This window comes from Lysinibacillus sp. OL1 (assembly GCF_004332175.1).
Taxonomy (GTDB): domain Bacteria; phylum Bacillota; class Bacilli; order Bacillales_A; family Planococcaceae; genus Lysinibacillus; species Lysinibacillus capsici.
Genome location: NZ_SJDS01000006.1, coordinates 1 through 115,343 on the forward strand (window position 1 = coordinate 1; position 115,343 = coordinate 115,343).

Genomic DNA, 115,343 nt, shown 5'->3' on the forward strand with positions numbered 1-115,343 from the left:
CCCGTGGTGTAGCGGTTAACATGCCTGCCTGTCACGCAGGAGATCGCCGGTTCGATCCCGGTCGGGACCGCCATTTATTTTAAAATATGGGTCAGTAGCTCAGTTGGTAGAGCATTAGATTGAAGCTCTAAGTGTCGGCGGTTCGATTCCGTCCTGACCCATCTTATTTTTTTGCCGGTTTAGCTCAGCAGGTAGAGCAACTGACTTGTAATCAGTAGGTCGTGGGTTCGATTCCTATAGCCGGCACCAGATATTCCCGGAGGGGTAGCGAAGTGGCTAAACGCGGCGGACTGTAAATCCGCTCCTTAGGGTTCGGCGGTTCGAATCCGTCCCCCTCCACCAGTTTTATTATTTTAGGGGCATAGTTCAACGGTAGAATAGAGGTCTCCAAAACCTTTGGTGTGGGTTCGATTCCTACTGCCCCTGCCAATTAATTATATGGCGATTGTGGCGAAGTGGTTAACGCACCGGATTGTGGTTCCGGCATTCGTGGGTTCGATTCCCATCAGTCGCCCCATTGTTGGGGTATAGCCAAGCGGTAAGGCAACGGATTTTGATTCCGTCATGCCTAGGTTCGAATCCTAGTACCCCAGCCATTTTTGCGGAAGTAGTTCAGTGGTAGAACACCACCTTGCCAAGGTGGGGGTCGCGAGTTCGAACCTCGTCTTCCGCTCCATGTATGACGGCGGCATAGCCAAGTGGTAAGGCACGGGTCTGCAACACCCTTATCACCGGTTCAAATCCGGTTGCCGCCTCCATATTTTAACTGTTAATCGGTTTATCCGATTTTTTTTATCTCCATTATGCCGGTGTGGCGGAATTGGCAGACGCGCACGACTCAAAATCGTGTTCCTTTGGAGTGTCGGTTCGACCCCGACCACCGGTATCATCAAATTAATAAAAATTAAGAAAGCTCATAAATCTTGATATAACAGGGTTTATGAGCTTTTTATATTAGGGGAATTGCAACAGGTTTAGAAAGAGAAGGATTCTTTTTGAAGAAAAGGTCAACGAGAATAAAAAAAGTATAGAAAATTCATTGGAAGAGAATAGTATGAGTTTTAACATAGAAGTTACTCATGGGTTTGAATCTCCAAAGGAATCATTAGAAACATAATTAAAACAAGAATGTTTATATTAGCATTCTTGTTTTTTTATGTGATAAAACATTGTGTGTCAGAACGTTCGCTATGATAGACTAAGCAGTTATGTTTATGTAAAACAGGTAAATTTGTTTTACAAATTTTACAGGGCTTTAGAGGGTAATAAATATCTTTACAATATTTTTCTATAAAGGTTGTGCCATTTTAGACGCCTGAAAAGAATAGGTTTATCCTATAGATTTTAGGTAAAAGACAAAGACATCTGTTTCAACATCAATAATTTTTTGAACTTTGGTGGAGAGAGAATATTTTCTTTTATACATTGATTTTTAGATTTCTATTTTTAAGATCTTTCATGGACCAATAAAACCCTACGAGTTGCATCTTCTAGTTGATTGAAAGTTAACAATCAACTAGAAGGTGCAGTTTTTATATATGTGTTGAGTGATGGACTTGATGTGGATGTAATCGATAGCACAAGAGTTGTCATTTTACTCCACTACATTTATATAATCATAAACGTAATGGAGTAAGTAGAAAAAATACGGTTATGTGGAAGAAAGAAGATGATAAGAGTAAAGAGACTGTTAGAGCTTATGACTGTGTATAGTAGTAATACAGGAACAGTATTAAAGGATTGTTCACAATGTAAAAGAGGAGGAAGTGGTAAAAGGGATGCGTGTAAAAAAATCAAAGTATCTTCTTTCCTATAAAGAAGAGGATGAATATCTAATTATTAATATTTATACGAATCAAATTTACGCACTAGATAAATTTAGTTCATTTATTTGGGAAGAGTTTGATAAAACACCAATAGTCTCTGATATTTCCAAATTAATAGCTAAAAGGACAAATGAAGATATTTTAATTATTCAAAAGGATTTAGATGGATTTTTAAATTCGTTGTCAAAAGGAGGTTTAATTAAATTTGTATAATATTTTATATTTATACAAAGAATTAATATTTTTAGATTTCCAAATACGGAGAAAAGGTTTTGATGAAGTCTTTAGACGCTATATAAAAAAATATACTATAGAGGGTTCTAAAGAGATTTTTACTGAGGAGAATTCTGAAGAGATTTTGGAGTGGTTTATTCTTTTAGACCAAGTTTGCTGTTGGTATCCTAGGAAAGCAGATTGTATACACAAAACGTTAATTGGTTATAAGATACTTCAATCTAAGTATGGTATACCAGTAAACATGGTAATAGGGATAAAAAAATTTCCCTTAGAGGCACATGCCTGGATTCAATATCAGGGCCACAATCTATTTGAAGAAATGGAAAATCTTGATTCGTTGAAAGTGATTATAGATTCAAACTCGTATATGAAGGGAGTTGAACTTAGGTGAATTGGTATGTGTTTGAATTTATGGATAATTCGGAGGGAGAAGTGGATAAAAATGGACATCTTAAGATCAACAGTAAATCAAAAGTAAATTATTTCAACACATCCTCACAGAACTTTGTTTTGAAAGCAGCATATGCTCAAAATACGACCCCATATGTGTTTTTTGAAAATAATGATGTGTTAATAGTGGGAGACATTGTGATATACAATATTTTGAATCATGGTGTATATGAAAATGTTGATTGGACTGAGCAAGAATTACTCACTAATTTAATTTCCCTTTATAACACATTTGGTTTGGATTTTGTGAAGCGTTTAGATGGCGAGTTTTCATTTGTTCTATTTGATAAAAAGAATTTAACATTAATGGCCTGTAGAGATACCTTGGGGGTAAAAAGGCTCTTTTATTTAAAAACCGATACAAAATTAGTAGTTGCGAGCGATATCTTTCTATTGAAAAGTTATCTAAATACACCTGAGTTGAACGGTGTTTACTTTCAAGAATATCTAAATGCAAAAGGAATTGTTGATTCCTATTTAACGCCATATAAAGAGATCTTGCGTTTACCGAGTGGGAATATGTTTGTTTATGAAAATAAGGAAATTAACCTAATAAACTATGTGAATTATGATGAATTATTTTCTGATAAATGGATGATGAAGGAGACAACTATAAATCGGGAAGCGTTAATTGAAGAATTCGAAAGTATTTTGAACAAAGCAGTTTTGAGGAGAGTACGGAAAAGCGAGCGAAATACGGTGTTATTAAGCGGTGGCTTAGACTCAACTACTATTTTTAATGTGTCAAAACGATTGGGGCATAGATACGGAGAAATTAATTCGGTAAGCGTTGTTTTTGATGAATTAAAGGAATGCGATGAAAGTGCATATATAACGGAATTATTAGAACAATATAATTCTAAAGGTACTTTTCTAAATTATGATTCAGTATTGATGTATGAAGATCTTCGGAATAATATATTACGTTTTGACGAACCGTATGCTACTGCTCCTACATGTGAATTTATTTCTCCCTTAATAGAGTCAAGTGTGAACAATAATACATATAGTATCCTAACAGGTTATGGTGGTGACCAACTTTTAACGAATCCGCCGTATTTATTAAGAGATTACGTTAGAGAAGGAAAAATAAAGGATATGTTCGGCGATTTAACTAAATATTGTATGTATACAAATATGTCTGCTTTTAAAGGATTACGTGAGTACATCATTCAACCACATCCTTTTAGTAGAACAACTAAAAATAAACGGAATCATGCTAGAAATTTATTGCATCAAATGTTAAATGCAAAAGCCAATCATTATATGGATAGGGCGATAGGTGGCTTTTATGGTGCGGATATAAAACATCCTTTTTTAGATAGGGAGTTAATTTCTTTTATGATTAAAATCCCTAGTCATATTCTCTTTGATCCTTTCTACACGAAAAAAATTTTAAGAGACTCTCAGAAAAATAAGTTACCTGACAGTATTCGACTGCGTATAAATAAAACATCACACATTGCTCATACATTAAAGAGTATAAGGAAAAATTGGAATTCAATTTATTCTAATGTAAAGTCACCTTTAGTTGTCTCAAAGTTAGGTCTTTGTTCCGAAGAGTTTTGGGAAGAAAATTTATATAAGTGGAGAAATGGTTTGTTGATAGATGAGGCTTTTTTATTACTGTTCTCCATTGAAGTATGGATTATGCAAGAAGTGTAATGAATCAATATTAATAAGGAGGCTGTTAGTGTAGGTGTATTGTGCTATTTCTAAGGGTTGCAGGAGGAAATAATTATGTTAATGACATATAGCAAACCAATGCTTTTAGATAGTGGAAATAGTTCGGAAATCATTAAAGGTCAATGTGGCTGGGGTAAAGAATTGCCATTTTTTGATGAAACAGGTGCTGTAAAAGGTAGTTATAGAAGACGTAAATATAGAACCGAACCATGTTATGGTCCTGGAGTTGTAAATATATGTTACGTTTGTAAGACTGAAACGGTTAGTTGTTCTGCAGAAAAAGATGACTGCTAACTTATAAATAGGTTAATACCAAAACTATTTTATTTATTTCGATGTTAACTGTAATTAATGTTCTACTTTTTTATTACATAAAAGTTGTAACAGGAATGTATAGTCAAGAACAGGTTTTGGTGAAGAGTCTACGATGAATCGTTATGGTTCTATAGCAGAAAATAAATACAAAAACTAAATTTGCCCTATAGTAATAGCACAATACTCCTACAAAATGTGAAATGAACGTTTTCATATTTTTCTAACTGATAAATAAAGTATGACACTAATTTTCGGGATTGTATTTTTGATTTTCTTTTTTTACAATTTGACAAAATTAAGAAACTGCATTGATTTTCAGCGGAGATTTATACAGATTGAGCAAATAGATTTCCTGGAAAAGGGAAGAACATATTTGATTTCGGATGAAAATAACATTTTTGATAACTTATATGTTTTGAATGCTTTTTATCGTAGAATTTCAAAAAAGAGAGAAGTTATTTTGATAAAAGTGTTATTTGAAAACGATAACGAGATAAAAGTCGAACATTTGATGAAATTAAATCAATTGCAAATTGAAGAAATTCCAGTATTACTATATATGGGTGAAAAATATTATTGGGAAGATATAATGAATTTTTCTTCATAAGGTAAATCTCTTTGAAACAATATAAAATTTTGTGTGTATTTTACTATTAAAATCCTTGTATATTAAAGGATTTTAATAGTGGCTTGAAAGAAAAGGAGTTGACTGAATATCATTATTGTTTATCTGGTTGTAGCAATTATTTTTCTAAAAAACGGATTCAATAAAGTTTTTAAAATTTATCATTATTACGTGGCGATAAATGAAAAAATAACAATATCTCCGATATTCGTAAGCATTTTAGTGAGTTTAGATGTGCTTGTAGGTATCTCCTTATTAATTCAATTTGTGAATGTTTACATATGTATGACCGCTGTAATGTTGCAATTGTTCAATCTTTTTTTACTGTTTAAACCTTCTAAAGGAGGAAAGACACGTAACTGTGGTTGTTTTGAAAACATACCTATCAATATAAATATAAAAAATTTAGGATACAATTATGTGAAATTCACATTAACTTTCTTAATTTTTTTAGGAGAGATACTATGATTTATATTTTTTGTTATGGTTCTGCTTTAGTATTGATACTTTCTGGGATTTCTAAATTAATCTCACATTCAAATACAAAGCAGTTTTTTTTAAAGTATATTCCTATCAATGATATTTTAATTACATTTTTGGCATTGTTATTCCCATTATTTGAAATTGTAATAGGTGTCAGTTTGTTTATTTATGCTCACCCTATACTTTATATTAGTGCCTTATCTTTAATTTTACTCTTTATAATTATTAATTCGTATGCACTTATTAATAAGATAGAAGAGGACTGTAAATGTTTCGGCAATTTAATTCCAACTAAGACAGGACTGGGTGGCTTAATACAAAGTCTATGCATGTTTTTCAGTATAGTGCCACTACTCTATTTTGATAAAGGTAATATGAATATACTTGACTTTGGCAATATATTTTATCTCGTACCTGTTCTTTTATGGTTCATCACTTTAATAATTATTAGAAGAAACGTAGAGGTGGTGTAAAGATGGACATGGAAATTTATTATGCTTTCGTCATCATTTCTTGTGTATTAATGCTTAGCATTTTGATTTCATTAAGAACTAGAAGAGTGCTAAATGTAGAAAAATGGGGACCGATGGAAAAAAACGTTTTTCCGTTGATTCCATTGAAGAATAAACAATTTGAATCTGTTAAAGTTCAAGATATTATGAATGAGATTAATGTGCAGACTTTAGTATTTATTGATAGTCAGTGTTCTGCTTGTAAAGCAACATTAAAAAAACTCAATTTTTTAATTCCTGTTAAAAAAGAAAAGTATATTTTTATAGCAACGGATACGATAGAAAATCGGGATAACCTGAGCTATTTAGAGGATGAATATATTTATTTTATAGAAGAAGAAATTCTTTCTAATCAGTTAAAAATAGATGTCTTTCCAATGTATCTAGTTTTGAATACTAATAATTTTGTAGTAGAGAAGAAAGGAATCGCAAGTTTAGAAAATCTTTTGGATGTGAATGACTATGAAGTTGAATGAATTAAAATTCCATGAGAAAGATCGACCTGTTAGAGACTTTTTCTATTCACAGTATTTTTATTTGAAAAATATTTGGAGAGAACAAAAGAGCATATTTCTTTTTTTAACTATTTTAAGCATAATAACTTCTATTATGTTACCTTTAGAAATTTTGCTACAGAAAAGGTTGATAGATCAACTAACGGTGGTGCAGAAAATTCCTAATGAATTGGGGTTTGTGTTAGTTCTCCTTGTAGCAATAACGTTTCTTAGTCTATTTGGACAACTATCTGGAAAAATTCAAGATTATCTATTTCGAAAAATTTCTTTAAGAGTGAATTATTTATTTAAAGCGATGTTAAACAAAAAAGTAACTAGCGTTTCTTTAGAAAACTTTGAGTCTAGCTTTTTTTACAATCAAGTGAATCTGGCAGCCAAAGCATTGGAAGGAAATGGGTTAGGTACAACATATTCTTTTTTGCAGATCATTACAAGTGTATTTTCGTTATTTTCAGTTTTTGCGATTTTAATGGCTATTCATTGGACATTACCTTTAACTGTGCTTTTATCAACAATTCCCGGGGTTGTCATTGTTTTTTTTAGCAAACTTAAAAATTATAAAGTTGAAAAAAACGTTGTATTTAAAGAAAGAGAGCTTTCTTATACAGAATCCCTTTTTTTTGACAAAAGCTATTTAAAGGAAATTAAAGTGTATACATTGAGTGATTATTTACTGGAAAAATGGAAAAAACTTTATTTTTATACGATGAACAAGAGACTTGAAGTGACAAAGTGGGAACTGAAAAATAGTGCAGTGATGATACTATTTGTAGGAGTTATCAATACAGGTGTATCTGTATTCTTTGTTTATCAACTAGTAGAGAACGCTTTAACAATAGGGAGTTATGTGGCGTTAACTGCAGCTATAATTACTTTACAGGGCATTTTTGCTCAAATTGGTGCACATATAGCTTCTATTTTTGAAGCAGCTATTTATAATAATGCATTAATCAAGTTGTTGAAAATAGAACATTTTGATGACGAAAAGAGAGAAGAAATTAATTCTATTGAAACGATTGATATTAAAAATGGCACTTTCAACTATCCTTATTCTGATATTTCAGCTTTTTCAAAATTGAACTTTTCAATACGAAGAGGAGAAAAAATTTCGATTGTAGGTGGAAACGGTTCAGGGAAAACAACACTCGCCCATTGTTTAGTAGGATTATTCAATTTGACAGAAGGAACGATTTTAGTAAATGGAGAAAATATGACCGACATTGATAAATCTAGTTTACATAAACAAGTTGCTGTTGTTTTTCAAACATTCCCTAAATATATGTATTCCTTAAGAGAAAATATTGGTTTTGGCAATGTAGATGACATGGAGAATGACCAGAAAATATGGGATGTCATAAGAAAAGTAGGATTGGGACATAAATTATCAATTCATAATGTTGACTTAGATACTTATTTATCTAAAGAAATGGATGGCGGAATTGATCTATCTGGGGGAGAATGGCAAAAAATAGCTTTAGGACGAGCGCTAATGAAGGATGTTAGTTTGATTTTGTTGGATGAACCTACAGCGTCATTAGATCCTCATTCAGAATTAAAAACACTTGAATTATTTGATAGCATGACAGATGATAAAACAACGATTACGATTACACATAGAATCGGACCCACGAAATTATCAGATAAGATTATCGTAATGGATAAGGGGAAAATTGAAGAAATTGGTACTTTTGATGAATTAATAAATAATAAAGGATTATTTTATCGTATGCATCAAGCCCAATCCAAATGGTATGAGCGAAAGGAGCATTTTCATGAAACCGTTGAAACTACATGAGACACAAAATATGAAAGAAACCCCATTAGTAGTGATGAAAAATGTGTCAAAGGAATTTCAGTCAAAGGATTTTATTGTACAAGCACTAGATACAATCAATTGTGAAATTTACCAAAACGAAATCGTAGCAATAATGGGTACGAGTGGTTCAGGGAAAAGTACATTACTTAATATTTTAGCTGCTTTAGACAAACCTACACATGGGGAATTAATGTTTCAAGGTGTACCAATGATTGAGCAATTTCAAGAACCGATAGCATCGGAATTTAGAAAACGAAATATAGGTTTTATATTTCAAAATTTTAACTTATTAGATGAATTGACGGTATCAGATAATGTGGCTCTGCCTTTAATTTTGCTAGATGAGGACTCTAAAAAAATTGCGCAAAAGGTGAAAGATGTTTTAACAAAAATGTCAATTAGTGATTTAGCTGTGAAGAAACCACATGAATTATCTGGTGGGCAAAAACAACGAGTGGCTATATCACGAGCGATTATTGCCAATCCGCTATTATTACTGGCAGATGAGCCAACAGGGGCCTTAGATGTGAATACAACTAATGATATTTTAACAACACTTGTTCAATTGAAAAATCTAACAAATCAAACAATTATATTGGTAACACATGATCCACATGTATCGACTTATGCTGATCGTGTACTATTCTTTCATAAAGGGAAATTAGTAGATAGTTATATCAATCAAGTAAATAGCGATAATTTATCGATGATTTTTGACAAATTTAAAAACATACAGAGGAGTTATCTCAATGTATGATTTAAAGAATATTGCTTGGAAACTTTGTAGAGCTGCTAAAATACAAGTAATCATTGCCATACAAGTTGTAGCACTCGCTGTTTGTTTAATTGCAACAATGTTGATCTATGTTGAAAATGCACGAACAGAAATGGAAGACAATATTCGTAACTTGTATGGGGATGTGGATATTTCTGCTGGTTATAACCTTTCATCTAGTCAAGAGTCTAGTCAATGGATTACGAAAGAAAGTTTTAATCAGATTAAAACTTTAGAAGAAGTCGAGCTTGTGGAACCGATTTTACTACAATTTACATCTATTGATAAGATTGAAGGAGCCTATACATTAGGTGTTACAAATGGGCATTTAACAAAAGGATTTTATCATTTGAACGACATACCGAAAGATAATGAAGTTATTATTTCACATTCGTTATCAAAAACATTAAATAAGTCTGTTTCAGATTCAATTATGGTAAATGGTAAGCCGTTTCTTATAAAAGGAGTGCTATCTCCTAATGAATATGGAGAAGATGCGCCTATTCTCTATATGGACATTGATTCTTTGAAAATTGTAAGTAGTATTCCATCGGATGTAAAAGGCTTGTTTGTCATGATTAAAACAACGGATGTGTGGCAGACAGCTACTGTATTACATCAATTTTTCCCAAATATACGTGTAGATATAACGAAAGAAACGGACTGGGTACAAGCAAATTTAAATTCCTTACTCGTTTTCATCATGATGTTAGTGTTTAGTATTATCATTATTAGTGGTCTATTATTGAAGTCCACTTTTTCATTATTATTTAGTCGTTTACAAGCCCAATTTTTCGTTTTAAGAACAATGGGAGCAACGACAGGGCAACTAAAAAAGATTGTCAACTATCAATCGACTATCATATTACTAATAGGTGTGGGGACAGGCACAATCAGTAGCCTTTTGTTGCTAAAATTCGTTGTCCCATCTTTGGTTGAGATGGTTGGCTTACCACAAGCCCATTTTAACATTCCTGTTGTCTATTTTTCAGCAATTTTACTTGCTATTTATTTCTTACTCTACATGTTTGTGTTTGTTCAAGTAGCGAGGGTAACTAAAATATTACCTTTAGCAATGAAAAGAAATTATGAGTTTAAATCATATCATTGGACGAAATGGAAGACCGTACTTACTTTTATAGTAGGTGTGATGTCCTTACTTATTCTTGCACAAGGTATTTTGCAAAATGATGCAATTCAATCAATTATTCTCATTTTTACTGGAAGTGTATGTATCATAGGTTGTCTATTCTTTTTATTCCCATATATGATAGTATACACATTGAAAAAATATTCTTCCTGGATTCATCGCTATTTAGGAAACAAAGCGCACTATGTAAAAATTCAATTCATCCCTAATTTAAGTAACTATGTTCCTGTTGTTTGTATATTAGCGATTTTGATTATGATTATTACGTTTAATGGTACATTTTTGAAATCTATTGTACAATCCGAGGAAACAACGATTGAAAAAACCTATCCGTATGAAGTAGCGATTGATAATCCTTATTTTGAAAATATTTCTTATAATGATATAGAGTTATTGCGAAAAAAAATTTCAATAAAAGAAATACAATTAGATAGTAAGGGTAGTTCTTTTCTCACTAATAATGGTGTTAATCTGAATTATTTTGCCAAAGATTTTGGTGGAGCAGATAGAGTTGAAATTACAGATGATGTAGCTGATAAGTATGATTTAAAAATAGGCGATGTTTTAGAAGGCGATTACTTAGATAGACGGTCAAATGAAAAAGTCATTCGTTTAAGAATTACTGGAATTGTTCCAACTGAAAACAAATATAAACAACTTTTTGTTGATTGGAATTCCCCTTTGATTAAAGATGTTGTAACAATTGATAAAATCCATTTAACTTTAGGTAATGGCACAACATTAGACGATCTCCAACAGACGATTCATGATTGGCCAACGTTAAAAATTGTGGAGCGAGCTGTTCTTTTAGAGCAAGCCTCGGAATGGTTTTATCAACGATGGGCAATGTTCATGCTCATTTTGACTGCTTTAGTAGTAGCGAGTTGTACTGGTCTAGTGCAAACGATTTTTCATATAATCTTTAAAAGAAGAGACCAATACAATACACAACGTTTAATCGGGCTTGCCCCAAAAGAATTAAAACAGGTTATTTGGTCTGAAGTTCTCTTTATTGTCACTATCGGTTTACTACTTGGATTAACAAGTGGCATGTTTTTAACAAAGTTAATCATGCAAATTGACGCAGATGGGCCAATAGAATGGGATTTCTTATTTATATTTAGTTCAAGTATAGGTACAGCGATGATTATTTTAGTATGTTGTCGACTATATATTGCTCGATTTGTAAAACGGAGTGTTATATAGAAATGTTCGTGTCAGATAACAGAATAATGTATATCTTAGTACATTCAGATTACACGCTTATGCAAGAGCTTTTAAAAAATATGTTCACTATGTATAGACCGTCTTGGGTAGTTGATACCATTAACTTGTTGAGTGAGGTTGTCATAAGGATAAATGCCAATAAAAAATATGATGTTGTGTTAATTGACACATCTTATAAGCATTTTGTTCACTATATACCATATTTAAAAAACCTCGAAACAATGAAATGCCAAATTGTTTTTATGACAGATGAAAATATTGGAGAGATTCATTACTACACAAATAATATCTTGAATTGTAAGGTAATAAATAAAAATATGACGATAGAACAACTAGTTCATATCATTGAAGGAGACTCAATAGAAATAGTTGATACAAGACGATTGGGCGGATTGAATATGTTAGAAATGAGTGTGCTCATGGAATTGGCAAAGGGTCACTCCATTGACTTTCTTTGTAACTCTCAAAAATTTACAAATACAGAGATAGAGCAATCGATTAGACATATTAATGCATATTTTGGAACATCTCATTATTTAGAAGCAGTTTATAAAGCATATACAGAAAAACTTATTTAAGGGAACGTTAAGTGGCACTTTACGCTTACGTTCTTTTTTTGAACGTTTATGTAAAAGAGAAGATTGAAAATAGGCGATTATCTTTAAAAATATACTTTTTAGGATATTTTTAACTATTTTGATGTTACATGTTTTATACTAGTGATCAAGGAGGTGATGAGATGGAATTTACTGCAAAAGAGGAAATGCTAGTAGATTTTTTTGAACATAGAAGACCGTTAACACAGTTAGATAAAATTAAATTAGTGTATGGATTTCGTGTTGTTACAAGCGAGTTAAAAAAATTTTTGATTATTTACGGTATAGCTATAGCGTTCGGTTTATTTTGGAGAATGTTACTGGTTCAAATTGGATTTCTATTGGTGCGTCAAGTAGCATATGGTGCGCATTGTTCATCATTTAAAACGTGTCTTATTGTTAGTTGTATTTCATTTCCGTTCATCACATGGCTAGCTGTAGCATTGCCTATCACTTCACTCGTTGTTTGGGGGGCGTTTTTGCTAGGAGCTGTCATCTTATTGTTTATTGGTCCAGTGAGTTCTAAAAAAACAAAAGTACAGGGTGAAGCTCATCGAACATTTTTGTTTAAAAAACTGTATAGCAGACTTATTGTGTTGGGGGGACTACTCGTTATTTTTCCAACATCCATAAGTGTATTTTTCTTAGCAGGATTTTTGAAGGGGATTGTTTTAGTGGTTATTGCAAAAATAGGAGGATCTCATTAATGAAATTTATTATCGACAATATTATTGATTATTTATATAATTTATTCGTTAAATTGGCTGACTTTAGCTCTGTTTATATGTGTTGGGGAGCTTTAGGAGAAGAGGAGTTGCCACAAGAATTAAATTTCAATAAATTTGAAAAAAATACATAAATATTCTAAGATAGATATTGATTATATGTTATTTTGGAAGGATCATGTTATTCGTATGTGGAGTATATCCTATTTAACTTTGATTATTTATCAATTTTTGATATTAAGTATTTTACCGTTATATTTTAGCAAAATTGCAATAACAAAAAAAATGATATTGAAGATTTCTTTATTAATAGTTTCGCCATCAGTAGTGTTGTTTGCTTTTATAGGTGTCTATGCTATGGCGTACATCCTATTAGTGGAAAGTTTCTTCGTCTACCGGCAAACAAAGCGTTGGCGGAATGTGGCCCATGTGCTGTTTACGATTGTTTTAGTTGTTTTGGCAGATCATATTTCTTCGCTTGTCGTGTATCATTTATCGAATGGCATGGATGCTATCATCACTTCTCCATTGGTACAACTCATTTTTTCGATGAGTATCCTATTTATATTGGTGCTTGTCTACATAAAGTTATTCGATTATTTTGTTAGATGGTATGTGTTTAAGCAATACATTATACCTGCAATGATTCCCTTGATGCTTATGACGATTGTCTTTATGTATACTGATATTGTGTTGATGGATGGTACATCGTTTATCAAAAGTGTCCAACATAATTTGTTCTTTTTTGTGATTTATTTGATGATCTTTATCATTATTATTGGTTTCTTTGTTTACTTAGCTATTAAGAACATACATATTAAACAAAAGGAAATGGAATTAGAAGAATTTAATTCATATGTGTCTTCGCTTGAAGAAATTAATAGAGATATGCGTCAATTTAAACATGATTATATGAATATTTTAACATCAATGCGTCATTTTATAGATTCTAAAAGTTACTCAGAACTAGAAACCTATTTTTATCGACATATTTTACAAACTGAAAAGAAAGAGCAAGCGCATGAAATATCCTTTTCGATGCTTAACTGTTTAAATATAGCTAGTTTAAAAGGACTTTTAACAACAAAACTTATTCAAGCGCAAACGTTTCACGTTCCAATGTACATTGAGATTGTCGAAAAAATCGATAGAATAGCATTGGATGAGATTCAATTAAATCGTATGTGCGGCATACTATTGGACAATGCGCTTGAAGCCAGTAAACATGCTACAGAGCCTTGGATTCGATTAGCATTTATTCGAATGGAAAAAGCTGTGTTAATTGCATGTATGAATACATTTTCATCCAATAAAAGTTATGAGTTAAAAGTGCATGAAATTTTCAAAGAAGGCTTCTCGACAAAAGGAGAGGAGCGAGGCTTGGGCTTATCTATATTACGTCAAATGGTAGATGCATCTCCAAAACTTCGTTTAAATACAAAAATAAATGGCAATTTATTTATACAAGAGTTGTTTATTGAGGAGGAGGGGGTGTAAATATGAAAGTGATTATTTGTGAAGATAATGTTGTACAATTAGAGCATATCAAAAAAACCATTAAAAACTATGCTATGATGGAAGGGAACGGGATTGAAATTGTACTTACAACTACAAACCCTAATGAAGTCATTACATATGAAAAAGCAGATTGTTATTTTTTGGATATTGATTTGAACCATGAGGTGACAGGGCTTATGTTAGGGGATATGATTCGCCAACGTGACCCATTGTGCAGTATTATATTTGTCACAACCCATGCAGAAATGACCTATTTAACGTTTATGTATAAAATTGCTGCGTTAGATTTTATTATTAAGGATCACACAGGTATGTTACAGCAAAAAATATTAACAACACTAAAAGTTGCATATGAAAAGTATATACAAATTGGCCAACAACAATCACCTTCACAGATTCAAATAAGAGCAAATGGTTATACAAGGAATATTGCTATTCAGGATATATACTTTTTTGCGGCATCCCCAAAATTACATAAAATTATATTACATTTAGAAAATGAGCATATTGAGTTTTATGGTCGCTTAAAGGATTTTAAGGAAGCACATACATCGATGTATCAATGTCATAAGGCTTTTATTGTGAATAAACAAAACATTGAATTTGTAGATCATAAGGAACGAGTTGTATATTTCAAAAATGGTGAAACTTGCTTTGCCTCTGCACGACTTATAAAGGGGTTAAAATAGTTAGACATCCACCTAGTAAAAAAACTTATGCTTACTTTTTCATCGATATAACAAGGATTGTGAGTTTATTTTGTATGACTGAACTCGCAATCCTTTTGCTTTAGACGTTCCTTATAAATGTGTGAAACAACCTTTGTTAAATGTGCTATATACTCTGTTGCTTCAATCTATACTACTACGGATAAGAAATGTTTAAAGATACTATTCTAATCACCATTAAACACTGTATTATAATAATGAAATAGTTCTATTATTCTTCCCATATCCAAATTGGCTGCTGAAGAACGATGGAAGTAAAATGAGGGTTGATTCTTTTAGAATTCACTGTCATCTCGTTGCTAAGAACAATCACTGTTAACTTCTCGTCATTGAGCCGTGCTATGACGGAAACGACTTAGATAGGAGATGACTTATTTGAATAGACCCTCCATTCGGAAAGTCTGGAAAGTATTGTGAAATTGGATTATCTAGGTTTAAAAGTCCTTTTTCTTCTAGTTGCATGATCGCTACAGCAGTGAATGTTTCTGAGTGTGGTTGGGCTATTAGGTAAATCAGTGTCTGCCAAACCGTAACCTTTTGTAAATAAAATTTTACCTTTCTTTGCAATAAGAACGATACCTTGAAATTTTTTATTTTTTAAGTATTGATCGATTTTTTCAGCCATACTTCCAATAGATTACTATGATTATTACGTCCAAAATTACTATAGACACTATGACAATAACAAGGGTAGAAATAAAGAAATTCTTGGAAATTTTTCGTGTATATAACTTTTGATTTATGTAATCTGTTAAACAAACCTTATTATAAGTTTTACAAAATATATAATTGTTATTAAAAATATCAACTCATTTATAGTAGGAGAAATTTTGTTAGCAAAAAAGATTTTAGCAAGTAAAGATAAATAAGATTCAAAAAAGAAGCCACTCTATGGGATATTATAGAGCGGCTTTTTATATAATCTCTAATTTTTTACGATTAGTTCATGCTCTGTTCATTTAACAATTTTAAGCTAGGAGTAATCAAAGAAATGGAGGGGTTAGTGATGAATCTTGCCTGGAAAGAAATGAAGAAGAATAAAGTACGGTTTTTAATCTTGGGCTCCATTATCTTCCTAGTTAGTTTTTTAACGTTTATTATCTCGGGTTTAGCAAATGGTCTGTCACAGGATAATGCAGCTTTAATTAAGGATTTACCGAAGGGTCAATTTTATATGGCTGAGGATGCGGATGGCACGTTTAATCTTTCAAGAATCGATAGCGACCTGCAACAGAAAGTCATGAGTAAAGAAAAAGAGGCAGTAGCTTTTTCGATCCAGATGGGCTTTTTAAATGATCAGGATGATAAACAACAAAGTGTAGCCTTTGTGACATCAACGGAATCTACACTTTTTAGCAATGTGCATCAAGACGAGGTGCTTTTGGATAGCTCACTACAAGATAAAGGAATACAAGTTGGAGATATATTAACGAATAATCAATACAGTGGAAAGTTCATTGTAAAAGGTTTTGTAGAGCAAAAAAAATATAGCCATGCTCCCGTTGCTTATATTAGTGAAGAGGCTTATCAGGAGATGTATCGGGTAGCTGATAAACAATTAATTTTTGTACCAAATAGTGAGCCAAATGATATTAAGGGATTGCAAGCATATAGCAATAAAGAGTTTCTCAATACTATCCCTAGTTATAATGCGGAACAATTATCTTTAAATATGATTATATGGTTCTTAGTTGTCATTAGTGGGATGTTGTTTGCTATTTTCTTCTATATGATGAATGTGCAAAAAATTGGCTTGTATGGCATTTTAAAAGCGATTGGATTAAAAACAAGTAAGCTATTTAAAATGATCTGGACACAGATGGCTATTATTACAATCTTTTCACTTGTGGTATCTGTCAGTCTTAGCCAGCTATTTAATATAGTTGCTCCTAAGGGGATGCCATTCACTTTAACAATAGGCACTACAACACAGTTATCCGTTGTATTCCTCCTCATAGGCTTTATTGGTGCGACCTTGTCAGGAATGCAAATTAAAAAAATTGAACCGTTACAAGCAATACAGCAAGGGGAGGCTTAATCATGACGTTATTTACAATTGATGAAGTACGAAAAACGTTTAAGAATGGTGAAGTCGAGGAAGAGATCTTAAAGGGCATCAATCTTTCTTTAAATGAAGGAGAGATTACAGCATTGGTAGGTGCTTCTGGCTCTGGGAAAAGTACATTATTAACGATCGCTGCAGGACTACAACCCGCAACAGATGGGCAAGTGTTATTTGAAGAGCAGAATCTTACTACGATGAAAACCGACCAGGTACGAAAATTACGTGCAAGTAAATTCGGTTTTGTTTTTCAATTTGCACATCTCGTTCCATTTTTGACAGTGGAGGAACAATTGCTATTAATGCTAGATGTAGCTGAATCTCCATTAAAAAAGAATGAACAGAAATATGAAGTCAATCGGCTATTGGAGTTAGTTGGAATGGAACATCGTAAAACTGCCTATCCTTCCTCCTTGTCAGGGGGAGAGAAGCAACGTGTAGCAATTGCACGTGCTATTATTCATCAACCGAAAGTATTGTTTGCTGATGAACCAACGGCTAGTTTAGATTCACAGCGCTCTAAAGAGATTATGGTGTTATTAAGAACATTAACAAAAACTTTAAATATAACAACATTATTAGTGACGCATGACGAAGAAATGTTGGCATATACAGATCGTATTATTAAAATGAGCGATGGTGTCGTATTATAAAATAAGCAAGGCTCCCATTAGAAGGGAGCCTTGTGAAACATTAGGTTAAACGTGCATTACGACTCACTTTACAAACGATTCTCATTAACGCTTTGTGTAAAAAAGGAAAAATAGTAAAAACAACATCCAGTGTTTTGCGCATTGGCATTGGACAAATGATAGGCTTATTTTGATGAACACCCTCTATAGCCATCTTTGCAATTCGCTGAGGTGAGATCATTTTTTGCTGCTTTAATTGTTTGGTGATAATGGATTTATCCATATGAATCGCCTTTGCATTATCGAAAATTGGTGTATCCACAAACGTTGGACATAGAGTGCTCACCTTAATCCCGAATTCCTCAGCCTCATAGTGTAGAGAGGTTGTTAGTCCTATAACAGCATGTTTGGTAGTAGCGTATGCAGCAGAAAAAGGAGAAGGTCCTAACCCTGCAGCAGAGGAGGTATTGACGATATGACCAAAACCTTGTTTTTTCATAAGTGGGTAGCCTATTTGAGTCCCATAAATGACACCCCATAAATTAATGGCCATAATTTCCTTCCAATCCTCAATAGTCATTTCACCCATCTCCCCATACATAGCGATACCAGCATTATTAAACAGATAATCTATACGGTGAAATTCTTCAAATACATCATGAATGACAGAAGCTACATTTTTGTAATCGGTTACATTTAAATGTACAAATTTTACATTGGCGATATCCTTATTTAACTCTGCTTCTAACACACGACCCTCATGATCTTGAATATCAGCAATAATGACAAATATATGTCGAGCAATTAATTCTTGGCAAATAGCCTTTCCTATCCCTGAAACACCGCCAGTAACAACAGCAATCTTTCTCATCTTTAGGACCTCCCGATTTTGTCTCCTTCGACTTTATAAAGTTCAATGATAGAGCTATATTGCTGTGCCACTAAATCAGCACCTTTACTATTCAAATGAACACCATCTAAAGTTACATGTAGCCCTCTTTTTTGAGATAATTTATCGATACGTAAAGGACTTTTGTAAAATAAAACATCCAGTAGGACTCTTATTACATTCGTATTAATAAAGCCTGAGCATTCCAAATGTTCTAAATGCTCTTTAAAGAGATTTTGCATATTTACAAAATAAACATTGCCAGATTTCATTGAAATAGACTCCATAACAGACGTTAATTGTGTTATTTCTTTGTTAGAGGGATTTTGAAGATCTTCTCCTACTAATGCTGGAGATACTAATACAACATTTTTGGAAGCGTCTTGTGCTTTCTCTAATACCTTGAGGCAGTACTCTTCGAATTCAATGTGATCCTTCGCCACAGGCTGTGCTTGCACCTTTAATAATTTTGAATAGACGTCATTGACGCCTATCCAAAGAATAAGAAGATCATAGGAAGATTGGAGCGGCATTTTTTCCAAGCGAGTAAATAAACTTTTAATCGTCTCGCCTGGATTTCCAAGATTATCGAATGAAATATGGGGATATTGATGTTTCAAGAGATCATAAAATGAAACGCCTGGACGACCTTCTGTTAAGCTATCACCTATTAAACCTACTTTCATTTAAACCCCACCTTTTTTAATTTCTTTTAAGAAAATCGTTATTGCCTGTTGAAAGAGTGGTTCTAATGATTTCAAGTTATGAGTATTGGTCAGCTGACATAATCCACCTAGCCATGTGCCAAGTAAGACGGTCCATGTATCTACATTTCCATGAACAAATTCGTTTTGGTCGATGCCCTCTTGAAGAATTGCTCGATAAGCATTCATTGGCGTAATAGCTAAATTGTATAACTGTTGTATTGAATCAGGACTTGATTTGGGATTAGATGCCAGTTCCTGACCTGACTTTAGTAAGGGTGTTTGATACTCATAGAGGACATGCATGGCCATACCATACAATTTATCTGTGGATGTGGTGTATGAAGATTCTTGTTGCAACCATTTGTTATGCCAATTTTTCATCGATTGCTGCGCCAAAAGCACAAATAACTTTTCTTTATTTTCGAAATGATAATAAATATGTCCTTTACTATAACCAGAGGCTTTCGAAATATCACCAACAGATGTCTGATTATAGCCATGTTGAGAAAATAATTGGATGGCATGTTTGATAATCTCAATCTTTGCCTTGTCACTGTCATAGCGTCTTTTACTCAATGTTGTACTCCTTTAATGATTTGAACAATCGTTCTAATTTAATTATACATAATTTTCTAACTAATTAAATACATAATTTTTTATTTAGAATATTGTCAAATTTCTAAAGTCTTCAGGAAGGGAATTCCAATTTATTGTTGAATTATTTGTTATGCTAAAAATGAGGGGGTATATGTATGGGAAAAGTGATTGGCTTTGAATTAAATAGTCAGGAACCGGAGAAAGCGGCAGCTTTTTATAGTAAAGTGTTTGGCTGGGAGGTAGCAACTCCAAAGTGGGATTATTGGGCAGTTATGACTGGGAATAAAGACAAAGCTGGAATTAATGGTGGCATTGGTAAAGGACCAAGTGATTTTCCGCATGGTACAAGAATTCAAATTGAAGTGGATGCAATTGACGAAGTCATTGCACAGGCAAAACACAACGGTGCTACTATTTTGCGTGACAAAATGACGTTCGAAGATTTCTATCTAGCTTATTTGGTCGATCCGACTGGAATAGGGATTGGATTAATTCAATATAACGAATAAAGTCTCTTTTAATAGAGGCTTTTCTCATTTTAAGCATATGGATACGTCTTTATGGGTATAGAATCGAAGGAGGAGGGATAATGTGAAGAACATATTGAAGCTAGTATGTTTGATCCTGATAACGATTGGTATATTACCGAAGGAAGTGCAGGCAGCCAGCTTTATCGATCTAACGGATGATACATTAACGACGGAAATTCATTATTTAGTAGAACAGGATATTGCGAAAGGGTATTCGAATAACTTGTTCAAGCCGAATGATTATATTACGAAAGCACAGGTAGCTGTAATGCTAACACGTGCTTTAGGATTAAACACGATCCATGTACAAAATCCAAACTATCAAGATGTAACAACCACTCATAAATTTTATAAAGAAATTGCGGCTGTGCAAAATAAAGGTATATTTGATACTGCCCATAAATTTCATCCAGATGCACCGCTAGCTAGGAGGGAAATGGCGATTGTGCTAAATAGGGCCTTTCAATTAAAAGGTTCAGATCCTTATTATTTTACAGATGTGAGTAAGCAGACGCCAGGTTATAAAGAAATTTTAACACTGGCCCATAATCATTTGGTAAGGGGCTATGAGAATGGTTCGTTTAAACCTAATGATCCTGTTACGCGCGCCCATTTCTCAGCGTTTTTAGCGAGAGCAATGACTCTTTCTAAACCTAACTTGCTAAGGGACCCCGCATTTGAATATACGTATGCCTATTATTCTTTAAGTGACAATAAGCGTTATACTTTAAACTATCAATATCAGCAACACGACGGTAAAAATGATGTATGGACAGTCAAAAATGTAAGTACAGGACAAACTATCTCTGATGAGCTTTTATATGGTCATGATCGTGCATACGGACAAGCCATTGCTAGTGAAGCTAACACACATTATGATTTATATATAGAACTCCCACTTAGAATAGGTGTTGTTTTACATGAAGATGATCCAGGGGTTTCTGCAGGGGAACGAGTAACTGTAAAATCTACAGATGGTACGGTACAAGCAGGTGATGTGCAATATACGGGCGTGGTTATAGTCGAGAAAAGGTCAGAATTTAGTGATGTAGTGAAAACTTATTACTTTGTAGATGATATAGGTTTAGTTAAAGAGCTACACAATGACATAGTTGTGTTTGAATTGCTCAATAGGACAATGAAATAATGTGAAAGGAAAGCAAGCCACCGATGGACTTGCTTTCCTTTATAGTTGTACAGAGATATGAAAAAAACGCTGTAGAGCTTGCAGCCATTCCTTCTCAGTGTTTGTTGTATAGGTAGTTAAGGATTGCCCTTCATAAATTCTAAATTCGTTGTTCATCATGGTATGACGGCCACCAATGGTTCGAATCATAGCAATTTTATTTTTTTGCTTGGAAAGTCGTGGTGCAAATTTTGCATCATTGGCATCGTCGTGAAAACTATAAAGCAAACGCCAACTATGTTTAGCTTGTTCCAACAGCATCCAACCATTCGCTTCATCATAATCTATTTTATATAACTCTTTACCTTCACGGTGTTGATAGCCAGCAATTAGTGGCACTGGTTTACAGGGGGCTAATGCACCGACACCTACATCCGAGATATAGTATTGTCCCCTCACATTCACTAGCAATAATTGATGCATGGGAATTTCCTCAGGAGGGGTATTTTCTGCTATGTTGCGCCAAAACTGGGCATAACGATTGGTAACAGAAAAGCCAAGCTCTCGTAAGAGCCAACTGAATAAGATATTTAATTCAAAACAATTGCCACCACGTTTATCAATAATTATTTTTTGAAATAAATCAGGAATAGCGAAGGAGATACCCCGGTTCAAGGCAACATCTAAATTTTCATAGGGAATGGTTAATAGATGTTTAGTTTGAAGTTGTCCAAGTAGCTGAATAGATGGCTCTAACGTTCCTTGAAATTGAATATACTGTAAATAGTGCTGAATCTGCTCATTCATAAAATCGCCTCACTTCCTTATTAATAACATAACCGAAATAGTCTTAGATTACACGCATAAACTGAAGTAGGAAATGATAGAAAAATAGCTAAATAACTAGTAAGATTAATATATTAGCTACTATAAAGTGAAATGTTTTACATATTAGTTAATAATATAAATGGTAAGGTAGGTATCGTATATAGCATGAAATGGATAGAAGTGAATACATATGAGGAAATGAGCGAAGTGGCAGCTACTATTTTCTCAAAACGAATACAAGAGAAACCTGATAGTGTTTTAGGTTTAGCAACTGGTGGATCACCTGTAGGCATGTATAAAGAATTAGTGGCACGACACCAAGCTGGCCATTTATCTTTTAAGGAAGTACAAACTTTTAATTTGGATGAGTATGTAGGCATTGAGCAATCAAGTCCAGCAAGCTACTTTACATTTATGCATGAGAATTTATTTAATTTTGTGGATATACAGCCGAAAAATGTCCATTTGCCAAATGGACAGGCAGCCAATTTAGCTGAAGAATGTGCTGCATATGATAAGCGCATTGAAGAAGCAGGAGGCATTGATTTACAGCTTCTAGGTATTGGTGTAAATGGACACATTGCTTTTAATGAACCAGGCGCATCGTTTGATGCCAAGACGAATATTGTGGAGCTAACAGAGTCAACAAGAACAGAAAATGCTATTTATTTTAATGATCCGTCTGAAGTACCAACACATGCCATTACAATGGGCATTCACTCCATCATGAAGGCAAAGGAAATCGTTCTCATTGCCTTTGGTGAAAAAAAGCTCGCGGCGATTGAAAAATTGAAAAGTGGTCATATTACAGAAGAATTCCCAGCAAGCCAATTATTAAACCATCCTAATGTTACAATAATTTATGGTGGTACGAATTAGCAAAAATAAGCAAAGGCTTCTTAGGATTGAAGTCTTTGCTTATTTATTTTTCCTGATAAAATAACCCCTGCTACAACGGCTAGTCCACCTATAAGCTGAAAAGAATGCAATCTTTCATGTAGAAAAAGAACAGCAAAAATGGAGGCAAAAACAGGAATGAAATTTAAATAAATACTTGCCTTGTTCGCTCCAAGCTGTATAACACCACTGTTCCAGCAGAGAAAAGCAATGATAGAGGCAAAAATACCAACATATAAAATAGCACCAATGGTTGACCATTCCCAATGAATTGCTGTTGTACTAGACAATGTTTCATAGAGAGAAAACGGAAATAACACAATAGCCCCAAGTCCAATCGTCACTAGAAAGGTAGACTGCCCTGGTAAGCGAGTTGCATATTGTTTAATGAGCAATGAATATATGCTCCAACAAAATACTGCTGCGATTACAATTAAATCCCCTTTATTGAAAGTAAAATCGACAATCCTTGTAAAAGAGCCTCCCATTATAATAAAGGCAACTCCACTCAGTGATAAAACGGTCCCTATTAACTGAAATTTTGATAGTTTTTCCTTCAAAAAAATAAAGGAAAGTATGTAAATCATTATGGGCGTAGAAGAGTTCATTAAAGATGCATTAATAGACGTTGTGTAATGTAATCCAATGTAAACAAGTGTGTTAAATGCTGTAACCCCTGTTAATGAAAGAATGATGACAATCAACCAATGTCTTTTCAGTATCCGCCATTCACGTTTTAGTTGGTGAAATGCAATGGGAAAAAAGATGATAAATGCGACGCACCAGCGTAAAAAGGCAAGTGTTAGGGGAGGGATATCTTCACTAACGGCACGTCCAATAACAAAATTACCACCCCATAAAAGAGTTGCGAGTACTAATAATAGATATGGTGGAATTTTCAAGATGCTTAAACCCCTTTATTAATTGAATAGTAAAGTTAATTATAGGCAGTCAGTATAGCAATAATCAATGCCCCTGAAGTTTTGCTATGCTAAAATAAGGAAAACAAGAGGAGGAATAACTGTGAAAAGTACCGTACCATGTTTACAAAAGGGAGATTTAGTCGGTGTTGTTGCACTTTCAAGTCTTGTAGAGCCTGAAAAACTAGGAGAAGCAGTAGCTTTTTTGGACGAGTTGGGTCTTCGCTATATTGTGGGTGATACGATTCATGCAAAACATGAATATTTGGCAGGAAGTGATGAAATCAGACTAGCTGATTTTCATGAGATGGTAAAAAACCCAGAAGTGAAAGCAATCTTTTGTATAAAGGGTGGCTATGGCTCTGCCAGAATTGCTGATAAAATTGATTATGCTTTAATAGAAGAAAATCCTAAAATTTTCTGGGGCTTTTCTGATGTTACATATTTACATTGTGCGATTAATGAATATGCCAATATGGTGACATTTCATGGGCCAATGCTGATGTCAGCTAATAAGATGGATGATTTATCAAAGAAAATGTTTTTACAGCTATTCTCCCCGATGGAAATTCAATATACAGAGGCAATTTCTCCGTTAACAACGATTGCTGGGGGCATCACACGTGGTGAAATGATTGGAGGAAATCTCTATCGTCTTGTCAGCACACTAGGTACCAAATTTGAAGTGAGGACTGAAGGCAGGATTTTATTAATAGAGGATGTAAATGAAACAATTCCAGTTATTGATTCAATGCTTCAGCATTTAAAACAAGCAAGGAAGTTTGAGCAATTAGCAGGAGTCGTCATTGGTTCGTTTACACAGACAGGATCTGAGGAAGCGGCTCTTCATTCGTTAATGAAGGAGTATTTTGCAGATTTAGGAATACCAGTTGTGGCAGGTTTTAAGTTCGGACATGAAACAACGAATATAGCGATTCCATTAGGAACAGAAGCAATTTTAGACGCACAGGAAAAGGTATTGAAAATATTACCAGGTGTGCATGTATGATAGAAAGAGGAAATATGGCTATTGAAAAAATACTGTATGAAGCTGCCGTTGCACTAGCAGAAAAAAGATATCCCTCTGGATGGGGAGGAGCTGCAGCCTTATATACCGCGGATGGACAAATTTTAACAAGTGTCGCACCCGAGGTCATGAATGCTGCTACTGAATTATGTATGGAAACAGGTGCTATTTTAGAGGCACATAAATTGAATACAAAAGTTACACATTCGATTTGTGTTGCTAGGGAAGATGAAACATCTAAATTTGTAGTGCTGACACCCTGTGGAGTCTGTCAGGAAAGACTTTTCTATTGGGGAGAAAATGTAAAGGCAGCGATTACGAATGCAGATGGAGAATTGGTATTTAAATCATTAAAGGAAATTCAACCTTATCATTGGTATAAAGCATATGAACAATAAAGTAAAAGACATTACAAAAAATGTAATGTCTTTTTTAGCTTCGTTAATAAGGCTCAGCATCGTGTCCTTTATTCATGGCATCTTGAGGTGCTTGGTCACCCTTGATATTGCCAAGTGGTTTTGATGCAGAGGAATCTTTTTTAGCGTTGTGCAAACCTTCCTTGAGTAAGCGACCATATTCTTCGTCGGCTTCTTGTGCCAAAGCAATCATGGCATTTTGAATATCCTCATGACAGACCGATAGATCACGGATTAAATTTTCAAGAAGTTCATCGCGTTCCCACTGTTCAAAGTTACGATAAGTTTCACCAGCCTGTTTCGTATTACTTTGACGATCAATCGATTCACGAACAAGGTTTCCTTCAATGTATGGTGTATATTCTTTACCAGCTTGTGTTGCTTCCTTTAACCCATTCAGCATGGATGGCTCATAGTTAATATGTGGATTTTGTCCAGGTGCCAAATCACGCTTATACATCATTTGCCCACCATGTTGATTGGTCGCTACACGTTTTTTTGGTGCATTAATTGGAAGCTGTAAGTAGTTGGCTCCTACACGATGGCGTTGTGTATCAGAATAAGAGAAGGTACGACCTTGCAACATTTTATCATCAGAGAAGTCTAAGCCATCAACAAGCACCCCTGTCCCGAAAGTAGCCTGTTCCACCTCAGCAAAATAGTCTTCAGGGTTTTTGTTTAGCACCATTTTGCCAACTGGATACCACGGAAATTGATCGTTTGGCCAAAGCTTTGTATCATCCAATGGATCAAAATCAAGCTCAGGGTGTGAACCATCCTCCATAATTTGAACATGTAGCTCCCATTCGGGGAAGTCTCCACGTTCGATAGCATCATATAAATCTTGTGTAGCATGATTGAAATTTTTCTGTTGGATTTCTTCTGCTTCTTTTTGTGTTAAATTTTTAATACCTTGTAGCGGTTCCCAATGATATTTGACAAGGACTGCCTTGCCTTCACTATTCACCCACTTGTACGTATTAACCCCAGAGCCCTGCATCATACGATAATTTGCTGGAATCCCCCAAGGAGAGTAAACGAATGTTACCATATGGAAGGTTTCTGGTGAGCTAGCACAAAAATCAAAAAAACGTTCAACGTTTTGAATATTAGTAATGGGATCAGGCTTAAAAGCATGAATCATGTCTGGAAATTTGAGCGCATCACGAATAAAGAAGATCTTTAAATTATTGCCCACTAAATCCCAATTGCCATCCTCTGTATAAAACTTTACTGCAAAACCGCGGGGATCACGTAATGTTTCTGGGGAGTGACCACCATGTATAACAGTTGAAAAACGCACAAATACAGGTGTTTTTTTCCCTTTATCCTGAAAGACTTTTGCACGTGTATACTTAGAAATAGGTTCATTGCCAACAACACCATAGGTCTCAAAATACCCATGTGCTCCAGCTCCACGAGCATGCACAACTCGTTCTGGAACTCTCTCTCTGTCAAAATGACTCATCTTCTCTAGGAAATCATAATTTTCCAATGTTGCAGGACCTCGATTACCGACTGTTCGCAAATTTTGATTGTTGGTAATTGGATGTCCCTGTCTGTTGGTCATTGTCATATCTTGCTCATGTGTTGCATCATTTTGCTGTGTCATAGTATGACCCCTTTCCTATAGATACTTCCATTTTGTCCTTGAAAGGGGCAAACTAGTCATCCAAATTATCCCTTTGAACTACTAAAAAAGCTCTCCATACATAAATGTAGGAGAGCCTTGGATGGCGTTTTCAAATGGAATCAAGTTGTTTTGAGTATGGCCATTGCTTATAGTTGGTCATTAGTCATCGGTCATACAGTAACAGGTAACTTGTTATTGGTTTTTAACTAATTAGCTGAAAAGCTAGATTTGAAAACAGCACATCCAACTCGGGTTGGAGTCTCACCGTCCCGAGTTTAGAAATAACGGGAATCGTCAAAGTTAATTTGAATACTGTAATTTTTTGAATTAATAAGATTAGATAGTTTATGTGCATCTTTTTCTAGCTTTGTAGCCCGTTCTCGATATTCATCTGGCTCATACAAAGCGATTTCATATAACATTGTATTTTCGCCATAGCCAAATCTTACACTCTCTTTTTCTCGCATACTGAAATCTTTACACAAATCAGCCTCGGCACGGAGTTGTGTTGCTAGTTCGATGGCTTCTACTAGTGCTAGCTTTTGCCCTTTAAAGTCTACGGTGTTTTGGATGTTTGCTTCGTAAACGAGGCGGTCTAATGTACGAGTATCTAGACGAACTTGGGCTAAGTCACCTTCAATAAGGGGGAGTGCTCGATTACTTGTTTTAGGGGCTTGTCCCTTTTCAACTGTTACAAAGGCACTGCGATGCAGTTCGTTTACTAGCTCTTGAGTTTTCTTTCCTAAAATACTTTTTAGTTTAACAGCTTCTGCAAGATTAATCACGAAAACACGTCCTTTTTATAGTGTTATAGATGGTACATCATTTGATATAATTGCGATTTTATAATGTCCGCCATGAATTTGATTAAACATTTTCCCAGCTGACGCTAGCAGTTCATTCGCTGCGTCATTTGTTAAGGAAGGGCGGAAATAAAAAATATGTAACGCATCAGTTGTTTCCTCTGTGACAGCTGTGCGTTTAGAATCAACAAAAGGTGAGCCAAATGCTCCTACCTCATCACGACTATACAGAATATTTTCTAATGTGTTAAAGCGCCCATTCAAACCTTCATAACCAATCTCGTCATGACCAAGCTCAATTGCTACAAACCCTTTGATTTGAGCAACATCATATAGCCCAATTGGCATTTCATATTGAAGTGAAAAGAAATTATTTAAATCAACACCTGAATGAATTGGCGTTAAATAGTTTTGCTTACTAATTCGACGCATAAGGCTTTCTGCTGAGTGACGATAGCGGTTTGGATCAGCACCAAGCTTTTTCCAGATTTGTCGCCATTCTGCGATCCCCTCACGCTGTGTTACAGGAAGTTCCTGCATTTCAAGAAAAAGATTTTCCTGATACAATTGCATACGCCCTTTAATCATTTGAGGGGATTCTGCTACAACAATTTTGGTATAATGAATAATGCCGATTTTTAGCTCGGGATGTTGTGTTAATAGAGTTGGGTTAATGGAAATTTCCAATGAACATCACCTACTTTATCTATTTCTAATATTGTACCATGTAAGGAGTTGGAAATAAAATGAACATACACGACCTACAACGTGATTTTGTGGCATATGCGATGTCCATTGGTGTTGATAAAATAGGTTTTACAACAGCAGCTCCCTTTACAGAATTAAAAAACAGATTGCGTCGCCAGCAGGAGCTTGGCTATCAGTCTGGATTTGAAGAAAGTGATATTCAAAAACGTACAGAACCCCTTCAATTACTAGATGAAGCAGAGAGTATTATAGCAATAGCTGTGGCTTACCCTTCACGTATGCAAAATGCTCCAGTTGGTAAAAAGGGTGCGCGACGTGGAATTTTCTGCCGTGCTTCATGGGGTGTCGATTATCATACAGCATTACGTGAGCGTTTAAAGCTATTATCCACTTGGCTTGAGGAACATGTCAAAGGTGTACGTATTGAATCAATGGTTGATACAGGAGCCCTCGTAGATCGGGCGGTAGCTGAACGTGCAGGCATTGGGTGGAGCGGAAAAAATTGCTCGATTATCACGCCTGAATTTGGTTCCTATGTGTATTTAGGAGAGCTCATTACAAATATTCCATTTGCGCCAGATAAGCCAATGGAGGATGAATGCGGAGATTGTCGCCTGTGCTTGGATGTTTGTCCAACGGGAGCCTTAATACAAGGTGGACAATTGGATGCACAGCGCTGTATTGCTTTTTTGACTCAAACGAAGGGAACATTACCAGATGAGTTTCGTAGTCATATCGGTAATCGACTCTATGGCTGTGATACATGCCAGACAGTATGTCCTAAAAATAAAGGGAAAATTAATTGGATACATGAAGAATTTATGCCAGATCCAGAGCTAGCCAAACCATTATTGACACCGCTTTTAACGATTTCCAATCGAGAATTTAAGGGGAAATTTGGTCATGTTTCAGGCTCATGGCGTGGAAAAAAGCCTATTCAGCGAAATGCCATCTTGGCACTTGCTCATTTTAAAGAGGAAGCCGCCATACCAGATTTGATTGCTCTACTTCATAAAGATGACCGTCCTGTCATTCGAGGCACAGCCGCATGGGCATTGGGTAAGATTGGCGGGGATACAGCACAAACTGCCTTACATGAAGCAGAAGCTACGGAGCAGGACGAAGAAGTGCGAAGTGAAATTTATAAAGGGTTGCAGTTTTTTAAGTAGTATTGGATGTAGAAGCATTGACTAACTACAGTTTAATGTAGGGATGAAATCAATTGCTTGGAGTTCCTATGATTGAGAGCGGATCCGCTCTAATTGTGAGAAGAGTCGCTCCAAAAGAGTAAGACTTCGTTTAACTTTTTAAAGAGCTATCTTAAAGAATTTTTTAATAAGGAAGTGTGTCGTTATGCCATTGCATATCGTTTTATATCAACCAGAAATACCAGCCAATACGGGGAATATTGCACGTACCTGTGCGGGTACTAATACATCACTCCATTTAATTCGTCCGCTAGGTTTTTCAACGGATGATAAAATGCTGAAACGGGCGGGCTTAGATTATTGGCATAGTGTAAATATTGTCTATCATGATTCACTTGAGGATTTTATAGAGTACTCTAAAAATGGAGATGTTTATTTAATCGAAACATACAGTGATGAGCCGTTTACGAAAAATGATTTTAGTGATCAAGACCGAGATATTTATTTTATGTTCGGAAAAGAAACTACAGGTTTGCCGAAGGACTTTGCTTATGAACGCCGAGATATGTGTTTACGTATTCCACAAAGTGATCATGTGCGATCACTTAATTTGTCCAATACGGCTGCAATTGTTATTTATGAGGCATTACGTCAACAAGGATATCCAGGGTTACATTAAAAAGCAGTTCTCCGCTTGTGAGAACTGCTTTTTAATATTAAAACTTTAATAACACAACATTCCCCGCAGGATCCTCTGTTTGGAACCCTCCGACGATTTCCGTAACGGGTGCACCTATACCATGAAGATTATCTTTCATAGTTGCCGCTTGTTCTTCGTTATCTAAACGCAATGAGAACGTTTTTAAGCCAACTTGATTTTTTCCAAGCTTTGGTGCATTCTCTGAGTGCCACGTATTTAAGCCGATATGATGATGGTAACGGCCTGTAGAAATAAATAATGCTTGGGACCCGTAGCGTGTGACAATATCATAACCTAATCCCTTTGTATAAAATTGCTCGGCTTCAGCCAAGTTAGAGACCGATAAATGAATATGGCCCATTACTGTGCCAGCAGGCAGACCAAGCCAGTTGCCATCGCCCTCTTCTAAAATAGAACGAATATTGAGTGGTTCTGTCACCATATGCACCTGATTGTTATGCCATGTCCATTCACTTTCAGGACGATCTGCATAAATCTCGATTCCATTATGATCAGGATCATTTAAATAGAGTGCTTCACTTACAGCATGATCAGAAGCCCCAAGGTACACACCTTTTTCGTGAAAATGAGAAATAACATTAGCTAAGTCACGTCGACTAGGTAATAATAGGGCGAAGTGATAAAGTCCTGTCGTCATGCTAAGCTTATCTTCTACAGTTTTAGGCTGAACAAGAGTTAATAGAGCTGTTTCTCCATCGGCAGTTAACATAGCTTTATGTGAATCTTGTTGTAACACTTTAAAGCCAATAATTTCTTGATAAAAGGTTAAAGAGCGATGTAAATCACTCACTTTTATTTCAACATTTGTTACATATGTGTTAGGTTTTTCATGAAAATGCATTTAGAATACCTCCGAATAGTTATCTTTTTTCATTAAGTTACTTTATGTAAGTTAGTTTATTTTAAAAATAAAGGAAAGTCAAGTATTTCTATTGTTCCACAAAAAAAGAAAATCACTAAGCTTTTCTAAAAGCTTAGTGATTTTCTTGAGATATTATTTGTCAGCTTTGTAGTCGCCTTCATATCCAGCAGTGAAAATAGCTGTTAAGAAAGCAACTGTTACACCAATGATTAATAATAATTTCATGGAAGTAACCCTCCTCATGTTATAAAGAAATCTCTTTTTAGTATAGCCTATCTACTTTAAAAATGAAACGACATAGCAGAATAAAATATGTCAGAAATGGTTCAAACAGCTTGATATCGGGAAAACTAAAAGTGAGGTGATCAATATGGAAAAAAAGGTGCCAAATATTGAAAATGGGACAATGGTGAGAGATATGAAAGAATTAAAAGATTTAGGCAAGCAGATGGAGCATTTACGTGATGGTCTAGAGCTTGCGGAGGATGAGCGAATCGCTGATCCAATTCAATTGGAAGATGTTGAACAAAAGAAAAAGTAGTGTATTATAAAAAAGCCGCTTTATTTTTCTTAAATCCAATTTTTTGTATAATGGTACTAGGATAAGAAAGGGGTTGTGCTTTTTGAATTTACAATCAACGAAAACATTAACAAATGGTGTAGAAATGCCTCGTTTTGGCTTAGGTGTTTACAAAATGACAGAACGCGAGGAAACATTACAGGCTATTGATAAAGCACTTCAATACGGTTATCGAGCTATTGATACAGCATCCCTATATGGGAATGAGGTAGAAGTAGGAGAAGCAATTCGTCATTCAGGCATTCGTCGTGAAGATATTTTTGTTACAACAAAAGTATGGAATAATGACCAAGGATACGATGCAACATTACGTGCTTTTGAGGTTTCGCTAAAGAATTTAAATATGGATTACCTAGATTTATATTTAACACATTGGGCTGTCCCTGAAACATTTGAAGAAACATATCGAGCTATTGAGCGTCTTTACGATGAAAAATTAATTCGCGCAACAGGTGTATCAAATCATCATGAGCATCATTTAGAAAAAATATTGGCTAAGGCAAATACTGCACCAATGGTGAATCAAGTGGAGGTACATCCATATTTACAACAGCAGCCATTAAGCGCATTTTGTAATAAACACCAAATTGCTGTTACTGCATGGTCTCCACTAGGACGTGGTGGTGTACTTGCTGATCCTACCATTATTGAGATTGGGAAAGAGATCGACAAAACCCCTGCTCAGGTAGTACTACGTTGGCATTTACAAAATGATACACTCGTTATACCCAAATCCGTAACACCGAGCCGAATTGAGGAAAACGCACAGATTTTTGATTTTGAATTAACCCAAGATCAAATGGAGAAAATGGCAACATTAAATCGTAACCAACGATTTGGACAAGATCCTGATCATTTTAAATTTGATTTTTAAAAAAGAATAAATCCCGCACTCCTATAGAGGCGGGATTTTTCTTATTGCTCGTCCTTGACAATAATACGTTGATTTAAAAAAGGATGGTCAAATTCTAATTGAATGGCATGTAGTTCGTAATCATCACTTACTGTTTCTCGTGCACCATACATTGTATCCCCAATAATTGGATGGCCAATATAGGCTAAATGCACACGGATCTGATGTGTGCGTCCAGTCTCAAGTATGAGATGAACGACACAGGAATTTTTGTAACGCGCCACCACTTCATAATGAGTTACCGCATGCTGTCCAGTTTTAGACACAACACGTCTTGTGGCATGGTGTCGGTCTTTGCCAATTGGTTCTGCAATCGTTCCAGAAGATGTTCGTAAATTACCTTGCACCTCTGCTGCATACGTACGAATAATGGTTTTTTCCTCAATCATTCGATCGAAAATGGACTTTGCTAAAGGGTGCTTTGCTACTAGTAATAAGCCCTGTGTCCCTTTATCAAGACGATGAACATGTTCAGCATAAATGCCACCCTGTTCTTTGATATGTGCCATGACATGGTTCATACATGTATGTGTATCACGAGCATCATTAGGATGTGTTGCCATCCCTTTTGGCTTTGATACGATTAAACAATGGTCATCCTCATAGACTACATCAATAGCACATACAGGTGTTGGTTTGTAGCTAGAAGTTGGAACAGGAAACGTAAATTTGATTATTGTTCCAGTTTGTAAAGGTGTATTCCATTGAATCAGCTCATCATTTGCCAATGTGATGGCTTTGGCCATACGCAATTCATGAACGAGTTTTTTACCGAGTCGCCAATGATTACGTAGCAATTCTTCCACACTTAAGTTATCTTCAGCAATTTCATAATGAAACATAGATCTTCCTCCGTAGAAAAAACCGTATTCCAAAGGTAGAACACGGTCTTCCGATTATTTTGCAGCTTTAGAAGCTTTTATTAAATAAAAGCTTGCCCCTGCGATTAAAATAAATGCAGTTAATGCTAAAAACGGAATAGTAATAAAGCCTAACCAATTAATATATTGTCCTGTACAAGAAACTGCGCCACAGGAAGGAGCATTTTCAGCTAAATAGCTAAGCTTTTGAATTCCATAATGGTAAAGTGAAATACAGCCGCCAATCAAAGAAAATACAGCTGTTGTGACAGCAATACGCGCATTTTTTTGTATAAAGGCTACTGTCGTCATAATAACAATTGGGTACATAAAAATACGTTGAATCCAACATAATTTACAAGGTTCATAATGACGAATCTCAGAAAAATATAACGAACCTAGCGTTGCTATAGCAGAAACAATCCAAATAAATAATAAGCCATTTTCTTCTTTTTTAGACATATTCAATCTTCCCTTCATAAAACCATGTCCTTGTTCGATTATAGTGGTTCTAGTTTTATATGTAAATCAACTTACACAAAATAAGGTATGTGATGAATTTCAGTCTAAAGTATGAACGGTGGAAGCAGACGCTTTCAATAGCTTAATGGTATCATTAACAATAGTAATGCTAAAGAAGGGGTGTTTTCGTGAGAGAGAATGAGCATTCCAATATCAGTATTTTAAAAGAAATTGCTGAACTATTAAATGAAGAAACTGAAATTGTCACAATGCTAAAAGGTGCGCTCATCAAATTTTTAAATGGCACCAATTTTGAAACAGGCTGGATTTTTTTTATTGATGCAAAGGGGCGTTCAGAACTTGTTGTCCATGAAAATCTACCAGAGGCATTGGAATATAACAATTGCCATTATTTAAAAAAGGGCGGTTGTTGGTGTGTATCCCGTTATCGTAATGAAGAGCTAAAAAAAGCCTCCAATATTATTGAGTGTCAGCGTATTGAAAGTGCCATTGCCGCAAATGTTGGGGATCATGAAGGAATCACGCATCATGCGACAGTACCCCTTCAATCTGGACAAGAACGTTTTGGCGTATTAAATGTCGCATCTAAGGATACAGTGCGCTTTTCAGAGGAGGAGCTTGCTTTATTAGAATCAGTTGCCTTTCAGATGGGTTCAGCTATTAAGCGAATTTTACTGACAAAACAGGAGCAGGAAATGGCACTTGTGAAGGAACGTAATCGTCTAGCCCGCGATTTACACGATTCAGTCAATCAACTACTATTCTCGGTCACGTTAACAGCTAGGGCTGGTATTGAAATGACGGATGATTGCGAAGTGAAAGAAACATTTAAAGAGATTCAGCATTTAACACAAGACGCACTTACAGAGATGCGTGCGTTAATTTGGCAATTGCGACCTAAAGGATTGGAAAATGGTTTACTTGAGGCCATGAAAGTATACGCTGAAATGCTTGGCTTAAAACTACATGTTACAGTTTCAGGCGTATTGCAATTTCCCTCACGTATTGAAGAAACATTATTTCGCGTAGCCCAAGAGGCGTTAAATAATGTACGTCGCCATGCAGGTGTATTAGAGGCAGCATTGTATATTACTGTTACATCAACAGATATTTTGTTGGTTATTCGTGATGAGGGACGAGGCTTTGTCATTGACAACAATACAAAGTTGCTTTCGATGGGCTTACAATCTATCAAGGATCGTGCAAAATCAGTAGGTGGAACTGCCGACTGGGTAAGTGAAATTGGCAAAGGTACGGAGCTGCTAATCCGCTTGCCATATTAAGGGGGAGAGGACATGATACGTGTATTAATTGCAGACGATCATCACGTGGTGCGTAGAGGACTACTGTTTTTCTTAAAGACACAAAAGGATATTGAGGTTGTTGGAGAGGCAAAAAATGGGCACGAAGCGGTTGCATTAGCAGAAAGCATTCAACCAGATATTATCTTAATGGATTTAGTCATGCCTGAAATGGATGGCATTCAGGCGACTAAACGCATCAAAGCGAAATTTCCACAAATAGAAATTTTAATGCTTACTAGCTTTTCTGATCGAGACCATGTGGTGCCAGCAATGGAGGCTGGAGCGGCAGGCTATCAGTTAAAAGATATTGAGCCAGATGAATTGGTCTTATCCATTCGTCGTATTATGCGTGGTGAAAACACTTTACATCCTGAAGCAACGACAACGCTTGAAATGGATCGCCAGGAATCACAGAATGCACCCCATTTATTAAATCCGCTGACACCTCGTGAGCAGGATGTGCTAGCAGAGCTTACAAAAGGAAAGAGTAATCGGGAAATTGCATCTTCACTCTTTGTCACAGAAAAAACAGTGAAAACCCATATTTCAAATATTTTTACAAAGCTACAAGTACAAGACCGTACACAGGCAGCGCTGTATGCTGTTAAGCACGGGCTAACTGAAGGTAGTGGGATGTAAATAAACGGCGAGCTTCTACTCACATAGAAGCACTCGCCGTTTTTTACATTATTTATGTTGAACAAATAATTTTTTGGATATCTCTAATAATGTAGAGCTTGGTGTTAGTGCTAAATCTTCCACTAGTTTTTGCGTATATGTTTGGAAAATTTTGAGTGCCTGATCATGAAGCCCTGCCTGTATTAACGTATATAAATAGTGCTCAATTTTTTGTTCATTATAGGGATCATACTCTATTAATGCATGTAAAAATTCCATAGCTCTTTCAGTGTCTGAAAAGACTGTTGTTTGAAACCCTTTTTCTAATAGCTCTATGTATGATTTCATTAATTTATCTTTATAGGCAGTTGACCATTCATAATCATCAAAAACAAATAAGCCATTCTTATAAATAGAAAGACATTGATCAATCAAAGAAATAGAAGGAAATTCAAGTTTTGCAAAATCTTCATGAAGTTTTTGAAAATCGTATAAATCACATACGATATTTGGCTTTTCGAAGATATAGTATTTATTTGAAAAGACAATACAGTTTTCATAGCCAATTGTATTTAGAGTTTTCCTTAAATAAGATAGAGCTGTATGAAGATTTGATTTGGCTCTTACATAATCTAAATCTGGCCATAGAATTTCAATTAGATAATCTCGATGAATCGGTATATTTGGATGCAAAATAAAATAAGCAAACATTTCTTTTGTCTTTTCTGTTTTAAATGCCACTAAACTATTGTTACTATAGACGGCAAATTGATCGAAGCATTGTACATTTAATACAGTTTGTGTAGCTTGTTGAAGCATTTGCTGAATTGAGAATTCATGTTCAATACGGGCTACAGTTTTTTCTAAACGGGCATGACTGATAGGCTTTAATACATAGTCGAGACTGCCAATTTCATAGGCTTGTAATGCAAATTCATGATAGGAGGTAATGAAAATTACACTGACTTGTGGACGTTCCGTTTTGATAATATCAGCAACTTCAAGTCCTGATAATTCTTGAAGTTTTACTTCTAAAAAGATAGCTTCAAATTCCATAGTGGGTAGTTCATTCAGAAATACTTCTACGCTAGTAAAGGTTTGAATCACCTGTATTTGTTGAAAGGCATGTAGTTTATTTTGAAAATAGTGTAAAGCTAAAGGTTCATTGTCTATTAAAACGGCTCGAATCACATCAAACTCTCCTTTATACAATTAAATTAAAAACATTAAACTCTAGTTCATTTTGGGTGAAAAGGCTTCCTACTATATAGTGAAGGGCAAGAAAAGTGAAACTCACTCAACTTTTCTATTAAAAATTTGATGCTAGAAAAAGCAATTTATGTTGTAGTTCTTTCACGGGTGAGAGTCAATGAATCCCGATGTGTTTGTCACATCGCGTCAAATCCATTCAAAGAAAATATCGCCGTTCATTATATAGAAGATAGAAGTTTTTTATGTTGTGTTAAGAGAATTGAAATAATTGTTTAGGCGTTAAAATCAAACTATTCTTATACAAAAATGAAACAACATAGTATTGTTAATGAAAGTTGCATACGGGCATTAGCCTTGTTTTTTCTTTTATTGTTAAAATAGTATAATTGTTATAACAATAATTAGGCGTTATTATAGTACATTTGTCTTAAAAAATACTCAAAAAGTACTTAAAAAATACTTAAAAAGATAGTTTGTTAATTAAAATAGAAGTATATATAGGAATAATGGGATGGCAAGAAAGGAGATTTTACCATGAAATTAGAAAGACTTCTAACCATGACGATGATATTAATCAACCGTAAAAAGGTTAAGGCACAGGAATTAGCAGAGTTATTTAATGTTTCGATTCGTACCATCTATCGAGATATTGAAACACTGAGCTGTGCTGGTGTACCTGTTATTAGTCAGCAAGGTGTAAATGGTGGTATTAGTTTAATCGATGGGTATCGTGTTGATAAGCAAGTGTTGACGAAGGATGAGCTCACGTCACTTTCTATTGCGATTAAAAGTGCGTTGACTACCTATGAAGATTCCCACGCTGAAGCCGTGCTCGAGAAAATAACGAGTATTGCTGATGATCATGTAAAACAATCGATGGACCATCTGTTTGTTGATCTTAGTCCATGGGGACCAAACGCTCTCTTTAAAGAGCATATTACGACGCTCAAGACAGCTATAGAGAATAATCGTTGCATAAGCTTTCATTATTCTACTACTTATGGTGAACAAACAAGCCGAATAGTCGAACCACATACAATTGTTCAAAAAGGGAAGATATGGTATTTGTATGGCTATTGTACATTAAGAAAGGACTTTCGTTTATTTAAGCTTGCGAGAATGAAACATTTGCTTCAAGCTAATTCTACCTTTGATCGTAAGGAAGTGAATTTAAGTGAACTCCCTTGGGGTAAAGAATGGCATCGACCGCAAAACGTAGTCGATTTGGTCATTTCTTTTGATAAAGACATTACAACATTGGTGGAAGAATCCTTTGGTGCAGAACATATAGACCATGAACAATCTATGATTCATATATCTATACCTGAAGATGAATGGCTTTATGGTTTCTTGCTAAGCTTTGGCCATCGCATTAAAATTATGGAACCACCTTATATAAGAGATATCATTCAAAAACGAGCTTTAGAAATTGTTCAATTATATAAAAATCTAGATAATTGATGACAGACAGTTGTCAGGTTTCCTTTGCTATAGTAAGTACAAATAAAGCGAAAGGTGGAATGACGATGCAAAGCTATTGTCAAAGCTGCGGTATGCCTTTAGTAGAAGAGGCATTATTGGGTACTGAAAAAGAAGGGGGAAAAAGTCAGGATTATTGTACATATTGTTACGAGGGGGGCGAGTTTAAACAACCCCAGTTAACAGTAGACGAAATGATTGAAATTTGTGTACCGCATCTTATGGAAGGTGGTATGCCAGAAAATGAAGCACGTAATATGCTGACTTCCTTTTTGCCAAATTTAAAGCGATGGAGAAAAAGTGAGTGGCGAGAACCAAAAGTAGTTGAATTAAATGCATTTAACATCGTGGGTATTTCAACTCAAACAAGTAATGCCAATGAAATAACAGAGCAAGCTAAAATTCCGCAATTATGGGATCACTTTTATCAGCAAAATATTACGGATCAAATAGCCGAGCGAAAAAATGGTCATGTCTATGGTTTGTATTCAGACTATGAGACGGATGTGAATGGTAATTATACTCTTACACTAGGAGTAGAGGTAGATAATGATGACATTCAAACTGATTTAGTAGTAAAAACGATTCCAGCAGCTAAGTATCTAGTTTTTACATCAGATAAAGGCGTGATGCCTGAAGTTGTCATTCAAACTTGGCAAGAGATTTGGACATGGTTTGCAAATTCTAAAGTTGAACGAACATATACAGGCGACTTTGAACTGTATGATGAACGATGTGCTAATCCACATGATTCACAAGTGGCTATTTATATAGCTATTAAATAAAAAAAGTCTCCTACCAATCAATTGGTAGGAGACTTTTCTTCGTTTTGTGGAGGAATGATATGTGGCTCAATATGCACAAGAACCTGACAAAAGCGATTTTCACGCATAATGGTATGTTCGATTTCTTCGGTTATACGATGACTTTCAAAGACATTTAAATAAGGGTCTACTGTGACAGTTACGTCGATAAAGTACATATTCCCATGGGCACGTCCTTTAAAGTCTAAAAGCTCCATTACCCCATCCACGTTACGGATTAAGACCGATAACGTTTCAACTTCATCAATATCAAAGGCATCTGTAAGACTTTGAACAGCTTCCCAAAAAATTTCTACTGCTGTTTTAATAATTAAAAGGGCAACAATGAGAGCTGTAAGTGAATCAATGATCGGAAAGCCGAAAATGGCTCCGAAAATACCAATGGCTGTACCGATGCTGACAAGTGCATCGGAGCGATTGTCAAAGGCAGCTGCTTTAACAGCGGCGCTTTTAATTTTTTTAGATAGTGCCAAATTATAGCGGTAAACCACATACATGACAACTGCACTACCTATTGCGACATAGGCAGTTAACAGTGAAGGTGTTGTTCCAGTGGGCTCCCACAAGCTTTTTAGGGAACTAACTAATACTTGGAGACCGACAACAAGCATAATGAACGATGCGACTAAAGAGGCAACCGTCTCAGCTCGTAAATGTCCGTATTGATGGTTGGAATCAGGTGGTCTTTGGGCAATGCGTAAACCAACCAGTACCGCGATGGAAGCAATGATATCAGTGGTGTTGTTTAAACCATCAGCTTTTAGAGCCTCAGATGTACCAATGTAGCCTATTGTAAGCTTAGCAGAGCTTAGGATAAGATATGTACCAATGGATAGCCATGCACCTTTTTCCCCTTGACGTAAATTTGTATAGAGCTCCATTTTGTTTCCTCCTCGCAAAACTTTCGAACATTAGAAAACGACCCCCTTTTAAAAAGGGAGTCGTTTCATCTATTTATTACAGTCGTTGCTCCCACCTATATAAGGTGTGAAGAAAAGACCATATTTATAGCCTAGATTATACAAGCGTGCTTCTAATAGTACCACGACAAGTATGGCAAATCAATTCAATTTTAGTCAATGACTGCGTCATATTCATTTGATAAATCACTGTTAGGTAATTTCAGAACTTCTAAGTATAAAATATGGTGACCATCTAATTCTTTTGCGATAAATTCAAAACCTTGCTCTTCAATACTGTCACCTTCGACCGCATCAAAACGCTTCGTCATGAACCAACCACCGATAGTATCAATATCATCATCTTCTATGTCAGTACCAAGCATATCATTTACATTTTCAAGAAGCATCTTAGCATCTAAAATAAAATGATTTTCTGCAATTTCTTGTACTTCCGGGATTTCGTCTTCATCAAATTCATCTTGAATATCGCCGACAATTTCCTCAATAATATCTTCAATCGTCACTAAACCAGATGTTCCGCCATATTCATCCATTAAAATGGCCATATGAATACGTTCACGTTGAATTTTTAGTAATAGATCGTTAATTTGCGTTGTTTCCATCACTCGAATAATAGGTTGCATATAATCAATGACTGGCTTATCACCATTTTTAGGATCTTTAATGTAAGCGGTTAATAAATGCTTCATGTTAACTAATCCAATAATATGATCTTTATCTCCATCCAGAATTGGATAACGAGTATATTGCTCAACACCCATTAAATCAAACACTTCTTTAATTGTTAGCTCTTTTTCTATGCCGACAATTTCAGTTCGAGGAACCATAATTTCTTTTGCAAGACGATCAGAGAACTCGAAAATACTGTTAACATATTCATATTCTGAGTTATTAATTTCTCCACCTTTTAAACTATCCGACAAAATCATACGCAGCTCTTCCTCTGTATGAGCCACTTCTGATTCTGACATCATTTTTAAGCCGAAAAGACCTGTTAAACCACGAGCAGAGCCATTTAATAGCTTAATGATGGGATACGTAATATTGTGGAAGATGATTAATGGACCAGAAAAATTTAATGTGACAAATTCTGCTTTTTGGATGGCTAATGTTTTTGGCGCCAATTCCCCAATAACAACATGCATAAACGTAACGATTGAGAATGCAAGTATGAATGAAAGGATAGATGTAATACTACCATTCAAATTTAGAAATTCAAACACTGGGTGTAAAATGATTTCAAATGTAGGTTCACCTAACCAACCTAAACCAAGTGCAGTGATGGTAATACCTAGCTGGCATGCAGATAAGTACTCATCTAAATCTGAAACAACACGTTTTGCATTTTTCGCTTTTTTATGCCCTTCCGCGAGCAATTGATCAATGCGGGTAGATCTCACTTTTACGATTGCAAATTCAGTTGCAACGAAAAATCCAGTCATTATAATTAGTAGGGCGAATGCCGCCAACCTAATGGTTATCTCCAATATGTCTCCGTCCAAATAATTCCTTTGTTCCCGCCCGAATGAGGGAAGTAAACAAAGTGTACACCTCCTATGATTTAAAAAATTGTTGGATGTTTCAATCATAAATTATTTAAAAGAAAAACACAAATATTGACAACAACTTTTTCACTTGTTTTTCATGGATCTTTTGTAAAAATGCAACTAGATTCAAATACCAAAAGATTGTAATTACCATGGCTATATGCTAACTTTAGAAAGATCAAAGATAGTTTGTTTAGGGAAAGAAGCATTTTGCATCTCATATAATACGACACGTCAAAAATCTCAAGAGTGCTTTAGCTTGCGGATTTTTTTAAATGAATTATTTTTTATAGAAAGGGGGGAGTCTCAATCATCATTTGAGACTCCCCCTTTCTAAATGTTTGACCTATTTATTCTTGCTGGAAGCGTAATTTTAAACACGCTTTTTCAACGTCATGAACCGTTTCTTTTAAAGGTATTTCACCTGTAAGCGGAGCGATAGATACAGGTGCTTTTTCCGTTATGCCTTGCTGTGTTAAAACATAGTTCTTATTATTATACGTTAAATAGAACGTTTTAATCGATTTCTTGCCGAAAGAGCTAGTAGAAGAATCAAAGAAGCCCTTTAGTTGACTGCAATACTCATTGTAAAAGTCGCTTTTATAGCCAGAAAGTTCCTCGAATTTCTTACTATTAACAGCACCCGCTTCATCCACTAATTCGAATATTTTAGCGGAAAATTCTGAAAAAAATTCTTTTACTTTTACACGAATTAACGCTTTTGAATTATAGCTATTTAAGTCATCCGAAAGTGTGACTTTACTCATTGAAATGGCCCCCTGCATAAAAAACATTTACTATTAAGCTGATATCATAAATGTATAAGAAAAATATACAAATTTCAACAGGATTCAACATAATTAGCTTAAATGGCGTGCTATTAATAGTAAATATAGGTATTTTTATACGGGATCACAACGAAAAATTGACTATCAAATTCAATCGTATACATGAAACAGCATAAGTTCATGTATCATTTTTTTAACAACCTCCTCGTCTGATGGAATGGCTCCTATCCACTCAATCGTACCGTCCTTTAAATATTCCCCTTGGTATCGTTCTCGTTGATAAAAAAACGAAATAGACCACCCAGGTAGTTGCGTGTTTTCAAATAGTGGTTTAAAACTGAAATGTTGAATCATCATCAAACCTCGCTTCTTATAGTATGTAGTCATATTATTCAAGTATAAAGGTATTTTTGCAACTATTCACTTTTCATAGAAGTAAATAGGATGAGATTGAAATTCTAAAGGGGTATTTCTTTCGTTGAAAATCATTGCTCTGCTATAATGAGTGCAGAAGGCGACAAAATACGCCAATCTTGAATACAATTGAAATGAGAGGATACTAATGGATAATTTTATAGTGACATTACTTTTTATGGCTATCATTGGGGCTGCAATTGGGGGCGTTACAAATCACTTAGCCATTAAAATGCTTTTTCGTCCATATAAAGCGATATATATTAAAAATTGGCGTGTACCGTTTACACCAGGCCTTATACCCAAACGACGTGATGAATTAGCTAAACAGCTGGGTCTTACAGTAGTTAATTATTTACTAACACCTGAAACATTTAGAAAAAAGTTTTTCTCTAAGGATATTCAAGACAAAGTAGAACACTTTGTGCAAACAAAAGTTGAAGAAACAATCTTTACAAACGACAAAACAATTCAGGATTGGCTAAACTTAGCTGGGTTTGCTCATCTACCTACTACCATTGAACAGAAGGTTGAAGCAATTGTTGAGGGACAATTTTCGTCAGTAAAGAATACACTATCAACAAAATCAATTCGTACGCTGCTATCAGATGATATCCAAAATACAATTGATGCTAAAATTCCAGTAGCAGTTCAGCACATTTTAGAAAAAGGCGAGGATTATTTTTTATCACCAGAAGGTGAAATGACGATTAAGGCAATGATTGATGACTTTTTATCATCAAAAGGGTCTCTAGGCGGCATGATCAATATGTTCTTAGGTGATTCCTCTTCATTAGTTGGGAAAGTTCAACGTGAGCTTGTGAAGTTTTTACAAGCACCAGGAACAACAACCTTACTAACAAAAATATTTTCGCAGGAATGGGAAAAACTTAAAGATCGACCAGCTATGGACTTTTTGCAAGATGTTCAATTTGACCCCATTTTATCGAAATTACAAGTGTACGTGAAAGAACAATTAGCAATCTCTGAACGTTTAAATCAACCGATTTCTTATTATTGGCCACAAGGAAATGACTGGGCGAAGTATACCGTGATTCCACAAGCTATAGAAAAAGCTTTTGTGAAGGCAGAGGAAAAACTTGAGGATGTACTAAAACGTTTAAACTTACAAGAGGTCGTGCGAGAGCAGGTTGACTCATTCCCAGTAGAGAAATTAGAGGAGCTTGTATTAGGTATTTCAAAACGTGAGTTTAAAATGATTACTGTATTAGGTGCAGTGCTTGGTGGATTGATTGGGATTGTGCAAGGCTTGATTGTTTACTTTATTTAAAAGGAGATTGTATGAATGATTAATATTTATAATGACATTAATGCGCTAGAAGCAACTTTCCGTAAGATTCCAGAATTTGAAGCGTTAAAAGCTGCTGTTGAAGTTGTTAAAAATGATGAAGAGGCATTAAATGTCTTTAAAAACTTCCGTAAAATCCAAATCGAATTACAGAAAAAGCAATTAGCTGGTGAGGATATTTTGGAAGATGAGCTTGTCTATGCACAAAAAGCGGCACAGCTTGCACAGCAAAATGAAAAAATTTCAACGATGCTTGAGGCAGAAATGAAGGTAAGTAAAGTAATCGAAGAAGTAAATCGCATTTTAATAAAACCTATCCAAGGTTTATATGAAGGAATTCAATAATAGGTGATAAGCGCAATTTAAAAAGGAATAATTTTTCTAGGAATTGCACATATAACAAGTGAGAGGAAAACGTGTATCCGCTATTGGTCGGTACACGTTTTTGCTTTATGTACCAGTTAAAGAGTATGGGAGGTTATGAATATGCATGTCATCATTGAATGGACCTATAAAACACCAAAAGGAGCAACAACAGTTTTACGTTCAGCTGAAATGCCTGCAGCTCAAGCATTTTTACTTGCAGAGGATATGGAAAGAACGGGAAGGGTAAAATCGCTACATTGTGTTGATCGGCAAGATACAAATTGGTCACTTAAAGAGCTAAAAGCATATTTAAAGGAAATTGATACAGAGCCTCATAATATTACGCTCTATTTTGATGGAGGTTTTGATCGTGGGACAAGGCAAGCAGGACTAGGCTGCGCCATTTATTACGAACAAAATGGTAAACCTTTACGATTGAGAAGGAATGCCTTTTCGTCTGAATTGAAATCAAATAACGAGGCAGAGTATGCAGCGCTTTATTTAGCCTTAGTAGAGCTAGAACTTTTAAATGTCCACCATTTGCCTGTGCGTATTATAGGAGATTCACAAGTGGTCATCAATCAGCTGAATGGGGAATGGCCAGCATTGGAAAAAGAACTAGCAAGCTGGGCAGATAAAATTGATGCTAAGCTGGAGCAACTTCACATTCAAGCCGAATATCAGCTTGTTTCACGTAAGGATAATTCGGAAGCGGATCGCCTTGCTACTCAAGCTTTAAATGGCATCGATATTACTGGTTTGAGCGAGATTGTTAAAGAATAGGAATAAGAGGTGGCAGTAGATACTGCCACCTCTTTCTCATAAAATCCTCGGTTTGCACTGAAACTTTTTCCATTTTAAAACTACTACTACTATGAATCCAAACAATAAGGAGAGATTTTATGAACATGAAAAAAATAGCACCTGCAGCTATGTCTGCATTATTATTTGGAAGTGCCCTTGTACCAGTAGCTTCAGCAAATGAGCAGCAATCTACAGAAGCGGAGGTACCACAAATACAAATTGATCCCGTACACATTTTTAATGATACTCGTGGTACTGTGGAAGATGTTCGTGTTGGGGAAAATATTACATATTACACAGTAAAAGAAGGCGAGCAAACAAATGTATTAGAAATTACTAAAGATACTCTCGTGTTCGACAATACTGGGAAGAAAGTGGAGCTACAAAAGGGTGATAAAGTATTAGCTTATACCTTTGCTAACAAACCGCAAAAATATATTTATCCACCACAATTCAATCCAGAGGTTGTCATCGTTGAAACAGAAGAAGTTGGTTTTGTAGAAGTGGATTATTTCTTTGAAGATTTAACTAATACGTATGATATTTTAAAATTAAATATTGGGAAAGAAACAGAGCTATTCAATGAAAAAGGTGAAAAGGTGGACGCTAAAGATTTAGCAGAGAAGCATCTGATTGTTTTCTATACGGCCTCTACTAAAAGTATCCCAGCTCAAACAACACCATCTAAAGTAATTGTACTGAACGATGATTCCTCAACTACTAAGAATCCAATAAATGAAGAAATTGATAATATTATCGCATCAGATTCTTATGAAGTAGCTGGTACAAAAATGGTGCCATTACGTGTGATCGCTGAAAAGCTTGGCTTCAAAGTGGATTCTACAGGCAAGGGGGCAATCCTTTCAAAAGGGAATATATCTTACACAATTACTCGCGGTGAAAAAACATTTGGCTATAATAAGGCATTACGTACACTAACAGTCGCACCGACCTTAAAAGATACAAAGACATATGTACCTGTTGAATTTGTGGATGAATATTTAAAATAATTAAGAAAATAGTATGCCAACAATGCTTGGCATACTATTTTTATTTGTGGTTACTCAGCCATTGCTAGATCGTAATGGTTCTTTGAGGAAATAAAGGCTGGATACTTTTTCGCAAATTGTTGGAGACATTGTTTAAAGGATATTGTACTCATGAAGTTTTTAGCTAATACCATTTCATCTGAATACAATAAAAATTGCTGAAAATGCTGTTGAATAAATACCCTTGTCTTTTCATAATGCTTGTTAATTGAAATAGCGCCATAGATTTCTTGTTGATCAATAATATAAATAAAATCACAAAGTACTTTATGTGTGCCGTAATTAAGTTTTACCGTGACATATAATGTTTTTTCGTCACAGCGCTCTAAATCAAAATGGTGGAATGCTACTTCTACTTGATGAATAAAGCTCGAAACAGATGTATAATTGTCATTTTTTAAAATAAACATTCTCGACACCACCTTTTCTGAAAATTATAATGACAAAAAAATAGTTTGTCTATATTTAAACTGAATATTCTGTTATTTTATAGATTCTAATTGTTATTTTGCTTATAGTCATAGAAATTTGTTAAACTTAAATCTGCAATATATAAAAGAAGAGAGCGAAACGAAATGAAAATTATTCATATAGATCAAAAATATCCTGAAGATTGGATTCGCGTATTAAATCATATTGCGAATTTATTTTTTGAGGATTCCAAGCTGAAGGTTGAACCAATGGGAGCAGATATGTCTGCTTCATTTGACTATCAGACTGGAGACGATTTTTCCATTTCTACAAAAGCAAACTTGATTGTAGATGGTAAGCAATACACGAATGAGTACAGTATTCAATATGATTCCCCAGCAACAGATCGTGAGCTAAATATTCGCATAAAACGTGCATTGTCACATGTATTTTTAGATGTTCTTGAACAGCATACTGGAGTGCATCAGCAATGGGGGATTTTAACGGGTGTACGCCCAACAAAGCTGTATCATAAATTTAGAAAAGAAGGTAAAAGTGAGCAAGAAATTGCTGATCTATTAATTCGAGATTTCCGCTTATCAAAGGAAAAAGTTGGACTATTAAAGGAAATTGTGGACCGACAACTAGTGACCATTCCTGATCTTGATGCCATTGGAGAAGAAATCAGTGTTTATATTGGTATTCCATTCTGCCCTACCAAATGTGCATATTGCACTTTCCCAGCCTATGCGATTGGTAGCAATCGTAAGCAGGGGCGTGTTACGACTTTTTTAGATGGCTTGCATATTGAATTGCGCGAAATGGGCAAATGGCTGAAGGACAATGATATGAAAATCACCTCCATTTATTGGGGTGGTGGTACACCGACTTCAATTGAGGCCGATGAAATGGATGCCTTATATCAAACGATGTTTGAATCATTCCCTAACCCTGAAACAATTCGAGAGGTGACAGTTGAAGCAGGAAGACCTGATACCATCACACCAGAAAAATTAGAAGTACTAAAAAAATGGGGTATTGATCGTATTAGTGTAAATCCACAATCTTATACTGATGAAACATTAAAAGCAATTGGTCGTCATCACACGGTTCAGGAAACCATTGATAAGTTTTGGCTTGCAAGAGCATCAGGTATGAATAATATTAATATGGATCTTATAATTGGGCTACCGAATGAAGGGATTGAAGAATTCCAACATTCATTAGAGGAATCGGCAAAGATGCAGCCAGAGTCTTTAACTGTTCATACGCTATCATTTAAACGTGCATCAGAGATGACGCGTAATAAGGATAAATACAAAGTAGCCGACCGTGATACGGTAGCTGAAATGATGGAAATGGCCCAAATTTGGACAAAAGAAAATGATTATGTTCCATACTATTTATATCGTCAGAAAAATATTTTAGGTAATTTAGAAAATGTCGGCTATAGTAAAGCGGGAGAAGAAAGTATTTATAATATCGTTATTATGGAAGAAGTGCAGACAATCTTAGGAATTGGCTGTGGGGCATCCTCAAAATTTGTTCATCCCGAAACAGGGAGAATTACACAATTCCATAATCCGAAAGATCCTGCTGCCTATATCATGACCTTTGAAGAGGCTATTGGGAAGAAAATTGAATTTTTAAATGAATTATATAAGGCTTAATGATAAAGGCAATCTGATCTGTTCAGATTGCCTTCATTGTTTGCAGTGTTCGCAAGGTACAGGCCATTTTTAGCAGAACAGCATCCTCAAAGTATTGCGGATCATAGCCTGTTAATTCCCTTATTTTATTTAAACGATAAGTAAGTGTATGTCGATGAATATTCAATTGCTGAGCACAATGCTTTAGCTGTAAATTACAGTCAAAAAACGATTGTAATGTTTCCAATTGTTTAGCGTCTAAATTTTTGAGTATACGATGGTAAAATGCTTGAACCTCCTCCGATTCACGAGGTTTAAAAAGGGAAAATAACTCGACATCTTCAAAAAAAGTCAATTCATTATGGATTGTAGCAAATTTTAGAGCTGTTCTGGCACCTTGGTAGCTATAGGGAAGCTGAGATAAATGCTGAACCACAGGCCCTACACCAATTTGAAGGGAGGGAAGTTTCTGCTTCTGCTTACGCAGTGCTTTTATAATAGGACGGCAATTTTGCTCCCCGCAATTTGTTAGTAGGATATAGTATTCCTGTAATTGGCTATGACCAGCAAGAACAGGCTGTTTGTAAAATAGATCCTCAAAAAAGAAGGGTATTGTATTTTCTGCGTAGGATGCTTCATTTAAGCTCACTAAAATCACCTGAAAAGGGCCCGAAAGAGCAAATGGTAATTTCTGAATCCGTTCATTTAAGGCTCCGTCTAGCTTACTTCCATGAACGAGTGCTTCAAATATGTAATCGTTATTCTTTCGTTGCCATTCGCTTTTAGATTCAACAATCGCTTGATGGGCCATAATCTCTGTTGTGAGTTGAACGAGATTAGCAATTTCAAGCATATCGTCTGAATCTCCTGTAATACCTATAACACCTACAACCTCATCTTGATACATAATTGGCATATTGATGCCTGGTTTTGTGTTTGGATAAAGTGCTATATTTTCCTCATTTATAATTAGAGTCTCTTTTGTCTGTGCTACATATAGTGCACCTTCATGAATATTTTCCACCCTCATTTTATCTCCAGAAGCTAAAATGACCCCACTTGGGCTGATAACATTAATATTGTGACGCAAGCGCAGCATCGTTTGATGGACGATGTCTTCTGCTAACTTTTTTGTCAACATGTTTATACACCTCGCATAAAAAACAGCCTGTTATATGACAGATAAATTGTACACTTATTATAATGTTTTCTGAATTTATTGTCATTATAATAAATTGTAAGCGCTTAACTTAGGGATATGAAAATTTACGTAAATGTCAATGGACGACATAAGTGGAGGTATAACATGAAAGTTATCATTAGTCCAGATTCCTACAAGGGTACTCTGTCAGCAGTTGAAGTAGCAAAGGCAATGCAAAAAGGAATCCTAGATGTGGATCATTCAATTGAAACAATTATACTACCAGTGGCAGATGGTGGTGAAGGTACACTGCACTCACTTATTGCCTCTACAGATGGTCGATATTGCTCAGCAACTGTGCTTGATCCATTGGGAAGAGCTATCCAGGCTCAATATGGTGTACTGGGCGATCAAGTAACCTGTGTAATAGAGATGGCTCAAGCATCTGGTATTATGCTGTTACAAGAAAATGAGAAAAATCCTGAACTTGCTACATCTTATGGCACAGGACAATTAATTAAAGCCGCACTTGATCAAGGTTTTAGAAAATTTATTATTGGCATTGGTGGGAGTGCTACAAATGATGCGGGTACTGGTATGTTACAAGCATTAGGTGTGCGGTTATTATCAGCAGAAGGGGTGGAACTTAAGGCTGGTGTTTCTAACCTTATGCAATTAGATGTCATAGATATGAGTCTACTAGATACTAGATTAGCAGAAGCAACATTTACGATTGCCTGTGATGTGGATAATCCGCTTATTGGTGAACGAGGAGCCACTGCCATCTTTGGTCCACAAAAGGGTGTTCAAAAACACCAGGTCGCTGAATTTGATCGTTGTTTAAAGCATTTTGCAGATATTGTTGAAGCTAAATTTGCTATACGATTACATGACTATAAAGGTGCTGGAGCCGCTGGGGGAATGGGGGGCGCATTAATCGCCTTTTTAAAAGGAACCTTCCATGCAGGAATTGACCTTGTGCTGGACGCTGTACAGCTTCAGGCTCATTTAGCAGAAGCACAGTTAGTGATAACGGGTGAAGGAAAATCAGATCTTCAAACATTACATGGTAAGGCACCATTAGGTGTAGCAAAGGCTGCAAAGCAAGCGAATGTAGAGGCGATGCTGCTGTCAGGAGGAATTGATACCAAGGCAAATGCAGCATTACAAGCGTATTTTACAGTTGTTGAGTCATTGGTAGATGAGGAGATTGGTGTGCAGCAGGCAATGCAAGAACCTGCTCACTTTATCCGATTAAAAACAAAAAGAATGCTAGAGCGTTACTTACAAAAGGGGGATGACTAGATGTTGTTCATTATTATATTTATAGGGGTATTATTTGTTGTCTTAGGAACGGCTAAGTTAAAGCTTCATCCGTTTTTAGCTTTATTAATCAGCGCTTTCTTCGTTGGAATTGCTTCAGGTATGCCATTATTGACAGTAGTGGAAAGCATTAATACTGGATTTGGAGGCTTAATGACAAGTATTGGTTTAGTCATTATTGCTGGTACTATTATAGGCTTAATATTAGAAAAATCAGGTGCTGCTTATCGAATGGCAGAAGTAGTGTTAAGAATTGTAGGACCTAAACGTCCACAATTAGCGATGTCTTTAATTGGCTATATCGTATCCATACCAGTATTTTGTGATTCTGGCTTTATTATTTTATCCAGCTTGCAAAAATCATTAGCAAAGCGAGCCAATGTTACGATTGCATCTATGGCAGTAGCTTTAGCAACTGGCTTATTTGCGACGCATGTATTAGTACCACCAACTCCAGGTCCTATTGCAGCAGCAGGAAATATTGGCGCAGCAGATTATTTAGGAACAGTCATTGTCATTGGTTTATTAGTCGCGATACCAGCGACATTCGTAGGTTATCTATGGTCAGTAAAAGTTGCGACAAAAATTCGCGTTCCTGAAGATGAGGTAGAGGCATTAGATTATGAGGAAGTCATTAAATCCTTTGGTAAAATGCCCTCAACATTTAAAGCATTTTTACCAATCGTTCTGCCGATTGTGTTAATTGGTTTGGGTTCTATAGCAGCATTAGTTGGTGATACGGAAGCGACTTTCAATACCATCTTTAAATTCTTAGGTTCTCCAACAGTGGCCTTATTTTTAGGTGTAGCAGCAGCCTTTTTATTATTACCTGAAATCAATGAAACGACATTAACAGGTTGGATTGGCGAAAGTCTAAAAGAAGCAGCACCAATTTTACTTATAACAGGGGCTGGTGGTTCGTTTGGAACTGTTATAAAAAATGCTGGTGTTGGAGAAATGCTTCAAGAAATGGATTTAGGTATGTTTGCCTCAGGTACATTATTCCTTCTTGTGCCGTTTATAGTAGCAGCAGCGTTGAAAACGGCTCAAGGTTCTTCTACAACAGCTCTTGTGATTACATCTACTTTAGTAGCCCCAATGCTTGTGACATTGGGAATTGATGGAGCGGTACCATTAGCATTAGTGGTGATGGCAATAGGTGCAGGAGCAATGACAGTTAGCCATGTGAATGATAGCTTCTTTTGGGTGATTACGCAGTATAGTGGTATGGAAGTAACACAAGCCTATAAAGCCCAAACGGTGGCCACGTTGTTACAGGGTCTTGTGACGATTATTATTACGATGATTTTATGGTGGATATTTGTTTAAAGTAAAAGGAGAGCAGCCCATGGCTAGCTCTCTTTTTGTATAATAGGAAAATAGAAAGGAAGTTAGTAGATGAAAAAAATAATAAAGGTATTACTCCTTTGTCTTTTTTTATTAGCCGGCTGTACCGAGGCAGTCAAGACAGAGAAAATTCCTGTAACAGCTGGTCATGAAATGCAGGTTCATTTTATTGATGTAGGACAAGGGGATTCTATACTGATCGAATCACCAAGTGGTAAAACGATGCTTATAGATGGGGGAGTGAAGGGCGCAGGGCAACAGATTGTCTCTTATTTAAAAGAACTTGGGATAAATAAGCTTGATATTGTAGTAGCAACACACCCAGATGCTGATCATATTGGAGGGCTTATTCCTGTATTAGATAACATGACGATTGAGCAATTTTATGATTCGGGAAAAGTACATACATCGCAAACCTTTGAAGAGATGCTGACACGTATCGATGAAAAAAATATTCCTTATCATGTGCCAAAAATCGGCGATGATATCGAATTTGATAAGGATGTAAATGTGAAAGTTTTAAATGCCAATGATCAGGCTACAGACAATAACGATGCCTCCATTGTCTTAAAAATGACTTATGGGAATGTCTCTTTTTTATTGACAGGAGATGCGGGAGTGGCATTAGAAAAGGAAATGTTGCAGTATGATGTGAAAGCAACAGTTTTAAAAGCAGGACATCATGGCTCTAACACAAGTAGCTCAGAGGAATTCATTCAGGCTGTAAAGCCAAAGGTCGCGATATTAAGTTATGGGGAGGATAATAAGTATGGTCATCCACATGCAGAAGTTGTGGATCGTTTGCAGGCTATTGGTAGTAAAATCTATGCTACCGCGGATTTAGGAACGATTACGGTGTCTACAGATGGGGTAAACTATACGGTGAACGGTAAGGAAACTTCTAGTGAAGAAACTGGTAATATACCATCTAAAGGAGAAGAACCGACAACAGCTATTGAAATCGTTAGCAAGGATTTAGTTACTGAAACTGTAGGAATTAAAAATAGTGGACAACACGCAGTATCTTTAAAAGATTGGCAGCTTATTTCAATTGAAGGGCATCAAGTTTTTAATTTCCCTAACCTTTCTTTACAGCCAGGGAAAACAATATTTATTACTAGTGGAACCAATGCGCAAGAAGGGCAAAATTATTTGAAATGGACAACTAAACAAATTTGGTTAAATGATGGAGATGCAGCGCAATTACGCAATGAGAAAGGGGAACTTGTAAGTGAGCTTGAGTAAATACACATTGGACCGTATTGAAAATGGCTATGCGGTTTTCTTAAAGTTTCCAGCAGAAGAGGAACAACTCATTATTTCTCAGTCAGCTATGAACAAGCCTGTGCAAGTAGGTGATCGTGTTCAGATAGAAGAAAAAGATGGCATTTACTATATTGAAATTTTACAAGAAGAAACACAGCAAAAAAGAGCTGACATTCAAAGTTTAATGAACCGTTTGCGTAATAAACATAATTAATGTATGACAAGCTGTGAAGATTTGACGCACAGCTTGTTTTTAGATAAAGGAATTGTACATAATTTGTTATCCTAACTATTTTGAAAATATGCTAAAATAGTAGTATTAATCGGGAGCTAGGAGCGGACAAAAATGTCGATAAATACAATTATTTTTGATTTAGATGATACACTGCTATGGGATAAGAAATCAGTCAAAACTGCATTTGAAAAAACATGTGACTATGCAGCAACAGTACATAATGTGAATCCTACTGAGCTAGAGGAAGCTGTTCGCCGAGAGGCACGTGCTTTATATGAGAGTTATGAAATATATGATTATACGGTATTAATTGGTATCAATCCCTTTGAAGGACTTTGGGGAACGTTTGACGACTCGACGGATTCCTTCCAGAAAATGAAGGAAATTGTGCCTAGCTATCGTGCAGCGGCTTGGACAAAAGGGTTAGCTGCTCTTGGTATTGAAGATACAGCATTTGGAGCGGAGCTAGGAGAGCGCTTTGTAGCCGAGCGTAAAGTAGCGCCATTTTTATACGAAGATACTTTTGCAGTGTTAGATGAATTAAAAGGAAAATATCAGCTTGTATTGCTTACAAATGGCGCACCAAGTTTGCAAAATTTAAAGCTAGAAATCACACCAGAAATTGCCCCATATTTTGATCATATTATTATTTCAGGTGACTTTGGTAAAGGGAAGCCCGACGCATCTATTTTTGAGTATGTGATGGAAAAAGCAGGTATTATAGCCGACGAGGCAATTATGGTTGGCGACAATCTTAATACTGATATTTTAGGATCATCTCGTGTGGGAATGCGTAATGTATGGATTAATCGTGAAAGCAATATCGCCAACGGGGCTGTGACACCTACCTATGAGGTGGACTCTTTGACAGCGTTGTTGGAGCTTGTAAATAAGCTATAGTATAAAAAATGTACTGATCCTTCGTGGAGACAGTACATTTTTTTATTAAAAATAGACATTCAGTCCAAGGTATAAACATGTAAAAGCTATCCCTATACAAAGCTGAACAAGAGCGCTAGCAATTAAGTAACCCTGTGGTTCGCCAGCCTTTTTACGATAATAGATTTGCATAAAGGAGTAGAGTGAGAAAAGGCCATAAATAATTGTTGCATGAATAGTATGGTGGACAAGATAGATACCAAATGAAATACCTCCAAACAACACGAGCATAATGGCATTGGCAATAGCATGCTCTACTGTCGCAGCGAAAAAGCGACGTTCTGTATAAGGCATTCTTTTTTTAGCAATCCATAGGATGAAATGCATAAGTAGGATGAAAAAGTTCCCTAAAATCAGTTTCGTCGACCGCTTCTCATCATAAAAATAGCGTAAAGAGTCAATTGATTCTTCAATCAGAAAGGCTTGCTGGGTTTCAACATTGAAGAAAATCTTGTTATTGAGTACCTTCCATTTCTCTTGTGTACGGTCATTATAGAGAATCAAAATATCATAGCTAGTACCACTTTTCCATTGACTAGCGGATATTGTTATAGGAGAAGCGTTGTCCCAATTCTGTTGTAGCTGTGTGATAGCCTTTGTATGAGCATAGCATTGCTGAGGAACATAAAGGCAAGAGTCCTTTGCTATAAAGGTTTCCTTGTTCAGATTCTCCTTTAAGTAGACTCGTTGGATTGCTTTGGAGGAATCCATTGTCGTAGGAGAATCAATCGGACGTTGAACAAAAGATAAAATTAATAAAGAAAGAACTACTATAAATAGTAATGTTACAGATGGGATTTTCCATTTATTTTTTGATTGTTGTTTATTAATTACTGAAGGCTCTGTCATATTGCGTAATATTTTTTTCTCCTGCTGATTAGATAATGTTAAATCATCTAAGTGTTGCCATGTCTTCTTATCATTCTTCATCCATTTCACCTCCTAGCTGTTTTTTTAATGCGACGAGTGCTCGTTTTAATGTGTTTTTTACTTTCCCCTCATTCCAACCAAGGATATTGGAGGTTTCTTCGATGGACAGTCCCTCTATTTTGCGCAGAATAATCACATCGCGATAGGTAATTTTTAGTTTCCGAATGGCAAGATATAGTATCTTGGCATCTTCTTGTTGCATCAGCCATTGATGAGGAGAAGGTGATACTTGTTCTTCATGCTGTTGTAAAAAAGGAACAAACTGAATGATCCTTTTTCGACGATAATGATCATAGGCAAGGTTACGCGCAGTACAGCGTAACCAAGCAAGATCAGCTCCTTTTTTTATTGTTTGATGATGGTTCAAATAACGGACAAAGGTTTCCTGTGTATAATCCTCTGCTAATTTTTCGTCATTTAGTAAGTAATATAAGTATTTAAAAATGGTGTGATTATGTAAGTAAAATATTTCTTCAATGTTCAAGCTGTGCACCTCCTTTTCTATAAGGACGAAGAACTCATAGAAAAGTATCATTTTCCCAAAATAAAAAGCAGAGAGTAGAGACTCCCTGCTTCTTGCTATTATTAATTATAGGTTAATGGCTTTTACCTCATCAATGTTTTCAAGCTGTGCCACAAAAACTAAATCTTCTTCTGTTACAACATTATCAACCGTTAACATCATAACCGCTGTACCACCAACCTGTGCACGACCAACCTGCATTGTTGCAATATTGATTTCTTTTTCTGCAAGCTTTGTTGCTACACGGCCAATTGCACCTGGTTTGTCAGTGTTTTTAATGTAAAGAAGGTGGCCTTGTGGAATGACATCTACAACATAGTCCTCTACTTTTACAATACGTGCACCTAAACCGTTTAATAGTGTACCCGCTACAGTATGTGTTTCGTTAGCAGTAATAATTTCAATCGTAATTAAGCTAGTAAAGCCTTTTGCTGTTGTTGTTTTGTGCTCATTAATTTTCATACCAATACGTTCAGATAAGTAACGAGCATTCACATCATTGACATGATTACCATGATTTTTAGACAGTAAACCTTTTAACGCATTTGAAGTTAATGGACGAACATCATAGTTTGCTACTTCTCCAGCATAAGATAGGTTGATTTCTTTGACTGGCTCTGTTGTCACTTGTGATAGGAATGAACCAAGTTTTTCAGCTAATTCAAAGAAAGGCTCAACTTGTGCAAGAAGCTCTTTAGGTATAGATGGCATATTTACTGGATTTGTTACAGTCCCTGTTTTGTAAAATTTAATGATGTCATTTGACACGTCAACCGCTACAGATTCTTGTGCCTCGATTGTAGATGCTCCTAAGTGAGGCGTTGCGATAACTTGTGGTAAAGTCAGCAGCTTATGATCTGTTGCTGGTTCAGAAACAAATACGTCAAGAGCAGCTCCAGCCACTTTTCCTGCTACGATTGCATCATATAAATCGTCTTCATTGATGATACCGCCACGTGCACAGTTTATAATACGTACGCCATCTTTCATCATCGCAAATTTATCTTTATTAATTAGGTTGCGAGTTTCAGGTAGAAGTGGTGTATGAACTGTAATGAAATCAGCAGCTACACAAATTTCTTCAACCGTTGCTTTTGTTACACCTAATTCTTTGGCACGTTCATCTGTTAGGAAAGGATCATATGCCATAACACTCATACGTTGACCCTTAGCACGATAAGCTACTTCAACACCAATTCGACCAAAACCTACAACACCTAAAGTTTTATTTTTTAGCTCCACGCCAACATAAGATTTGCGATCCCATTTGCCATTTTTTAATGTATTAAAAGCTTGTGGAATATGACGGGCAAGTGAAGTCATCATCGCAATTGTATGTTCGGCAGCTGAGTTAGTATTACCATCTGGTGCGTTTACCACGATAATGCCGTGTTCTGTAGCAGCAGCAAGGTCAATATTATCGACACCAACACCAGCACGACCAATTAATTTTAGGCTTTTAGCTGCTTCAATTACTTCACGTGTTACCGTTGTTTGAGAACGAACAAGTAATACATCTACATCAGCAATTTTAGCGATTAATTCTTCTGGTGCTAAACCTGTGTCTACAATAATGTTTAAATCTAAATCTTGTTCCTGGCGTAATGGGAAAATACCATCCTCACTTAGTGGATCAGCGATAAATACGTTAATAGTTCTTGTTTTTGTTGCAGTAGTCATTATAATTAGCTCCTTTTTTATCATTATTGGCTATGGCTTTATTTACGATAGTCTGAAATTTGTAAAATTCGAACATCTTACAGCATACAAACAATCTCCTTTCTAAATCGAAGACAATATAAAAAGCCTTCCACGCCTTACAAACACAGTTAGTGTGTTGTAAGGGGCGAAAGGCTGTATAAACTTTGGTTCGCGGTACCACCCTTAATCACTGCTGGAAAATTTATTCTGGCAGTCTTAGCTATATGCGTAACGTGCATGAGACGGATAAGCTTACTTTTAAGTTGTTCAGCCTATCTATTCAGGAGTGGAACTATTATCGTAGAAATCACTGATTTGCACCAACCATCAGCTCTCTTTGGATTTTCTTGCGACTAGTGTGTCTCCGTCGTTATATTTTTTGTGATTAAATTTGTTAACATCATAATCCCTATTGTTCACCTTTGTCAACGATATTTCTTAAAAACTTTAAAAATGTTGACTTCAAAACTCTGAAAAATAACTAAAAACGAATATTTTGTATATATTTTTGTTATATAGTTCGTCTTTTTGGGGAGTACAATGAAAGCGCTAACGATATTTGAAAAGTCCGATAGTATCAGGTTTCTGTGTAGTTTTAGCATGAAAAATTATATGGGAATTAAATGGAATAAAATAGAGGGTTTATGCTAATTATCCACGGATTTGTTCTAAGAAAGCGAACGTTTTTGTTTGTCACATTTTAGACAAAAATATAAAAAGTAGAAGGTAAACAGACTGTGAGAGAAGAATGTTAGTTAAGGATGATTGATTTGGGGGTGTAAGAATGAAGTACGATGTTGCAATAGTCGGTGCTGGTCTTGCAGGATTAGTCGCAGCTTGTGAATTAATAGATGCAAAGAAAAAAGTGCTTTTAGTAGATCAAGAGCCTGAAAATTCAATCGGAGGACAGGCTTATTGGTCTTTTGGAGGAATATTTTTAGTAAATTCTCCAGAGCAACGAAGGCTTGGAATTAAAGATAGTAAGGAGCTTGCTTGGCAGGATTGGCAAGGAACTGCAGGCTTTGATCGTTTAGAAGATGAGGATTCTTGGGCATATAAATGGGCAAGAGCATATGTCGATTTTGCTGCAGGTGAAAAATACGACTGGTTAAAGTCAAAAGGTATAAAGTTTTTCCCTGTTGTTGGATGGGCAGAGCGGGGAGGTTCGTTGGCAGGAGGGCATGGCAATTCAGTACCTAGATTTCATATTGTCTGGGGAACAGGCCCTGGCATTGTAAAACCATTTGTAGATAAAGTAAAACAGGCTATGAGAGAAGGATTCATTGACTTCAAGCCAAGGCATCGTGTGGATGAATTTGTGCAGCAAGAAGGGAAGATTATAGGAGTTAGCGGAACGGTGCTAGCTGAAACCTTTATTAATCGAGGTGAAAAAAGTTCGAGATTAGGAATCGGTGAATTTTCCTACGAAGCGAAAGCTGTGATTGTGGCAAGTGGTGGTATTGGGGCAAATTTTGATTTAGTGAGAAAAAATTGGCCTGCTCGATTAGGAATCCCTCCAAAAAATATGGTATGTGGTGTACCAGCTTACGTTGACGGAAGAATGCTAGAGATCACGGAACATGCTGGGGGTCGCATTGTAAACCGTGATCGCATGTGGCATTACACAGAGGGTTTAAGAAATTGGGATCCAATATGGCCCAACCATGGAATTCGGATATTGCCTGGTCCCTCCTCCCTGTGGTTTGACGCAGAGGGGAATCGTTTTCATGCACCCAACTTTCCAGGGTTTGATACACTCAGTACGTTAGAGGCGATTCAAAAAACAGGTTATGACTATTCCTGGTTTATTTTAACGGAGAAAATTATTGAGAAAGAATTTGCTTTATCTGGCTCGGAGCAAAACCCAGATTTAACAAACAAAAGCATTGGCGATGTTCTAAAACGCATTTTACCAGGCCCACCTGCTCCTATCCAAGCTTTTAAAAATCACGGAGAGGATTTTGTGATTGCACATGATCTAAAGGAACTTGTAGATGGAATGAATAAACTTGCTGGGAATGAGCTACTTGATTTCATGAAGATTAAAGAGCAAATCTTGGCAAGAGATCGGGAAATGGACAATAAGTTTACCAAGGATTTGCAAGTAAACGCTATTCATGGAGCAAGAAATTATATTGGGGATAAATGGGTGCGTGTTGCCAAGCCACATAAAATTTTAGATACCAAAAATTGGCCTTTAATTGCTGTTCGCTTAAACATTCTAACAAGGAAAACTTTAGGTGGCTTACAAACAAATTTAAATGGCGCTGTTTTGGGCATGGACGGTCAGCCAATTCCTGGGTTATATGCAGCGGGTGAAGTAAGTGGTTTCGGTGGCGGTGGCGTCCATGGTTACCGCGCTTTAGAAGGGACATTTGTTGGTGGTTGTTTATTTAGTGGACGTCAGGTAGGACGCTATTTAGGACAAGGATAAGGTGCATAATGAAGAGCATCGTCTTGATGAACGATGCTCTTTTTAAATGGATTGATAATGCTGAAGTGGATCACTATGCTGAAGTTTTGAGCAGAAATCCAACAGCGATGCTCACCTTGATTAAATTATGGAATAGATTAGCAATTTGATTGTTGGACCTCTGCAATCTTAGCAATTTGTTCTTCAACCTGTTCCTTTGTCCAATTGTTTTCCCCCACGAAAAAGTTGCGTTCGGCACGGCGACAATCATCTGAACAGCTTCGCATGTAAAAAGCCTCATGTTTTTCTTCACAAAGCATTAATTTATGACACGCTGGATTTGCACAATTTGTATATCGTTCAGAAGGCTTACCAGTGAAATAATCCTTCCCAACAATGACATGTTCCACCTGATTAATCGGTACACTTCGACGACGGTCAAAAACAAACATTTGACCATCCCATAATTGACCTTTCACTTCAGGATCTTTCGCATATGTAGCAATACCGCCGTGTAATTGACCTACGCTCTTACCAAAGCCCTCGCGTTTTAGCCAACCAGAGAATTTTTCACAGCGAATACCACCTGTACAATAAGTTAAGATTTTTTTATCTGCAAAATCTCCTTTATGTGCCTCCATCCAAGCAGGTAGGTCGCGGAAGTTTTCGATATCTGGTCGAACAGCACCTCGGAAATGACCGAGATCATATTCATAGTCATTACGGGCATCGATGATTACTGTGTTGTCATCTTGCATCTGTTCCATAAATTCTTTAGGTGTTAAATAATCACCTGTGATTTCTAACGGATTGATATCTTGTTCTAAACCGAGGTGAACAATTTCTCGACGAGGACGTACATGCATTTTTCTAAAGGTATGCCCTTCAGCCTCATCAATTTTCCACATCATATCGCTAAAACGAGCATCTGCCTTCATATGGTTCATATAAGCATCTGTTTGCTCAATAGTACCTGATACAGTTCCGTTAATACCTTCGTAACCTACTAAAATACGACCAAGAAGCCCTATCTCTTTACACAATGCTAAATGTTCTTCTGCGAACGCTTCAGGATCTTCAATCGTAATATATTTATAATAAAGTAATACACGATAGTCTTTTTTTGTCAAAATACATTACCACCTTATCTCGATATTCGTCCTTTAATATAGCATAACAGGAGCAATTTTGCTCAGAGAGAAGGAGTTTTCTAAAAAAACACGAATTATACATAGTGAATGACTATTCATATTTGGGGGTTATAGAAATGGAATTTTCAACGATTACTTTAGAAAAATTAGAGCGTCGTGCAACGTTAACGTTGAATCGTCCACAGGCGATGAATGCAATGGATGATGTCATGATGCGTGAACTTGCAGAATGCTTCGAGGCACTACAACAGGAAAAAGATATTCAGGTGCTTGTTATTCGTGGGGAAGGAAAGGTCTTTTCTGCGGGTGGTGATATAAAAGCAATGCTAGATGAAAGCAAACCACTGAATATTGATGAGGCAATGGTTTATCTGACACGTATCGTGAAGGCATATTATCAGCTACCAATGATTGTGATTGCAGCGGTTCATGGTGCATCAGCAGGTTTAGGATTTAGTCTAACACTAGGGGCAGATATTATTGTAGCCTGTGAAAATAGTAAACTTGCTATGAATTTCATTGGAATTGGACTGATTCCAGATGGGGGCGGTCATTTCTTCATGAAGGAGCGTGTAGGTACTGTTAAAGCGAAACAAATGATATGGGAGGGAAAGGTATTAACAGCAAAAGAAGCATTAGATGCAGGGTTAATTGATTATATTGCACCAGAGGGCACTGTATTTGCAATGGCAGATCAGGTGGTGGGGAAAATGCTTGCATCCCCGATTTCTTCCATGATTACAACGAAAAAAATTTTACATGCACAAAATATACCACAGCTAGAAAATATCTTAGCATTAGAGGCTGAGGGCCAGTCTGCAATGCGTAAAACAACAGATCATGTCGAGGGCATTCATGCATTTGTAGAGAAAAGAACGCCTGTCTTTGTAGGTAAATAAAAATAATAAAAGGCGCGTAGCAAACCATTGACTACGTGCCTTTTATTAGCCACTAAACATGGAATAAAATTAATTTACCAGAAGCGTTTACAAGACGATGAGTTTTATCGGCAACACCTTTTTCCTCAATTTGTTGTTGTCCATTTAGTTTAGCAGCCTCATCATTTTCAAAAGTCCAAGTTTCATCAAACAATGTTTCCCCTGTTTTTTCAAAAGCTGTAAAACGATAATTCTCCATACAGACCCCACCCTTTTACTTGAATATATTTCTATTATACATAGAAGATTTATAAACTTCACGGTAAAACTAGTGAATTTATTGATAAATTACGAAAATTGTGGAAAAAGTAAGGCAATGTTGTTTTTTTGCGTAATAGCATTTTTCATCATACATGAATTATGATAAAATAGAACAAATATTCGGTTTTGATTAATCAGCATATTATTACTTTGGTTTTGCACTAAAGAGAGAATTATCTACTATTTGAGGTGATTGGATGTCAGCAATTCGTTTTTTCCATATGGCAGATTTACATTTAGATAGTCCATTTAAGGGCTTATTTGGTCTCCCCGAACCCATTTTAAAGAAAATACGGTCAAGCACTTTTGAAGCGTTTGATAAAATTATCCTTAAAGCGATTCAGGAAAAACCTGATTTTTTACTAATTGTTGGGGATATTTATGATGGTGAAAATCGTAGCTTGCAAGCACAACGAAGATTTCAAGATGCAATGGAGAAGCTTTTTCAACACAATATTCCTGTCATTGTAAGCTACGGAAATCATGATCATTTAAATGGCACATGGACACGCTTTTCTTTACCAAGTAATGTCTATGAATTACCCGCTGAAACGAGTGTAGTTCAATTAAAAATACGGGGTCAACAAGTGAATATTTATGGTTTTAGCTATCCTGAACGTCATTTAAAGGAATCCGTTATTGAAAGCTATCCAATTGCACATGATCAGCATGCCATTCATATTGGTATGCTTCATGGCAGTGAGGCAGGCAATACAACACATGATGTGTATGCCCCTTTTACAAAACAACAGCTACTTGAAAAGAACTATCATTATTGGGCGCTTGGCCATATTCATAAACGACAGCTTTTACATCAAAACCCTCCAATTGTTTATCCAGGCAATATTCAAAGTCGACATCGTAAAGAACAAGGAATGAAAGGCTTTTATGATGTGACGCTATCCAAAACATCGACTGAGCTTGATTTTATCTCTACCTCTGCTGTTGTTTATAGCACCATTGAGGTGGATTGTACGAATGTGGTACACGCCAATGAATTATTGAAGAGATGTGCAGAAGCTATTACAGCCAATAGGAAGAAATATGGCGCATCGGTAGTAGAGCTTCATTTGCAACATATTGACGAACAAACGGAAGCTTTATTTGAGCATGCAACAGTAGATGCTTGGTTAGAGACTATTCGAGAGGCAGAGGAAGGTATTGAGCCAATGTGTTGGGTACAAAAAATGGTGTTGCAAAAGACATCGAGATTTTTTGAGCATACAGCAACAACTCAATCCGTTGTGAGCTTGATGGAGCAATGGGACAGCAATGAATGGAAGGATATTCTAAAGGATTTGTACCAGTATGCTGGTGGTGCGAGGTTAATAGAGCCACTTAGTGAAAAGGAAATTGAGAACTTAACCAATCGTGCACAGACATTATTAGCTGAAGAAATTCAAAGGGCGTGATTACATGCTGACAATACAGAAAATCCAAATATATGGCTTTGGTAAGCATGAAAATATCTCCATTTCGTTAAATGATGGTGTCACTATTTTTTATGGATTAAATGAAGCAGGAAAAACGACGATTCAGCAGTTTATACTACAAATGCTTTTTGGTTTCCCAACAAGGCAGCAGATACAGCGCAAATATGAGCCGAAAATTTCAACGAAATATGGAGGTCAGCTGACACTTTTGCACCCAGTTTATGGGCAATGTACAGTTGAACGTGTGAAAGGAAAGGCTGCTGGTGATGTTACTGTCTACCTAGAGGATGGAACAACGGGGCATGAGGCGTTGTTAGTAAAGCTTTTATATGGTTATTCTAGGGCATCCTTTGAAGCCATTTTTTCTTTTTCATTGCATGAACTACAAGGTATTGAAAAAATGTCTGAAGAGGAGCTAACCCATTTGCTACTTGCCTCTGGTACAACAGGTATTCAGTATCTATCCAACCTTGAAAAGAAAATGGATAAAGAGGCTAGTGAGCTGTTTAAAAAGACAGGTAAAGTGCCATTGATTAATCAAAAAATTGAACAATTAAAGCAACTTGAGCGGACGATTAAACAGGAACAGGGGAAGATTCAAACCTTTGAGGATAAATTACAGCAATTACAATTACTTGAGCAAAAGTTGGAACAGCTATTTGGTACGCAAAAACGGCAACAGCAACGATGGCAGCAATTAACTGTTCAAAAGCAAGCACTCCCTCTTCTCAAGCAGCAACAGACGTTGCAACAGACAATGACCAATTTTCAACATGTTCAGTTTCCTTCAGAGGGTATCAGACGATATGAGCAAGTAAAGGATCGTCTGTTACATGAAAGCCAACAACTGATGCAATTAAAGGAGCAGCATCAAACATTGCAGGAGAAAATACTTGCTACAGTGGATGAGCAAAAGGTTAATGAAATGGCTTACCTTATGCAAAAGGAAGCAACATGGCATCAGCTAATAGTGAAAGAGCAAAATCTTCAGGATGATCTATTTTTGCTCGAACAAGAAATTGAAGCACAGTTTCGTTTACTAGGTGTAACAGAGAAAGAAGCACAAGAAAATCTTTTGAACGAAACAGTTTCACTCCAACAGGAGCAACAATTTCAGCTTCAATTAAGTAAATTAGAGGAGGCGGAGGAAGAGCTAAAATTTCATCTACGTTCACTAGAGCAAGTACACCTAGAATTAGATGCAATAGCCAAACAGAAACAACAGCTAATGGATGAGTCATTAACAAGTGAGGAAGAACATATTTTAGCACAATGGCCTCAACAAAAGCGAAGGCTTGAGCAATTACGTGCTGCCAAATCGCAACGAAGTAAGCAGAAGAAGCCTCATGACTTTATCTGGCTTGTACTACTGATTGGCTTCATGTCATTTGCTTATGGTGTATTTGAAAAAAACATAATTGTAATCCTAATTGGAGCAGTTTTATCATTGCTAACCTTTTTGTTTATTCGATATGTTAAGCAAGCAGATGAACCTACTAATAAAGAGCACAGCATCCTCCTACGGGAGTTAGAGCAAGAGGAATTGACAGTACAAGCAGTTCTTATAAAGAAGCAAAGATATGAAGATCGCTTGTTACACATCAAGGAACAGCAGAAAGAGAAGGAGCAGCAATATACTTCTCTTGAATATAAAATTCAACTAACGGAGGTGGAGAGTGAAGAAGCCACTCAAACACTCCAGCATTTTTTAAAGCGTTATCGCTTACAAGGAACGATAGCCAGATCGCTAATGCCCGAATTATTTATGCGTATTCGTGGTGTACAAGAATTAGCAGCTAAAAGAAACAGTACCTCAAGTCTGTTGCAAGAAACGCAGGTAGAAAAGAACAGCATTTATGAGCAGCTTCAGCGGGTTTTAGATGGAGCCTATGATGAACATGAAATTTATATGCATTTACGAACAGCCTACCTTGAAGCACAACAGCAACAGCAGCAAGCACAGCATGCAAAAGATCAGCTAGCCAGCGTCCAAATAAAAATAGAAGGTGGACAATCAAGAATGGATCGTTATACTGCTGAAATGTACGAGCTATTCAAAGAAGCAAAGATCCAAAATGAACAGGCTTATTATGAAATGCATGAGCAATTTGAACAGAGAAGAAAAATTGAGACAGAATTGCAAACCGTCCAGGCTCAATTATCTTCACTCGATCTTCAACAGAAGGAAAATCTGATTGAGGACTCTGTTAGCGAACGCATATTTGCTTTGGAACAAGAGCAGCAATCATTGCAACTAGAAATTGATCAATGTCTGGAACAACGTGCTGCTTTGCTTATGGAAAAAGAACAGCTATTAAATGATGAAAAGTATGGTCAATTACTTCAACAGTTTGAGCAGGAGAAAACAGAATTGCAGCAGTTAATTGAGCAGTGGGCAACTAGAAAAGCGGTGGCGACAGCTATTCATGAAACCCTATTCCGTCTTCGTGAAGAAAAATTACCTCATGTCCTTGAAGAGGTAAATGCTGTATTCCGTTTACTAACAGGAGGAAACTATGACAAACTTTCGATTCATGAGGATGGTTACTTTGTAGCACAGGATGCTGCAGGAATACGTTATCAAATGGTGGAGTTGTCACAGGCTACCAAAGAGCAAGCTTATATTGCATTGCGAATGGCTCTAGCAAAAACCCTAGTGAGTGCTGCTCCATTTCCAATGATTATGGACGATCCTTTTGTCCATTTTGATCGAAACCGCACAGACAAAATGGTACAATTAATGAAAGAAGTAGGGTATGAACGTCAAATTTTGTATTTTACTTGTCATGACACAATGCTCAACTATTGGAAGAAAGAGCAGATTGTCGATATAGGAGCATTAGCAAATGAAAGGGGAGTGGCGTCAACATGAAAGGGATTACGACGCTCCAAGTTGGAGAAGTAGTTGATCAATTTTTATTAATAAAACAAGCGACAAAAGGGGTTACAACCGTTGGAAAGCCATTTATGTCGCTAATATTACAAGATAAGAGTGGGGATATAGAGGCAAAGCTATGGGACACGAATGAGGATCATGAAAAGATGTACCATGCGGAAGCCATTGTACGTGTTGGCGGAGAGATTCATGACTATAGAGGAAAGAATCAATTGCGTATTAAATCTATCCGTGTTGCAAAGCCAGAGGAAGGAATTGCTATTCATGATTTAGTGCCTTCCTCTGCAACACCAAAAGAACAACTATATGAAGAATTAACGCAATTTTTCTTTGACATTAAAAACCCTAATATCTCACGAATTACAAGAGCAGCAATTAAAAAACATCAAGAGGCTATTTTAGTTTTTCCAGCAGCGACTAAAAATCATCATGACTATGCGTCAGGTTTATTAGATCATATGGTCTCCATGCTCAAACTAGGTAAAGCCATTGCTGATCTATATCCAACATTAAATCGTGACTTATTATATGCTGGGATTATTTTACATGATGTAGGCAAGGTTGTAGAGTTATCAGGCCCAGTTGCCACAATGTATACAGTGGAGGGCAATTTATTAGGTCATATTACGATTATGGTAAATGAAATTGCTAAGATTGCTAGTGAGCTTGAAATTGAAGGTGAGGAAGTCATGCTGTTACAACATATGGTATTGTCTCACCATGGGAAAGAAGAGTGGGGTAGCCCAAAAAAACCTATGATTCAGGAAGCGGAAATTTTGCATTATATCGATAACATTGATGCAAAGATGAATATGTTAACAAGGGCGTTAGGTAAAACAACACCAGGGGAATTTACAGAGAGACTCTTCCCTCTTGATAATCGTTCATTCTATAAGCCTACTATTTAAACAGCAGTATCAATCAGCCCTTAAACTGACGTTACTGTCTAGCTATTCGTTATTAATTTCTCTGAGTCTAAATATTCATAAATTCAATTGTAGTGCCTAACTATTGTACCAATGGGAATATTTAATTTAGAATAGAGAGAGAAATTATAGGAATGGGGAAAAGTAATGGATACAAAGGGACTTTTTTCACGAAAAATTAAGTTTTGGAAAAGTTTAATTTTCAAAATGATACTAGCTATCGGCATAAGTTTATTTATTAGCTCCCATATTTCAGAATTTGTTAGTCGTCAATTCGAGAAGGTAGTGCATTTGAATGGAAGTGCTGGAGTTGCCATTAATACATTTATTTCGTTATTTATTGGCACGGTAATTATTTCGTTATGTACAAGGTATATTGTCTTAAGGCGTGTAAAGCGTGTGTTAAATGCTATGACCCAAGCTGCTGATGGCGATTTAACTGTTCGCATTGACGATCGATTAAAAGATGAAATTGGTCAATTATCAACTGAATTTAATCATATGCTAGAACAAATTGGGACGGTCATTGAAAAGGCGAATAAAGCATCGACAGATGTATCTACCTTTACAAAGGAATTTACAACGATTACCGAGCAAAGTAGTCAAACAGTTGAAACTATTTCTAGTGCCATTGGGGAAATTGCCTCCAGTGCAGAAGGACAACTAAGGCAAATGGATTTATTATCTGAATCACAACATTTAATTACTAAAGATATGGATCATGCATCCTCTGCTGTACAGGAAATGGCCTCAATAGCAAATGAAACAAACCAAAAGGCTGATTTAGGATTACAGTTAATTGAACAAACGATTGAAAAAATGAATACCATAAATGAATCTGTTCATCAGTCAACCGCAGTTGTGAATGCTTTAGGTGAAAAATCAAAGGAAATCAGTACGATTGTAGCGTTGATTACAAGTATTACAGATCAAACAAACTTGCTTGCATTAAATGCATCTATTGAAGCAGCTCGTGCAGGAGAGGCTGGAAAAGGCTTTGCAGTAGTAGCAGATGAAGTAAGAAAGCTAGCAGAGGAATCTGGGAAGGCTGCACATAATATTCGATCATTGGTGGATGATATCTTAAACCAAACCTCCAGTGCTGTTTATGCTATTAATAGTGGGACGCAATTTGTGGAGGAAGGTCGTGAATCAGTTGAACAGACAGGCGATACCTTTAAAAATATAGTCGTATATTTGCAACAGATAAGTCATCGTACAATGGAAGTAAAGGATATTGTCTTGCGTGTCAATGAGAAAGCAAGTCAAACAGATGAGGCTGTAAAAGAAGTCGTTGGCATAGCGAATGGCACATCTTCGGGCATACAGCATATTGCTTTATCTATCGAGCAACAAAGTGCTTCTAATGAGGAAATAGCAAGTGCTGCAAATGTTCTTCAAACAATGTCAAATGACCTGCAAACTGAAATTAGCCAATTTAAAGTAAAATAGAGTAAAAAAGAGAAGCATCTGATGTATCAGGTGCTTCTCTTTTTGTTACACTAGACTCTAATTATTTAGATTCCTTGTCAGTATCTTCTGCTTTATCTTCGGAATCCTCTTTTGGCGCATTTTCTTCAGCTTTTTTAGCTGCTTCTTCAGCTGCTTTTGCTTGTTCTTCACTTGTTGTTGTAAAGAATTTAAGCGGTTCTTTTAAATCTTTATCAGATGTTTTCACATCGGCATCTTTAGCCATTTTAGCAACGATATCTTTGAGAATCGTTTGAGCTTCACCAGTTTGGTTCAGTTTACTTAACATAGTTGAACGAATGTTTTCTTCTTCGTCTTTAAATGAACCAACACCTTTTACATCACGCTTGTCCGTAATTTCAATTACATGGTAACCAAAGCTAGATTTTACTGGCTCACTTAATGTATTTACTTCAAGAGCATAAGCAGCATCGTTAAATTCGTCTACCATTGAACCTACAGAGAACCATCCAAGCTCTCCACCTTTTTGAGCAGAGCCAGTATCTGTTGAGTACTCTTTTGCAACGTCCTCAAACTTAGCGCCACCCTTAATTTTTTCAATTACTTCTTTTGCTGTTTTTTCATCTGCTACTAAAATATGACGACCATTTAATTCTGTTTTCATTTGCTCGTAGTATTTTTTCACATCTTCTTCTTTAATGGCTTGATCTTTCAAAGCTTTCTCTTGAAGAAGTTGAACACGTAAAGAATCTTTAAAGCCCTGTTCTGTTAAGCCACTTTCAGCAAGCGCTTGTGTAAAGCCATCACCAAATTGTGATGCAGTTGTGTCATACGCTTCTTTGATTTCTTTATCTGTTACTTCATATTTGTCAGCTAAAACTTTTTCAGTCACCATTTGCTGCATTACATATGAGCCTGTTAAAGCTTTTGCCTTTTCATTAAAATCAGCTACTGAAATATCGCCCACTTTAGAAGTAACGATTGCTTTGCTATCTCCGCCGCTACAAGCACCAAGCGCTAATACAGACGCAGCTAAAGTTAAAGATAAAACTGTCTTTTTCATAGTGGATATTCTCTCCTAACATGGTTTCGTCCATTTTTTACTATAACATAAACGTTTTAAAAACAAAATGGTTCCCCCTTGAGTATTGCCTATATTTCAAATTTTGAAGCGCATAGGATATAGAAAGAAAGGGGGTGAAGTTATGGGCAACGGAGGATACGGTGGCGGTGGCTACGGCTCAGGCTTTGCTTTATTAGTTGTGTTATTTATTTTATTAATTATCGTTGGTGCAGCGTTCCTATACTAATTAATAAAACAGCGAAAAGCTAAGAGCATCAACTCTTAGCTTTTCTTAACAATGTTAGACATTCGCGCCGCATGCCTTAGGTTCTAAACAATTTATTTGATTAGTAAAAGTTGTTGCATGGGGGGCTCGACTTATCTTCGAGCGTGCGGACGGGCGCGGATGGTGCACTTTTTTAAAAAAGGGCCTTTTCAAAAAAAGCCCCAAAAAATTAGATTCCATTACGCCGAGGCGTAATGGATTTTTCTGTTAAACTGCATATAAAATTTCAATGTAGAATGAGACAAGTAGGATAGTAATAAGTATATTTATAGTTCGGAATATTTTTGGTTGGTTTTCTTCGGGAATTTCACGTCGCATGCATAGAGCATATGTCATGCGGTTAATTTGAAATAAATAGAATACCGAGAATAGAACTACAATCATTAATAGCAAGTCTATTCCTCCCCTCTTTCAATAGTAATAGCATAACAAAGAACGTCAATAAAAAACAAGTACAAGCCATTTAGTGAACGGTCGGTGGAACTAAAATTTCATAGCCTTTAGGTGTTTCCTCTATTTGTGAATTTTTAGGTGAATTCAAGAGATACTTTACGTAAAGGATATCAATCAGGCACAGACTACAGTGATAGGCTAACAGCAATGTCCCATAATGGGTATAGGCTGGTAAAAGCCATGTTCCAACTATAATACTAGTATTTAGAACGATAAAAGGCGTAAGTAATGCTAAGATGTATCGATTTTTAGATAATGGCTCTCGAATTCGCATGTGTAAAACAGGAATTATATAAAACTGACTACGTACACGTAATTTTAAATGTTGGCGTAAATCAAATAGGGCCACAAAGTGCAAAAATTTGTGAATGGGATAAAGTGTTAGCACAGCTATCACAAAGAGCCAGAATAGTCGATCTGTATAATGCTCTTCATTAAATAAATTAAACGTTACATACGAAACAGAAAAGACCAATAAAAAAGTAATGACACCCATTATAATAATACGCGTAGTACCGTAATGATGTTCTAAATTTAAAATTTTCCAGCAATGCATGGTTTTTTATCAACTCCGAATAGGAAGTGTCCTATTTAATGTAAATTGAATTATGTTAGAATGCAAGAAAAAGGAGGTACTTCAGAAATATTTCTGAAATACCTCCTTTCACATGACTCATTCCTGAATGAACAGTAGTATAACTCATTTTTGTTCAACTTATAAATAATTGCAGGAAAAATTATGTGCAGTTTGAAGCTTCGTCTTATCCTTTTACAGGTGTGCGTTCTTCTAGTGTGTCAAAGGAATCACGGAAATGTTGGAAAGAGCGTTCGAAAATATCGATGAAATCTTCACCATAGATATTACGAATAACAGCCATTACATCTAAAAAATCAGGGAAACGGCCATATAAATCTTTTAATGCTAATGATCCTTCCAGTACGGAATGATACGTATTATGGTAGTTTTTATTCATCTCTATAATGAGCTCTGTGCCAGCTTCTGTAAGTTCAACATACGTATTACGTTTATCGTCATCACGCTTGGAAAACTTGAGAAAGCCACGCTCTTCTAATTTTTTGGAGAAATTAAATGCTGTAGAAACATGCATCACGCCAAATTTCGCAACATCAGAAATGGAAGCGCCTTTTAAATGGTATGAAATCCATAAAATATGGTGTTCATTAATATTTAAATCATAAGGTTTAATCCATTGTTGCCAATCCTTTTCAACCGCTTTCCACAGCGCTTTTGATAACTGTGCGATTCTTTGACTATAAAGCATCGCTTCTTTTTGTGTATATAATTCCTCTGACAAAGCCATCACCTACTGCTTTCTTTCACATTTTTAAAAATATTATAGCAGTAAAGGAAAAAAGTTTAAAGTTAGAAAAATTAAAAAATTGAAAAGTGGCTAAAAAATAATATTATAGCAATAGTTTTTGATAAAAATACAGATTATCTAACTATCGATAAGGACTTTAGTCGCTAACTTTTTCTTGAGGTTTTTTCTTATTTTCTGTAATTTGTGCAATGTTTTTCTCGATTTCGCTTATCGAATTCTGTAAAGCATCTAATTCTTGTTGTAAATTATTTTTCGTTGGTTCGATTTCTTCAGTAAAAGTCGTAATTGTTTGCTTTAAATCATTTATTATTTGTGGGATATTATTTTTTACTTCAATTGTTAATGTATTAACAGATTGTTTAACAGTTCCTACTTGTTGTTTTACATCAAGGAGCATACCCTTTGTTTGGTCAACATTTTGTTTAACAGAAGCACGTAGCTGTTGCCCAGATTGTGGCGTGGAGAAAAGCACAGCGATTGTCCCCCCGATAATTCCTGTAGTTAGTCCAAGTAAAAATGGTTTTGCTTTCATATTAGATACCTCATTTCTAGTCATGTTTATTTACTATTAAACCATGAAATGCACCAATACAAAAAGAAAAAAGAAACTAAACGAATGATTTGACCTTCACAGTTTAGTTTCTTTTGATTATTTAAAATGTTTACTTATGAAATTTGAGAAATAGCTGTATTGAATTTAGAGCGCTTCACTAATTTAGAAACAATTGGGTAAATAACGGCAAACGCAACAACGTTAAATACGACAGCTGGAAGGACAACGCCAATAAATAGCATCGCAAACGTCGCGCCAACATTTGCATTAAATACAAAAAGCGCTACTGCTAAGAAAACAGTTCCTGAAAGAATTGTTCCCAAGCCAACTAATACAGCAGATACGGCGAAATGACCTGCCAGTTTTTTGAGAATGATTAAAGCAGCTAAAAATACAAAACCAGTAACAGCTTTATCAATAATATTTGGAACTAGACCTGCTGGGAATGTTGTAAATAAACCTGAAAGCACCCCTGTTGAAAGAGAAAGTAGGAACGTTTCTTTCACTGTTGGGAATAACAGAATACCAATAAACATCATGGTTAACATAAAATCAGGCTTCATCCCATTCACCATTCCTGGTGTAACCACATAAAGTGCAGCACCGACACCAACTAATAGTGCCATTAATACTAAATTCTTTGTATTCATTTGAATCTCTCCTCGACTATGCTAATCTATTTGTCTCCTAACGTGTCCTCTTGACCGCTAGCGAAACTTATTTGTGATTGTACGCTAAATTTTTAAAATTTGCAATACAGTATTCTGAACATTCAGATGTTAAAATATTACAAATGGCTTATAGATTGGCTTTAATACTTTCTGCTACTTCTGTCAACTGCTCTGGTGAGTACTTTTGTGTTTGCCAAATTAAGCCTAGCCCTTCTTTTTCATCGTAACGCGGAATAAAATGTAAGTGATAGTGGAAAACAGTTTGTCCAGCAGCAGCACCGTTGTTATTAATGGTATTCAAACCAATGGGCTGAAATGTTGCTTTAATAGCATTTGCAATTTTTGGCGCTACAGCATATAGATTACGCGCCACTTCCTCTGGCATTTCAAATAGATCTTGGCAGTGATGTTTTGGAATTAATAGTGTATGGCCCTTTGCAACAGGTGAAATGTCTGTGAATGCATAGACATGATCGTCTTCGTAAATTTTTGTACTTGGAATAGAACCATCGATAATTTTGCAAAATAGGCAATCGCTCATAAGAATTTCCCCCTTAACGTATATGTAAGTACATTCTATCATACTCAAACCTGTATCATTTGCTAATTTTTGATAATATATAATACAAGAAGAGGAGTGAGAATATGTCAGTATTAGAGGTACAGCGTGTAACAGGTGGTTATACAAGAAAACCTGTTATTAAAGATCTATCTTTTACGATTGGAAAAGGTGAACTAGTTGGCTTAATTGGCTTAAATGGAGCTGGTAAAAGTACAACGATTAAACATATTATAGGAACAATGTTGCCAAAGGAAGGTGACATTCGTCTAAATGGTGTAACATTAAAGGAAGATACGGACAAGTATCGTACAGCTTTTTCTTATATTCCTGAAACCCCTGTATTGTACGATGAGCTAACATTAAGAGAGCATTTAGAATTAACAGCAATGGCTTACGGTATTGACAAAGCAACACTGGATGCTCGTTCTGAGGTACTGTTAAAAGAGTTTCGAATGGAGAAAAGATTAAATTGGTTCCCTTCACATTTTTCGAAGGGAATGCGTCAAAAAGTTATGATTATGTGTGCCTTTTTAGTGAATCCAAGTCTATATATTATTGATGAACCTTTTGTGGGATTGGATCCACTAGGTATTCAATCGTTATTAGACCAAATGGATGAAAAGAAAAAAGAAGGCGCTTCTATATTAATGTCTACACATATTCTATCGACAGCTGAAAAGTATTGTGATCGCATTATCTTATTGCATGAAGGAAAAGTTCGAGCACAAGGAACAATGGCTGATTTACGTCAATCATTTGCTATGCCGAATGCGACATTAGATGACCTCTATATTGCTATGACAAAGGAGCGGGACCATGAAGAACTTGCGTGATGTATGGTCCTCTCGCTTCATGCATTATATAGGAGAAGTACAAAAATATATGCAATTTATTTTTACAGGGCATATAGCCATCGTACTTGTATTTCTAATAGGAGCAGGGGGCTATCAATATAGCGAATGGCTGAAAGTTGTTCAAACAGACTTTCCAGCAGAAGTCCTGATAGCTGTTATCATAGGGATTTTATTGGCCTTTAGCCGTCCGACTACATTGTTGAGAGAGCCAGATCAAGTATACTTATTACCTTTAGAATCAAAGATGTCTTTGTACTTCAGCAAGGCGTTGGCTTGGACGTTTTGGTCTCAAGTGTGGATTGTAGCGATTGTCTATATTGTTAGTATCCCTTTATTAAAAGCCGTGACTGAATTAACAACGGTCGAAATATGGACAATATTTTTACTTACTATTGTGTTGAAATATCTAAGTGTTCGAGGAGAATTCAGCTATCGTTATAGTGAACGAGGGCAGATGGGTTGGGTAGATAGGTTTATCCGAGCTGTCATTTTTGCGGCTGCTGTTTATATGGGGCTTCATGCGCAGTTGTTATTAGCAGTAATCGCGACAGTTATTAGTGTTGTTTATTTGATGGTCTTTAGTAAAAAATCAGTTGGCGAACCAGTGCCGTATGAGCATTTTGTCAAGCTTGAACAGAATCGTATGATGAGCTTCTATCGTTTTGCAAATTATTTTACAGACGTACCTCATTTACACGGTAGCATTCGACGTCGAAGCTGGATGGACTGGCTCTATAAATTTGTACCATACGGTCAGGGAAATGCTCAAAAGTACCTGGTATTTCGTACCTTTATTCGGACAGATGACCATTTCTATTTATGGGTACGCCTTACTGCTATATCAGCAATCATTGCGGCATTTGTAGATATTCCTGTCGTTACATGGATTGTAGCGGGTGCACTCAGCTTTGCGACAACTATTCAGTTAAAACAAGCTCTGTTAGCCAGTGGCGAATTTCGAATGGACATGCTCTATCCGTTACCAGATCATGCTCGTCAACTAGCTGTGAAGCAAATTGTGCGTTTAGCCATGATTACACAAGCTATTGTTGTGGGCTTATGTGCTATGACACAACCAATGTTTTATATTGCCTTCATCATTGTTATGATGATTAGTGAATTAACGTCGAAGGTTTCAAAGTAGAATAAAATAATAAAAAGCTCATTTACCAATGATATTGTTGGATAAATGAGCTTTTAATTATTTAAACTTATTATGAATCTTCTTCTTTCGGTATAGCACTATAGGTAGTTACATAAGAAGCTGATGAGAAGATATTTTGCTGGCGTATCCCAGTTGAATCATCTCTTCTAGCATGGGCATTTTCATAGGCTTTAGAACTCTTCCATGCCTCAAATGAATGGGGTCCATGCCATTGAGTCATGACAATGTAAGTATCACTCTTGATAGGCCTTAATAAACGGAAGGCAACAAAGCCAGGCTCGTTTTCAATAGCGCGTGAACGTTCTAAAAAGCGATGCTCGAAAACTGGTCTTCCTTCATCTGTTACAGGAATATTATTGAAAACAAAGAAACCATGTTCCTCTAAATCATTTACTGAATCTAGCACTTCAAATTTACGGGGTGTCGCAAATACTGTTTTTCCTTCTGTTTCATGTATCAGTACAGAGTTACCTTCGCCATGAATTAAAATCATATGTTCATTAGGATACTTATTTTTTACCTGTTCCAAAAAATCGCCAGTACCAGAAGTTAAATAAATATACATGAATTTATCCTCCTTATGAATCTTACTAATATAGCGTGATTATACCCTTTCTGGCGTAAGTCTAACGCTCCGTTCAAAAAGAATATGCCTAGAAAGAACAATTTTATGACATTTCACTAGGAAAACTATACAATAACAGAGGAAGCGTTTACTATTGGAAACGGATATCAATAATAAAGGAATAAACATGCGATTTTTTATAGTAAGAATTTATTGAGGGGAAGGAACTATTCATGACAACTTTTAATGATACACTTCTACGTGCTGCACGTGGAGAAAGGACCGCTCATACACCAGTTTGGTATATGCGTCAGGCAGGACGTTCTCAGCCAGAATACCGTGCCATTAAAGAAAAGTATTCCTTAGAGGAAATTACACATCAACCTGAGCTATGTGCGTATGTCACTCGTCTACCTGTAGAAAATTACAATGTAGATGCTGCTATTTTATATAAAGATATTGTCACACCTCTCCCTGGAATTGGGATAGATGTGAAAATCAAGGCAGGTGTTGGTCCTGTTATTTCAAATCCTATTCGTTCAGTAGCGGATGTAGAAAAACTAGGTGAATTCAATGCTAAAGAGCATACACCATTTGTATTAGAGACAATCAAATTACTTGCAGAAGAGCAATTAAATGTACCTCTAATCGGTTTTGCTGGAGCCCCATTCACACTTGCAAGCTACATGATTGAAGGTGGACCTTCAAGAAACTATAATAAAACAAAATCATTTATGGTATCAGAACCTCAAGCTTGGTTTGCTTTAATGGATAAACTTGCTGACATGATTATTGCAGATGTAACGGCTCAAATTAAAGCTGGTGCAAAAGCTATCCAAGTATTCGATTCATGGGTTGGAGCCCTAAATGTAGAGGATTACCGTGTATTTATTAAACCGATTATGACTCGTATTTTTGCAGAGTTGCAAAAAGAAAATGTACCATTAATTCAATTTGGAGTGGGTGCTAGCCATTTAGCAAGGGAATGGAATGATTTACCGATAGATGTTGTGGGCTTAGATTGGCGTTTACCGATTAAAGACGCACGTGCCAATGGTATTACCAAGCCTGTACAAGGAAACTTAGATCCATCTCTATTACTTGCAGATTGGTCAGTGATTGAGAAACGAACGAAAGATATTATTGATCAAGGTCTAGAAATGCCAGGTCATATCTTTAATCTTGGTCATGGTGTTTTCCCAGAGGTTGACCCAGATGTCTTAAAACGTCTTACAACGCTTATTCATGAATATAGTGCTCAACAAATTCAAGCTCGTTCTTAATAGAAGACAATCAGGCGTGAATAATATGACCTTTTCTATATAGGAAATTTTTATTTCAATGTAGAAAAGGGGCTGTCCAACAAGCCAGATTGGGCAGCTTCTTTTTATCACATAATGTATGAAAACATAAAACAATTTTAGAGGTGAAAAGGGTAATGAAAGAAGTTAAAGGCTTATTAGTAATGGCATACGGCACACCTTATAAAGAAGAAGATATTGAACCTTACTATACGCATATTCGTCATGGACGTAAACCTTCTGCAGAGCATTTAGAAGATTTACGTAGCCGCTATGAAGCAATCGGTGGTTTATCCCCATTAGCTGCGGCAACACAAGCACAAGCTGAAGCATTATGTACACGTTTGAACGAAGTACAGGATGCTGTAGAATATAAATTGTTTATTGGTTTAAAACATATTCATCCATTTATAGAAGATGCAGTAGAGCAAATGGTGGAGGAGGGCATAAAAGAAGCGGTTTCTATTGTTTTAGCTCCTCATTTCTCTACTTTCTCAATTAAGTCTTATAATGGTCGTGCTGAAGAGGCTGCAGGAGGTCGCTTAAAGATAACTTCTGTGGAATCTTGGTATGACGAGCCAAAATTCATAGAATACTGGAAACAACAAGTGAATGAGACATTCAATGCAATGTCAGAAGAAGAACGTGAGACAGCTTGTCTAGTTGTATCAGCACATTCATTGCCTGAAAAAATTAAAAACTTAGGTGATCCATATGAAGATCAACTAATTGAAACAGCTCGTCTTATTCAAGCTGCGACTGGTTTAAAAAATGTAGAGGTTGGCTGGCAATCAGCAGGCCAAACCCCAGAGCCTTGGATTGGTCCAGATGTTCAAGACTTAACACGTGAGCTATTCGAAGAAAAAGGCTTCCGTTCATTTGTTTATACACCAGTAGGTTTCGTAACAGAGCATTTAGAAGTGTTGTATGACAACGATTACGAATGTAAAGTTGTTTGTGATGAACTTGGTGCAAAATACTATCGTCCAGCGATGCCAAATACACATCCTTTATTTATTGATGCGATGGTAGAGGCGATTCATAAAAAATTAAGCTAAGCGAAAAGAAAGTGATGATGTTGGTGACTCAGAAAAGACGAAAGGTAGTTGTCATAGGCGGTGGCATTACAGGCCTTACAGCTGCGTTCTATATGCAAAAAGAAGCAAGCGCAAAAGAATTGCCATTAGATATCGTACTTGTCGAGTCGTCATTACGTCTTGGCGGAAAAATTCAAACTCTAAGAAAAGATGGATTCATTATTGAGCGTGGGCCAGAATCTTTTTTTGATCGTGAAAACTATGTCAATGCTTTAGCGAAGGATCTCGGGATCGAACAGAAACTATTAACAAGTAATGCGGGTCCAAACTATGTTGCTGTTGGTAGTCAGTTATATCCAATACCTAGTCATCTCCTATCTGGAGAGACACCACATATCTCTTCATTCATAACTTCTGGCCTGTTCTCACTTAGTGGTAAAGTTCGTGCGGCGGGGGACTTTTTCATTCCTCGTTCTACACAGGATGACGATCAACCATTAGGCGCTTTTTTTAGAAGAAGATTTGGTGCAGAGATTGTGGAAAATCTAGTAGAGCCCCTACTAGCGGGTACATTTGCAGGGGATATTGAGCAATTAAGTATGAGTTCAACCTTCCCGCAGCTTTATAGTTTAGAACAACAATATCGTAGTTTGCTGATTGGTATGAAGAAGTCAGGCACGAATTTCTTAAGCAATCATCACATAGCTGAAAATAAAGGTATCTTTCAAACCTTTAGCAATGGCCTTGAAACACTTATCGAAAGTATTGAAGAATCCCTACTTCCGGGGACAGTGATGAAGGGTGTCAAAGTAGAGGAAATTGAGCATGGTAAGGATGGTTCAGTTCAGGTGATGCTCAATAATTTTTCGCATATTAAAGCAGATGCTGTTATTATTGCTACCCCCTTTAATATGGCTGAAAAAATGTTTAGTAAGTTAAGTCTATTACATGAATTGGGCACTATGAAGGCTGCAACTATTGCAACCGTTACAATGGCCTTTAAAAAGGAACAACTCGGTGATTTAGATGCACTTTCTTTTTATGTCTCTCGAAATAGTGATTTTTCAATTACTTCCTGCACTTGGATGAATCGAAAATGGCCAGGTACTTCACCAGAGGATTATGTATTATTACGTAGTTATATTGGTCGAGTGGGTGACGAAGCAATTGTGGCGTTATCGGATACGGAGATCGAAAAAACCGTGCTACAGGATTTAAAGAAAACGATTGGTATCGATGGAGCACCGATCACAACTGTTGTAACACGTTGGAAAAATGCGATGCCACAATATACAGTTGGGCACGAGGCGAAAGTCCTTCGTATCAAGCAAGAATTACAACAACATTTTCCAACTGTAAAGCTTGCAGGAAGCTCGTTTGAAGGAATATCAATTCCAGAATGTGTACAACAAGGTAAACAGGTTGCGAATGAAGTATTAATGGAAATGTTCAAGTAATGCAAATCAGATAGTACAAACATTTATTATCAATGTTTGTACTATTTTTTTATATTGTTACATGAAAAAGAAATAGCAAACCACAAAATAGTGGTTTGCTATTTCTACTAAGAGCTGTATTGCTGATTAATGTCCTAACGCTAAGAAATTCGATGACATGACCAAACAATACCACCAGAGTTAGCGCCGCCTAGTGTAAGAGAGATAGTCAATCCATTTGCTTCATAGAACAAATCAATCGTATCTCCAGCATTTAAATTCACTTCTCCTGCTAAAGTGATAGTGCCATTTCCAAGAACTGCGCGTAAAGTTAATACAAGCGCCACATTGACGTTTAGTACAGGGAACAAGCCACTAATTAAATTTGTAGTAGCATTTTGTCTAATTGCAAATGAAGGGTTTATTCCTGCTCCTAAAGTAACGGTAATAGCCGCAGCAGTGGAGTAGTTAATGGTTGCTTCAAAGGAATACCTACCTGTAGTTGGTACAGTGAATATCCCAGTTGTTGGATTGAAAGCAGGTGTTGTAAAGTATGGTGAAGCAACACTCCAGTTAGTGATTGAAGTAGATCCACTAACAGCCAACGTGTTTTTAAAGGCAGAGAATCCTTCAGTAAACGCAGCCCCAGTAGCACCGGTAGCGCCAGTAACGCCGATAGCCCCAGTTACCCCGGTAGCGCCAGTTACCCCAGTAGCGCCAGTAGGTCCGATTGCACCGGTAATGCCAGTAGCCCCGGTTACTCCAGTAACGCCGGTAGCGCCAGTTACCCCAGTAGGTCCGATTGCACCGGTAACGCCAGTAGCCCCGGTTACTCCAGTAACGCCGGTAGCCCCAGTTACCCCAGTAGCCCCGGTTACACCCGTAGAACCAGTAACCCCAGTAGCGCCGGTTTCACCCGTAGCCCCAGCAACGCCGGTAGCGCCAGTAGGTCCGATTGCGCCAGTAACGCCTGTAGCGCCAGTCAAGCCAGTAGCGCCGGTAGCGCCAGTAACGCCAGTAGCGCCGGTAGCCCCAGTAGCCCCAGTAGCGCCAGTAGCGCCGGTAGCGCCAGTAACGCCGGTAGCCCCAGTAGCCCCAGTAGCCCCAGTAGCGCCAGTAACACCAGTAGCCCCGGTAACGCCAGTCACACCTGTACTACCTGTAGGTCCAGTTATCCCCCCGGTTGGTCCTGTAGGTTTCACTGGCCAAATTGGACAACTTGGAATAGGACCAGTTTTACAACAACAGGGAAATGAATGACACTTACTGCAAACTCTATCTATAAAATTTCCAAAATGCATAATCTCACCTCCTCTCTCAAATATCGTATTCTGAGGAAGGAGAGGAGAGGTAGACACATAACTATTAATTACTTGTAAATAGAGAGTTATTTATAGATTCGTTGCAATTGTATTTAAGATAATTGGATGTTTATCCTGTGAATAGAAGACGAAACTTTTTAGATGGTGATTGATATTTTTTAAGAGTCATTTTGATTGATTGTTAAAATACGCTTGAAATATTCTTTATTGTGTAGAATTTTTGGGTCATTCGGAATAAACGAGCCCGCTAATTCATTATGGGCATTGGCTAGTTCATATTGTTGTAAGCGATCGTAAAGAACACAGAGCTGTAAGTGGGGTAGCCATGTAGAAAAGCTTTTGTTTTGAAAGGGCGCATTTGGCTTCTGTTTAATCACTAGAGCTTGCTCATACCAAAATATAGCTTCGTAATTTCTAGATTGTTCCATAAAGTGATAACCTAGGCGACAGCAGGCTTCTGGTCGGGGGATATCGTATTCAAAGCTTCGTAGTATAGCGCTGAAATTGTTTCCTTTATCGTTTAAATGGGAATAGCAATCAGCTAATTTTAAGCAGGCACGTATGTTATCTTCAATCCACCCTAATTTGGACGTTAAAAATAATTCATAATAATAAATAGCTTCCTCAAACAGGCCATGATCTACTAATTCATTAGCAAAATAAAATGTATCACGTGGTGATAGTGTTTCTCCCGTTTCAATCAGTTGTCTATAAATCGTAATATTGCGGGAGTGATCATGGGTTAACGGTAAATGGCTGACAGCAACATCACTATCAAACAACATACCACAAACTTCTAAATATTCATGAACTGCACCAATCCATTGAAATTGCTTTTCCCTCCTGACAAGGCGATATCTTCTTATTAAGGTATCTGCATTTCCCTCATGATCGAAACTTAAATGATAATTCATAGAAACAGCATCAATATCGGAAGTAAGAGATGCTTTGAGTGCCTTTAATTTTTGGCGGTCTTCGTCTAAAAAAACATCGTCAGCATCAAGCCAGAGGATGTATTCTTTTGTTGCTTGTTGAAACGAAAAGTTTCGTGCTGCTGCAAAGTGATGTATCCATGTAAAATCAAAAATTCGGTCTGTATATTGTGCAACCACTTGCTTTGTACTATCTGTTGATCCCGTATCAACAATATTAATTTCGTCTACTATATCTTTGACAGAGTCAAGACATCGACCAATAACATCTTCTTCATTTTTTACAATCATACATAAGCTAATGGATATCATACTCTATTCCTCCTTACCATTATCTTTGTAATATATGTAAGGACGGAAATATTGGTTGGATGATTGAACTGTTAGAAGAATTGCGCGCCTGATATGTGAAATGTATTTTCATGGTTTGTCATAAATTTACCTTCCAAGTTTCACCCGAATTTCACAATTGTGAAGTATAGTAAAGGGGCAGAGGTGATAAAGTTGAAAAAATGGGCATTCTTCATTTTTTCGTTACTACAAATTATATGGTTAGCGGGTTGCGCTGAAAAGTCATATGAACCCATTGAAAAGGAACGAAGTTTTATAGCTTCATTAAATATACAAGAGCCATCATTAGATTTTATTGATGAGGATGGGAATATACTTGCGACATGGTTATTTGATAAGGCTTATTCAGGGGCCATCCTATTAGGAAATGACCAAGTTTTATTATATGGACACCAATTAAATAACATCGACGTCTATACAATATCCACTGGAGAAAAGCTCTATTCAAAAAAAGTAGAGATTGGTACGACCAATGTATACTACGATGACAACATCAAGCAATTTTTTATCACGAATAGTAAAACCAATACAGTGACAAGCTTTGATCAAGAAGGCAATCAGCTAGCTTCACAACAACTTGGCAATTATCCCATGTCAATGACATCGTATAGGGATAAACTATATGTTATTAATTTTAAAGATACAAAGTTATCTGTGTTAAATATGAAGGATTTAAAAATTGAGCAAGAGTGGCCGATTCAAAAATCTGCACATGGAATAGCTGTTCTAGAAGAAACACATGAGCTATGGGTAGGCGGTCATGGGGAAGGAAGTAAGCCAAATAGTTCTGTTAAAAAATATGATTTGACTACAGGTCAACTGCATGGAGAGATTGACATGCCTTTGATGCCAGTAGGATTAAAAAAGACCAAAGATGCTGTTCTTGTTGTAAGTCATGGTCACAACGAGTTATATGTGGCTGACTTTGATGGCCATATCAAATGGCAACAAGAGGTTGGGGCAAATCCATTTGTAGTGGATCAATTTAAAGATTATATTGTTGTCGCTGGCTATGATGATCATACATTGTATTTTATAAAAGATGGCCAGAAGGAAAAAACAGTTGATGTAGGGAAAGGTGCTTTTCAGCTGTTAGTAAGGGAGGAACAATGATGACAACTGTATTAATAGTTGATGATGAGCAGGATATGCGTAATTTAATTGAAATGATGCTCAATAACTCTGATATAGAGACATATACTGCCGCTAGTGGAACTGAGGCTTACGATGTAATAGTGCGTGAAAATATAGATTTAGTCTTACTTGATGTTATGATGCCACATGAGGATGGTTTTGTTGTTTGTCAAAGTATTCGGGCTATGTCCAATGTGCCGATTATTTTTTTAACTGCACGTGATGCGAATGAGGATAAAGTGAAAGGTCTTACACTTGGCGGAGATGATTATATTGTTAAGCCATTTACACATGATGAACTCGTAGCCAGAATTTATGCTGTATTAAGACGAAGTGGTGCAAATATTACAGAACTACAGCAAAAGTATGTAATTTTTGGCTCTATTAAAATAGATGAAATAGCACGAAAAGTATCTGTTGATGGAAAGAGTATTCCACTTACTTTAAAGGAATTTGAACTCTTACACTTATTTATGAAAAATCCAGGAAATGCCTATTCGAGAGAGCAATTATTAGAACGCATTTGGGATATTGATTATGTAGGTGGAACACGCACGGTAGATACACATATTAAAACTTTACGAATAAAGCTTGGAAAGGATGCGGCTTCACATATCCAAACCGTTTGGGGTGTGGGCTACCGCTTTGATCCTGGCGAATGAAAAAAATTGCCACGCGCATTTGGTTGTTAATTTTCGCCTTTTTAATTATTACCGTCGTCTTTATGTATGTTCTCACAAATTTTTTATATCAACGTTTATATGTACAAGATACAGAAGATACAATGGTCGAAGTTGGATTGAAGCTACAGACAATGTATGACAATGGCAAGGTAACGGATGAATTTATTGCAGATATTGAAGAATTTAATGATTATTCCAACTTGAATATATTTGCGGTAAGGAATCCTCGTGAATTAAGTGCCTGTGTTCCATTTGATATCGATTATGAGACATTGATTGGTCCTGAGGAAAGACAAAAATTATTGGCAGGAAAGTATGTGCAAAAAATTGGGTACGAGCCTCGTTTTGATCGACAACTTATTTCGGTGGTTGTACCACTTGTTGATCAAAATCGATTAGAAGGTATTATTTATATTTATTTCCCACTGGCCAAAATTAGTGAATTGGCAAATAGTGGCGTTATTTTATTGTTTATTAGTGCCTTCATATTTTTAGTAGTTGTTAGCTATTTAATTTATAAAGGGATTCGACATATTATGCGACCATTAAACGATTTACAGCTTGCAGTGGAGCAGATGTCCTATGGGAATTATGAGACTCGTGTACCTGTCAATTCACGGGATGAAATCGGTAAATTATCTAGTACCTTTAATAAAATGGCAGAGGCCATTCAGCAAGAGGATGAAGCCCAAAAAACATTCTTGGCAACAGTATCGCATGAATTACGAACACCGATTAGCTATGTAAAGGGCTATAGCGAAGCCATGCAAAATGGCATCATCACAGAAGGCCAAAAAGAAGAAACTATTCAGCTAATCGTACGTGAGGCCAATCGCATGGAACGCTTAACAAACGAATTACTTCAGCTGGCAAGAACAGAAAATGAACAAACCGAAATTGATTTATATCCAATTCCGTTAGGTGAAACATTACGAGAGGTTCAAAAAATCTTAACGCATCAAGCAAATAAAAAGAACATAACTTTATATTTAGATGTAGATGATGCCCTAATTATTGAAGCGGATGAAGTAAAACTAAAACAAATTTTTATTAACATTATTGAAAATGCGATTAATTACTCGCATGAAAATTCTAAGGTGGAAATTGTTGCTGCTGAAAAGGCTGGTAGTGCACAAATTACCATTAGGGATTATGGAATTGGTATTCCTGCCGAGGATTTAACCCATGTCACTGAACGATTTTATCGTGTTAACAAAGCTCGAAGTCGTGCAGACGGTGGTAGTGGACTCGGTTTATCGATTGTTGAACAGTTATTAAAACAGTTACAGGGAACGTTAGAAATTGAAAGTGTTTTTGAAAAAGGCACATCCGTAAAGATACGGTTGCCATTAATGGAGGATTAAAAGATGAAAAAGTGGTTATTTGCGCTAATTGCAGTCCCTACATTATTAGTAGGATGTGGAGAAAAAAAAGAGGCATTGCCAGAACCAGAAGTACCACAGATCCCAGAAGTGGAAATTTTAACACCAAAAGAAGTAGCACTCAATGAAACGATTGAGCTGGCAGCACATGTTGAACAAGGTGGAAAAAATGTCGATGATGCTGTAGTAGAATTCGAAGTTTGGGAATCAGGAAAACGCGATGAAGGACAAATGATTGATGGGAAATTAGAGCAAGACGGTGTATATAAAGCAACGACTACTTTTGATCATGATGGTGTGTATTATATGTATGCACATACAACAGCTAACGGTGTTCATAATATGCCAAAGCAACAAATTATTGCTGGAAGCCCTGATATGACAAAGGTTGCCCCAGAGGATGAAAAAGCCAATAACAGCATGGATAATAACATGATGGACCATAATAATGACACTTCAAATGATATGGATCATGAGGAAGAGAAAAAAGATGAAAAAAATCATCATTAAAGGCTTGCAATTTTTTTGAAATAGGAATATGATAATGACCAGATGACCGAAATGGTTTTCTGGTCATTTTTATTAAAGTGTACGAGAGATGTACATAACCTAACTAGAAAGGATGTTACTAATGGATCGTAGGCAGGAAATTCTTGAAGCAGCTGCAAAATCTTTTACATTGTTTGGCTACAAGGCAACAACAATGGAGCAAGTGGCGAAAATTGCCAATGTAGGTAAAGGTACGATTTATACATTCTTTGCAAATAAAGAAATTTTATTTCAAGAGATCGCAATGTCACTTGTACGAGAGATGAAAGCGGAAGCAGATGCAGTGTTGGATGCATCAGCAAGCTTTATGGATAATGCGCATAATGCTTTAATGAAAATGCTACAGTTCCGAGAAAAACATCTTTTATTTGCAAAGCTAATCGAGGAAGAAAAAGAATTACGAACACCAGCAGTTAAACAGGTGCTACTACGTATCGAGACTGAAATCTTATCGTATGTCGCAGAGTTAATACAACGACGTATTAATAAAGGTGAAATTAGAGAGTGTGATGCGGAGCTAGTTAGTTACTTATTGCTGAAGGCATATCTTGCTTTTGTTGTCGATTGGCATGAGTTACATGGTGATGTAATCCCTGAAGAAAAGATTCTTAATCTTTTTAAGGAAACTATCTTTCGAGGTTTGATTCTAACTTGATTCGAAAAAATACAGCAGTATAAGTATCGAATCAAGTACTCTTTTTGCAATATTGTCGAGGTTGATTATTTTTTTTGAATGAAAATGACCAAATGACGTTTTCGGTCAAATAGTTTAGGAGTGAGGATATTATATGATTAAAGCTGAGTGGCTAAAGATCTTTAAAACAAGAAAAATGCTTGTTTCAATCATTGCTGTATTATTTATTCCAGTAATGTATGCGGGTATGTTTTTATGGGCGTTTTGGGATCCGTATGCGGGGCTTCCTAATCTTCCAGTAGCAGTTGTTAATGAGGATACTGGTGCTGAGATGGATGGCGTTAAATTAGACTTAGGGGATACCTTGGTCGATAAATTGATAGATAGCGAGCAATTTAACTTTATAGAAGTTTCAAAAGATGAAGCTGAAAAAGGCTTAAATAGTCGTGATTATTATATGATTTTGGAAATTCCAACAAATTTCTCTGAACATGCAACAACACTATTAGATGACAAACCATCAAAATTAGTAATGAACTACATTCCAAACGAGGGATTGAACTTCCTTGGTGCTCAGATTGGTGAGACAGCAATGGATCGTGTACGCGCTGAAGTAAATTCTCAAGTATCAGCGACGTATGCAGAAAAATTATTTGATTCCATTGCAACACTTGGAGATGGCTTTACAGAAGCAGCAGATGGCTCAAATAAGCTAGATGAGGGTGCACAAAAAGTAGCGAATGGTGCAAAAGATTTAAAAGGATATCTGGAGCAACTAGCATCGAGCACAGTTGAACTATCAAATGGTACTGATAAATTAACAAAAGGTGCGGGAGATGCGGCAAAAGGCGCGAATGACTTATCTAGTGGTTTAGTCAAACTACAAGATGGTACAGTTCAATTACAACAGGGTGCACAGCAAGCTGCAAATGGAGCAACGAGCCTTGAACAGGGGTTATCACAATATACACAGGGTGTTGCAAAAGTTGGAGCTGGTTTAACCACTTTAAACGACAAACAACAGCAAATTAGTACAGGTGCAGCATCTATTGCTGAGAACGCCGGTGCATTGAATGGTGCAGCAACCCAATTAACAGCGGGATCTGCAAAAGTAGAGGCAGGTATTACAGCCCTATCAAATCAATTACAAACGATGATGGCTTCAATGCCTGAAGAACAAGCAGCAGCGTTGACACAAACATTAGCGGAACTACAGGCAGGTAGTGCTAGTGTGCATAACGGTTTAACATCTTTATCAGCTGGTACAGAAAAATTACAAGCTGGTGCCAATCAAGTAAGCTCTGGTGCAACTCAAATTGCAGCAGGTCAAGCAGAAGTGCTAGCTGGTGCGAATGCATTAACAGCTAAAAGTAATGCTTTATTGGAAGGTGCAAAAGGTCTACAAGCAGGTAATGCTACATTAGCTGCAAAATTAGGGGAACTAAATGCAGGTGTGAATACAGCTGTAACAGGCTCTAAAACATTGGCATCTGGTTTAAATGAATTAGCGAATGGTACAACGACATTAAATCAAGGGACATCTATCCTTGCTTCAAAATCTGGTGAGCTAGCACAAGGTTCAGCAACACTTGCAGATGGTTCTACAGAACTTGCTGACGGTACGTCTACATTATCAGGCAAATTAGGTGAGGCAAGTGAAAAAGCAAATGAAGTCAAAGCAAATCAAGACACTTACGATATGGTAGGTAGTCCAGTTGAAGTTGAAAAAGAGTCTGTAAACCATGTTCCTAACTATGGTACAGGTTTTGCACCGTACTTTATTTCTCTAGGTTTATTCGTAGGAGCATTATTAATTTCAATTGTGTTCCCACTTGTTGAACCTGCTATTCGTCCTAAAAACGGGGCATCTTGGTTTACAAGTAAAGTGACTGTACTAGCAGTCGTAGGTTTAGTGCAAACATTACTAACAGTAGTTATTGTCAAATGGGGTCTAGGACTCGAAGTGAATAACATGAGCTACTTTATTTTAACAGCCTTATTAACAAGCTATGTATTTTTAGCCTTAATTCAAATGCTTGTTTCGATCTTTGGTGACCCTGGTCGTTTCATGGCAATAGTTGTACTAATTTTACAATTAACAACAAGTGCAGGTACATTCCCATTAGAATTAATACCTTCACCATTACAAGTATTTAACAAGCTATTACCGATGACATATACAGTTCAAGCATTTAAATCAAGTATTTCTACTGGTGATACGACATTCTTAATGCAAAACTATGGTGTTCTAGCTGGTTTCTTAGTAGCATTCTTAGCAATCACATTTGGCTACTTCATGCTACTGCACAATAAACGTTACTCTAAAGTAGCTGAAGAGAACTAATCATGAAGCACTCACCGAATGTACGGTGAGTGCTTTGTTGTTCATTGGGGTTATGTAATAATTCTTCAGCCTCAAATGACATAAATAAAAACAAAGCAATCTATAGAAATTTTATGAAAAAGAGTATGATTCCATTGCGGCCATTTGTTTTTAAGTAGGCGAGCTGCTCCCTCTGGACGCTGGCAGAACGGAAATCCCCCTTTCCTTGCCAAAAGGTCTTTCTCTGCTAGTGATTGTCTTTTTCAAAAACATAAAAACAACAGCTGATATGAGCGTATCAGCTGTTGTTTTTTGTAAGTGTAAGAGATTTAATTAAGGGTTCATCAAAATATGATGAAGGGTGTCATGATTGCTACGTGTGGGGCACGTATATGACTATATCAGAATAGGCAAATGCTTATAGGTGGTTACATTTTTCACAAGTGTTGCTGTAGCATTCGCTTTGTTCTTCCATTTTTTCACCGCACTCAGTACATTGCTTAGCAGGTAAATTCTTGAAAAATTCAACTACGTTTTCTAACATTGTGGACTCCTCCTTTAAGTTCATCTGTACTATTACTGTTTTGATATTTTCTAGTGTATTATAACAGATGCTTTTCGTCAACACAAAATGCCTAATTTACGGTAAAATAAATATGGATATTTTGTGAAGGAGGAAACGTGAACTATGATTTTCGTTGATAATAAAGGGATCCATGATCCACGCATTAATCTTGCTATTGAGGAGTATTTGTTAAAAACAATGGACGTTGAGAAAGAGCCAGTGCTCCTTTTCTACATTAATCAACCGTCTATTATCATCGGTAAAAACCAAAATACGATTGAAGAAATCAATACAGACTATGTAGAGGACAATGGCATTATTGTTGTGCGCCGTCTTTCAGGTGGTGGTGCTGTTTATCATGATTTAGGCAATCTTAACTTCAGCTTTATTACAAATGATGATGGCGATAGCTTTATGAATTATAAAAAATTCACGCAACCAGTCGTTGACGCTCTAGCAAAAATGGGTGTGAATGCAGAGCTCTCAGGACGCAATGATATACTAGCAGAGGGACGTAAAGTTTCAGGAAATGCTCAGTTCTCTACAAAAGGACGTATGTTCAGCCATGGTACATTGATGTTTGATACAGAAATTGATGCGGTTGTCTCTGCCTTAAAGGTCAAAAAGGATAAAATCGAATCAAAAGGTATTAAATCGATTCGCTCACGAGTAGCAAACATTTCAGAGTTTTTAAAAGAGCAAATGACAGTTGAGGAATTCCGTCTTGAAATTTTGAAATCCATTTTTGGCGGGGAAGAAAATATTCGTTATTATGAGCTAACTGAAGATGATTGGGCAAATATCCACAAGCTATCAGAGGAACGCTATCAAACATGGGAGTGGAATTTTGGAAAATCACCACGCTTTAATATTCAAAAAACACATCGATTTCCAACAGGAGGCATTGATATTCGCCTAGAAGTAAATCATGGTGTGATGGAAGAAGCGCATATTTTTGGAGATTTCTTTGGCGTCGGTGATATGGCTGATATAGAACAGCGCTTAGTTGGGACAAACTATGACAGAGCGGCTATTGCTAAGGCATTAGCAGACATTGATATCCCTACATATTTTGGTGGCATTTCAACTGAGGACTTTTTACAATTAATTTATTAAGGAAAATACGGTTTCATGTAATGTTTTAGCCTAAAGGTTCGCTGACAATTATGTCGTCGAACCTTTTTTTGATACAATATAGAAAGAAAGGAGTGTTGATATGGAAAAGCATCGAATATTCATAGTTGAAGATGATGTCAAGATTGCATCATTACTAGCGGAAACGCTTAGAAAATATCAATACGAAGTTGCAACAATTCAAGAATTTGATCATCTTATAGAAGAATTTACAGCATTTAATCCACATATGGTGCTGCTTGATATAAATTTACCCGCTTACGATGGCTATTATTGGTGTCGCCAGCTACGTCAGCATACAACATGTCCGATAATTTTCATTTCTGCACGCTCAGGAGAAATGGACCAAATCTTTGCACTTGAAAATGGGGGCGACGATTTTATTACCAAGCCTTTTAACTACGAAATTGTGTTGGCTAAAATCCGTAGTCATCTACGCCGTACATATGGTGAATATGCAGCAAGGCAAGAAGAACGGACAATCAAGCAAGGACAGCTTGTACTTCATTTAGAAAGAATGGAGCTACATAAAAATGATTTAGAAATTCCACTTCAGAAAAAAGAATGTATCATCTTAGAGCTACTGATGGGCAATGCACCAAAAGTAGTTTCACGTGAGCAGTTGTTAGAGGAACTTTGGGACGATCAAGCATTTGTCGATGAAAACACTTTGAATGTGAATATGACCAGAGTTCGAAAAAAGTTAGCGGATTATCATATATCGTCAACAATCGAAACGGTACGTGGTGCAGGCTATCGATTCATTTTAAGTGCAGGTGAGCTATAGTGGGCTGGAAGCTTTTTTTACGTGATTATGCATCATTTATTGTGTTCCAGCTTTTATTAGTTGGCTTCATCATGGTTATCTATGCACTAGACGGTTTTCGAAATATTGATACGGCTATTTATTCCTTTTGTATTAGCCTTGTGCTATTAGCATCCTTTTTACTTGTTCGCTATTTAATGCGGCAACGCTACTTATTGAAGATAACTCAGCTTCCAACAGCAATGGAGGATGTGCTACAAAAAAACGCAAAAACGCCAGAAGCTATGCAAACCGAGAAGTATATGCATGAATTGTATCGACTTTATCAACATGAGCTGCATGCTTTATATGCAAGTCAAAAAAGGCATGATCAATTTATGAACCAGTGGGTCCATCAAATGAAAACACCTATTTCAGTGATTGAATTATTATTACAAGATGACCGACCTCTTGATAAAAAGAATGTTCAGGAGGAAATCGATCGCTTGCGAAGAGGATTGGACATGGTACTTGTTAATGCACGCCTAGAAAATTTTGAGGATGATATGCAAGTAGAGCGAGTTGCACTAAAAGGTATTGTAACTGCAACTGTTAATGAAAATAAACGTTTATTTATTACGAAAAGAGTTTTTCCGGAAATTCATATTGAGGACGATCTAATTGTTGCCAGTGATTCAAAATGGCTTCGTTTCATTCTTGGACAATTTATCACCAATGCAGTGAAATACACGTTTGAAGCCAATAAAAAAATTGTTATTTCTGCCATTGAAAAGGATGACTATGTACAACTTGCGATTTGTGATGAGGGTATTGGGATTCCAGCTTCCGATCTTTCACGTGTTACGAAAGCCTTTTTTACTGGTGAAAATGGGCGGAAAACAGGGGAATCAACTGGAATGGGCCTTTATTTAGCCAAAGAAATCTGTGAAAAGCTAGGCCATGAGCTGGCTATTACATCAGAGGTAGGAAAAGGGACGATTGTGACAGTAACATTTACAAATTAGGGGGCATTAGGATGGTAGAGGTACGTATAGAAAATTGGAAACTAACGATTGATAAGGAGAAAACAAATGCGCTTTATATGACACATCTGCAAGCGGGAGATCCATTAGCCTATCAAAATTTTATCCTGGCACATGAAAAGTTAGATGAAGAACTACTGCATTTTTCAAAGAGCCTTGGGTTAAACTTACAGCAACCAACATTATTGAATGCTTTTCCTGTAGACGGTCAACAGATTATGTATAGTGGATATTATACTGTATGTGGGGAAATTGTAGAGGGAGAAATGGATGCTTGGGATGTGATTATTGGGGAGCATTGCTTTAGTTTAGTAGAGGAAGAGTCAATACTGGCTTTAACAGAGCCTCATTTTCATATTGGTTTTGAGGTCGTTTTACAGTGGCTTTTACCTCAATCCTTAGAATTAATGAAGAAATAAGGTGAATGAAGTATGCCTATTTTACAAATTAAAGATGTGACTAAAGTGTACGAAGGTAAAGTAACACATCGTGCATTAAATCAATTGAGCTTTGACGTGGAAGAAGGCGAGTTTTTAGCTGTTATGGGCCCCTCAGGAAGCGGTAAAACGACATTACTGAATATTATTTCGACCATCGATGAACCAACTAGTGGGGAAATTATTTTAGATGGAATGAATCCACATAAATTGAATGCAACAGAGCTTGCCTATTTTAGAAGAAGACAGCTTGGCTTTGTGTTTCAGGATTTCAATCTTTTGCATATGCTGACCGTCGAGGAAAATATTGTGTTGCCCTTAACGTTAGATCAACAGCCGCTAGAGGTAATGGAGGAGCGTCTGGCAAGCATTGTAGAAAAGCTAGATTTAACTTCCTTCCTTCATAAACGTCCAAATGAAATATCTGGGGGACAGGCACAAAGAACAGCAATTGGTCGTGCGCTTATTCATAATCCTAGTCTCATTTTAGCGGACGAACCTACAGGTAATTTAGATTCAAATTCTTCACGTGATGTGCTTGAACTATTGACAAAGGTGAATCAGGATAAACAAACGACAATCGTGATGGTCACGCATGATCCAATTGCAGCAAGCTATTGTGATCGAGTGTTATTCATTAAAGATGGTGAATTTTTTAATGAAATTTATCGAGATGACCGCCGTCAGATGTTTTTCCAACGTATTTTAAATGTTTTAAGCTTACTAGGAGGAGGGCAAGTAGGTGACCTTTCGACAATTCGCTTACCGTAATGTCGTGCGGAACAGCCGGATATATGGCGCCTTCTTCATGGCAAGCTTTTTTTCTGTGGCTGTATTTTTTATCTATTCCATGCTGATGTTTCACCCTGATATTGAACGTGGGATATTAGGGGAGATGTCTCTCATTGGGATGGTGGGGGCTGAAATTGTTCTCGTCCTGTTTACATTATTCTTTTTATATTATTCCATGAGTGCCTTTTTAGAGGCCAGATCACATGAATTTGCTATTTTATTGCACTTGGGAATGGAAAAACGTCAGATGAATAAACTTGTCTTTTTAGAGACAATGATTATTGGAACAGGCTCCATTATTGTAGGGATTGTCTTTGGTTTCTCCTTTTCAAAATTCTTTTTTATGATTGTTCGGGAAATTTTACATTTAGAAGATTTACCACTCTATATTTCATGGGAGCCATTTTTATTAACGATTGGTGTTTTCACAAGTGCATTTTTCGTCATTTCCTTTATTAGTGTGTATTTTACACGAGAGAGAAAATTACGAGATCTTATAAAAGGCAGTGATTATTTAAATAGCTTAACAACGTATTCCAAAATACGAGCTTTCTATGGTATTGCTTTAATTGTAACGACGTATATTCTCGCGTTTGTTGTCGGACATACATCACTAATCGGGCTAACGCTGTTAATACCATTTTCCGCAACATTTGGCACCTATTATTTTTTCAGTGATTCTGTGCCTTGTTTTTTAGATTTAGCACGTGGGAAACGCAAATATCATTGGCAACGCTACCGTCTACTATCGCTAGCAGAACAAACGCATATAATGATGGATAACGTGAAAATGTTTTTCGTTGTGACGATGGTATCGACGCTTGCATTTTTATCTGTTGGTGTTTTAGCAACGATGTCCTCCTATACAACGCAATATGATCGATTAAATCCACTAGGGCTGGTTTATAAAGGGGATGTCGATAATCCATATGAACGGGAGCATATCAATTCTTTAAGGTTGCAATTAGAGGAGAAAGGTTTATCTTATCAGCTATCCCGTTTTATTGTTGTGAAGCAAACCTCCTCTTTCACTCGAAATGAAGTGGAGGTTTTTCGAGAGTCCGATATGAATGTTCTGCTTTCTTCCTACAGTTATCCATTACTGAATCTGGAAGCAGGTGAGGCAGTATTTATTCCTTATTCGGAGGATTCCCTAAAAAAATTAAAAGATCGAGTTGTGCATACTGTTTTAGAAGAAAATAATATACCGCTCACTATTGATAGTGTCTATCCAAAAATAGTGTTTCCAGGCTCTATTGTCAGTGTCAATTCGATTGTCATTAGTGATGAAGATTTCGCAAAGCTTATTCATCCAATTTCCGAGCAAGACATTATTCAACCAAGCTATCATCTGTTCACATTTGTTATTCCCCAATGGATGGAAACGAAGGAAATCGGTAAGGATATCGATTATCTAGAATCCAATTTATATTTTATTAAAAAGGATAAGTTTAGCCCTTTTTACTTTGAAAATGCAGGATTAAATTATTCTTATATACTAGCTACCTACTCATTATTTACATTAGTGGGTGTTTTAGTAGCCACTGTATTTTTACTTGCGGCTGGAAGCTTTATCTATTTTAAATTGCATACATCCCTCGAACGTGAAAAGCGTAAATTTGATGTATTAAAACGTATGGGTTTAACAGATACGGAGTTAAAAAAGCTAGTTAATCGCCATTTGTTTCCCCAATTCTTCTTACCTTGGGGTGTTGCGATGATGCATAGTGCCTTTGCTTTTCTAATGGTTCAAGGTATTTTAAGGGACATTGCGAATATATCGATTGTAAAAGAAGTATTCTTTGCTTTTGGCTTTTTTGTATTAATACAAGTGGTTTATTTTTATTTAATTCGATGGCGCTATATCTCCCATATTCGCTCATGAGGTAATGGTTTAAAGGAGAAAAAAATGAATTATTTAACGTAATTTATGACATGAGATAAAAAGTTTCATTGTTTTTTAGATATATTTCTTATATAATATTACTGAATAACGATTCATTTTATACGATAAGGGGATGGTGTAATTGAATTTAGTTTCACGTGTTCGTCAACAGGCAGCAGAACAACCTGAAAAAGTGGCGTATCATTTTATGGGGAAAGATACGACTTACGGGGAATTTGAGCATACAGTTGGCCGCTTTGCAAAGGGATTACAAGATTTAGGCGTTGAAAAAGGGGATCATGTGGCGTTTTTACTCGGCAACACGCCACACTACTTAATCGCTCTCTATGCAACAATGCGCTTAGGGGCAACAGCAATACCTGTTAATCCAATCTATACACCGGATGAAATTTCTTACATTTTGCATAATGGAGATGTAAAAGCAGTCATTGCTCTAGATATGTTGCTACCATTGGTTGAAAAAGGTGTACAAGCATTTCCACAGGTAAAAACATTTATAGTTTGTGAAACCACACCAGATATAGCAGAAAAAGTGGCAACTTTATCACCACAAGCACAAGAAAAAACACATTTATTTACACATGTAATCGCCAAAACCACTCAATCTTTACAACCTGTTGAAGTTGCAGAGGATGACAATGCTATTATTTTATATACTTCAGGAACTACAGGTAGTCCAAAGGGAGCTATGCTGACACATGGCAATGTGTACTCAAATGCACGTGATGTTGCGCATTATTTAGGCATTAATGCAGAGGACCGTGTTATTGCGACACTACCTGTTTTCCATGTATTTGCCTTAACGGTAGTGGTGAATGCGCCTTTATTAAGTGGAGCAACAGTTTTACTTGCCCCACGCTTTAGCCCTAGCGAAATTTTCGCTTTAGCACGAGAGCAAAAAGCAACGGTATTTGCTGGTGTTCCTACTATGTATAATTTCTTGTACCAATTACCTGAAGGCAATCCAGAGGATTTCTCAACAATTCGCTTAGCTATTTCAGGTGGTGCCTCCTTGCCTGTTGCGCTATTACATAATTTCGAACAGAAATTTAATGTGCGTGTGTCAGAGGGCTATGGCTTATCCGAAGCTTCACCAGTTACATGTTTTAACCCATTAGATCGTGATCGTAAAGCTGGTTCTATTGGAACATCCATTAGTAATGTCGAGAATAGAGTTGTCGATGTTAATGGTCAGGAAGTACCTGTGGGCGAAGTTGGAGAGCTAATTGTACGTGGTCCAAACGTGATGAAGGGATACTATAAAATGCCTGAAGAAACGGCGATGGCGATTCGTGACGGCTGGCTCTATACAGGAGATTTAGCAAAGGTAGATGAAGAAGGGTATTTTTACATTGTCGATCGTAAAAAGGATATGATTATTGTAGGGGGCTTTAATGTTTATCCTCGTGAAGTGGAGGAAGTGCTGTTTGCCCATAATAATATTGTAGAAGCAGCAGTGGTAGGCTTCCCAGACCCTAACTTAGGGGAAGCAGTACATGCCTATGTTGTGCTGAAAGAAGTAGCTGCTACTACAACAGATGATCTACTATCCTATTGTGCTAAACATATGGTGAAGTATAAGGTTCCGAAAGTAATTGAAATACTGGATGAACTACCAAAAAACACAACAGGAAAAATATTAAGACGTTCATTAAAAGAAAAAGTTTAAACGAGAAAAGCTACTATTGAAAAATGGTAGCTCTTTTTTTGTACATTATTCGTATAATAGTAAAATCAGTTGAGAGTAGATGACTGTAAGTGATAAAATCAAACTTGTGAAATCTTCTACATACTTTTCAAGAGCTTGTCATATAGTGAGGAAGTAATGTAAAAAGACGTACAAAACTGGAACCCTTTGAGGTGAAGCCACGTCAAAGCTTTTAGGTAAAAATACTATTGAAAGAGAGCATACAAAAACATGTTAGAACTCATTAAGGAGTTAATAAGTTTTATTGTGCATATCGATGTGCATTTAGAAGAAATTATTCGTGATTTTGGCAATTGGAGCTATCTTATTTTATTTGCGATTGTTTTTGTAGAAACAGGAGTTGTTATTTTCCCATTCTTACCTGGTGATTCCTTGTTATTTGCAAGTGGAACATTAGCTGCGGCAATGGGCGCATTCGATATGTGGATTTTAATCCCTGTATTTTTAGCTGCAGCTATTTTGGGAGATACGATGAACTATCATATTGGACATAAGGTAGGGACATCTATTCCGCCAAAGAGCCTCCTCGGTAGAGTTGTTAAAAAAGAGCGTATGGAAGCAGCTGAAAAATTCTTTAATACACATGGTGGGAAAACGATCGTAATCGCACGTTTCATGCCATTTATTCGTACATTTATCCCGTTTGTGGCGGGTGCAAGTAAAATGAAATATAGTTATTTCTTATTTTATAATATTTTTGGTGCAATTTTATGGGTATTCAGTTGTACATTATTAGGTTACTTCTTTGGGAATATTCCAATTATTAAAGATAACTTCTCAGTTGTACTAATTTTGATTATCATTATATCTGTTGTGCCTGCAGTGATTGGTGCAATAAAATCCAAAGTAGGTAAATAATATGGACAGTCCTTAAGTGATTATTATCACGGGGACTGTCCTTTCTTTTTTATTGGCTGAAAAAGCCAAGTTGGCCTGTTAAGTTAGCTTGAAGTATAAGCATCAGGTCGTAAAAAATGTTATACTATAAATTACTAGAAAATGGAGAAATGGGGGGCAATGGAATGGAAGTATTCATTGGCAGACAGCCTATATTTAATCTTCATGAGCAAGTCATTGCATATGAATTGTTATACCGTAGCAAAAATGTAAATGCCTTTCCACTGGTCGATTCAGATGCAGCAACGATTGATGTACTTGTGAACTCATTTCTTTCAATTGGTTTTGAAGAGGTAACGAAAGGTAAACCTGGTTTTGTTAATTTTACTGAAAACTTATTGATGAGCTCTATCCATGAATTTTTAAATCCCTCACAGGTAGTGATTGAGATATTAGAGGATGTTCCACTTACCGCTCAATTAGTGGAGCGTGTAATTGAGCTAAAAAAACATGGGTTTCAAATTGCCTTGGATGATTTTATGATGGATGATCAAGTAGAAGTTTATGATGAATTATTTGAACAAATTGATTATATTAAGGTGGATTTTTTAGCATCTTCCATTGTAAAAAGAATGGAAATCGAAAATAAAGTTAAGGAGAAATTTCCACATATTCAATTGCTCGCTGAAAAAGTAGAGACGCGTCATCAATTTGAAGTCGCTAAATCCTCAGGCTATGTGTTATTTCAGGGTTATTTTTTTGAACAACCGCAAATAATACGAGCAACAGACATTCCAGCAAATGCGATTCAATATATTCACATTATCTCTTTACTAAAAGAGGAAGAACCAAATATTCATTTGTTAGCGGAAAATATTGAACGTGATATTTCATTGACATACAAATTATTGCAAATGATTAATAACTCATCTAAACGTTCTAAATCTAAAGTGCGCTCCATCAAGCAAGCGATTGTGTTATTGGGCGTATCCAATTTACGAAAATGGATTTATTTATTGGCCATGCGTGAAATTGATATTGATGCTGATTCTGATCTTTTTAAAGAAGTGATGTGCACGTCTTTATTCCGAGCTAAGGTTTGTGAAAAACTAGCTAAGCTTGCTTATAAAAAGAATTTCTCAGAATATTTTTTAGTCGGCATGTTTTCTCTAATTGATACATTACTTCAAAGACCGATGAATGTTATTTTACAGCAGCTACCATTCTCAGAGGCTATTACGAATACCATTTTAGGCTTTGAAACGGAAATGACCCCATATTTGGAGTTTAGTATTGCGTTAAGTAAACTTGATTGGCTACGATTAGAAGAGCTAGCTGTACAGTTGAATATTCAGTTAGTTGACATTGATCTTTTATATTATGAAGCCATCGAATGGGCAGAAAAATCATTTTAAACCAAATCAACAAAAGCTATCTTATTGAATACTGTAAGATAGCTTATTTTATACCTTCCTCAATCTAGTATCCCTTCATCATGATGAAGTTCTCAATGCTAAAAGTATTTGCTATAATCATCTCGTCTTTAAAAAATTCTGATAGTTGAAGTGGGCGTGGGGAAATGAAACATGATGTGAGAGATAGCATTGTGGAGTATGTGTATGTCATTGTAGGAGCGGCAATAATTGCTATTGGTTTTAATGTCTTTTTATTACCAAATCAAGTCGCTTCAGGTGGGGTAAGTGGAATAAGTACGATTTTGCATGGTTTATTTGGTTGGAATCCGGGAATTGTTCAGTATGCATTTAACATTCCGCTTTTTATTGCTGGTGTTTTATTGTTGGGCAAAAAATTTGGAATAAAATCCTTTATTGGGACAATTACATTACCTTTTATCGTCTTATTAACGAATAGCTGGGAGCCCTGGACTGATAATCCTTTATTGGGTGCTCTTTTTGGTGGAATTGTTGTTGGCCTAGGAATAGGACTGGTCTTTAAGGGGAATGCTTCAACTGGTGGCACTGATTTACTGGCGCAAATCATTACGAAGTTTACAGGATTGTCGCTTGGAACAAGTGTGCTGTTAATAGATGGCGTTATCGCAATTAGTGCAGCAATTGTTTTTGACTTAGAAAAAGGTTTGTATGCTCTGATTGGACTTTATGTTACCACAAAAACGATTGATATTATTCAGCTAGGTTTTAGTCAGTCTAAAATGGTCTATATCATTACATTGAAACAAGATGAGGTAAGGGAAGCCATTTATGCTGAAATTAATCGTGGTGTAACGAAGTTACCAGCAATTGGAGGGTATACAGGAGAAGCACGACCAGTTCTGATGGTTGTTGTTTATCAAACAGAATTCACAAAGCTGAAACAACTCATTAAAAGCGTTGACCCATCAGCGTTTGTTATCGTTTCTGATGCATATGAGGTATTAGGAGAAGGTTTCAAACGTGCATAATTTTGGTATAATGGCGGCGTAAGGTATTTATTATGAGGAGGGGTACTAATGAAAAAAGCAATGTTAACATTAGTGTTCGGATCAGCAATCTTCTTAGCTGCATGTGGCGGCGGAGATAAAACTGCATCAAATAATGGTAATGAGACTGCTACAGAGCCAGATGGCGAAGCAATAGCGATGAAATCTTGTGTTACTTGTCATGGTGGCGAGCTACAAGGTGCAAATGGTCCAGCATTAAATGATGTAGGTTCACGTTTGTCTGAATCAGAAATTTTAGATATTATAAATAATGGTAAAAACGGCATGCCTGCAGGATTAGTAAAAGGTGCAGATGCTGAAGCTGTTGCTAAATGGTTAGCAACTCAAAAATAATTGCTTTTTAAAAACTAGCGGGCTGGAGAGCCGCTAGTTTTTTTAGTGCAAGTAAACGCTGTATTGAGAGTAAATACATTTCTTTTACACATAGACATGCTAAAATAAGATGAACCTTATCCATTGATTGGAGGCTTTTTCATTGGTCGTAGTATTAACAAGAGATGTTATGGAGAAATTTAAATTAGAGTTATTAGCTGGTGAAGAAGGAATAGGCAGGACAATTGTGACAAGTGATATCTCAAGACCAGGGCTTGAGATGGCAGGATACTTTACTCACTATCCAGCAAATCGAGTACAATTGCTTGGCAAGACTGAACTTTCCTTTTTTGAAATGCTCCCAGCGGATGTTAAGCTTGAGCGTATGCGTTTACTTTGTTCACAGGATACACCTGCTATTATTATTTCTAGAGATTTAGAAGTACCAGAGGAGCTTATTCAGGCCTCAAACGAAAAGCATGTACCTGTGTTTAAAACACATATGACAACAACCAAATTTTCGAGTAGATTGACGAACTACTTAGAGGGGCGCTTAGCTCCAATGACAGCAGCACATGGTGTACTTGTCGATGTGTATGGCATTGGTGTACTTATAATCGGCAAAAGCGGCGTAGGTAAAAGTGAAACAGCACTTGAGCTTGTAAAAAAGGGCCATCGTTTAGTTGCTGATGATTGTGTTGAAATTCGTCAAGAATCAGAAAACCTATTAATTGGAAGCCCTCCACCTTTGTTAGAGCACTTATTGGAAATACGAGGCATCGGCATTATTGACATTATGACACTCTTTGGTGCAAGTGCAGTACGCCCCTATAAACGTATTACCCTCATCATTGAGCTCGAAATATGGGATCCACAAAAAGTTTATGATCGATTGGGCTTAGAAGAAGAAAAAATGAAAATAATTGATACGGAACTAACAAAACTAACAATTCCAGTAAGACCAGGACGCAATGTCTCCGTTATTATTGAAGTGGCAGCGATGAACTATCGTTTAAAGAAAATGGGCGTCAATGCGGCAGAGGAATTTTCAAGACGTTTAGATGAAGTGATTACATCAAATGATGTGTTAGACGATTAAAAAGCGAACAACATTGTTTATGACATATTGAGAGGAGTAGAAGATGGATTTATTACTATTGCAAATTGACCCGATTGCCTTTCATTTAGGACCAATTCCAGTTCGTTGGTATGGATTGCTAATTGTGTCGGGAATCATTTTAGCCTATATTGTTGGGCAAAGAGAGGCCGTTAAACGAGGTTTGCCTGAAGACTTTCTTGCAGATTTATTATTATGGGCAGTTCCTATATCCATTATCTGTGCACGTATTTACTATGTGTCAATGCGATGGGATTACTATAGCGAAAATCCAGGCAAGATCATAGAGATATGGAATGGTGGTATTGCCATCCATGGTGCACTCATCGGGGCATTTGTCACAGCTTACATATATACTCGTATAAAAAATGTAAGCTTTTTACGAGTAGCAGATATTGCAGCACCTAGTATTTTAATCGGGCAGATTATTGGTCGATGGGGCAACTTTATGAACCAAGAGGCTTATGGTGGCGAGGTATCGAAAGCATTTTTAGAAAACCTAATGCTACCAGATTGGATTATTAATCAAATGTATATTGAAGAATTAGGTTCATATGTTCATCCCACTTTTTTATATGAATCGATTTGGAACCTGATTGGGCTTGTTATTTTATTAGCTTTGCGTAAAGTGAACTTACATCGTGGAGAAATATTCTTTAGCTATTTAATTTGGTATTCAATTGGTCGTTTCTATATCGAAGGAATGCGTACAGATAGCCTTTACTTAGTGGGAGATTTACGTTCAGCACAGGTTGTTTCCATTATTGGTATTGTAGTTGGTCTAGGTGCAATTATTTATCGTAGAATAAAGGTGAAACCAGCCGTAAAATACTTGGAAAATAAATAAGGGGTTGTAAAAGATGGCTGTAAAGGCACTACTATTTGATTTCGATGGGACTTTACTAAATACAAATGATTTAATCATTCAAACATTTATGCATGTATTAAATGAGCGATTTCCCGGGCAATATTCGCCAAAAGATTGCCTGAAATTCATTGGTCCATCATTGAAACAGACATTTAATGACATTGCACCAGGTGAAGAAGACGATTTGATAGAGATGTATCGCGCTTGGAATATCGCACACCATGATGACCTAGTCAGCCAATATCCTGATGTTGTGTCAACTCTAGAGCAGTTAAAAGCTCAAGGTATAAAATTGGCTATTGTTTCGACGAAACGTAATGAGACCATCGATCGTGGACTTGCTATTCTTGGTGCAACGCAGCTATTTGATGTGCGTATTGGTACAGATGATGTGAACAATGTGAAGCCTGATCCAGAGCCAGTATTGCTTGCGTTGGAACGATTAGGGATAGAAAAAGACTATGCGATTATGATTGGTGATAATTCGCACGATATTGAAGCTGGACATCGTGCTGGTGTAAGAGCAGCGGGTGTTGCTTGGGCAATTAAGGGAGAGGCTTACTTACAGCAGTATCAACCAGAATATATGTTGCAGCATATGTCAGATTTATTTGATATTGTGAAAGAGGGGTAAGGTAGATGGCGCGTAAAACCGAACGTTACCGTGTCGAAGGAGCCAATTCACTTTGGAATATCTATGACACGGTGTCCTTTTGGAAGATGATGAAGTGTTTCATTGTCATTCAAATTGGACGCTTCACACCATTTTTACGTGTGAAAAACTGGCTATATCGTACTTTTTTAAACATGACTATTGGTAAGCAAACGTCATTAGCCTTAATGGTCATGCCAGATACCATGTTTCCTGAACGTATTTTCATTGGAGACAATACTGTGATTGGTTTTAATACAACCATTTTAGCGCATGAATATTTAATAGAGGAATATCGCTTAGGTGATGTTCATATCGGAAAAGAAGTAATGATAGGGGCAAATACAACTATTTTACCAGGTGTAACAATTGGTGATGGTGCCATTGTTTCAGCTGCCACTCTTGTACATAAGGATGTGCCAGCAGGCTGTTTAGCAGGGGGTAATCCAATGCGAATAATATATACTGCTGAACAAATGGCAGCGCGCAAACGTAATGAGGCTGTAGAGTGGTGTACACCAAAGAAATAATAAAACTCACGTAGTATAGAGATATACTTCGTGAGTTTTTTGCATAAAAAGCTACTCCCAAAAACACTAGCTTTTGGAGTAGCTTTTACTGTTTAAGCAAGAGCTGCGTCATAATCTGATTTGAATTCACAAGTGTTATGATCACCTAAGCAAGTTGTTTCAACAAAAGTTGATTTAATTGCAGTCCCATCAATGTCTTCAGTTGTGTGAAGTGTTACCTTGTCACCAGGATAAAATTCGCCTTTACAAATACTAACGATCATTTGCTCACTAATTTGTACGAATGGACATGCCATAATAAATCCCTCCAATGTGTAATGTATATGGTTCTTTTTGTTATTAATGCTATTCTATATTGAGTTTTTTGAAATGTAAAAAGTAAAATAGAATGAGAGTAATAATCAATAAATGTATTGATATAAAAGTATTGTTGATGATAATGAGATTGAGAATCATTTTAAGCGATTGGGTAAAAATAATTATATAGATATAATTATTGGGTTTCGATATTGAGAATACTCTATTGAAAACTCTTTATTTTTATCAATGATTTGTTAAGAGAGAATCATTATCAATTTTTAGCGAATACTTAAAGTGATTAAAATTTGGTTAGTAACAATTTGGACATATTCTCATAGTGATGCTTTTTTGGAAGTCTTTGCAATTCAATGTGTATAATTAACAGAATAATAAGTATTTAAAGATTTCGATAATTAATAAGGATATCGTTGACTGTCTTAATGAAATAAGTTAAAATTCTTTCATAATCTAATTCTCTAATACTCTAGTGAATTAAAGTGAAATGTGAGGAAGTGTCCATATGTCGTCGATAAAAATGTTTGAAAAGCCACTTGGAATGCGCGATACATTCCCGCAAATCTATGAGAAAGTTGAAGCAGTTAGACATGCGGGCAGAGACTTTTTATATAAAAGGGGTTATGAGTTTATTAAAACGCCTGCGGTGGAGTATTTCGATACAGTAGGGAAGGCTTCAGCGATTGCTGATGCTCATTTATTTAAGCTAGTGGATAGCCAAGGAAATACGTTAGTGCTGCGACCTGACATGACTACACCGATTGCTCGAGTAGCTACATCGAAACTATTAAAGGAAATGATCCCACTACGTCTTGCCTATTTTGCAAGCGTTTTTCGGGCTCAGGAAGCAGAGGGAGGCAGGCCTGCTGAGTTTGATCAAATGGGAATTGAGTTAATAGGTGATCAATCCGTTTTTGCCGATGCAGAAGTTATTGTAACGGCAATGGAGCTATTAAAGCACTTTAAATTGGAAGAGTTTAAAATCACAATTGGACATGCTGGTATATTAAATTGCATTTTACAAGATTACACAGAGAGTATCGAACAGCAAACAACGCTTAGAACATTGCTTGTCCAACGAAATTACGTAGGGTTTGAAGAAGCAGTAGAGTCATTTGATCTGCCTAAAGCTAAATCCGATGCCCTCTTACAATTTATTGAAGAAGCCATGAATGTCAGAGATATACGAGATATTGAAAAATATGTTCGGAAAAATGATGCGTTAGAATATATGCAACAACTTGCTCAACTACTTGAAATGGCTGATTTAGCTGATTATGTAGCTTTCGATTTCACACTCTCGAGTCATATGAGTTATTACACGGGTATGCTATTTGAAGTATTTGCTGTGGGAAGTGGCTTTTTATTAGGAAATGGTGGTCGTTATGATGGCTTGTTAGAAGTTTTTGGTTCAAAGGTTGGTGCTACAGGATTTAGTATTCGTGTGGATCGTTTATTAGAAACATTAGATGGGCAGTCAGTGAAACGACAGGAAGCAACAGTTGTTCTTTTTGAAGAAGAACAATTTGAGGAAGCTTTACTAAAGGTTAAAAATTTACGAGCAGCAGGAAAATTAGCTACTTTGCAGTTACGTAGTAGTCTAGTCGATGAGGCGGCCTTTTTAGCATACTTTACAGAAGTGGTGGTAGTTGGACAGGAGGAAGTTGGCGGTGAATGAATTAACGATTGCAATGCCCAAAGGAAGAATCTTTGAAGAGGCATATCAAATGTTGTTAGAGGCAGGTTTTAATTTACCAGAAGAAGTAGAAATGTCACGTAAATTAATGATTGAAATACCAGAGGAAAAAATTCGCTTTATTTTATCGAAGCCAATGGATGTTCCTGTCTATGTTGAACATGGTGTTGCTGATATTGGTATTGCTGGAAAGGATGTTCTGTTAGAGCAACAGCGAGAGGTGCACGAATTACTTGATTTGAAAATTAGTAATTGCTATATCGCTTCTGCAGGCCTACCAAACACCTCCATGAATGAGATTGCACCTAGAATTGCTACGAAATATCCGAATATTGCCATGAAGTACTACAAAGGCATTGGAGAACAAGTGGAAATCATCGAGCTCAACGGCTCTATTGAATTAGCACCAATGATTGGCTTAGCTGATCGAATTGTCGATATTGTTTCTACAGGTCGTACATTAAAAGAGAACGGCTTAGTAGAATATGAATTTATTACTGCTGTCTCTTCGCGATTAATTGCAAACCCGGTAAGTTATCGTATGAAAGGTGAGCGTATTATTGATCTTGTGAGGCGATTAAAGAAATGTGTGAATGAGCAGAAAAAGTAATCATTTGTAGCTACATATGAAGGACTAAAGGGGATTAATCCTATGAAAATAACAAAGCTTGAAAAAGGCATTTCCTTAAAGAGACCACTTGAAGGAGGAAATGAGGAACAAATAAAAGTTGTACGACAAGTGCTTTCGGATGTTAAGACACAGGGAGATGCGGCGTTACGCACCTATACTGAGCGATGGGATGGCTATGTCCCTAAAAGTTTACGTGTCTCTGAAGAAGAGATACAAGAAGCTGTAAGTGAACTCGACCCTCAACTATATAAGGACTTAGCGGAAGCAGCAGAAAATATTCGTTTTTATCATGAACAACAGATACGTTCAGGGTATCGCCTAGAACTGGGGGATGGTTCTTGGTTAGGCCAACGGGTAACGGCTTTAGATGCAGTAGGACTATATGTTCCAGGTGGTACAGCGGCCTACCCTTCATCGGTATTGATGAATGTGATACCAGCGCAGGTTGCAGGGGTGAAACGTATTGTTATTACCTCACCTGCAGGGCCGAATGGGAAACTACCAGCAGGTGTACTTGTGGCGGCTCACCTTTTAGGTATTGATGAGATTTATAAAGTTGGTGGGGCACAAGCAATAGCTGCACTTGCCTATGGCACGGAAACAATTTCCTCAGTCGATAAAATAACAGGTCCAGGAAATATTTATGTGGCACTTGCCAAACGTGAGGTATTTGGAGAAGTGGCCATTGATATGATTGCGGGACCGAGTGAAATTGCTGTGCTGGCTGATGACACAGCCTATCCTGATGAAATTGCTGCAGACCTTTTATCACAAGCAGAGCATGATCCACTAGCTTGTGCAATTCTTGTCACAACCTCAGAGCAATTAGCCAAAAAAGTAGCTGAGGAAGTAGAGAAGCAGCTGCTGAACTTACCGCGTCAAGAAGTAGCTCGTGCTTCCATAGAGAAATTTGGGGTAATTTATGTAGCTGAAACATTGGCAGATGCAGTGGAAGCCATTAATTCATTAGCACCGGAGCATTTAGAAATTGTGATGGAAAATGCGGAGGCGTTAGCTGAGCAAATAAGACATGCTGGTGGTATTTTTATAGGTCGGTATAGTTCTGAGCCAGTTGGTGATTATTTTGCAGGGACCAATCATGTACTACCAACCAATAGTACGGCTCGTTTTGCAAGTGGCTTAAATGTTGATGATTTTGTGAAAAAATCAAGTATTGTTTACTATAGTGAAAAAACCTGGAGAGACAATGCACCAAAAATTGCACGTTTAGCGCGTATGGAAGGCTTAGAGGGCCATGCTCGTGCAGTGGAATCACGTGGATGGGAGAAGGAATAGGACGATGACAGAAAAGAAACGATATGCAAAGATAGAGCGTACAACGAATGAAACGCAAATTTCTGTAGCAATTGATTTAGATGGTGAAGGCAAGGCAGATATCCAAACAGGCGTGGGGTTTATGGACCATATGCTTGACTTATTTATTAAGCATGGACTATTTAACGGCACAATACATGCAAATGGCGATACTTATATTGATGATCACCATACAACAGAGGACCTTGGTATTGTATTAGGACAGGCTGTTCGAGAAGCACTTGGTGATAAGAAAGGCATAAAACGCTATGGTAACGCCTTTGTACCGATGGATGACGCACTAGCTCAGGTAGTGGTCGATTGCTCGAATCGACCTCATCTAGAGTACCGTGTGCCAGCATTAAAAGAAAAAGTAGGAACGTTTGATACAGAATTAGTGCATGAATTTTTATGGAAATTTGCCCTTGAGGCAAGGATGAATGTTCATGTAATAGTACCTTATGGACAGAATACACATCACATTATTGAGGCAATTTTCAAAGCATTAGCACGTGCGATTGATGCCGCAGTGGAAATTGACCCGCGTGTTAAAGGCGTACCATCGACTAAGGGGCTGTTGACGTGAAAATAGGTGTCATTGATTATGGAATGGGTAATTTATTTAGTGTGGAGCAGGCATTAAAAAGGCTAGGCTGTGAAGTTATTATAACTGCTGATGAGAAGGCGTTAGATGCAGCTGACGCACTTTTATTACCTGGGGTGGGTGCATTCCCTGATGCCAGAAAACGTTTAGCTGAAACAAGCTTAGACCAATATTTACAGAAGGCACAAAGAGAAAACCGTCCTCTTTTAGGAATTTGTCTAGGTATGCAATTATTATTCGAGCAGAGTGATGAAGTAACCCCCACAAAAGGGCTAGGATTTTTCAAGGGGTGTATTAAACGCTTTAGTGGTAGCCAAGAGGGCCAAGCATACAGAGTACCACATATGGGGTGGAATGAACTGATTGTGACAAATCGTCCTGCATGGTTACACAATGAAGTATCAGCGAAGCATGTCTATTTTGTTCACTCCTTTTATGCAACAGATATCGTAGAATCAGAGCTTGTTGCCTATGCTGATTACTTCGGCATTCAAGTACCTGGTATTATGACGAATGGTTCTGTGACTGGCATGCAATTTCACCCTGAAAAATCAGGGGAATTAGGTGTTTATTTATTAGAGCAATGGTTGAAAGGTGTGAAGGCATGCTAACAAAACGTATTATCCCATGTCTTGATGTGAAGGAAGGTCGTGTTGTAAAAGGTATACAATTTGTCTCTATCCGAGATGCAGGGGATCCCGTGGAGCTTGCGAAGTTTTATGATGAACAAGGAGCAGATGAGCTTGTATTTTTAGATATCTCTGCTTCGCATGAAGGTCGAGAAACGATGGTAGATGTCGTTCGTCAAACAGCGGCTACGCTTGCCATACCCTTTACTGTTGGCGGAGGCATTCGTACGTTGGATGATATGAAGCGTATTTTACGAGCAGGTGCTGATAAAGTTTCAGTGAATACATCCGCGTTGGAAAGACCTGCCCTTATTCAGGAAGGCTCTGATTACTTTGGCGCACAATGCATTGTTGTAGCAATCGATGCTCGCTATAGTGAGGAAGATAGCACATGGATGGTTTATACACATGGTGGACGCAACAAAACATCTTGGTCAGCCATTGAGTGGGCCAAAGAGGCTGTACGCTTAGGAGCTGGTGAGATTTTATTGACAAGTATGAATCAAGATGGAGAAAAATCAGGCTTTGATTTAGCCTTAACCAAAGCTGTGCGTGAAGCTGTGACAGTCCCTGTGATTGCTAGTGGTGGAGCGGGAAATGCCGAACATTTTTACGAAGTATTAGCAAAAGAGGTTGATGCAGATGCTGCACTAGCAGCCTCCATCTTCCATTATAAAGAAACAAGTGTAGCCCAAGTAAAGGAATACTTACGTGAAAAAGGAGTGGCAGTAAGATGATAGAGAACATTCAATTTGATGAGAGAGGTCTTGTTACAGCTGTGGTACAAGATGCCAATACAAAAGAGGTATTAACGGTAGCTTATATGAATAAGGAGTCGTTAGCTAAAACAATTGAATCAGGGGAAACTTGGTTTTATTCTCGTTCCCGTCAAGAGCTTTGGCATAAGGGAGCAACAAGTGGCCATACACAACAAGTGATTTCAATCAAAGCTGATTGTGATCAAGATGCGTTAATAGTGGAGGTTCTTCCGACAGGACCAGCATGTCATAATGGTACAATTTCTTGCTTCACTGAGGTTATTCAGCAAAAAGAGAAGGTAGGCTCTGTGGACATCGTTTCTAAACTTGCCCGTGTCATCGAAAAGCGAGAGCAGGAAATGCCAGAAGGAGCATACACTACATATTTATTTGATAAGGGTATTGATAAAATCTGTAAAAAGGTTGGAGAAGAAGCAACAGAGGTGGTCATTGGTGCCAAAAACCGAGATGCTGAGGAAGTAAAATGGGAGGCAGCTGATTTAATTTATCACCTACTCGTATTATTGCAAGAACAAAAAGTAAGCATTTATGATGTTCTACATGTGTTGGAAAAACGTCACGAGGAGAAATAACAGCATATTATTGATTGTGTGGTATAATAGGAGTTACTGTGTAAAGGAACGTAGAATACGTTCCTTATTTCTTGTTTCGGAGGAAATATATTGGAAAAGAAACGTCAAAATGAGACTCAATCGAATATAGTGTCGTTCATTCCAACAGGCGACTATTATTATAAGAAATCAATTCAAGCAATGAACAGTGGACAAATGAATAAAGCCTATAAATATTTACAGCGTGCGGTAGATTTAAGTCCCGACGATCCAATGATTATCTTGCAGTTAGCCATAGTAGAGTTAGAAGGTCAACGTTTTGAGGAAGCGTATGACCTACTTCGTCGCGCCTATCAAATTGATCCAGATAATCCAGAAATCATATTTTACATGGCAGAAGTATCAGGGTGTGTGGGCATCATGCATGATGCAAAACGCTTTGCAGAAGAATATTTAAAGCTAGAACCTGAGGGTGCTTATGCGGATGAAGCAGCAGAAATATTAGAGTTTGTTGCTTTTGAGCAAGATGATTTTGAAGAACTTGAAGGCTCTGGTGAGGATTTATATCGTCAGGAGCAAGCCCGTCGTTGTATGGAAAAGGGAGATTTTCCTGAAGCTATTACTATTTTAGAAGATTTAATTGAAGATCGACCAGCATTTTGGTCAGCTTATAATAATCTAGCACTCGCTTATTTTTATGTTGGAGAAGAAGAGCAAGCAAAGGCTCTCTTGCATACAGTGCTACGTGAAAATAAGGGCAATCTACACGCATTATGCAATTTAACGGTGATTGCGTATTATGAAAAAAATGAAGATGATTTACAAGAACTGTTAAATATTCTTGTTAAAATTCAACCCTATACTTGGGAGCATCGTTATAAACTTGGTGCTACCTTAGCCTTAATCGGCCAATATGAATTAGCCTATAAATGGTTGCGCAGTATGCAAAAGAGAGGCTATGTAGGAGATGCAGGATTTTACTTTTGGCTGTCACATGCTGCCTATTTCTCCGGACATGAGGAGATTTCGAAAAGTGCGTGGGATCAGCTACTAGAGCTAGACCCAGACAAAGAAGGCTTCGAGCCTTGGCGCCAACAAGAAAATGAATTTGGACTCGATGCATTGGAGCATGATCGTGATTTTATTGTTGAAAAATTAGAGAGTACTTATACAAGTGAGCGCATTTTTGGTTTATTTTTACTGAAAGGTACAGCGCATAAGCAAGAAATTATCGCCCATCCAAAATGGATAAATATTGAACAATTCGGCTCTTTTGAAAAATTGTTTTTGGCTTATGCACTTGGACATGAATTTGATAAGAAAAATAAAGTAGAAGCAAGCTTTTTACGATCAGTACAGGTCTCAGAAATTTTATTAGAACAGTATGGAAAGCTATCAACATTAATTGTACCGATGTTTCAAATGTGGTTTGTGCTATGTGAACAAGCTTTAATAGAAAATTATCGTTTTACAAATCCAACAGCAATTGCAGGAGCAAACGATTATTTATTCAGATCTTCACAAATGCTTAAAGTGACAAAAAAGGAAATTGCGCAGCAATATGGAGTATCTGTATCTACTTTATCGAAGTATATTGACGAAATCTTAACGTTTTTGCCAAACAGTCATAATTAATGTGTGAGCAACATAGTTGAATAACTTTATACTTTCACATACGATGAACATACTAACGCTATCACCAATTTTTCCTTAGCGTCATTGATCTTCTTCTATAGATGGCGTTACATGTATTGGTTGAATGAAGATAAAAAGTATTCTGTTTAGGGGGAAGTATTTATGTCGGAAGAAAAAATTTATGATGTAGTAATTATTGGTGCAGGTCCTGCTGGGATGACTGCCGCTGTTTATACATCTCGTGCAAATTTGTCAACTCTAATGATTGAACGTGGCATTCCTGGTGGACAAATGGCAAACACAGAAGAAGTAGAAAACTACCCAGGTTTTGAGACAATTTTAGGACCAGAGCTTTCTACAAAAATGTTTGAGCACGCTAAAAAATTTGGTGCTGAATATGCCTATGGTGATGTCACAGAAATCATCGATGGAGAAGAATATAAAACAATTAAATCAGGTGCAAAAGAATATAAAACACGTGCCATTATTATTACCACTGGTGCTGAGTATAAAAAAATGGGTGTGCCTGGTGAAAAAGAACTTGGTGGCCGTGGTGTCAGCTACTGTGCAGTATGTGATGGTGCATTCTTTAAACAAAAAAATCTAGTTGTCGTAGGTGGCGGAGATTCAGCTGTTGAAGAGGGTGTTTATTTAACTCGCTTTGCTGACAAAGTGACAATTGTCCACCGTCGCGATAAATTACGTGCACAAAAAATTCTACAAGATCGTGCCTTTGCCAACGAAAAAATTGATTTCATTTGGAATGCAACTGTAAAAGAAATCAATGAAGCGAATGGTAAAGTTGGCAGTGTAACACTACAATCAACTGTTGATGGTACAGAATCTGAATTTGCTACAGATGGTGTATTCGTCTATATAGGTATGCTACCTTTAACTAAACCATTTGAGTCATTAGGTATTTTAAATGAGGCTGGCTATATTTTGACAAATGAAACAATGGAAACAAAAATTCCAGGTATCTTTGCAGCTGGAGATGTTCGTGAAAAATCACTTCGTCAAATTGTAACAGCAACTGGTGACGGTAGTATTGCCGCGCAAGCTGTTCAACATTATGTAGAAGAGCTATTAGAGAAAATTAATGCCTAATATGGCTATTTTAAGGAAAAAAATACAATTTTAATGTGGTTTTAATATTGCTGTAACTTGAATGACATATAAAAGGTGTATGATTAAAAATGTAATTAGCAATCCCCCTTTTATTTTGTTTAGTAGGTTGTTTCCGCCTCCATAGGTGGGAGCAACCTACTTTTTTTATGCGTAAAAAATCAAATAATAATATCACGAAAATGTAAATTTCGCCCAAGATGAAATGGTTATCTTTGAATAGAACTAAATTGTTAATTGTCTACGTACAAGAGTTGTAAATGAGGACAAAACTTACAAGG

The 115,343-nt window shown here is 36.6% G+C and carries 121 protein-coding genes, 9 tRNA genes and 1 other annotated feature; of the genes, 93 read left to right on the forward strand and 37 right to left on the reverse strand.

Annotated elements, in window-relative coordinates:
- Positions 1-88 precede the first annotated feature (88 nt).
- From EW028_RS12065 to EW028_RS12180, 25 genes are all read left to right on the forward strand, one after another.
- Positions 89-161, forward strand: a tRNA-Phe gene (locus tag EW028_RS12065).
- A 12-nt stretch (positions 162-173) separates the two neighbouring features.
- Positions 174-249: transfer RNA gene (locus tag EW028_RS12070), tRNA-Thr, on the forward strand.
- A gap of 9 nt (positions 250-258) precedes the next feature.
- Positions 259-342, forward strand: a tRNA-Tyr gene (locus EW028_RS12075).
- A 13-nt stretch (positions 343-355) separates the two neighbouring features.
- A tRNA-Trp gene (locus EW028_RS12080) sits at positions 356-429 on the forward strand.
- Positions 430-441: 12 nt separating this feature from the next.
- Positions 442-517: transfer RNA gene (locus tag EW028_RS12085), tRNA-His, on the forward strand.
- A 4-nt stretch (positions 518-521) separates the two neighbouring features.
- Positions 522-596 (forward strand) — tRNA-Gln (locus EW028_RS12090).
- Positions 597-601: 5 nt separating this feature from the next.
- A tRNA-Gly gene (locus tag EW028_RS12095) sits at positions 602-676 on the forward strand.
- Positions 677-684: 8 nt separating this feature from the next.
- Positions 685-758: transfer RNA gene (locus EW028_RS12100), tRNA-Cys, on the forward strand.
- Between the two features lie 47 nt (positions 759-805).
- Positions 806-886, forward strand: a tRNA-Leu gene (locus tag EW028_RS12105).
- Positions 887-1,778: 892 nt separating this feature from the next.
- Entirely contained in the window at positions 1,779-2,039 is a 261-nt protein-coding gene (locus EW028_RS12110; RefSeq protein WP_131521047.1) for a PqqD family protein, read from the forward strand.
- Positions 2,032-2,454, forward strand: coding sequence for a lasso peptide biosynthesis B2 protein (locus EW028_RS12115; protein WP_227744937.1), 423 nt, complete (start codon positions 2,032-2,034; stop codon positions 2,452-2,454). The genes EW028_RS12110 and EW028_RS12115 overlap by 8 nt, the downstream gene beginning before the upstream one ends.
- A complete protein-coding gene (locus tag EW028_RS12120; protein WP_131521048.1) occupies positions 2,451-4,178 on the forward strand; it encodes an asparagine synthase-related protein in 1,728 nt (575 codons plus the stop codon). Before EW028_RS12115 ends, EW028_RS12120 begins: the two co-directional genes overlap by 4 nt.
- 75 nt (positions 4,179-4,253) lie before the next feature.
- Positions 4,254-4,493 carry a hypothetical protein gene (locus tag EW028_RS12125; protein ID WP_131521049.1) on the forward strand — a complete coding sequence of 80 codons (240 nt, stop codon included), beginning with the start codon at positions 4,254-4,256 and terminating at the stop codon, positions 4,491-4,493.
- 394 nt (positions 4,494-4,887) lie between these two features.
- Positions 4,888-5,121 (forward strand): hypothetical protein, encoded by a 234-nt coding sequence (locus tag EW028_RS12130; protein WP_131521050.1) that lies wholly within the window; start codon positions 4,888-4,890, stop codon positions 5,119-5,121.
- A 123-nt stretch (positions 5,122-5,244) separates the two neighbouring features.
- Positions 5,245-5,607, forward strand: coding sequence for a hypothetical protein (locus tag EW028_RS26070; protein WP_373565033.1), 363 nt, complete (start codon positions 5,245-5,247; stop codon positions 5,605-5,607).
- Positions 5,604-6,095, forward strand: coding sequence for a MauE/DoxX family redox-associated membrane protein (locus EW028_RS12135; protein WP_131521051.1), 492 nt, complete (start codon positions 5,604-5,606; stop codon positions 6,093-6,095). The genes EW028_RS26070 and EW028_RS12135 overlap by 4 nt, the downstream gene beginning before the upstream one ends.
- A gap of 2 nt (positions 6,096-6,097) precedes the next feature.
- A complete protein-coding gene (locus EW028_RS12140; RefSeq protein WP_131521052.1) occupies positions 6,098-6,610 on the forward strand; it encodes a hypothetical protein in 513 nt (170 codons plus the stop codon).
- Positions 6,597-8,444, forward strand: a complete 1,848-nt coding sequence (locus EW028_RS12145; protein ID WP_193767369.1) for an ABC transporter ATP-binding protein — start codon at positions 6,597-6,599, stop codon at positions 8,442-8,444. Before EW028_RS12140 ends, EW028_RS12145 begins: the two co-directional genes overlap by 14 nt.
- Positions 8,422-9,222, forward strand: a complete 801-nt coding sequence (locus tag EW028_RS12150) for an ABC transporter ATP-binding protein (protein ID WP_373565032.1) — start codon at positions 8,422-8,424, stop codon at positions 9,220-9,222. The genes EW028_RS12145 and EW028_RS12150 overlap by 23 nt, the downstream gene beginning before the upstream one ends.
- A complete protein-coding gene (locus EW028_RS12155; RefSeq protein WP_131521054.1) occupies positions 9,215-11,596 on the forward strand; it encodes an ABC transporter permease in 2,382 nt (793 codons plus the stop codon). Before EW028_RS12150 ends, EW028_RS12155 begins: the two co-directional genes overlap by 8 nt.
- A 26-nt stretch (positions 11,597-11,622) precedes the next feature.
- Complete coding sequence (locus EW028_RS12160; protein WP_193767370.1) at positions 11,623-12,195, forward strand: hypothetical protein; 573 nt, start codon at positions 11,623-11,625, stop codon at positions 12,193-12,195.
- Positions 12,196-12,356: 161 nt separating this feature from the next.
- Complete coding sequence (locus tag EW028_RS12165) at positions 12,357-12,920, forward strand: accessory gene regulator B family protein (protein ID WP_193767371.1); 564 nt, start codon at positions 12,357-12,359, stop codon at positions 12,918-12,920.
- Positions 12,920-13,072: a cyclic lactone autoinducer peptide gene (locus tag EW028_RS12170; protein WP_131521057.1), complete on the forward strand. Its 153-nt coding sequence runs from the start codon at positions 12,920-12,922 to the stop codon at positions 13,070-13,072. Before EW028_RS12165 ends, EW028_RS12170 begins: the two co-directional genes overlap by 1 nt.
- A 223-nt stretch (positions 13,073-13,295) precedes the next feature.
- Positions 13,296-14,435, forward strand: a complete 1,140-nt coding sequence (locus EW028_RS25045; RefSeq protein ID WP_193767372.1) for a sensor histidine kinase — start codon at positions 13,296-13,298, stop codon at positions 14,433-14,435.
- Positions 14,436-14,437: 2 nt separating this feature from the next.
- Positions 14,438-15,145 (forward strand): LytR/AlgR family response regulator transcription factor, encoded by a 708-nt coding sequence (locus tag EW028_RS12180; RefSeq protein ID WP_131521058.1) that lies wholly within the window; start codon positions 14,438-14,440, stop codon positions 15,143-15,145.
- A 378-nt stretch (positions 15,146-15,523) separates the two neighbouring features.
- Here the strand turns inward: EW028_RS12180 and EW028_RS26075 are convergent, their stop codons facing one another.
- A complete protein-coding gene (locus tag EW028_RS26075; protein WP_259949915.1) occupies positions 15,524-15,646 on the reverse strand; it encodes a beta-lactamase family protein in 123 nt (40 codons plus the stop codon).
- Positions 15,609-15,809 (reverse strand): hypothetical protein, encoded by a 201-nt coding sequence (locus EW028_RS25650; protein WP_227744950.1) that lies wholly within the window; start codon positions 15,807-15,809, stop codon positions 15,609-15,611. The genes EW028_RS26075 and EW028_RS25650 overlap by 38 nt, the downstream gene beginning before the upstream one ends.
- Before the next feature lie 381 nt (positions 15,810-16,190).
- Here EW028_RS25650 and EW028_RS12190 point away from each other — a divergent pair, with 381 nt between their 5' ends.
- Both EW028_RS12190 and EW028_RS12195 read left to right on the forward strand, forming a co-directional pair.
- Positions 16,191-17,222, forward strand: coding sequence for an ABC transporter permease (locus tag EW028_RS12190; RefSeq protein ID WP_131521060.1), 1,032 nt, complete (start codon positions 16,191-16,193; stop codon positions 17,220-17,222).
- A gap of 2 nt (positions 17,223-17,224) precedes the next feature.
- A complete protein-coding gene (locus EW028_RS12195; protein WP_131521061.1) occupies positions 17,225-17,899 on the forward strand; it encodes an ABC transporter ATP-binding protein in 675 nt (224 codons plus the stop codon).
- A gap of 40 nt (positions 17,900-17,939) precedes the next feature.
- On the opposite strand, the gene EW028_RS12200 is transcribed toward EW028_RS12195, so the two are convergent.
- The 3 genes from EW028_RS12200 to EW028_RS12210 are packed head-to-tail and all read right to left on the reverse strand — an operon-like array spanning position 17,940 to position 20,050.
- Positions 17,940-18,749, reverse strand: a complete 810-nt coding sequence (locus tag EW028_RS12200; protein WP_131521062.1) for an SDR family NAD(P)-dependent oxidoreductase — start codon at positions 18,747-18,749, stop codon at positions 17,940-17,942.
- Between the two features lie 2 nt (positions 18,750-18,751).
- Positions 18,752-19,453 carry an SGNH/GDSL hydrolase family protein gene (locus EW028_RS12205; protein ID WP_131521063.1) on the reverse strand — a complete coding sequence of 234 codons (702 nt, stop codon included), beginning with the start codon at positions 19,451-19,453 and terminating at the stop codon, positions 18,752-18,754.
- Positions 19,454-20,050 carry a TetR/AcrR family transcriptional regulator gene (locus EW028_RS12210; protein ID WP_131521064.1) on the reverse strand — a complete coding sequence of 199 codons (597 nt, stop codon included), beginning with the start codon at positions 20,048-20,050 and terminating at the stop codon, positions 19,454-19,456.
- Positions 20,051-20,226: 176 nt separating this feature from the next.
- Here EW028_RS12210 and EW028_RS12215 point away from each other — a divergent pair, with 176 nt between their 5' ends.
- Together EW028_RS12215 and EW028_RS12220 are read left to right on the forward strand one after the other, a co-directional pair.
- Positions 20,227-20,580, forward strand: coding sequence for a VOC family protein (locus EW028_RS12215; RefSeq protein WP_131521065.1), 354 nt, complete (start codon positions 20,227-20,229; stop codon positions 20,578-20,580).
- Between the two features lie 82 nt (positions 20,581-20,662).
- Positions 20,663-21,748 (forward strand): S-layer homology domain-containing protein, encoded by a 1,086-nt coding sequence (locus tag EW028_RS12220; RefSeq protein WP_131521066.1) that lies wholly within the window; start codon positions 20,663-20,665, stop codon positions 21,746-21,748.
- 39 nt (positions 21,749-21,787) lie between these two features.
- On the opposite strand, the gene EW028_RS12225 is transcribed toward EW028_RS12220, so the two are convergent.
- A complete protein-coding gene (locus EW028_RS12225) occupies positions 21,788-22,534 on the reverse strand; it encodes an arylamine N-acetyltransferase family protein (RefSeq protein ID WP_131521067.1) in 747 nt (248 codons plus the stop codon).
- A gap of 186 nt (positions 22,535-22,720) precedes the next feature.
- On the opposite strand from EW028_RS12225, the gene nagB reads away from it, so the two are divergent.
- Positions 22,721-23,434, forward strand: a complete 714-nt coding sequence (nagB, locus tag EW028_RS12230) for a glucosamine-6-phosphate deaminase (RefSeq protein WP_131521068.1) — start codon at positions 22,721-22,723, stop codon at positions 23,432-23,434.
- 20 nt (positions 23,435-23,454) lie between these two features.
- On the opposite strand, the gene EW028_RS12235 is transcribed toward nagB, so the two are convergent.
- The gene (locus EW028_RS12235; protein ID WP_131521069.1) at positions 23,455-24,354 is read right to left on the reverse strand and encodes a DMT family transporter; all 900 of its coding nucleotides are present in this window, start codon (positions 24,352-24,354) and stop codon (positions 23,455-23,457) included.
- 121 nt (positions 24,355-24,475) lie between these two features.
- Here EW028_RS12235 and EW028_RS12240 point away from each other — a divergent pair, with 121 nt between their 5' ends.
- A complete protein-coding gene (locus EW028_RS12240) occupies positions 24,476-25,381 on the forward strand; it encodes a S66 peptidase family protein (protein ID WP_131521070.1) in 906 nt (301 codons plus the stop codon).
- A 14-nt stretch (positions 25,382-25,395) separates the two neighbouring features.
- Positions 25,396-25,797 (forward strand): cytidine deaminase, encoded by a 402-nt coding sequence (locus EW028_RS12245; protein WP_131521236.1) that lies wholly within the window; start codon positions 25,396-25,398, stop codon positions 25,795-25,797.
- Between the two features lie 43 nt (positions 25,798-25,840).
- Here EW028_RS12245 and EW028_RS12250 read toward each other — a convergent pair whose 3' ends face one another.
- The 3 genes from EW028_RS12250 to EW028_RS12260 all read right to left on the reverse strand — a co-directional run bounded on the left by EW028_RS12250 (position 25,841) and on the right by EW028_RS12260 (position 28,938).
- Positions 25,841-27,427: a catalase gene (locus EW028_RS12250; protein ID WP_131521071.1), complete on the reverse strand. Its 1,587-nt coding sequence runs from the start codon at positions 27,425-27,427 to the stop codon at positions 25,841-25,843.
- A gap of 296 nt (positions 27,428-27,723) precedes the next feature.
- Positions 27,724-28,233: a hypothetical protein gene (locus tag EW028_RS12255; RefSeq protein WP_131521072.1), complete on the reverse strand. Its 510-nt coding sequence runs from the start codon at positions 28,231-28,233 to the stop codon at positions 27,724-27,726.
- Between the two features lie 15 nt (positions 28,234-28,248).
- Complete coding sequence (locus tag EW028_RS12260; protein WP_131521073.1) at positions 28,249-28,938, reverse strand: B3/B4 domain-containing protein; 690 nt, start codon at positions 28,936-28,938, stop codon at positions 28,249-28,251.
- A gap of 59 nt (positions 28,939-28,997) precedes the next feature.
- On the opposite strand from EW028_RS12260, the gene queG reads away from it, so the two are divergent.
- Both queG and trmL read left to right on the forward strand, forming a co-directional pair.
- Positions 28,998-30,128, forward strand: a complete 1,131-nt coding sequence (gene queG / locus EW028_RS12265; RefSeq protein WP_131521074.1) for a tRNA epoxyqueuosine(34) reductase QueG — start codon at positions 28,998-29,000, stop codon at positions 30,126-30,128.
- Between the two features lie 184 nt (positions 30,129-30,312).
- Positions 30,313-30,786, forward strand: a complete 474-nt coding sequence (trmL, locus tag EW028_RS12270) for a tRNA (uridine(34)/cytosine(34)/5-carboxymethylaminomethyluridine(34)-2'-O)-methyltransferase TrmL (RefSeq protein ID WP_004230835.1) — start codon at positions 30,313-30,315, stop codon at positions 30,784-30,786.
- 37 nt (positions 30,787-30,823) lie between these two features.
- Here the strand turns inward: trmL and EW028_RS12275 are convergent, their stop codons facing one another.
- Positions 30,824-31,669: a VOC family protein gene (locus tag EW028_RS12275; RefSeq protein ID WP_131521075.1), complete on the reverse strand. Its 846-nt coding sequence runs from the start codon at positions 31,667-31,669 to the stop codon at positions 30,824-30,826.
- A 391-nt stretch (positions 31,670-32,060) separates the two neighbouring features.
- Between EW028_RS12275 and EW028_RS25305 the strand changes: the two genes are divergently transcribed.
- Positions 32,061-32,231, forward strand: coding sequence for a hypothetical protein (locus EW028_RS25305; protein ID WP_004230831.1), 171 nt, complete (start codon positions 32,061-32,063; stop codon positions 32,229-32,231).
- Between the two features lie 82 nt (positions 32,232-32,313).
- Positions 32,314-33,144, forward strand: a complete 831-nt coding sequence (locus EW028_RS12280) for an aldo/keto reductase (protein ID WP_131521076.1) — start codon at positions 32,314-32,316, stop codon at positions 33,142-33,144.
- Positions 33,145-33,185: 41 nt separating this feature from the next.
- Here the strand turns inward: EW028_RS12280 and EW028_RS12285 are convergent, their stop codons facing one another.
- The gene (locus tag EW028_RS12285) at positions 33,186-34,025 is read right to left on the reverse strand and encodes an RluA family pseudouridine synthase (RefSeq protein ID WP_131521077.1); all 840 of its coding nucleotides are present in this window, start codon (positions 34,023-34,025) and stop codon (positions 33,186-33,188) included.
- A 54-nt stretch (positions 34,026-34,079) separates the two neighbouring features.
- A complete protein-coding gene (locus EW028_RS12290; RefSeq protein WP_131521078.1) occupies positions 34,080-34,505 on the reverse strand; it encodes a disulfide formation protein C in 426 nt (141 codons plus the stop codon).
- Positions 34,506-34,693: 188 nt separating this feature from the next.
- Here EW028_RS12290 and EW028_RS12295 point away from each other — a divergent pair, with 188 nt between their 5' ends.
- Positions 34,694-35,809: a GAF domain-containing sensor histidine kinase gene (locus EW028_RS12295; protein ID WP_054548662.1), complete on the forward strand. Its 1,116-nt coding sequence runs from the start codon at positions 34,694-34,696 to the stop codon at positions 35,807-35,809.
- Between the two features lie 12 nt (positions 35,810-35,821).
- Positions 35,822-36,469 (forward strand): response regulator, encoded by a 648-nt coding sequence (locus EW028_RS12300; protein ID WP_004230823.1) that lies wholly within the window; start codon positions 35,822-35,824, stop codon positions 36,467-36,469.
- A gap of 48 nt (positions 36,470-36,517) precedes the next feature.
- On the opposite strand, the gene EW028_RS12305 is transcribed toward EW028_RS12300, so the two are convergent.
- Positions 36,518-37,639 (reverse strand): response regulator, encoded by a 1,122-nt coding sequence (locus tag EW028_RS12305; RefSeq protein WP_131521079.1) that lies wholly within the window; start codon positions 37,637-37,639, stop codon positions 36,518-36,520.
- A 555-nt stretch (positions 37,640-38,194) separates the two neighbouring features.
- Between EW028_RS12305 and EW028_RS12310 the strand changes: the two genes are divergently transcribed.
- Together EW028_RS12310 and EW028_RS12315 are read left to right on the forward strand one after the other, a co-directional pair.
- Positions 38,195-39,121, forward strand: coding sequence for a helix-turn-helix transcriptional regulator (locus EW028_RS12310; RefSeq protein WP_131521080.1), 927 nt, complete (start codon positions 38,195-38,197; stop codon positions 39,119-39,121).
- A 65-nt stretch (positions 39,122-39,186) separates the two neighbouring features.
- Positions 39,187-39,924 carry an effector binding domain-containing protein gene (locus EW028_RS12315; RefSeq protein ID WP_131521081.1) on the forward strand — a complete coding sequence of 246 codons (738 nt, stop codon included), beginning with the start codon at positions 39,187-39,189 and terminating at the stop codon, positions 39,922-39,924.
- A 17-nt stretch (positions 39,925-39,941) separates the two neighbouring features.
- On the opposite strand, the gene EW028_RS12320 is transcribed toward EW028_RS12315, so the two are convergent.
- The 4 genes from EW028_RS12320 to EW028_RS12335 form a co-directional block, all read right to left on the reverse strand.
- The gene (locus EW028_RS12320) at positions 39,942-40,844 is read right to left on the reverse strand and encodes a cation diffusion facilitator family transporter (protein ID WP_048391796.1); all 903 of its coding nucleotides are present in this window, start codon (positions 40,842-40,844) and stop codon (positions 39,942-39,944) included.
- Between the two features lie 191 nt (positions 40,845-41,035).
- A complete protein-coding gene (locus EW028_RS12325) occupies positions 41,036-42,355 on the reverse strand; it encodes a hemolysin family protein (protein WP_004230815.1) in 1,320 nt (439 codons plus the stop codon).
- A gap of 428 nt (positions 42,356-42,783) precedes the next feature.
- Complete coding sequence (locus EW028_RS12330) at positions 42,784-43,200, reverse strand: hypothetical protein (protein ID WP_131521082.1); 417 nt, start codon at positions 43,198-43,200, stop codon at positions 42,784-42,786.
- A gap of 171 nt (positions 43,201-43,371) precedes the next feature.
- On the reverse strand, positions 43,372-43,575 hold the full coding sequence (locus tag EW028_RS12335) for a YheE family protein (protein ID WP_131521237.1): 204 nt from the start codon (positions 43,573-43,575) through the stop codon (positions 43,372-43,374).
- 208 nt (positions 43,576-43,783) lie between these two features.
- Between EW028_RS12335 and EW028_RS12340 the strand changes: the two genes are divergently transcribed.
- The 4 genes from EW028_RS12340 (at position 43,784) to EW028_RS12355 (ending at position 47,124) form a co-directional block, all read left to right on the forward strand.
- Positions 43,784-44,926, forward strand: a complete 1,143-nt coding sequence (locus tag EW028_RS12340) for a DUF445 domain-containing protein (RefSeq protein ID WP_131521083.1) — start codon at positions 43,784-43,786, stop codon at positions 44,924-44,926.
- 15 nt (positions 44,927-44,941) lie between these two features.
- Positions 44,942-45,289 (forward strand): YlbF family regulator, encoded by a 348-nt coding sequence (locus EW028_RS12345; protein WP_004230811.1) that lies wholly within the window; start codon positions 44,942-44,944, stop codon positions 45,287-45,289.
- Positions 45,290-45,430: 141 nt separating this feature from the next.
- Positions 45,431-46,093: a ribonuclease H family protein gene (locus EW028_RS12350; RefSeq protein WP_131521084.1), complete on the forward strand. Its 663-nt coding sequence runs from the start codon at positions 45,431-45,433 to the stop codon at positions 46,091-46,093.
- 119 nt (positions 46,094-46,212) lie between these two features.
- Complete coding sequence (locus tag EW028_RS12355; protein WP_131521085.1) at positions 46,213-47,124, forward strand: copper amine oxidase N-terminal domain-containing protein; 912 nt, start codon at positions 46,213-46,215, stop codon at positions 47,122-47,124.
- A gap of 50 nt (positions 47,125-47,174) precedes the next feature.
- On the opposite strand, the gene EW028_RS12360 is transcribed toward EW028_RS12355, so the two are convergent.
- Positions 47,175-47,573, reverse strand: coding sequence for a hypothetical protein (locus EW028_RS12360; RefSeq protein WP_131521086.1), 399 nt, complete (start codon positions 47,571-47,573; stop codon positions 47,175-47,177).
- Between the two features lie 165 nt (positions 47,574-47,738).
- Here EW028_RS12360 and EW028_RS12365 point away from each other — a divergent pair, with 165 nt between their 5' ends.
- Positions 47,739-49,244: a coproporphyrinogen III oxidase gene (locus EW028_RS12365; protein ID WP_131521087.1), complete on the forward strand. Its 1,506-nt coding sequence runs from the start codon at positions 47,739-47,741 to the stop codon at positions 49,242-49,244.
- 22 nt (positions 49,245-49,266) lie between these two features.
- Here the strand turns inward: EW028_RS12365 and EW028_RS12370 are convergent, their stop codons facing one another.
- Positions 49,267-50,364 carry a CdaR family transcriptional regulator gene (locus tag EW028_RS12370; protein ID WP_131521088.1) on the reverse strand — a complete coding sequence of 366 codons (1,098 nt, stop codon included), beginning with the start codon at positions 50,362-50,364 and terminating at the stop codon, positions 49,267-49,269.
- A gap of 165 nt (positions 50,365-50,529) precedes the next feature.
- Between EW028_RS12370 and EW028_RS12375 the strand changes: the two genes are divergently transcribed.
- The 5 genes from EW028_RS12375 (at position 50,530) to EW028_RS12395 (ending at position 55,435) form a co-directional block, all read left to right on the forward strand.
- Positions 50,530-51,669: a glycerate kinase gene (locus tag EW028_RS12375; protein ID WP_131521089.1), complete on the forward strand. Its 1,140-nt coding sequence runs from the start codon at positions 50,530-50,532 to the stop codon at positions 51,667-51,669.
- Positions 51,670-53,016, forward strand: coding sequence for a GntP family permease (locus EW028_RS12380; RefSeq protein WP_131521090.1), 1,347 nt, complete (start codon positions 51,670-51,672; stop codon positions 53,014-53,016).
- Positions 53,017-53,085: 69 nt separating this feature from the next.
- Entirely contained in the window at positions 53,086-54,279 is a 1,194-nt protein-coding gene (locus EW028_RS12385) for an MBL fold metallo-hydrolase (RefSeq protein ID WP_131521091.1), read from the forward strand.
- On the forward strand, positions 54,266-54,514 hold the full coding sequence (locus EW028_RS12390; protein WP_131521092.1) for a DUF3006 domain-containing protein: 249 nt from the start codon (positions 54,266-54,268) through the stop codon (positions 54,512-54,514). The genes EW028_RS12385 and EW028_RS12390 overlap by 14 nt, the downstream gene beginning before the upstream one ends.
- A gap of 132 nt (positions 54,515-54,646) precedes the next feature.
- Positions 54,647-55,435 (forward strand): HAD family hydrolase, encoded by a 789-nt coding sequence (locus tag EW028_RS12395; protein ID WP_131521093.1) that lies wholly within the window; start codon positions 54,647-54,649, stop codon positions 55,433-55,435.
- Positions 55,436-55,480: 45 nt separating this feature from the next.
- On the opposite strand, the gene EW028_RS12400 is transcribed toward EW028_RS12395, so the two are convergent.
- From EW028_RS12400 to serA, 3 genes are all read right to left on the reverse strand, one after another.
- The gene (locus EW028_RS12400; protein ID WP_131521094.1) at positions 55,481-56,404 is read right to left on the reverse strand and encodes a hypothetical protein; all 924 of its coding nucleotides are present in this window, start codon (positions 56,402-56,404) and stop codon (positions 55,481-55,483) included.
- Positions 56,394-56,888 (reverse strand): RNA polymerase sigma factor, encoded by a 495-nt coding sequence (locus EW028_RS12405; protein ID WP_131521095.1) that lies wholly within the window; start codon positions 56,886-56,888, stop codon positions 56,394-56,396. Before EW028_RS12405 ends, EW028_RS12400 begins: the two co-directional genes overlap by 11 nt.
- A 105-nt stretch (positions 56,889-56,993) precedes the next feature.
- Complete coding sequence (gene serA / locus EW028_RS12410) at positions 56,994-58,607, reverse strand: phosphoglycerate dehydrogenase (protein WP_131521096.1); 1,614 nt, start codon at positions 58,605-58,607, stop codon at positions 56,994-56,996.
- A 159-nt stretch (positions 58,608-58,766) separates the two neighbouring features.
- Positions 58,767-59,008 (reverse strand) — a binding site (T-box leader).
- Positions 59,009-59,412: 404 nt separating this feature from the next.
- On the opposite strand from serA, the gene EW028_RS12415 reads away from it, so the two are divergent.
- Entirely contained in the window at positions 59,413-61,062 is a 1,650-nt protein-coding gene (locus tag EW028_RS12415; RefSeq protein WP_131521097.1) for an FAD-binding dehydrogenase, read from the forward strand.
- Positions 61,063-61,070: 8 nt separating this feature from the next.
- Complete coding sequence (locus EW028_RS25310; RefSeq protein WP_193767373.1) at positions 61,071-61,211, forward strand: hypothetical protein; 141 nt, start codon at positions 61,071-61,073, stop codon at positions 61,209-61,211.
- On the opposite strand, the gene trhO is transcribed toward EW028_RS25310, so the two are convergent.
- The gene (gene trhO, locus EW028_RS12420) at positions 61,200-62,171 is read right to left on the reverse strand and encodes an oxygen-dependent tRNA uridine(34) hydroxylase TrhO (RefSeq protein WP_131521098.1); all 972 of its coding nucleotides are present in this window, start codon (positions 62,169-62,171) and stop codon (positions 61,200-61,202) included. The two genes, EW028_RS25310 and trhO, sit on opposite strands and share 12 nt — an antisense overlap.
- Positions 62,172-62,308: 137 nt before the next feature.
- Here trhO and EW028_RS12425 point away from each other — a divergent pair, with 137 nt between their 5' ends.
- Positions 62,309-63,091 (forward strand): enoyl-CoA hydratase, encoded by a 783-nt coding sequence (locus tag EW028_RS12425; RefSeq protein WP_131521099.1) that lies wholly within the window; start codon positions 62,309-62,311, stop codon positions 63,089-63,091.
- A gap of 52 nt (positions 63,092-63,143) precedes the next feature.
- Here EW028_RS12425 and EW028_RS12430 read toward each other — a convergent pair whose 3' ends face one another.
- Positions 63,144-63,329, reverse strand: coding sequence for a YhzD family protein (locus tag EW028_RS12430; RefSeq protein WP_036075853.1), 186 nt, complete (start codon positions 63,327-63,329; stop codon positions 63,144-63,146).
- Positions 63,330-63,588: 259 nt separating this feature from the next.
- Here EW028_RS12430 and EW028_RS12435 point away from each other — a divergent pair, with 259 nt between their 5' ends.
- The 4 genes from EW028_RS12435 to EW028_RS12450 all read left to right on the forward strand — a co-directional run bounded on the left by EW028_RS12435 (position 63,589) and on the right by EW028_RS12450 (position 70,098).
- Positions 63,589-64,803: a metallophosphoesterase family protein gene (locus tag EW028_RS12435; protein WP_131521100.1), complete on the forward strand. Its 1,215-nt coding sequence runs from the start codon at positions 63,589-63,591 to the stop codon at positions 64,801-64,803.
- A 4-nt stretch (positions 64,804-64,807) separates the two neighbouring features.
- On the forward strand, positions 64,808-67,696 hold the full coding sequence (locus tag EW028_RS12440) for an ATP-binding protein (RefSeq protein WP_131521101.1): 2,889 nt from the start codon (positions 64,808-64,810) through the stop codon (positions 67,694-67,696).
- Positions 67,693-68,628 carry a 3'-5' exoribonuclease YhaM gene (gene yhaM, locus EW028_RS12445; RefSeq protein ID WP_048391758.1) on the forward strand — a complete coding sequence of 312 codons (936 nt, stop codon included), beginning with the start codon at positions 67,693-67,695 and terminating at the stop codon, positions 68,626-68,628. The genes EW028_RS12440 and yhaM overlap by 4 nt, the downstream gene beginning before the upstream one ends.
- 165 nt (positions 68,629-68,793) lie before the next feature.
- Positions 68,794-70,098 carry a methyl-accepting chemotaxis protein gene (locus tag EW028_RS12450; protein ID WP_131521102.1) on the forward strand — a complete coding sequence of 435 codons (1,305 nt, stop codon included), beginning with the start codon at positions 68,794-68,796 and terminating at the stop codon, positions 70,096-70,098.
- A gap of 61 nt (positions 70,099-70,159) precedes the next feature.
- Here EW028_RS12450 and EW028_RS12455 read toward each other — a convergent pair whose 3' ends face one another.
- On the reverse strand, positions 70,160-71,140 hold the full coding sequence (locus EW028_RS12455) for a peptidylprolyl isomerase (RefSeq protein ID WP_131521103.1): 981 nt from the start codon (positions 71,138-71,140) through the stop codon (positions 70,160-70,162).
- Between the two features lie 142 nt (positions 71,141-71,282).
- On the opposite strand from EW028_RS12455, the gene EW028_RS12460 reads away from it, so the two are divergent.
- Positions 71,283-71,387, forward strand: coding sequence for a YjcZ family sporulation protein (locus EW028_RS12460; RefSeq protein WP_004230765.1), 105 nt, complete (start codon positions 71,283-71,285; stop codon positions 71,385-71,387).
- A gap of 246 nt (positions 71,388-71,633) precedes the next feature.
- Here the strand turns inward: EW028_RS12460 and EW028_RS26415 are convergent, their stop codons facing one another.
- The 6 genes from EW028_RS26415 to EW028_RS12490 all read right to left on the reverse strand — a co-directional run bounded on the left by EW028_RS26415 (position 71,634) and on the right by EW028_RS12490 (position 74,987).
- Complete coding sequence (locus EW028_RS26415; protein ID WP_008173337.1) at positions 71,634-71,819, reverse strand: hypothetical protein; 186 nt, start codon at positions 71,817-71,819, stop codon at positions 71,634-71,636.
- Positions 71,820-71,889: 70 nt separating this feature from the next.
- Entirely contained in the window at positions 71,890-72,435 is a 546-nt protein-coding gene (locus tag EW028_RS12470) for a DUF3267 domain-containing protein (RefSeq protein WP_016992098.1), read from the reverse strand.
- A 205-nt stretch (positions 72,436-72,640) separates the two neighbouring features.
- Positions 72,641-73,201, reverse strand: coding sequence for an HTH-type transcriptional regulator Hpr (locus EW028_RS12475; protein WP_004230760.1), 561 nt, complete (start codon positions 73,199-73,201; stop codon positions 72,641-72,643).
- A gap of 157 nt (positions 73,202-73,358) precedes the next feature.
- Positions 73,359-73,754: a YtxH domain-containing protein gene (locus tag EW028_RS12480; RefSeq protein WP_131521104.1), complete on the reverse strand. Its 396-nt coding sequence runs from the start codon at positions 73,752-73,754 to the stop codon at positions 73,359-73,361.
- 134 nt (positions 73,755-73,888) lie between these two features.
- A complete protein-coding gene (locus tag EW028_RS12485) occupies positions 73,889-74,425 on the reverse strand; it encodes a tryptophan transporter (protein WP_112116634.1) in 537 nt (178 codons plus the stop codon).
- Between the two features lie 148 nt (positions 74,426-74,573).
- Entirely contained in the window at positions 74,574-74,987 is a 414-nt protein-coding gene (locus EW028_RS12490; protein WP_131521105.1) for an HIT family protein, read from the reverse strand.
- A gap of 104 nt (positions 74,988-75,091) precedes the next feature.
- Here EW028_RS12490 and EW028_RS12495 point away from each other — a divergent pair, with 104 nt between their 5' ends.
- Positions 75,092-75,841, forward strand: coding sequence for an ABC transporter ATP-binding protein (locus tag EW028_RS12495; RefSeq protein ID WP_131521106.1), 750 nt, complete (start codon positions 75,092-75,094; stop codon positions 75,839-75,841).
- Complete coding sequence (locus tag EW028_RS12500; protein ID WP_131521107.1) at positions 75,825-77,006, forward strand: ABC transporter permease; 1,182 nt, start codon at positions 75,825-75,827, stop codon at positions 77,004-77,006. The genes EW028_RS12495 and EW028_RS12500 overlap by 17 nt, the downstream gene beginning before the upstream one ends.
- Positions 77,007-77,076: 70 nt before the next feature.
- On the opposite strand, the gene EW028_RS12505 is transcribed toward EW028_RS12500, so the two are convergent.
- Positions 77,077-77,592, reverse strand: coding sequence for an antibiotic biosynthesis monooxygenase family protein (locus tag EW028_RS12505; protein WP_131521108.1), 516 nt, complete (start codon positions 77,590-77,592; stop codon positions 77,077-77,079).
- A gap of 233 nt (positions 77,593-77,825) precedes the next feature.
- Here EW028_RS12505 and hemE point away from each other — a divergent pair, with 233 nt between their 5' ends.
- From hemE to hemY, 3 genes are all read left to right on the forward strand, one after another.
- Positions 77,826-78,875 carry a uroporphyrinogen decarboxylase gene (gene hemE / locus EW028_RS12510; RefSeq protein WP_131521109.1) on the forward strand — a complete coding sequence of 350 codons (1,050 nt, stop codon included), beginning with the start codon at positions 77,826-77,828 and terminating at the stop codon, positions 78,873-78,875.
- Between the two features lie 155 nt (positions 78,876-79,030).
- Positions 79,031-79,951, forward strand: a complete 921-nt coding sequence (gene hemH, locus EW028_RS12515; protein WP_131521110.1) for a ferrochelatase — start codon at positions 79,031-79,033, stop codon at positions 79,949-79,951.
- Between the two features lie 14 nt (positions 79,952-79,965).
- Complete coding sequence (hemY, locus tag EW028_RS12520; RefSeq protein WP_131521111.1) at positions 79,966-81,387, forward strand: protoporphyrinogen oxidase; 1,422 nt, start codon at positions 79,966-79,968, stop codon at positions 81,385-81,387.
- A gap of 140 nt (positions 81,388-81,527) precedes the next feature.
- On the opposite strand, the gene EW028_RS12525 is transcribed toward hemY, so the two are convergent.
- Positions 81,528-82,667 (reverse strand): collagen-like triple helix repeat-containing protein, encoded by a 1,140-nt coding sequence (locus EW028_RS12525; protein ID WP_131521112.1) that lies wholly within the window; start codon positions 82,665-82,667, stop codon positions 81,528-81,530.
- Positions 82,668-82,846: 179 nt separating this feature from the next.
- A complete protein-coding gene (locus tag EW028_RS12530; protein ID WP_131521113.1) occupies positions 82,847-83,932 on the reverse strand; it encodes a glycosyltransferase family 2 protein in 1,086 nt (361 codons plus the stop codon).
- Positions 83,933-84,115: 183 nt separating this feature from the next.
- On the opposite strand from EW028_RS12530, the gene EW028_RS12535 reads away from it, so the two are divergent.
- The 6 genes from EW028_RS12535 to EW028_RS12560 all read left to right on the forward strand — a co-directional run bounded on the left by EW028_RS12535 (position 84,116) and on the right by EW028_RS12560 (position 90,697).
- A complete protein-coding gene (locus EW028_RS12535; protein ID WP_227744938.1) occupies positions 84,116-85,084 on the forward strand; it encodes a YncE family protein in 969 nt (322 codons plus the stop codon).
- A complete protein-coding gene (locus EW028_RS12540) occupies positions 85,084-85,767 on the forward strand; it encodes a response regulator transcription factor (RefSeq protein WP_131521115.1) in 684 nt (227 codons plus the stop codon). The genes EW028_RS12535 and EW028_RS12540 overlap by 1 nt, the downstream gene beginning before the upstream one ends.
- Complete coding sequence (locus EW028_RS12545) at positions 85,764-87,152, forward strand: sensor histidine kinase (RefSeq protein ID WP_131521116.1); 1,389 nt, start codon at positions 85,764-85,766, stop codon at positions 87,150-87,152. Before EW028_RS12540 ends, EW028_RS12545 begins: the two co-directional genes overlap by 4 nt.
- A 3-nt stretch (positions 87,153-87,155) precedes the next feature.
- The gene (locus EW028_RS12550; protein WP_131521117.1) at positions 87,156-87,680 is read left to right on the forward strand and encodes a FixH family protein; all 525 of its coding nucleotides are present in this window, start codon (positions 87,156-87,158) and stop codon (positions 87,678-87,680) included.
- A 121-nt stretch (positions 87,681-87,801) separates the two neighbouring features.
- The gene (locus EW028_RS12555) at positions 87,802-88,374 is read left to right on the forward strand and encodes a TetR/AcrR family transcriptional regulator (RefSeq protein ID WP_009373269.1); all 573 of its coding nucleotides are present in this window, start codon (positions 87,802-87,804) and stop codon (positions 88,372-88,374) included.
- 133 nt (positions 88,375-88,507) lie between these two features.
- Positions 88,508-90,697, forward strand: a complete 2,190-nt coding sequence (locus EW028_RS12560; RefSeq protein WP_131521118.1) for a YhgE/Pip domain-containing protein — start codon at positions 88,508-88,510, stop codon at positions 90,695-90,697.
- A 397-nt stretch (positions 90,698-91,094) separates the two neighbouring features.
- Here EW028_RS12560 and yhfH read toward each other — a convergent pair whose 3' ends face one another.
- Positions 91,095-91,220, reverse strand: a complete 126-nt coding sequence (yhfH, locus tag EW028_RS12565) for a protein YhfH (RefSeq protein ID WP_004230455.1) — start codon at positions 91,218-91,220, stop codon at positions 91,095-91,097.
- Positions 91,221-91,364: 144 nt separating this feature from the next.
- Between yhfH and lplA the strand changes: the two genes are divergently transcribed.
- From lplA to EW028_RS12645, 15 genes are all read left to right on the forward strand, one after another.
- The gene (gene lplA / locus EW028_RS12570) at positions 91,365-92,357 is read left to right on the forward strand and encodes a lipoate--protein ligase (protein ID WP_131521119.1); all 993 of its coding nucleotides are present in this window, start codon (positions 91,365-91,367) and stop codon (positions 92,355-92,357) included.
- A gap of 100 nt (positions 92,358-92,457) precedes the next feature.
- Positions 92,458-93,162 carry a response regulator transcription factor gene (locus EW028_RS12575; protein WP_004230457.1) on the forward strand — a complete coding sequence of 235 codons (705 nt, stop codon included), beginning with the start codon at positions 92,458-92,460 and terminating at the stop codon, positions 93,160-93,162.
- Positions 93,162-94,145, forward strand: a complete 984-nt coding sequence (locus EW028_RS12580) for a sensor histidine kinase (protein WP_131521120.1) — start codon at positions 93,162-93,164, stop codon at positions 94,143-94,145. The genes EW028_RS12575 and EW028_RS12580 overlap by 1 nt, the downstream gene beginning before the upstream one ends.
- 11 nt (positions 94,146-94,156) lie before the next feature.
- Complete coding sequence (locus EW028_RS12585; protein WP_131521121.1) at positions 94,157-94,582, forward strand: hypothetical protein; 426 nt, start codon at positions 94,157-94,159, stop codon at positions 94,580-94,582.
- Between the two features lie 12 nt (positions 94,583-94,594).
- Positions 94,595-95,371 carry an ABC transporter ATP-binding protein gene (locus EW028_RS12590; RefSeq protein WP_004230460.1) on the forward strand — a complete coding sequence of 259 codons (777 nt, stop codon included), beginning with the start codon at positions 94,595-94,597 and terminating at the stop codon, positions 95,369-95,371.
- Entirely contained in the window at positions 95,343-97,277 is a 1,935-nt protein-coding gene (locus EW028_RS12595) for an FtsX-like permease family protein (protein WP_131521122.1), read from the forward strand. Before EW028_RS12590 ends, EW028_RS12595 begins: the two co-directional genes overlap by 29 nt.
- A gap of 142 nt (positions 97,278-97,419) precedes the next feature.
- Positions 97,420-98,967, forward strand: coding sequence for a fatty acid--CoA ligase family protein (locus tag EW028_RS12600; RefSeq protein WP_131521123.1), 1,548 nt, complete (start codon positions 97,420-97,422; stop codon positions 98,965-98,967).
- A 249-nt stretch (positions 98,968-99,216) separates the two neighbouring features.
- On the forward strand, positions 99,217-99,864 hold the full coding sequence (locus EW028_RS12605; RefSeq protein ID WP_004227966.1) for a VTT domain-containing protein: 648 nt from the start codon (positions 99,217-99,219) through the stop codon (positions 99,862-99,864).
- A 164-nt stretch (positions 99,865-100,028) separates the two neighbouring features.
- Positions 100,029-101,258: an EAL and HDOD domain-containing protein gene (locus EW028_RS12610; RefSeq protein WP_131521238.1), complete on the forward strand. Its 1,230-nt coding sequence runs from the start codon at positions 100,029-100,031 to the stop codon at positions 101,256-101,258.
- Positions 101,259-101,422: 164 nt separating this feature from the next.
- On the forward strand, positions 101,423-102,265 hold the full coding sequence (locus EW028_RS12615) for a YitT family protein (protein ID WP_004227970.1): 843 nt from the start codon (positions 101,423-101,425) through the stop codon (positions 102,263-102,265).
- A gap of 48 nt (positions 102,266-102,313) precedes the next feature.
- On the forward strand, positions 102,314-102,637 hold the full coding sequence (cccB, locus tag EW028_RS12620) for a cytochrome c551 (RefSeq protein WP_048390832.1): 324 nt from the start codon (positions 102,314-102,316) through the stop codon (positions 102,635-102,637).
- A gap of 142 nt (positions 102,638-102,779) precedes the next feature.
- Positions 102,780-103,715: an HPr(Ser) kinase/phosphatase gene (gene hprK, locus EW028_RS12630; protein ID WP_131521124.1), complete on the forward strand. Its 936-nt coding sequence runs from the start codon at positions 102,780-102,782 to the stop codon at positions 103,713-103,715.
- A gap of 43 nt (positions 103,716-103,758) precedes the next feature.
- Positions 103,759-104,580 carry a prolipoprotein diacylglyceryl transferase gene (gene lgt / locus EW028_RS12635; protein ID WP_131521125.1) on the forward strand — a complete coding sequence of 274 codons (822 nt, stop codon included), beginning with the start codon at positions 103,759-103,761 and terminating at the stop codon, positions 104,578-104,580.
- Positions 104,581-104,593: 13 nt separating this feature from the next.
- On the forward strand, positions 104,594-105,235 hold the full coding sequence (gene ppaX, locus EW028_RS12640) for a pyrophosphatase PpaX (RefSeq protein ID WP_131521126.1): 642 nt from the start codon (positions 104,594-104,596) through the stop codon (positions 105,233-105,235).
- Between the two features lie 5 nt (positions 105,236-105,240).
- Positions 105,241-105,783 (forward strand): acyltransferase, encoded by a 543-nt coding sequence (locus tag EW028_RS12645; protein ID WP_131521127.1) that lies wholly within the window; start codon positions 105,241-105,243, stop codon positions 105,781-105,783.
- 92 nt (positions 105,784-105,875) lie between these two features.
- Here the strand turns inward: EW028_RS12645 and EW028_RS12650 are convergent, their stop codons facing one another.
- Positions 105,876-106,079 (reverse strand): hypothetical protein, encoded by a 204-nt coding sequence (locus tag EW028_RS12650; protein WP_131521128.1) that lies wholly within the window; start codon positions 106,077-106,079, stop codon positions 105,876-105,878.
- Positions 106,080-106,603: 524 nt separating this feature from the next.
- Between EW028_RS12650 and EW028_RS12655 the strand changes: the two genes are divergently transcribed.
- The 9 genes from EW028_RS12655 to trxB all read left to right on the forward strand — a co-directional run bounded on the left by EW028_RS12655 (position 106,604) and on the right by trxB (position 115,044).
- Positions 106,604-107,776: an ATP phosphoribosyltransferase regulatory subunit gene (locus EW028_RS12655; RefSeq protein WP_131521129.1), complete on the forward strand. Its 1,173-nt coding sequence runs from the start codon at positions 106,604-106,606 to the stop codon at positions 107,774-107,776.
- A complete protein-coding gene (gene hisG / locus EW028_RS12660; RefSeq protein WP_048390844.1) occupies positions 107,769-108,404 on the forward strand; it encodes an ATP phosphoribosyltransferase in 636 nt (211 codons plus the stop codon). The genes EW028_RS12655 and hisG overlap by 8 nt, the downstream gene beginning before the upstream one ends.
- Before the next feature lie 42 nt (positions 108,405-108,446).
- Positions 108,447-109,721 carry a histidinol dehydrogenase gene (hisD, locus tag EW028_RS12665; protein ID WP_131521130.1) on the forward strand — a complete coding sequence of 425 codons (1,275 nt, stop codon included), beginning with the start codon at positions 108,447-108,449 and terminating at the stop codon, positions 109,719-109,721.
- Positions 109,722-109,725: 4 nt separating this feature from the next.
- On the forward strand, positions 109,726-110,325 hold the full coding sequence (gene hisB, locus EW028_RS12670) for an imidazoleglycerol-phosphate dehydratase HisB (protein WP_004227994.1): 600 nt from the start codon (positions 109,726-109,728) through the stop codon (positions 110,323-110,325).
- Entirely contained in the window at positions 110,322-110,954 is a 633-nt protein-coding gene (hisH, locus tag EW028_RS12675; RefSeq protein ID WP_131521131.1) for an imidazole glycerol phosphate synthase subunit HisH, read from the forward strand. The genes hisB and hisH overlap by 4 nt, the downstream gene beginning before the upstream one ends.
- A complete protein-coding gene (hisF, locus tag EW028_RS12680) occupies positions 110,948-111,709 on the forward strand; it encodes an imidazole glycerol phosphate synthase subunit HisF (protein WP_131521132.1) in 762 nt (253 codons plus the stop codon). Before hisH ends, hisF begins: the two co-directional genes overlap by 7 nt.
- The gene (hisIE, locus tag EW028_RS12685) at positions 111,706-112,323 is read left to right on the forward strand and encodes a bifunctional phosphoribosyl-AMP cyclohydrolase/phosphoribosyl-ATP diphosphatase HisIE (RefSeq protein WP_131521133.1); all 618 of its coding nucleotides are present in this window, start codon (positions 111,706-111,708) and stop codon (positions 112,321-112,323) included. The genes hisF and hisIE overlap by 4 nt, the downstream gene beginning before the upstream one ends.
- Before the next feature lie 90 nt (positions 112,324-112,413).
- Entirely contained in the window at positions 112,414-113,937 is a 1,524-nt protein-coding gene (locus tag EW028_RS12690) for a tetratricopeptide repeat protein (RefSeq protein ID WP_131521134.1), read from the forward strand.
- 162 nt (positions 113,938-114,099) lie between these two features.
- A complete protein-coding gene (gene trxB / locus EW028_RS12695; RefSeq protein ID WP_054549567.1) occupies positions 114,100-115,044 on the forward strand; it encodes a thioredoxin-disulfide reductase in 945 nt (314 codons plus the stop codon).
- The last annotated feature ends 299 nt before the right edge of the window (positions 115,045-115,343 follow it).

Bases quoted from the DNA above. Each gene is read 5' to 3' on its own strand.
- EW028_RS12110 (WP_131521047.1), top strand. From the start codon at position 1,779: ATGCGTGTAAAAAAATCAAAGTATCTTCTTTCCTATAAAGAAGAGGAT.
- EW028_RS12125 (WP_131521049.1), top strand. From the start codon at position 4,254: ATGTTAATGACATATAGCAAACCAATGCTTTTAGATAGTGGAAATAGT.
- EW028_RS12135 (WP_131521051.1), top strand. From the start codon at position 5,604: ATGATTTATATTTTTTGTTATGGTTCTGCTTTAGTATTGATACTTTCT.
- EW028_RS12140 (WP_131521052.1), top strand. From the start codon at position 6,098: ATGGACATGGAAATTTATTATGCTTTCGTCATCATTTCTTGTGTATTA.
- EW028_RS12145 (WP_193767369.1), top strand. From the start codon at position 6,597: ATGAAGTTGAATGAATTAAAATTCCATGAGAAAGATCGACCTGTTAGA.
- EW028_RS12150 (WP_373565032.1), top strand. From the start codon at position 8,422: ATGAAACCGTTGAAACTACATGAGACACAAAATATGAAAGAAACCCCA.
- EW028_RS12155 (WP_131521054.1), top strand. From the start codon at position 9,215: ATGTATGATTTAAAGAATATTGCTTGGAAACTTTGTAGAGCTGCTAAA.
- EW028_RS12160 (WP_193767370.1), top strand. From the start codon at position 11,623: ATGTATATCTTAGTACATTCAGATTACACGCTTATGCAAGAGCTTTTA.
- EW028_RS12165 (WP_193767371.1), top strand. From the start codon at position 12,357: ATGGAATTTACTGCAAAAGAGGAAATGCTAGTAGATTTTTTTGAACAT.
- EW028_RS12170 (WP_131521057.1), top strand. From the start codon at position 12,920: ATGAAATTTATTATCGACAATATTATTGATTATTTATATAATTTATTC.
- EW028_RS25045 (WP_193767372.1), top strand. From the start codon at position 13,296: ATGGCGTACATCCTATTAGTGGAAAGTTTCTTCGTCTACCGGCAAACA.
- EW028_RS12180 (WP_131521058.1), top strand. From the start codon at position 14,438: ATGAAAGTGATTATTTGTGAAGATAATGTTGTACAATTAGAGCATATC.
- EW028_RS26075 (WP_259949915.1), bottom strand. From the start codon at position 15,646: ATGCAACTAGAAGAAAAAGGACTTTTAAACCTAGATAATCCAATTTCA.
- EW028_RS25650 (WP_227744950.1), bottom strand. From the start codon at position 15,809: ATGGCTGAAAAAATCGATCAATACTTAAAAAATAAAAAATTTCAAGGT.
- EW028_RS12190 (WP_131521060.1), top strand. From the start codon at position 16,191: ATGAATCTTGCCTGGAAAGAAATGAAGAAGAATAAAGTACGGTTTTTA.
- EW028_RS12195 (WP_131521061.1), top strand. From the start codon at position 17,225: ATGACGTTATTTACAATTGATGAAGTACGAAAAACGTTTAAGAATGGT.
- EW028_RS12200 (WP_131521062.1), bottom strand. From the start codon at position 18,749: ATGAGAAAGATTGCTGTTGTTACTGGCGGTGTTTCAGGGATAGGAAAG.
- EW028_RS12205 (WP_131521063.1), bottom strand. From the start codon at position 19,453: ATGAAAGTAGGTTTAATAGGTGATAGCTTAACAGAAGGTCGTCCAGGC.
- EW028_RS12215 (WP_131521065.1), top strand. From the start codon at position 20,227: ATGGGAAAAGTGATTGGCTTTGAATTAAATAGTCAGGAACCGGAGAAA.
- EW028_RS12225 (WP_131521067.1), bottom strand. From the start codon at position 22,534: ATGAATGAGCAGATTCAGCACTATTTACAGTATATTCAATTTCAAGGA.
- nagB (WP_131521068.1), top strand. From the start codon at position 22,721: ATGAAATGGATAGAAGTGAATACATATGAGGAAATGAGCGAAGTGGCA.
- EW028_RS12245 (WP_131521236.1), top strand. From the start codon at position 25,396: ATGGCTATTGAAAAAATACTGTATGAAGCTGCCGTTGCACTAGCAGAA.
- EW028_RS12250 (WP_131521071.1), bottom strand. From the start codon at position 27,427: ATGACACAGCAAAATGATGCAACACATGAGCAAGATATGACAATGACC.
- queG (WP_131521074.1), top strand. From the start codon at position 28,998: ATGAACATACACGACCTACAACGTGATTTTGTGGCATATGCGATGTCC.
- trmL (WP_004230835.1), top strand. From the start codon at position 30,313: ATGCCATTGCATATCGTTTTATATCAACCAGAAATACCAGCCAATACG.
- EW028_RS12275 (WP_131521075.1), bottom strand. From the start codon at position 31,669: ATGCATTTTCATGAAAAACCTAACACATATGTAACAAATGTTGAAATA.
- EW028_RS25305 (WP_004230831.1), top strand. From the start codon at position 32,061: ATGGAAAAAAAGGTGCCAAATATTGAAAATGGGACAATGGTGAGAGAT.
- EW028_RS12285 (WP_131521077.1), bottom strand. From the start codon at position 34,025: ATGTTTCATTATGAAATTGCTGAAGATAACTTAAGTGTGGAAGAATTG.
- EW028_RS12290 (WP_131521078.1), bottom strand. From the start codon at position 34,505: ATGTCTAAAAAAGAAGAAAATGGCTTATTATTTATTTGGATTGTTTCT.
- EW028_RS12300 (WP_004230823.1), top strand. From the start codon at position 35,822: ATGATACGTGTATTAATTGCAGACGATCATCACGTGGTGCGTAGAGGA.
- EW028_RS12310 (WP_131521080.1), top strand. From the start codon at position 38,195: ATGAAATTAGAAAGACTTCTAACCATGACGATGATATTAATCAACCGT.
- EW028_RS12315 (WP_131521081.1), top strand. From the start codon at position 39,187: ATGCAAAGCTATTGTCAAAGCTGCGGTATGCCTTTAGTAGAAGAGGCA.
- EW028_RS12320 (WP_048391796.1), bottom strand. From the start codon at position 40,844: ATGGAGCTCTATACAAATTTACGTCAAGGGGAAAAAGGTGCATGGCTA.
- EW028_RS12330 (WP_131521082.1), bottom strand. From the start codon at position 43,200: ATGAGTAAAGTCACACTTTCGGATGACTTAAATAGCTATAATTCAAAA.
- EW028_RS12335 (WP_131521237.1), bottom strand. From the start codon at position 43,575: ATGATTCAACATTTCAGTTTTAAACCACTATTTGAAAACACGCAACTA.
- EW028_RS12340 (WP_131521083.1), top strand. From the start codon at position 43,784: ATGGATAATTTTATAGTGACATTACTTTTTATGGCTATCATTGGGGCT.
- EW028_RS12345 (WP_004230811.1), top strand. From the start codon at position 44,942: ATGATTAATATTTATAATGACATTAATGCGCTAGAAGCAACTTTCCGT.
- EW028_RS12350 (WP_131521084.1), top strand. From the start codon at position 45,431: ATGCATGTCATCATTGAATGGACCTATAAAACACCAAAAGGAGCAACA.
- EW028_RS12355 (WP_131521085.1), top strand. From the start codon at position 46,213: ATGAACATGAAAAAAATAGCACCTGCAGCTATGTCTGCATTATTATTT.
- EW028_RS12360 (WP_131521086.1), bottom strand. From the start codon at position 47,573: ATGTTTATTTTAAAAAATGACAATTATACATCTGTTTCGAGCTTTATT.
- EW028_RS12365 (WP_131521087.1), top strand. From the start codon at position 47,739: ATGAAAATTATTCATATAGATCAAAAATATCCTGAAGATTGGATTCGC.
- EW028_RS12370 (WP_131521088.1), bottom strand. From the start codon at position 50,364: ATGTTGACAAAAAAGTTAGCAGAAGACATCGTCCATCAAACGATGCTG.
- EW028_RS12375 (WP_131521089.1), top strand. From the start codon at position 50,530: ATGAAAGTTATCATTAGTCCAGATTCCTACAAGGGTACTCTGTCAGCA.
- EW028_RS12380 (WP_131521090.1), top strand. From the start codon at position 51,670: ATGTTGTTCATTATTATATTTATAGGGGTATTATTTGTTGTCTTAGGA.
- EW028_RS12385 (WP_131521091.1), top strand. From the start codon at position 53,086: ATGAAAAAAATAATAAAGGTATTACTCCTTTGTCTTTTTTTATTAGCC.
- EW028_RS12395 (WP_131521093.1), top strand. From the start codon at position 54,647: ATGTCGATAAATACAATTATTTTTGATTTAGATGATACACTGCTATGG.
- EW028_RS12400 (WP_131521094.1), bottom strand. From the start codon at position 56,404: ATGAAGAATGATAAGAAGACATGGCAACACTTAGATGATTTAACATTA.
- serA (WP_131521096.1), bottom strand. From the start codon at position 58,607: ATGACTACTGCAACAAAAACAAGAACTATTAACGTATTTATCGCTGAT.
- EW028_RS12415 (WP_131521097.1), top strand. From the start codon at position 59,413: ATGAAGTACGATGTTGCAATAGTCGGTGCTGGTCTTGCAGGATTAGTC.
- EW028_RS25310 (WP_193767373.1), top strand. From the start codon at position 61,071: ATGAAGAGCATCGTCTTGATGAACGATGCTCTTTTTAAATGGATTGAT.
- EW028_RS12425 (WP_131521099.1), top strand. From the start codon at position 62,309: ATGGAATTTTCAACGATTACTTTAGAAAAATTAGAGCGTCGTGCAACG.
- EW028_RS12430 (WP_036075853.1), bottom strand. From the start codon at position 63,329: ATGGAGAATTATCGTTTTACAGCTTTTGAAAAAACAGGGGAAACATTG.
- EW028_RS12435 (WP_131521100.1), top strand. From the start codon at position 63,589: ATGTCAGCAATTCGTTTTTTCCATATGGCAGATTTACATTTAGATAGT.
- EW028_RS12440 (WP_131521101.1), top strand. From the start codon at position 64,808: ATGCTGACAATACAGAAAATCCAAATATATGGCTTTGGTAAGCATGAA.
- yhaM (WP_048391758.1), top strand. From the start codon at position 67,693: ATGAAAGGGATTACGACGCTCCAAGTTGGAGAAGTAGTTGATCAATTT.
- EW028_RS12450 (WP_131521102.1), top strand. From the start codon at position 68,794: ATGGATACAAAGGGACTTTTTTCACGAAAAATTAAGTTTTGGAAAAGT.
- EW028_RS12455 (WP_131521103.1), bottom strand. From the start codon at position 71,140: ATGAAAAAGACAGTTTTATCTTTAACTTTAGCTGCGTCTGTATTAGCG.
- EW028_RS12460 (WP_004230765.1), top strand. From the start codon at position 71,283: ATGGGCAACGGAGGATACGGTGGCGGTGGCTACGGCTCAGGCTTTGCT.
- EW028_RS12470 (WP_016992098.1), bottom strand. From the start codon at position 72,435: ATGCATTGCTGGAAAATTTTAAATTTAGAACATCATTACGGTACTACG.
- EW028_RS12475 (WP_004230760.1), bottom strand. From the start codon at position 73,201: ATGGCTTTGTCAGAGGAATTATATACACAAAAAGAAGCGATGCTTTAT.
- EW028_RS12480 (WP_131521104.1), bottom strand. From the start codon at position 73,754: ATGAAAGCAAAACCATTTTTACTTGGACTAACTACAGGAATTATCGGG.
- EW028_RS12485 (WP_112116634.1), bottom strand. From the start codon at position 74,425: ATGAATACAAAGAATTTAGTATTAATGGCACTATTAGTTGGTGTCGGT.
- EW028_RS12490 (WP_131521105.1), bottom strand. From the start codon at position 74,987: ATGAGCGATTGCCTATTTTGCAAAATTATCGATGGTTCTATTCCAAGT.
- EW028_RS12495 (WP_131521106.1), top strand. From the start codon at position 75,092: ATGTCAGTATTAGAGGTACAGCGTGTAACAGGTGGTTATACAAGAAAA.
- EW028_RS12500 (WP_131521107.1), top strand. From the start codon at position 75,825: ATGAAGAACTTGCGTGATGTATGGTCCTCTCGCTTCATGCATTATATA.
- EW028_RS12505 (WP_131521108.1), bottom strand. From the start codon at position 77,592: ATGTATATTTATTTAACTTCTGGTACTGGCGATTTTTTGGAACAGGTA.
- hemE (WP_131521109.1), top strand. From the start codon at position 77,826: ATGACAACTTTTAATGATACACTTCTACGTGCTGCACGTGGAGAAAGG.
- hemH (WP_131521110.1), top strand. From the start codon at position 79,031: ATGAAAGAAGTTAAAGGCTTATTAGTAATGGCATACGGCACACCTTAT.
- hemY (WP_131521111.1), top strand. From the start codon at position 79,966: ATGATGTTGGTGACTCAGAAAAGACGAAAGGTAGTTGTCATAGGCGGT.
- EW028_RS12525 (WP_131521112.1), bottom strand. From the start codon at position 82,667: ATGCATTTTGGAAATTTTATAGATAGAGTTTGCAGTAAGTGTCATTCA.
- EW028_RS12530 (WP_131521113.1), bottom strand. From the start codon at position 83,932: ATGATATCCATTAGCTTATGTATGATTGTAAAAAATGAAGAAGATGTT.
- EW028_RS12540 (WP_131521115.1), top strand. From the start codon at position 85,084: ATGACAACTGTATTAATAGTTGATGATGAGCAGGATATGCGTAATTTA.
- EW028_RS12545 (WP_131521116.1), top strand. From the start codon at position 85,764: ATGAAAAAAATTGCCACGCGCATTTGGTTGTTAATTTTCGCCTTTTTA.
- EW028_RS12550 (WP_131521117.1), top strand. From the start codon at position 87,156: ATGAAAAAGTGGTTATTTGCGCTAATTGCAGTCCCTACATTATTAGTA.
- EW028_RS12555 (WP_009373269.1), top strand. From the start codon at position 87,802: ATGGATCGTAGGCAGGAAATTCTTGAAGCAGCTGCAAAATCTTTTACA.
- EW028_RS12560 (WP_131521118.1), top strand. From the start codon at position 88,508: ATGATTAAAGCTGAGTGGCTAAAGATCTTTAAAACAAGAAAAATGCTT.
- yhfH (WP_004230455.1), bottom strand. From the start codon at position 91,220: ATGTTAGAAAACGTAGTTGAATTTTTCAAGAATTTACCTGCTAAGCAA.
- lplA (WP_131521119.1), top strand. From the start codon at position 91,365: ATGATTTTCGTTGATAATAAAGGGATCCATGATCCACGCATTAATCTT.
- EW028_RS12575 (WP_004230457.1), top strand. From the start codon at position 92,458: ATGGAAAAGCATCGAATATTCATAGTTGAAGATGATGTCAAGATTGCA.
- EW028_RS12585 (WP_131521121.1), top strand. From the start codon at position 94,157: ATGGTAGAGGTACGTATAGAAAATTGGAAACTAACGATTGATAAGGAG.
- EW028_RS12590 (WP_004230460.1), top strand. From the start codon at position 94,595: ATGCCTATTTTACAAATTAAAGATGTGACTAAAGTGTACGAAGGTAAA.
- EW028_RS12605 (WP_004227966.1), top strand. From the start codon at position 99,217: ATGTTAGAACTCATTAAGGAGTTAATAAGTTTTATTGTGCATATCGAT.
- EW028_RS12610 (WP_131521238.1), top strand. From the start codon at position 100,029: ATGGAAGTATTCATTGGCAGACAGCCTATATTTAATCTTCATGAGCAA.
- EW028_RS12615 (WP_004227970.1), top strand. From the start codon at position 101,423: ATGAAACATGATGTGAGAGATAGCATTGTGGAGTATGTGTATGTCATT.
- cccB (WP_048390832.1), top strand. From the start codon at position 102,314: ATGAAAAAAGCAATGTTAACATTAGTGTTCGGATCAGCAATCTTCTTA.
- lgt (WP_131521125.1), top strand. From the start codon at position 103,759: ATGGATTTATTACTATTGCAAATTGACCCGATTGCCTTTCATTTAGGA.
- ppaX (WP_131521126.1), top strand. From the start codon at position 104,594: ATGGCTGTAAAGGCACTACTATTTGATTTCGATGGGACTTTACTAAAT.
- EW028_RS12645 (WP_131521127.1), top strand. From the start codon at position 105,241: ATGGCGCGTAAAACCGAACGTTACCGTGTCGAAGGAGCCAATTCACTT.
- EW028_RS12650 (WP_131521128.1), bottom strand. From the start codon at position 106,079: ATGGCATGTCCATTCGTACAAATTAGTGAGCAAATGATCGTTAGTATT.
- EW028_RS12655 (WP_131521129.1), top strand. From the start codon at position 106,604: ATGTCGTCGATAAAAATGTTTGAAAAGCCACTTGGAATGCGCGATACA.
- hisD (WP_131521130.1), top strand. From the start codon at position 108,447: ATGAAAATAACAAAGCTTGAAAAAGGCATTTCCTTAAAGAGACCACTT.
- hisB (WP_004227994.1), top strand. From the start codon at position 109,726: ATGACAGAAAAGAAACGATATGCAAAGATAGAGCGTACAACGAATGAA.
- hisF (WP_131521132.1), top strand. From the start codon at position 110,948: ATGCTAACAAAACGTATTATCCCATGTCTTGATGTGAAGGAAGGTCGT.
- hisIE (WP_131521133.1), top strand. From the start codon at position 111,706: ATGATAGAGAACATTCAATTTGATGAGAGAGGTCTTGTTACAGCTGTG.
- trxB (WP_054549567.1), top strand. From the start codon at position 114,100: ATGTCGGAAGAAAAAATTTATGATGTAGTAATTATTGGTGCAGGTCCT.